Source organism: Metabacillus sp. KJ11-3 (assembly GCF_055808295.1).
In genome coordinates this window covers 4061681-4177023 of the sequence record NZ_CM147865.1, presented here as the reverse complement: position 1 = coordinate 4177023, position 115343 = coordinate 4061681, and the positions used below count along the sequence as shown (strand labels likewise).

Below are 115343 nucleotides of genomic sequence, written 5' to 3'. Positions count from 1 at the left end.
ACAAAATTATATTGCTGCAGCCAAAATAAGTGGTTCTTCTCAATGGAAGATTATGAAGAAACATATTATTCCAAATGTACTTCCACCGATAGCTGTAATGGGAACATTGGAAATGGGATGGGCGATTATGGATTTATCTTCTATGTCCTTTCTGGGGTTAGGTGTGCAACCACCTACACCGGAATGGGGGGCAATGATTCATGAAGGGAAGTCATATATAAGAACGAATCCTACCTTAATGATTTATCCGGGCTTAATGATCTTGTTAGTGGTCGTTACCTTTAACTTATTAGGAGAAGCACTATCAGAACGATTTGGAATTAAACGTCGACAGTGAAAAGGATTGTTGAATAATGGAGATAAATAATTCAGATATTCTACATGTAAAAGACTTGCATGTAAAAGTAAGAACCGCGGATGGTGTAGTAACACTTGTTCAAGATGTAAATTTCGAAATGAAAAGAGGCCATATTCTTGGTCTTGTTGGGGAAAGTGGTAGTGGAAAAACCGTTACTAGCATGTCAATTTTACAGTTGCACGATAGAAAAAATATGAATATCGAAGGAAGTATTACATTGCAGGGTAAGGAATTGAATGGATTAGGTAATAAAGAAATGCAAAAAATACGAGGGAAGGATATTGCCTTTATTATGCAAAATCCGATGAATTCTTTTACCCCCGTTTTTACAATTGGCCAACAGTTTGTTGAAACGATTCAAACTCACACCTCATTAAAGAAAAAGCAGGCTAAGGAGCTTGTTATTGATGTGATGAAGCGAGTCAATTTGCCTGATCCTGATAAATTATTAAAAAGTTATCCTTTCCAATTGAGTGGCGGGATGCTCCAAAGAGTGATGATTGCTATGGCTGCGTGCTTACATCCTTCCCTTATTATTGCTGATGAGCCAACTACAGCACTCGATCCTCATAACCAATTAATCGTCCTTCGGCTATTAGATAAAATTCGATCTGAATATGGAACATCTATTTTACTCATTTCTCATGACCTTGGAGTTATTTCTGAAATGGCAGATGATGTAATTGTAATGAAACATGGAAGAATAGTAGAGAGCGCCAATGTGATTGAATTATTTGATAACCCACAGCATGAATATACAAAAAAGCTGTTAAGAACAAGGCCAACCTTATACTTACAAAAACATCCTTATACCTATATGGTGTGATTACGAATTCAAGGAGGGATAACAATGAGCTTATTAGATGTAAAGCAAATAAATCATAGCTATCATTCTAACAGGTTTTTTAAATGGAAAGAAACATCAAAAAAAGCGCTTGTTGATATTTCCTTTTCTATTGAAGAAGGATCATGTTTAGGATTACTTGGTACAAGTGGTGCGGGGAAAAGTACGTTAGGAAAAGTAATACTTGGCATGCAACGTCCAGAGCAAGGTCAGGTGTTGTTTCAAGGGCATGATATTTATAAGATGGATAAGCTTACTCGTCAAAAACTACGTCGAGATCTTCAAGTTGTTTTTCAAGATTCCTATTCCTCAGTTAATCCCCGAATGACAGCTGAACAAATAATAAGCGAGCCGCTAGAGAACTATGAAAAGCTGACCATGGGAGAGCAAAAGAGAAGAGTTGGAGAGTTAATGGAAAGAGTTGGCCTAAGTGAAAGGGATATGAAAAAATATCCACATCAATTTAGCGGTGGTCAATTACAAAGGATTAATATTGCCAGAGCAATCGCTCTTAAGCCAAAGTTAATCGTCCTGGATGAATCAGTTAGTAGCTTGGATATGGTTACACAAAGCTTAATCTTAGATTTGTTAAAAGAACTAAAAGAAGATTTTGGATTATCTTATTTATTTATTACCCATGATATCAAGGCAGCTTTTACAATCTCAGATCGATTGGGTGTTTTAGAAAAAGGAGAGTTAATTGAACTTTACGATTCAAAAGATCAGTTTTTTTACTCGAAAAATCCCGTCGTATTACAAATGAGGGAATCTATTCTTGCTGAACACCCACGCTTTCGTTCAATTTCAAAAAGTGAAATTAAATAGGCAATGAAATTTTTAATTGTGTTGATGTAGACTCTGGATTAGGCCACTCCATTATGGAAGTGGTCTTTTTTAAAAGTTAACTTGTGTTCCATTTTTTTACTTCATGTAGCCTTCGATAGTCCTCACATCATTTGTTTAAATAAAATTTTTTTTCAAGATACTACATTTCCACTTGCTTCTCACGTTACGTAAGGTTTTAAGATAAGTATAGAAACATAAATGGAGGGATCATTCGTGACGGAGAGATACTCAATTGGTGAGTTTTCCAAGAAAACAGCTACAACGATCAGAACTTTACACTATTATGATGAATTAGGTCTACTAAAGCCTTCTTATGTAACAGAAAAGGGCAGACGCTTTTATACAAATCATGATTTCATTATTTTACAAAGAATCCTGACATTAAAATTTTTAGGATATTCTTTGGAACAAATTAAGGAGTTTTTCCAAAAAGAAACATGGGACTTAAAGGACACTCTTTCCTTTCAAAGAAAAGAAATGATCAAAAAGAAAGAACATATTGAAAATGTAATAAAGGCATTGGATCGTGCTCTTCATGTTTTAGAAGATCGTAAGGAAATAGTCCCTTCTGTTTTTATTACACTTATTAATACTATTCAAATGGAACATGAACAAAAGGAATGGTTAAAAGGATATATAGACGAAGAGCTTGTTGAAGTAATTTATGATGTTCCTGAGAGCAAGCAATTGGAACTGGAAAAGAAGTGGGTCGAAATATCAACTGAATTAAAAAAATTAAGTGACCTTGCTCCGGAAGATGATCGTGTTCAAGATCTCATTGGTGAGATGATGGCCCTTGTAAAAGACTTAACGGGAGATGACCTTGCTTTTGTTCAAGAGATTGCTGATAAAGAAGTAGACGATGATACATGGCTTTTCCATTCCCCTTTCTCTAGCGAAGAGGAGGATTGGATAGCGAGTGCGTTAAATGCCTATTTAAAAAAGAAAGGAGTGAATCTAAACGGTGGAGATGGAACAAAAGAGTATTCCTAAAGCAGATCATATTCGAGCATTTTGGTCATTAATTAAAAAATCCAAGCCGCCTGTAAAAATATTTTGTGTGGCTGCTATTCTAAGCCTGCTTGAGACAGGAGCAGGCCTAATTGTTCCTCTGTTTACAAAGTCATTGGTTGATCAGCTTTCCCAATCTACTCTAGAATTGTCCATTATCTTTTTATTACTGTTTGCATTTATTTTACAAACTGTCTCATCAGGTCTGTCTTATTATTTTATGACCTATTTAGGGGAATCAATTGTAGCTTCAATTAGAAAAAGACTTTGGAAGCATGTTCTTCATTCCCCCATCCCTTATTTTGATCAACAAGAGTCGGGTGATACGATGAGCAGGATTACTCAGGATACGAATACGATCAAAACACTCATCACACAGCACTTAATTACGTTTATTTCCGGGTTAATTACCATTATCGGCTCGATTATTATTCTGTTTATTATTGATTGGAAAATGACATTGATTATGCTCATCGCTGTACCGATATCCATCGCAATTATCATGCCACTTGGACAAAAAATGTATAAAGTATCAAAGCTAACTCAAGATGAAATGGCAGGTTTTTCTGCAAATTTAGGAAGGGTTTTGTCTGATATCCGGCTTGTAAAAGCATTTCATGCTGAGAAAACGGAAAAAACAAAAGGAGATGAACGAATAGACCAATTATTTCAATATGGTCTTAAGGAGGCGCGGATACTTGCGATTATTTCTCCTTTAATGTCATTTACTATGATGCTCGTACTGGTTCTATTAATTGGGTATGGCGGTGTTCGCGTAGCATCTGGTGCTTTATCTGCAGGTTCTCTTGTAGCGATTATTATTTACGTGTTTCAAATTGTTGTTCCCTTTAGTCAGATGGCTGGTTTTTTTACAGCATTTCAGAAGGCGATGGGAGGTGCGGAACGAATTCAACTCATCCTGTCGCTTGACAAGGAAACAAGTGAAGATAACCTAGTAGTCCAAAACTCCTCTCAAGATATTCATTTCAAAGATGTTTCCTTCAGTTATAAACAAGGTGACTCTATACTGAGACAAATGACATTATCCATTCCCACTGGAAAAACAACAGCATTTGTCGGTCCGAGTGGCAGTGGAAAAACGACATTATTTGCTTTACTTGAAAGATTTTATGTACCTAATACAGGTGAAATCTTACTTGGAAATACAAATATTAAGCAATTTAATTTGAAGTCATGGCGTAGTCAATTTAGTTATGTATCTCAGGAAAGCCCGCTCATGTCAGGGACAATTCGCGATAATATTATCTATGGTATGGAAAGAAATGTGTCAGAAAAGGAAATTGAAGCAGCGGCAGAACTCGCAAATGCAATAGAATTTATTTCCCGGCTTCCACAAGGATTTGATACAGAGGTCGGTGAGCGGGGCATAAAGCTATCAGGTGGACAGAGGCAGCGAATTGCAATCGCCCGGGCATTAATACGTGATCCGAAGATTCTCTTATTAGACGAGGCAACTTCTAACTTGGATAGCGCATCAGAACTTCTTGTTCAAAAGGCACTTCAACATTTAATGAAGGATAGAACCACACTTGTTATAGCACATCGGTTATCAACTGTCGTAGACGCTGATCAAATTGTTGTTTTAGATGGCGGAAATATTACGGGTATTGGCACACATCAGCAATTAGTTAAACAACATGAATTATACCAAAAGCTTGCAAAACAACAGCTGCAGGATTCTGATATGAAGAACCATACAGTTGCTTTTTAAAGAACATATTTTGATATAGACTCGTCTTGAAATATCCAGCTGTTCCATAGGCCATGTATACTGTGTATACTATTCACTAACGTACCTGTTGCTTTTTAAGTGACAGGTTATTTTAAAAAAACTAATGTTAATACAGGTGATGGCATGATACATACATACTTAGGTGAAACAATACATGTTGAGATAAAGTACAAAAATCGGAAATCTATAGGGATTTCAATTGATAGCCTTGGAAAAATTGAAGTGCAGGCTCCGAAAAAGACACCTGATGAAAAAATAATTCGGACAATAGAGGAAAATTGGGATCTCATTCAGCAAAAAATAAAAGAAAAGAGCGAGAGGATGAAGGGTCCTCAGAAAAAGATATATGAGAATGGTGAGAGCTTTCTTTATTTAGGGGAAACCTATCCAATAAACATCATTCATGATGTAAAGATAACCCAAGATCATGTTGTGTTTGAAGGAGAAAAGCTGTATGTCTATGTGAAGCAGCTTGATGATGATAAATATAAACAAGCTTTAAAACGATTTTATTCCCAGCAGTGTAAGGTATTAGTAGAAAAAAGTGTTTCTTTTTACAAAGGTAACTTTAAAACAAAACCACGTTCTATTCGTATTACGGACAGTAAAACAACTTGGGGAACCTGTGATTCAAAACTTCAATTAACATTTAATTGGAGGTTGGCAATGGCGCCACCGGATGTAATTGACTATGTAGTTGTACATGAGATGTGTCACATGGTCCACTTAAACCATGATCGTTCCTTCTGGCGCCTGGTTGGAAAAATAATGCCTGACTATAAGGAAAAGGAAACTTGGTTGTCACTAACAAACTGGAAGATGACCGTTTAAAAGCTAAAGGAGCTTAATCCATTGTGGATTGGCTTTTTTTGTGTTGGGAATGAATATTCTAAGTATAGATGAGAGCATAAAAGTACAAAGAATATCTCTATGAGCGGAAATAGGCTTCAATTTATGTTAAGGTAGTATAGGTAATTCTTTTTTGTCAACATTTTTTTGTTCCGGTATCTATAAAGTTTTATTAAGTACATAGTCTAACACCCTGGAAATCAGTGGTGATTAAGAAATCATCTCCTGATGGAAATGTTGTCGTGATTAAGGGAATAGTAATTATAAAGAAGTTTTTTAAAGAAAAAGATTATGAAAGAAAGGAACATTCGATGAAAAAAGTATCAAACGTGTTTTGGATCACTGTTGCAATTGTTCTTGCAGCAGTAATATTTGGTGTTTCAGCGCCAGAAAGTTTTGAAGAAGCTACCGGGAATCTGCAGGCCTTTCTGACATCAACTTTTGGTTGGTATTATTTAATATTGGTTACAGTCATTGTTGTATTTTGTGTTTTTCTTATTTTCAGTCCGGTTGGAGCCATTAAACTGGGGAAACCTGATGAAAAGCCCGAATTCTCGAAAGGCTCTTGGTTTGCTATGTTATTTAGTGCCGGAATGGGGATTGGTCTTGTATTCTGGGGAGCTGCGGAACCTCTTTCCCACTTTATGGATCCACCGTTAGCAGAGGGTGGAACAGCTGATGCTCATAAAGAAGCGATGAGATATACCTTCTTTCACTGGGGATTCCATGCCTGGGCCATTTATGCAATTGTAGCCCTTTCGTTAGCTTACTTTCAATTCCGTAAAGATGAGCCAGGTCTTATTTCAGCAACATTAAAACCTGTATTAGGAAAAAGAGTGGAAGGTCCACTAGGAACTGTTATCGACGTTCTTGCAGTCTTCGCCACTGTAGTTGGGGTTGCGACAACGTTAGGATTTGGTGCAGCGCAAATCAATGGCGGTTTATCATTACTGTGGGGAGTGCCAATTAATTTCACTGTTCAATTAATGATCGTTGTGGTTGTTACAGTCCTTTTTATGATCTCAGCTTCAACTGGTTTGGGGAAAGGAATCAAATATTTAAGTAACGCAAACATGGTCTTAGCAATTGCCTTATTTGTTTTAATGTTTATTGCAGGTCCTACAATCCTTATCTTAAATATGTTCACTGATACATTAGGGGAATATATACAAAATATTGTACAGATGAGTTTCCGAATAGCTCCACTTAATGAAGAACATCGCTCTTGGATTAACGGGTGGACCATTTTCTATTGGGCATGGTGGATTTCATGGTCGCCGTTCGTTGGAATCTTTATTGCCCGTGTTTCAAGAGGTAGAACCATTCGAGAATTTATTATTGGTGTTTTATTACTGCCGGCACTCGTAAGCTTTATCTGGTTTGCTGTGTTTGGTACATCAGCGATTGAAGTTCAAAATGCGGGGAATATCGATTTAACAAGTTATGCTACAGAGGAAGTCTTATTTGCGATATTTAGTGAAATGCCATGGTCGACACTTCTGTCCATCGTAGCAATAACGCTTGTTTGTACATTTTTTATTACATCTGCCGACTCAGCAACATTTGTGTTGGGAATGCAAACAACTTATGGTTCACTTACACCACCAAATTCAGTAAAACTAACATGGGGAGTTGCGCAGTCAACTGTAGCATTAATTCTTTTATATAGCGGTGGTTTACAAGCTCTGCAAAATTCATTAATTGCTGCTGCCTTCCCGTTTTCAATTATTATTGTGTTAATGATGATTTCTCTGTATCGCTCATTAACAAAAGAAAAGAAAGAACTTGGTTTATATCACAAACCAAAACCGCGTAAAAAACAAGCTTGAATGTTGAATAAAAAAACAAAGGTGCAGTTCCGATGAACCGCACCTTTTGTTTTGGAATTTTATCGAACGCCTTTCATAAAAACCTGAATTTTCGGTGAGAACAGGAACAGGATGATCGCAAGAGCGATGGCTACTCCTCCAATTGTACCAAAGTAAAGGTTCTCCGTTTCAGGCGTATAAAAGCCTACAATTTGTGCATTAATCGCTTGGGCAGCTGCACTTGAAAGGAACCACAAGCTCATCGTTTGAGCTGAAAAGGCATTTGGCGCTAATTTCGTCGTAGCTGAGAGTCCTACAGGTGATAGACATAGCTCACCAAGTACGACAATGAAATAACTTAGAACAAGCCATAATGGGCTAACTAATGCACCTTCACCAGTTAAAGCACCAGGCACAAGAATGACAATAAAGGATAAACCGGCAAACAATAATCCAAGTGAGAATTTTTGAGGAACTGTTGGCTGGCGGTCCCCAAGTTTCACCCAAAGACCAGCAAAAAACGGTGCTAAGATGATAATAAATAATGGATTTAAAGATTGAAACCAAGCAGGTGAAATCGTGAATCCTAAAAACTCTAAATCTGTACGTTTATCTGCATAATGAGCAAGAATAGTGGAACCTTGTTCCTGAATAGCCCAGAACATAACAGCCGCAATAAATAACGGAATATATGCGATAATTCTGGAACGCTCGGTTGCTGTTGTTTTTGGACTGCGATACATAACAATAAAATAAATCGTTGGAATTAAGATTCCTAAAATACCAATAAGAGCAACAAATGTATCGATGGTAAGAATACCCATTGAGATAGTAATCGCAATGATTGCTGCTAATATAACAGCACTTATTCCTATTATGGCAAAAACTTTTGTCTTTTCAGTTGGTGACAATGGATTTGGAACAACCGTACCAGCTAAGCCAAGGTTTTTCTTCTTTGTCAAAACAAACACTAGTAATCCGAAAAACATCCCGACTGCCGCTATACCAAAACCTAAGTGGAAGTCATGCTTCATTCCAACTTCTCCAACAATTAGTGGAGCTAAGAATCCACCAAAGTTAATACCCATATAAAAGATACTAAAACCGGCATCACGGCGATTATCAGTCTCGCTGTAAATATCACCAACAACACTTGAAACATTTGGTTTTAATAAGCCTGTCCCAATTACGATTAAGACCATGGAAACAAAGAACATGGATAAGCTTCCAGGTATTGCTAATGCAATATGACCAAGCATAATGAAGATTCCACCATAAAAAATGGCCTTGGATGTTCCAAATATCCGATCAGCGAGCCATCCTCCAATAATTCCTGACATATAAACAAGTGATCCATAAATAGACATGATTGCTAAAGCAGTGCTTTCTTCAAGGCCTAATCCGCCTTTTGATACTTCGTAGTACATATAGAAAACGAGAATAGCTCTCATTCCATAATAAGAAAAACGTTCCCAGAACTCTGTAAAGAAAAGAGTGAATAGTCCCTTAGGATGTCCAAAAAATCCTTTTTGTGGGACACTTTCCGCAATTTTCTGTTTATTTAGGTCTGACATTTTACTACCTCCTTTGTTCTATTAATATAATATATTTTCCGTTCTTATTTTGTCAAAAAACTGAATATTTATAAAATATGAGGAATTTTAATTATAAATAATACTATTCTAGTAAAATATGAACGTTTTGATGTAAGCGTTATCTAAAGTTGTGGGACCAAGTACCTGTCGTGCCTTAGAAATAGTCACTTATCATGTGTGATATGTTTCTAAAGATTCAAAAAAGATGTCCTATATGAGTTTGTAGTAGGTAACTGAAGCTCCCTGACATAAAAAACTAAATCGTAAATAATATGTAGGATGGGAAGGGGTTTTTGAAAAGGGGTGGAGAATGGAGAGTAAAAGAAGTGAGAGAAAGGTTAATTGTTATATAAGATCCACCTTCCGGGCTCTAGTGCAGGCGATTATTCCACCAACTCCATGCTTGATAGATTTATCTGGAGTTGTTTTTCATCCGGGAGCATTGGAATTCAAGGTCTATAGATATGTGATTTGGATATTGAATCATTCAATAGATTATCCTGTAAAATTGAAAATAAATGTCCAATCAATGGCTTTGGCTACTGCTGAACTGTTGGATCATGGAGCAGTTCAATTGATAAAGACCAGTCAGAATGTTTACCCCGTAAATATTATGAGTTTCCCTCATGGCGGATTGTTCTCCAAGTTATCGCCGATTGACCGCTTAAGGGCACTTACTCTCATTGACAGACTTGAAATAAATATTAACTATATTAACCACCCTTATAAGAATAATCCTGATCTCGTCCGCCAAATGACCGCTGTATTAAATCAACTGACAATGTTTGGTTTCTATTCAGAATGGACAGGGTACGGAACAACCAGTCAATGTCCTCCAAATCAGAGAAGGGTAGAATATTTTCCGCCAGGGTGGATTTTGGCCAAATATCCAGGTCCATCTTATGCATACCGTGACTTTCGGGGTTTCTTAGCCTATATCACACATGAAAAGGAGAAAAACTAATGGACTATCAGGATGTGATTGTCATTGGAGCAGGCGGAGGTGGAGCTGTTGTTGCAAAAGAATTGGGGGAAAAAGGATTGAACGTACTAGTCCTGGAAGCAGGACCATGGTTCGGGAACAAGAGGTGGCCGAATCCAAATGGTGCACCTGGAGATACATGTAGCTCTACACCAGCTGATTTGGATGTAGTCTTATATAAACAATTAATAGATCAAAATGAAATGAACATGAATGATTTGGTTACTGGAAGATATCGTTGGGGGCCGGCTGACCGCAGACGAGCCCAGTGGTTTCGGGGTGTGAGCCAGAAGGGGATGATTTGGCAATGTGCTGGGGTTGGAGGAACGACCCAAGTCTATACAGCCAATTGTCCCCGTGCCTATCCAATTGCAATTGATAATAAATGGCCTCTATCTTATCGAGAACTTATTCCTTACTATGAAAATGTAGAAGCTGCATTGCCGGTGAATTTCGCGCCTGTAACCGCCAAGGAGGAATTATTTTATTATGGAGCCAAGAAGCTCGGATTGCCCATGATCCCTACACTTGATGTGACAGCCCCTGGGTATAGACCGCAGCCTAATGCCATTTTACTACCCAATGAAAAGATCAATAACCCTATTATTTCAAATGAACAATTATCATGGATGGAGGGATGTACACTTGCCGGACATTGTATCAATGGATGTTCAAATGGACCATCTGTAGATAAAGTTGCAAAACGGTCAACAAATGTAAGTTATGTCCCTTTAGCTTTAAAAACAGGAAATGTTAGGATACGTCCTAATGCATTTGCTGTTAAAATCCTTACTGAAAAAGATGGAGCCACTGGGCTTAGAGCCAATGGGGTAAAAATAAGGAATACATGGACAGGGGAAGAGGAGGTAGTAAGAGCAAAAGTCATCGTAATGGCTTCCGGAAGTATTGAAAGTCCGCGTCTTTGGATGAATTCAGGATTACCGGAAAATCCATGGGTAGGGAGAGGATTAGTCAATCATTATATGGACTGGGTAACGGGGATTTTTGAAGGGAAAGATTTATTTTCAATCATTGGAAATACAGAGATTAATCCCTTTGTGGGAAATACATGTGGAGCAAGGCTGGATTATCCAGGTTTGGGTGCATTGCAGTCAGTGGGGATGAGTCCTGGTTTAACGGCTTCTTTTTATGGAATCAGTGAATCTGGATATTCCTTCTTACATCCTCCTAAACCTGGTGATCCATGGGATGTGAAGGGAAGTCCCTTTGGGTATGAGTTAAGTGAATGGATGGACGCCTATCGTAGATCTTTAAGTATCTTAGTATCAACAGATGATGATGTGGATCAGCGGAACGGAGTGACTGTAAATCCTCAGATTAGTGATGAAAATGGGCCTGTTCCAATCGTGAAATATTCTCCAACGTTCCAATCAGTTAAAAAACGCAGTAAGTTGATGAAATTAGCTGCTGATCTTTTACGTAAAGCAGGAGCAAAAGAATTATATGGTCCAATTGGCCGCCTGGCATGATGATTCATATAGAGGGCACGATGAGAATAGGTTTTGTTGTTGATGAGAATTGTGAATCACTGCAAGTAAAGCGGCTATATATTGCTGATAATAGTATCCACTATAATGGTTTGGGTGGAGCGAATCCGACTCTTACTACACAAGCGTTAGCTGTACGTACTGCTGAAAAACTAATGGAAAGTTATTTTTATTAGCATTTTTCCTAATAAAATGGAAAAAATACCACCATAACAAATTATATCCAAGGATTGGTGGGAATTTTATATATGAGATTTTTTGAAGTGATTCATGATGCATTTGCACCTTTTATGGACGGAGAAAAAAGACCATTGACTGTAATGGAAGTATCAAACCTTTGGTTTTTTCTTTTAGGTACTGAAACAACATTACGTAATGAAGAATTGGGGATTAACACAGCTCAAGATCCGGAATTAAAAAGAATATTGACGGATACAAAAGAAAGTTTACATATTCCACTTAGAGATGAGCTAATTGAATTTCTAAAAAAAGAAGGTGTCCCATTACCCAATTCAACTCCAGAAAAGTCACTGGGAGATTTTCAGAGTATACCTGAGGGGGCAAAATTAAACGATGAAGAATTGGCTAATTTAATGTCCTACAATCTTTCCCAAGGAGTAACTTACGCCGCTAGAGGACTTTCAGAGTCCATTCGTGCCGATGTTGGCTTGATTTTTTCGAAAATCATCTACAGAAAGACAATGGCCGGTTTAGTCGTCAAGCAGTACTTGGATAAGCGGGAGTGGCTTCGTATTCCACCTTTTTATAAAGCTTAGTCTATAATTGATATAGTATTAGAAGAACTAAGGCTTTCGCATTAGATTGGTGATAAGTCTTAGTTCTTCTTAGAATCTTCTTGGAGTAAAAAGGTCCTGTTTTTATAATTGCGCAACCATAGATCTTAAATTTAACCAGGTCCATAGGCTTTGTTTGGAGGAGAGGAAAGGGGGATGTCCACTTATCATTGCTGTTACAATAGGGATAACGTGTTATTTTTTGGGGAATGTACATTTATACATAATTTGACAATTTAACTAAAAATTTTTTAAACTGTTTTTATAGACTTCCTTGAAAGATTGATAGAAATGAGCCATTGAACTGAAGAATGGAGTCTAGAATGAAGTGGACAATTGTAAAATGATTATGCAGAAGTGTGGGGCGCTTTCTGATCACAGCTGGAATGGTACAAACGGCTAAAGCGCTAGCAAAGAAAAAAGGAAAAGATTACGCTGCAAAATGGTAATCATATATGAAATTGAGGGAGGGGAAAATATCTATTTTTTCCCTTTCTTGTTTGTGAATAAGGAGAAAATATGATTAATAGAGAGATTGTTCGAGCGAATATCTATTTAACATATAGAAGAAATCTAAATAGGCTTCTGTTCTTTTTTCCAACAGGGGAAAGATTGCTGAAACAAAAACGGTTATACCTTATATTTATTGGTCTTTTCGCTATGTACCAATTTATTATTTATCATTTAGTTTCGATTATAGGGTCATATTTTTCTACTAGTATGATTCATATTATTGTAAATTTAGTTATTTTTTGGTCTTTCATGAATAGTCTGAGGTCTTCTACAACTACACTACAAAGATACGCTTTTCCGGAAGACTATGTCATTCTATATACAGCTAGAGCAAATCCATATGAAGTACTGTTTGTCAGGTTTATGACATCAATTGTATTACATGTTCTTTTTTCTTATATCCTGATTTTGCTTCCTGTATTATTTTGGATTGCAATGTATCTTCATCTCACCTTTAAACAAGGCATCCTTCTGATGGTTGTGTTCGTCTGTTTTACCATTTTTTTGATAGGAATGATTTCTTTATATTCATCTATTACATACATAATCTATATTAGAATTATTCACTATGCTCTAAGCTCTTTAGTAAAAAGAAGTCTTACGTTAGTTTTTGTATCAGCTATGTCAGCTATTACGACACTGGTGATCGGTTGGGGAGGTTATCATTATTTTGGGAACCAGGATCTCTTTTTAGCGGTTACTCAATTTGTAGAGACCTTTTATTTAGATCGAGTTTTCACTAGTGAATACCTACCGACAAACTGGGTGTTTAATCTTGTGGTGAATGATAATCGTGTTATTTATTATGTAAGTCTTTTCTTGCTTATTGGCGTTAGCTCGATATTTATAGCTAATCAAGTTGTATTAAAAAAAGTGAAAATACAAGATGTTGCCACGTTATCTGAAACCAGTAGAGAGCTTTTTACACAAAAAAGAGGTATTATCTTTAAGCTTAGTCGAAGGCTCGAAAGAATCATGCCGATCAATTTGGTCGCGATAATGAGAAAAGATCTGTTGGCGATCAGCAGAGCGAATTTTGTTATCAAAAAACGATTATATTTAGCAGCGTATATGCTCGCTACCGAGATAGGGGCATTAATAGGGTTAAGTGTGTTGCAACAATGGTTTGATTTTCCGAAACTACTAATCATTTATCCGATATTGTTTGCAATAACCTATAATGTGTCATTATTAGGAGATGGTTTGCTTGGGATCACATCTGCTGATGCCGAGAGGGAAAATTTATTTTTGTATAAAAATAGTGGCGCCTCACTCTATCAACTAATTACTGCGAAAGCGACTATTCATGTAGTTATTATTTTAATAATGGTGAATTGTTTGTTTATAGGGGTGTTAGGTGGCTTTAGATTAGAGGCTCAAACAGCTCTTATTATATTTATAGCGATTAATTCTATGACTCTGATTCTAAGTTCAGCACAGGTTATTGGTACATTTCTATACCCTAGGCTTGATTGGGAGAACTACGAAGACATTGGGTCATCACTTAAAGCTTCTGTCTTTGAGCATTCCATTCTTGGGATTGTGTTAACATTGAATTTAAATATATATGGAGTGCTTGGTTTTTTATTATGGAGAAACTTCATCGGAACCAGCACTTTCGCTGTTATTACTTGTGTAAGCTCAATCAGCTTGCTTATAGCCTTTTTTGTATTTTACTACTATTGGATTAAACGAATCGGAACGACAAATTGGGAGGTTAAGAGGTGATTGTTCATAATGTTGCGAAAAGCTATGGGAATCAAAATGTTTTAAATCAAGTGAATGTAACAGTAAAAGAAGGAGAAATTTATGGTTTGCTTGGTCCTAATGGTGCAGGGAAATCTACACTAATTAAATGTATACTAGGTATGGTTAAGCAAGATGAAGGTGAAATTATCATTAGAAATTGTAAGGTTGATGCAAAAAGGTCTGATTATTTGAAGAATATTGGGTATGTTCCTGATTCACCTTTTTTATATAATTATCTAACACCTCGAGAATACCTAGAGTTTATTTCTGATTTACAGGGAGTACCGGCTGGACAAAAGCATAACAATATTAATTACTTGCTCGAGCAGTTTTCGTTACTGGAACGTCAGGAAGATATGATTTCAACATTTTCTCATGGGATGAGGCATAAGTTGTCAGTAGCAGGAGCGATTGTTCATAAGCCGCATGTTTTATTGTTAGATGAACCATTGAGCTCTTTTGATCCTCCCACAACTAAGTTTATGAAAAGCTTTTTAAAGGACTATGCTAGCAAAGGGAATATCATATTTATGTCTACGCATCTAGTAGATATTGCCCAACACCTATGTGATCGGGTTGGCATTTTGCTAAATGGGCGTATTTTAAAAGAATACGAACATTTAGAGGACCTAAGGGATTTTGAAAATCTCATCATTCGTGATATGGAAACTACAAATGCAGATATTTTTTAAGCGAAATAGTAGAGTGTTAGTAGTAGCGAGTAGTTGCTATGTTGTGGGACTGTTATTAGGAATTATATTTAGTAATGTCTTACCGGTTGATCAACCTGTAACTAGTGAAAACCCTACGATTATGGAGTTTTTTATTCATAACTTAGTAGCGGATTTACTCATTAGCTTTACTATTTTTACTTTTGGTATTTTTACGATGGTTCTTCTTGTCATGAATGGCTTTCTTGTTGGCCTATCCGCTGTTCATAGCTTAGAATTAGGCAATAGCATGCCATATGTCTTTGTCGCCTTATTACCGCATGGAGTTTTTGAAATTCCGTCTATGATTGTAGCAGGGGCTATTGGGTTTAAACTATTAGATACAGTTATGATGAAACTGAAAGGAAAGAGTAAAATCTATCTAATCCAAGATATTAGTATCTTTCTTGTGATCATTGTCTGCTTCACCCTAATAGCTGCTGTAATAGAGGCAACAGTAACCCCATTTTTATTAACATTACTTTAATGGAAAAGGAGATTGTCATGTTATTTAAAAAATTAAAGGTAGATCAGCTGTTGAATGAAACAGAAGAAGAAAGTACTGGGAATAATAGTACAGCTTATATAGCCATATTTTTTATTTCTATAGTTGCTGCTGTTTGTATGGTTTTTATTAGGGTGGAATATTTCCTGCTTACATTGTTCGCTCCTGCAATCCTAATAATGGTGATCCGACCACCTTTTCAAACGAAGAAAGGACTATTTCGGGTGGTTAGCTTGTTGTATCTATTGTTTCTCCTTTTTATTACGATCTTATGGTCTTCGCAATAATGAAAGATTGAATATATTTAAGATAAAGGATTATATAAACACTGTAGCGGTTTATCGACATTGAATAAACCATGTTGTTTAAGAGAGGAAAGCCCCCTTCACAATTTGTAGTGAAGGGGGTTTTAATGCTGATTTTCTAAGTTTTTTAAGAGAATAAATCTAAACTATTTATTTTTGGGACAATGAACCTGTCCCTCCGTCCCATTCGAGTTTTTTACCTTTTTCCAAAAATTACAAAGTAGTTAAATCAACTATCTTGGTATAGCTTTTGAGAAAAGTGGTTGGTTAGATAAGTACCCTGTTGATAGAAGCGTAGAAAGGAGAGTTTTTAAACATAAAGGGACAAAGTAACGAATTCATCCTTGTTTCGTGAGTTGCTATATTAATATTTTGAAATAAATAAAAGTAATATGACAAATACTTTAATAGAAAAATATTATATAAAATATAATATTTTTTGAAGATTCACTAGACGAAATTTCATCATTTAAAGTATGATTATAACAAAATATGTAAGAGTGCAAAGGTTATTATCTGAATAATTAAAATCTTGTTTTTCCTAATCATATCGGAGGTAACATGAAGTTTAAAACAAAGCTTTATATGAGTATAGTGTCATTGCTGCTGCTCATTTCAATCATAGTTGTGATATTAATGGGCATGCTTGAGCATTCAACAGTTAATATGAATGTAGTTGTAAATGATTTAAATAATAGAATAAATTTGGCTACAAATATTAAGTACGAGACTGCAAATATTGATAGACATTTAAGGGAACTTACTGCCCTTAATCAGTCATCCACAAGCAATAGAGAAGTACTAAATGCTTGGGAAGAGTCACAGACGAATTTAAAGCAGTCGTTGGAGGAACTTGAAGAAAAAGATACTCAAGAGAAATCCAAAGAATTAATTGTAAAGTATAAAACATTACAAGAGTCTTATTTAGCTATTGTTCAGCAACTTTTATCAGCACAAGAAACTGAAGTCAATTCCTCGCTATGGAATGAAGCAGATCTTATAAGAAAGAGAATGATTCACATTGCGGAACTTCTTCAAGGACTACAAGAACAAGAAATGAAAAATGAACTTTTAAGATCGAGAGATACATATAATTGGGCTGTTAAAAACATTTATGTATTTTTAGCCATTGGCTTACTTATTGGAGTTGGATACACGATTTGGATTATCAAACGGATGACAAATAATCTTAATCATGTTACTTCAGTAATGAAAAGTGCTACAAATAGTCATTTTGATCATTTACCTAGAATTGAGATAACTCAAAAAGGTGAAATTGGTGAAATAGCCATTGCGTTTAATAAAATGGCCATTGCCTTAGAGAATCATAGTAAGCTCGAAAAGAAATTAAAGGAAGAAGCAGAGGAAAATAGCTGGCTTAAAACGAAGTTTGCCGAAATAGCTACGATGTATCCTGAAGTTGAAAATATCAAGATGTTATCAGAAAGGTTGATAACGAAGCTTGTTCCTATGGTAGGAGGAAGTTTAGGTGTTTTTTATGTTAAGGAAGTGAAAAATAGTGACAAATATTTAAAGAAAATGGCTTCATATGCCTTGTTTGATGAAAATAATACATTAGAGTATTTTCGTTTCGGAGAGGGGCTTATTGGGCAAAGTGCAGCTGAAAAAAGACCAATTTTACTTAAAAGTATTCCAGATGATTATATAAATGTACATTCAGGCTTGGGAAAGGGAACACCTAAAAATATAATGATCCTGCCTGTTCAATTTGAAGGTAATGTGTTAGCAGTTATAGAGGTTGCCTCATTTAATGTATTTAGTAGTCCTCATATTAAACTTCTAGAAGAAGTGAGTAGTAATATAGGCATTACAATTAATAGTATTATGAACAGGATGAAAGTAGATCAATTGTTACAAGAGTCACAAGCACTTACAGAAGAGCTCCAAGCGCAATCAGAAGAATTGCAGGTTCAACAAGAAGAATTAAGAACGACAAATGAAAAGCTTGAGGAACAGTATGAAACTTCTGAGCAGAAGAAACAAGAAGTTGAAAGGATTCGAGAGGCACTGGAGGAAAAAGCCCAACAACTAGAGATAAGCTCGCAATATAAATCTGAGTTTTTGGCGAATATGTCTCACGAATTAAGAACGCCGCTTAATAGTTTATTAATATTAGCAAAAATCTTATCAGAAAATAGTGATGGTAACCTTACTCTTAAACAACAAGAGTATATTAGTACGATTTTCTCTTCAGGTAATGATTTATTGAAACTCATTAACGATATTTTAGATTTAGCAAAAGTTGAGTCTGGAAAGTTAGAGGTAATACCTAAAGAAGTAAAATTGCAAACAATAAAAGAATTTATTATTGGGCAATTTTCTCCGATTTCTCGTCAAAAAAATGTAGACTTTAAAATTGAGTTACATGCTGATTTACCAGAAATTCTTTTAACAGATGAACAAAGATTACATCAAATACTAAAAAATCTTTTATCAAATGCCTTTAAATTTACTGAGCATGGTAGCATTTTATTATCTGTTCAAAAAGTAAATAAAGAAAGTTTAAAGCAATTTCATATAGGAAGTAACAAAGTAACAACCTTGATTGCTTTTTCTGTTACTGACACTGGAATTGGAATTGATGAAGAAAAACAAGAAGCAATTTTTGAGGCGTTTAAACAAGCAGATGGAACAACGAGTAGGCAATACGGTGGTACTGGACTGGGACTTTCAATAAGTAAAAATATAGCGCACTTATTAGGTGGATTTTTAGATGTGAACAGTAAGAAAGGAAAGGGGAGTACCTTCACGTTATACTTACCTTATGTTGAACAGAAAAACACGATGATTGATCGTTTCTCGAGAGAAGAGGCTGCAGTGACACGTGAAGAAAACTACACGTTGGTAGTGAATAATAACGAGAGTGGGGATATGGAACATCATATAAAGGAAGAACAAGGGAAGTCATTACTCAAAGGTAAGAAAATCCTTATAGTTGATGATGATATTCGAAATGTATATGCGTTAACTGTAGCTCTTGAAAAATATGAGCTGGATATTGTTATTGCAGAAAACGGAAAAGAAGGGATAGAAGAGTTACTAAATAACCCAGATGTGGATTTAGTTCTTATGGACATTATGATGCCGGAGATGGATGGATTTCAGGCAATGAGAGAGATCAGGAAAATACAAAAATTTAATCATATACCAATTATTGCATTAACGGCAAAGGCGATGAAACATAGCAGAGAGCAATGCTTAGAGGTTGGAGCGACGGATTATATTAGTAAGCCTATTAACCTGGATCAGTTATTCTCTTTAATGCATGTTTGGTTGTACAGCAAGGAGGGTTAGGGATTTTAGGAAAAGATATTCAACATCACTTACTAGTTAATGAGGTCGAGGAGATAGAAATAGATTTACTATTAGAAGCTGTTTTTCGTTATTGTGGTTATGATTTCAGGAACTATGCCTCTCCCTTTATTCAAAGGAGAATCGTGCAACGAGTGAAAAAGGAAAATTTGAGTAGCATATCCGCATTACAAGAAAGTGTGCTTCGAGACAAAAATGCGATGGAAGATCTAATCTCGGATTTTTCCATAAATGTAACAGAAATGTTCAGAGACCCCCAATTTTTTAGCAGCTTCCGAAGAAATGTAATCCCGATTGTAAAGAATTTACCTAAAATACGGATCTGGCATGTGGGGTGTTCTTCGGGTGAGGAAGTTTATTCTATGGCAATCTTGTTACAAGAGGAAGGACTATATGATAAGACGAGGATTTTTGCTACAGATATAAATGTTCATGTTTTAGAAAAAGCAAAAAGCGGCATATTTTCAATAGATGGAATGCAGCTCTACACAAAAAATTACTTTGAAGCAGGTGGAAAAAGATCATTTTCTGAATACTATAAGGCAGTTGATGATCAGGTCTTTTTTCACCCCTTTCTTCTAAAAAATGTTGTGTTCGCACAGCATAATTTAGTAACGGATCATTCATTTAACGAGTTTGATATTATTATTTGTCGAAATGTCCTAATCTATTTTAATAAACGTCTTCAAAATGATGTCCATAAGCTGATTTATGATAGCCTGAGTGTTTCGGGATTTCTTGGTTTAGGTAAAAGAGAGGGGATTAAATTTACAAGTTATGAGAACTGTTACGGAGAATTTGATGGTCAGCAAAAGCTGTATCGAAAATATAAATAATAAACCTAGTAGAAAGGTTAATATTTTAATGGTGGATGATCATCCCGAGAATCTACTAGCATTGGAAGCCGTACTAACATCTCCAAACTATCATTTAGTCAGTGCAACTTCTGGGAAAGAGGCATTAAAATGTATGCTGAAACAGGATTTTGCTGTTATCTTACTAGATGTTCAAATGCCTGGTATAAATGGTTTTGAAACGGCAAAGCTTATTAAATCACGAGAGAAAACAAGAAATATACCGATTATTTTCGTCACAGCTATAAGTCAGGAAGTAGAGCATGTAAAACAAGGCTATTCTGTCGGTGCAATTGATTATATTTTTAAGCCTTTTCATCCAGAAACGCTAAGACAGAAAATTGAACAATTTGTTCGGCTTCATCAAAATCATGAAGAAACACTAGTTGAAAATGAAAAGAAACAAAAGGCTGAAATGAATGAAGTTCATAACAGATTAGACCGGGTGAAAATAAACTTACAAAGATCTGAGGCTTTAACAAAAGTAATAGGTGAAACAATACTAGACACAATTATTACATTTGATGAAGAGGGATATATTTTATCGGTAAACCCAGCTGTTGAGAATATGTTTGGGTATTACCCCGATGAATTAATTGGAAAAAACACAATGATGCTTTTTAAGACTGAAGATGAGTCTATCAAGACTAAGCTTTCTTCTATAAAAGGTTCAATGGGAAAGGTTATAGAGGTAGATGCCTTGCGTAAGGATAACCGTTCCTTTCCTGCTGATATTCAAATTGGGAAAACAATAGTGGAAAATCAGCTAATATTTGTTTGTACAATACGTGATGTTACTGAGAGAAAGCAAATGGAAAAATTGAAAGAGCAAAAATTCAACTATATGGAACACATCGTAGAAAAACGTACAATGGAACTCGTTATAGCGAATAAAGAGTTAGAAAAAGAAATCAAGGAACGAAAAAAAATAGCGGATGATTTATATCTTTCCCAAGATAGATTCCAGAAGATCTTTGAATCTAGCCCATGCTTAATGGCTATTTACTCATTGAAATACAGGTCAATTCTTGATGTTAATACAAACTGGGTAATGTTCACTGGGTATTCTCTTGATGAGATAATGAAAACCAAAGGCTTAGATTATGTAGTTGATTCTGAAAAAAATCAAATCGATCTTGAGCTAACGTTCCGAAACGAAAAGATTTGCTACAAGACAAAGAATGGTGATGTGCGTTATGGATTAATGTCCACAGAAATGATAGAGATACAAGATGAACCATGTACACTAATTGTCGTAACAGATATAACAGAAAGACTTCACTTGGAAAAGGAAATGTATCGATTAGATCGTTTGAATTTAATAGGAGAAATGGCTGCTGGTATTGCTCATGAAATCCGAAATCCAATGACAACAGTCCATGGATTTTTACAATTAACGAAAAATAGCAGTGGTTTTTCAAAAGAAATTCTTGATTTAATGCTTGAGGAATTAAATAGGGCTAATACAATAATTACTGAATTTCTAAATCTAGCTAAGAATAAGGTTAGTCTTAAAAAGAAGCAAAGTATAAATAAAATAATAAATGCCTTATCTCCTTTAATCAAGGCTGAGGCATTGCGCTCAAGTAAACTCACTATCTTAGAATTAAATAAATGCAGTGATATTTTTATTGATCAAAAGGAAATTAGGCAAATGATATTAAATATTGCCTTAAATGGACTTGATGCGATGGATTCAGGGGGGCAACTCACGATAAAAACCTATGAAAAAATGGGTGAGGTCATCTTGGAAATTAGTGATCAAGGTGTGGGAATTAGCCCGGAGGTACTAGAGAAAATAGGAACCCCATTTTTCACAACAAAAGAAACTGGTACCGGCTTGGGGTTAGCTATTTGTTATAGTGTTGCGGAACGTCATAATGCGGAAATAAATATACACACAGGTGACAGGGGGACAACGTTTTCCGTTCACTTTAAAGTGAATGAATGAAGAACAAAGGTCAAGCAGCCTTTGTCTTGCTCCTTAAGATAAAAGTATAAAGATAAAGAATGTAGAGAACTTATTATCATTATAAAAAAGGTGATCTTCAATGTGTTTAAGAGTTAGGAGGGTGGAGATCTTTGAATCAAAAAAGGAAAATTTATCTCATCATTTTAAGTTTCATTATTATCGGAACTGTAGGTATCATATCTAAATCATTTGCAGATGAGAAGCCGAAGGTTGTAGTGGTTCTAAAAGAAGTAAACTCTGAATATTGGAAGATTATTAAAGCAGGAAGTGAAAGGGCTTTTCAAGACTTTGGAATAGAGGGTGAAGTTATTGCTCCTAAAAATGGAACGACAGAAGAACAGCTCTTATTATTGGAAAGAAAGTTAAAGGAAAACCCAGATGTATTAATAGCTTCACCTGTTGAACCAGATAGAGTCATTCCGATTTTAAATAAGTTTGTTGAAAAAGGTGTGCCAACTTTGCTAGTAGACACTGATGATCCTTGGAAGAATAAGACTTCTTATATTGGTACTAATAATATAGAGCTTGGGAAAAGAGCGGGCCAATTATTAGCTTCCCAGTTACAACCGGGAGATAAAGTAGCTTTGTTTGGGGGAGATGTCGGAGTAAGATTAATAAGTGAGCGAATAGAAGGGGCTGAAAATAGCTTAAAAGAAGTAGGAATTGATGTTGTGACCACAATAAATGTAAGTGATTATCGTAATGAAGAAAAACTTGTAAAAAAGGGCATGGAAGAATTGTTACAAGAGCACCCAGACCTTAAAGGGGTGATGGCTGTTACTGACACAGTAGCCTTACATGTACAAGATGTTCTAAAAAAACATGGACTTAGTATTCCTGTAACTGGAGCGGATGGAATAACTGACATGCTAGAGTTAATAGAAGATGGGACGTTATCAGGTTCCGTTTCTCAAAATCCCTATGATATGGGATATTTAAGTGTAGAAGCTGCAGCGAAAGCTATAAAAGGTGAAAAGGTTGAAAAAAACATAGATAGTGGTGTTGATATTATTGTTAAAGGGAATGCAGCACAGAGATTGAAATTTCTAAAAGATGCATTAGAAAAATGAAAAGATGCCTCATTACTTCTTGAATCATTATCAACTTTCCTTTTGTATTCGAGAATGGTTTGCAATTGAGATCATTGCTGAATTTCAATTACTGAAATTGGCATCGTTAAGTAGTCTCATAGGAAAAACCCCTTCACAAATTTATAATTGTGAAGGGGTTTTTTAGCAATAATACTTTTCTAGTTCCTTTTAATAGATAAGAAAGTGTATAAATTTGTATTTTAGCTTTAGTGTCTAGGACCAGGGCCAAGCCCTTAAGCCCAGGACGTGCATGGACAGTCGTGGAGATTGACCTCTCGATTTTAACCGAGAAGGCAAAGAACCCATTTTCGCACTAGGCTGATCAAGGAGCCTAGTGCTTTTCTATTGTGATTAAGTCTAACTTTTTACTTTTGGGTTTTGGGACAATGAACCTGTCCCTCCGTCCCGCTTGCCTTCTTTACGCTTTTTTGCGTATTCTGCAGTTGCTGTGTAAAGGACGTCTGAGGAGGAGTTAAGGGCTGTTTCACAAGAGTCTTGTAATACACCGATAATAAATCCTACTGCTACGACTTGCATGGCCACATCGTTTGAGATTCCGAATAAGCTGGATGCTAATGGAATGAGTAAAAGTGAACCACCAGCTACACCTGAAGCACCACAGGCAGAGATAGCTGATAAAATGCTAAGGATGAGTGCTGTACCCATATCAACTTCAATACCTAGAGTATTTACAGCAGCAAGAGTCAACACAGAAATTGTGACAGCTGCTCCAGCCATATTAATTGTTGCACCTAATGGAATGGAGACAGAATACGTATCTTTATCTAAATCAAGTTTTTCACATAGCCTCATATTAACAGGGATGTTTGCTGCCGAACTACGTGTGAAGAACGCTGTGATTCCACTTTCTTTTAAACATCTAAATACAAGCGGATATGGATTTTGGCGAATGTTGATAAACACGATAATTGGGTTTACAACAAGAGCGATAAAGAACATACAGCCTAGTAAAACTAACAATAATTTTCCGTAATCAAGCAAAGCTGACAATCCATTAGTCACAAGAGCTTCAAACACAAGTCCCATAATACCAAGTGGAGCTAAATTAATGATCCACTTTACAATTTGGGAAATGGCATCTGAAAAGCTAGCAAGCATATTTTTAGTAGAATCAGGTGCATGCTTTAATGCGATACCAAGTAGGATAGCCCATGCAAGAATACCGATATAGTTAGAATTTATAAGAGCATTAACAGGATTGTCGACAATGTTAAAGAGCAATGTCTGAAGTACCTCGGTTATGCCGCTAGGAGGTTCAAATCCTTCGGCCCCTGTTTTAAGTGTTAAGGTTACAGGGAAGATAAAGCTTGCCACAACAGCGACAAGACCTGCAAGAAATGTACTTATTATATATAGGATAATAATAGATTTCATGTTTGTTTGCTGGCCGCTCTTATGCTTAGAGATGGCATGCATGACCAAAAATAAAACCAATACAGGTGCAACAGATTTTAATGCACCTACAAATAAAGAACCAAAAATCGTAACCCATTTTGATCCATCAGGGACTGTTAAAGCAAGGATAACACCGATGATAATCCCCACAATAATACGAGTTACCAAGCTGAGTTGGTTCCATTTGTGAAATAAACTCTTCATTTTTGTGTGCCTCCGATTCTATGTTGAAGTCTTAGAAGTCCTTCATTGCGTTGATACATTAATACGTATAATCATACATAGAAGTTAGTTTAACACGAATAATGTCGATTGTGAATGCAAGGAAAAAATTGTTTTTTAGAATTTTATGAAAAAATAGATCATTGAAGTCAATTGATAGATTTTTGGTCGAAGTTAATAGATTAATAGCAGAAGTTGAAAGATTTATGGGAACAAATACTATAGTAAGATTATTTCCAAGATTTTCTTGACTCTATTAAGGAAAGGGATTATATTTTAATTAACAATATGTTAATTAATTGGTGGTGCTAAAAATGAGTAGAAAATCGACTGGGTTTATAACACCGGATGGATATACGAGTGATGTTGCTGTTTTTACCATTACTTCTGAGCATAATGGAGATCACAAGCCTCCATTAAAAAAGCTTAAAATCATGCTTATTAAACGCAGTGAATCAGACCATGAGGGTAATCCAAATATGGAAGCGGGGAAGTGGGCATTACCGGGAGGGTTCGTCCGTTCTACCGAAACTGCATTACAGGCAGCAGAACATAAGCTTGAAGAAGAAACAGGTGTCAGCGGATTGCGGATAAAACATTTTGGGACGTATGATTCTCCAAACAGAGATAATCGGGGATGGATCATTTCAAGTGCTCATTATGTCATTGCGAAAGAAGAAGCATTGAGAAGTCGTAAGACAACAAATGATGCATCAGATATTCAACTCTTTACGATCAAAGAGGCTCTAAGCCTTCCTCTTGCTTTTGATCACCGTACGATTATTGATGATGCACTTTGGTTTATAAAAAAAGATATGGCTCTTACAACACTTGCCCAACACTTTTTACCAGAAGAGTTTGTGTTATCTGAATTACAAGGTGTTTTGTTAACCATTTTAGATGATTCATCCATATCTACCGATGCTGCTTTTTTTAGAAAGGCACCAAAGCTGCCGTTTATTGAAGCAGTTACGGAGGATGGTCAATTGAAGAAATCAAATCGATACTCGAAAACACCTGCTCAGCTATACCGGTTTACTGATTTCCAGCCAATGGTTTCAATCTATAACCAAAAACTTAAAGGATAAAGGAGAGGTGTTTGAATGTTAAGAGATTGGACATTATTTGAAAAGTTATGGCTGCTTATTTTCACTACTGTTAATGTTTATCTTTTCTTCGCTTGGTCTGATTCACTTATTGGGTTAATTTCTTCTATAACAGGAATGCTTTGTGTTGTGTTAGTAGCAAAAGGAAAAATTTCAAACTACTATTTTGGGATTATTCAAACATCAACCTATGCGTATATTTCTTATGGGTACGGTCTATATGGAGAGGCAATGTTAAATGGCTTATTTTATCTACCGGTCCAATTTATCGGGATCTATCTCTGGAATAAGCATAGAACAAATCAAGGAGTAAGTGGTGAGGATATAAAGGTAAAGCGGCTCTCAAAGGCGGGATGGTTGTATACAATATCAACTGCTGTAATTCTTATAATCAGCTATGGATTTTTTCTGAAGTATTTAGGCGGAAATAGTATTTGGGCTGATTCAGCGACAAATGTATTGTCTATAATGGCACAAATATTAATGTTAAAACGCTTTGCTGAACAATGGTTACTGTGGATTTCAGTCAATATTCTATCTATTTATCTATGGATAAGTGTACTCCTTTCACAAGGTGGGAACGACTTCTCAATGCTGGTTATGTGGACAGCGTTTTTAGTAAACAGTATTTATGGATATATCAATTGGAGAAAGTTATATTCAAAGCAAAATACGGAGGTGGAGTGAATGACAGTCGGGTTTATAGGCGGAAAATTTCTGCCGCTTCATCTTGGGCATGTTTATGCCATCATTCATGCATCTACAATGGTCGATGAACTTTATGTTGTATTGTCTCATAGTAAAAAGCGTGATACAGAACTATTCTCTGAGTCAAAAATCGGATATATACCGCCTCAAGTTCGAATGCGTTGGCTATCCCAATTAACAAGAGATATGCCGCAGGTTAAGGTTATTTCAATAGAGGATGAACATGGAAATGATGATTATAACTGGGCAGAAGGTGCCGAGTTAATAAAAGGAAAAATTGGTAAACAGATTGACTATGTATTTAGTTCTGAGTATGAGTATGGAGAGATATTTCAGGAGCTGTATCCGAACTCCAAGCATGTGTTGATTGATCCGGAACGTCATTCAGTCAGCATATCTGCGACAAAAATCCGTCAAGAAGGTGTATTTAATCATTGGGAGTTTATACCTGATGTAGTGAGACCCTATTTTGTAAAGAAGATTGTTATCGTTGGCACAGAGAGTTGTGGAAAATCAACCCTGACCAGAAACCTTGCAAAATTATATAACACAACCTATGTATCTGAATATGGTCGTACCGTTTGTGAGGAATTAGGCGGGTGTGATGGGGTCATCGCCAAGGAAGATTATCATAAGATTGCGTATGGTCATAAAATGGAGGAATATAAGGCGACAGAAAAGGCGAATAAACTTGTCTTTATTGATACAGAGGCAATAGTTACACAGTTTTACTCTAACCTTTATAATCAGGAACATCAACCTGTTCTGGATGAAATGGCCAAATTGCAAGACTATGATCTTTGGTTATTTTTAGAGCCAGATGTTAAGTGGGTTGATGATGGTTTAAGGGTTCATGGGGAAGAAGCCATGCGAGTTCATAATAATGAATCCTTAAAAGAATTACTAGATAATCAAAAAATCACTTATAACATTTTGCGTGGTGATTATCATAAACGTTTTACCTCTGCTGTTGAATTAATTGAAGAGTTGCTATAAAAAGGGTTCAAGTTTTCTTATTGTACTGGAATCGTCTGTTTTAAAAGGAATTTAAAAACTTTATTCATGGTGAGATGAATTAATGAGAATAACTAGGTCAATTTTCGCTTATATTTCACTATACTTTGGTATAATTTTTTGAAGTGTAGAAGTTACTTGAAGTATCAGAATTTATTTATATGTTTTGTACTTAGTTAAGGTGTCTAGCTCCAGGTGCCATCGTCTCGAGGTCATAAGTCGATAGACGGGCACCTTGCGCTTTTACTTAGCAAACAAGAAGTAGAGGAATGTTCACTATGAATAAAGTGTTTACTGAAAATGCAGATGAAGGCTATCTTTTAGCTGAAAAGCAAGCATCTCATTATTTTTCATCATTATATAAGCAGCTGTCACAGAAAACATATGTAACAACGTTAACGAACGATTTTGCTCTATGGAAACAGCATCATCTTGGGACTAACAGGTTATTATCTTTTTTTCTCGTTGGGAGCAAAAAGATGATACAGAGAATTACAACAAATATATTCAATGGATGGAGAAGAAAGGGAAACTCAATCATTACCTGGAGAGAAGCGTTTCATACATTTATATGCGGGATCTGGGCAAGGCGTTGTATGAGCCTGAAACAAAGTCCAGGATTCAACATGTTGTTCAATCATTAAAAACCCAACTTACGCAAACTTCTAACTCGTTAGAGGAGAAGTTTGACATGTCCTCTTTATACCGATGGGCTAAGAAGGAAGGAATTGAAACAACCTTCATCTGGCTGATTCATAAACTTAAAACGGTATCTCATCATATTCCCAAGGGGATGGATGCGACTCATGCTCAAAGGAAGTTAATCAAAATCATTGCCGGTGTGGTCATGCATGCAATTGAGGAGATGGAGGAGGATCTTTTACCGACAGAGCGGTCTCGACAGCTTAATGAGGCCATTCGACTTGGATATGCTTATGGTCTAACCTACCCTTTTATTGATGATCTTCTGGATTCCAACGTTTTATCCGAATTTGAGAAAAGGGCGTATTCTGAGTTAATACGGACAACACTTGTTACAGGATCAGTACCTGATTTGGGAGAGTGGAAAAGTGAAAATAAAGAATTAATGACATTTATCCATTCTGAACTTCAACAAGCGTTAGATTATATTAAGGTCTATCAGAGTCCCGAAAAAATGTCCTCCTTCTTAGAGCAGTCATATGTGTTTTTTCATTCTCAGGAGGAGGATCGTAAGAAGGATCTTGAGAATGAAAAGTATACAAATGAGGAGTTGTTCATCCCCGTTATATTAAAATCAGCTTCATCCCGTTTAATCGTTCGGTCCGTATTGAACACACCTGAAGATGAAGGATTTGAAAGCAGAACATTTTATTATGGAATTTATAATCAATTGGCTGATGATTTTGCTGATATGTTTGATGATATGAATGCTGGAGCGGTCACTCCCTACACCTATTATTTAACCTACCATGATAAACGGGACGATCTTATTAACCCGTTTGAATTGTATTGGACTGTCATTTCTCATTTGATCCATAATATCTACCATTCTGATCCGATGACATGTGAAGTCATGCTTGATCGTGCGATAAATGGATTAAAGAGGTTTAAACAGAGAAGTGGAACAAAGAAATACAATGAAGTAATGAAGGTTTTTACTTCTGACATCACTGAGTTCAATCGTATGATTCAACAATTCGTCAAAAAAGCAACAGATGTGGACTTTTTTGATAAGTTGCTCAGAGATCATATTATCACAACGATAAACAGTAACCGTGAAGAACAGGATAATTTCATCAAGACCGTCCGTGAAGTCAGAAATAGGATCAATCCAATTTTACAGCTACCTTATGAAACGTCTACTTCTATCCAAGAGAATTCTATTGTTGAGGCAGCGAATTACAGCCTTGAAGGTGATGGAAAGCGATTAAGACCAATCATGACATGGGTAATTGGAGTGGATGTCTACGGATTGGATATGACAGCCATTCAGCCGCTATTAAAATCGTTAGAATATATGCATACCGCATCACTCATATTTGATGACTTGCCTGCTCAGGATAATGCACCTATTCGCCGAGGGCGTCCTACTCTTCATCAAATGTATACAACAGCTACAGCAGAGTTAACAGGACTTTTTCTTACTCAAAAAGCAGTGAAGGAACAAGCATCTTTAGACATGTTTGAGCCAAAGACAGTCTTGAATTTGATTCAATATTCTGCACAAATTACAGCGGATATGTGTAAAGGACAGGCAATGGATTTAGAATCAAAGGGAAAGAAGCTGACGTTGGAGCAATTAAATGAAATGTGTTTTTATAAAACAGGTCTAGCCTTCGAAGCTTGCCTCATTATGCCAGCCATCCTTGCTCATGCAGATGAACGGGAGATGGCGGATTTAAAAACCTTTGCCTATCATGCAGGCATAGCTTTTCAAATTAAAGATGATTTGCTTGACTTTGAGGGAGAATCCAATCAAATTGGAAAGTTAGCAGGTATTGATGCAGAAAATGATAGTTCAACTTTTGTATCTATTCTAGGTGTTGAAGAGGCAAAAAAAGAGATGTGGGAACACTACTGTTTAGCTTTGGATGCATTACAGGAGATGCCCCGTCATATTCCTTTTTTGAAACATTTATTATCTTATTTTGTAAACAGAGACCGTTAACTTTAGAAATGGACCTTTAATTGGGTATAATAGAATGAACACAAGAGAAACTAATTTTGAACCGAATCTGACAAAAAATTGTAAAAAAGGAGATCCATCCAAATGACAAATAATAATGTAGAAAAAGCCGGATGGAATTTAGATAATAGCTATGCCCGTCTTCCCAAAAATCTGTTTAGTCATCAACATCCAACTCCTGTAAAGTCCCCAACACTCATAAAGCTTAATGAGACATTAGCTAAAGCACTTGGCTTAAACGTGCAGGAGTTGAAAAGTGAGGAGAGTTTAGCTGTTTTTGCGGGTAATCGAATTCCAGAAGGAGCATCCCCTCTTGCACAAGCTTATGCAGGTCATCAATTTGGACACTTTAATATGCTGGGGGACGGTCGAGCTGTTTTGCTTGGCGAACAGCAGGATCCTCATCATGAAACATTTGATATTCAACTGAAAGGGTCAGGCCGTACACCGTACTCTCGTGGAGGAGATGGCCGTGCAGCCCTTGGGCCGATGCTTCGTGAGTATATTATTAGTGAGGCAATGTATGGACTTGGTATTCCAACAACCAGAAGTTTAGCTGTTGTCACAACAGGAGAATCCATCCAACGTGAAACAGAGCTACCCGGGGCTATTTTGACCCGTGTAGCAGCAAGTCATATTCGTGTGGGAACATTTCAATATGTAGCTCAATGGGGCACAGAAGAGGAATTAAAAGAGTTAGCTGATTATACGATTGCCCGACATTATTCAGAACTAACATCAGATGAGAACCGGTATCTTTCATTTCTGAAAGCTGTAGTAAAACGTCAGGCAAAGCTTATTTCGAAATGGCAATTAGTTGGATTTATTCACGGGGTAATGAATACGGATAACATGACAATCAGTGGGGAAACAATTGATTATGGTCCATGTGCTTTTATGGATACGTATAACCCTGCGACAGTGTTCAGTTCTATTGATGTTCAAGGTCGTTATGCATATGGTAATCAACCGAACCTCGCCGGTTGGAATCTTGCCCGTTTTGCAGAAACGTTATTACCTCTTCTTCATGATGATATAGAAGAAGCGGTTAAGATTGCCCAAGGAGTTATTTCGGAATTCCCTGATCTGTATGACTCGTATTGGCTTCATGGAATGAAAGCAAAATTAGGAATTTTTAATAATGAGGAAGAGGATCTTGCTCTTGTTGAAAATCTCTTAAATATTATGCAAAAATACAAAGCTGACTATACAAATACGTTTAGAGCCTTAACATTTGATACCATTGAGGAAACTGATTTAGCTAGTAAAGAAGATTTTAAAAAATGGAATGATCAGTGGAAGGAAAGACAAGGCAGACAGAAGGAATCAGAGCAGGAAGCATTAGAACTGATGAAACGAAGTAATCCAGCGGTTATTCCGAGAAATCATCGCGTGGAAGAAGCATTGGATGCGGCTGTTGAAAAAGGAGATTATCTCGTGATGGAGCAGTTACTTGAAGCTTTATCAAATCCTTATGAACACACACCTCATCAGGCTAAATATTGTACAGTCCCTTCTGATTCGGATGGTACGTACAGAACCTATTGTGGAACATAAAATAAGATATAGAATGTTAATACCATATAAAAATGCTGCCCTCTAATATTGAGGTGGCATTTTTGCGTTGAAAGCTGTTAATTCATTCCAGTAATGAATAGATTCCATAATTGTTTATAGTCCTTTATACTAGTTTAGTATGTGTTATGAAGGTAAAAGACTCGTTTGCAGTCGTTTTTATAGATTCGTAGTGAAAAGGAGGAACACAATTGACCATATCTAAAGGTGAAATGATGGTGGCTGAAATTAGCCATTTAGATGAAAAGGGCTCAGGTCGAGCAGAGGTTTGGCGAAATAATGAATTGGGAAATCCGAAGAAACTAAAGCTGACCATACCAATGACACTTCCAGGAGAGAAAGTGCGCGTGACGGTTGACCAGCCTGAAAGAAAAAGAAGAAAGGCGATGCCTGATGAGATTGTAGTGGTGCACGAGGATCGAACGGCACCACTTTGTCCGCATTTTGATAAATGCGGAGGATGTGTATGGCAGCATTGGAGCTATCCGGCTCAACTAAATGAGAAAACGAAACATGTTCAGCATGCGATCCAGGCTCAAGGGTTTGATCCTAAACTAGTGAAAGAGACAATGGGAATGGACGAGCCTTGGCGCTATCGTAATAAAATGGAGTTTACATTTTCTCCTGAAGGTGCACTAGGTTTACATGAGCAAGGCAACTTCCGTAAAATCATTTCCCTTGAAACTTGTTTAATTGCAGGAAAAGAAATGGTAGAAGCAGCAATGGAAGTGGCAGAATGGGTGAAAGTTCATCAATTGAAGGGGTATAATAAGGACCTTCATGAAGGTTTGCTTCGTCACTTGATGGTGAGACAATCCTTTGCAACAGGTGAAATGATGCTGGCTGTTTTTGCCACAGAATCACCACTGGAACATCAAGAGGCGGTTCGTGACTTGGCAGAACGTATTGAACAGAAGTTCCCACAAGTTAAAAGCTTATTATGGCTTGAAAATACAAATTGGGCTGACCGAACGCAAGCTGAGAAAAGTCATATCTTAGCTGGCCGCGATTTTATTCATGATGAAATGGATGGATACAAATTCCGTCTTTGGTTTGATACGTTTTTCCAAACAAACCCTACTCAAGCACAAAAATTAGTTGATCTAGCCATCGAAATGGGGAAACCGCAGAAAACAGAAAAAATGATTGATTTATTCTGTGGGGTTGGAACGTTCTCTCTTCCGTTTGCTAGTAAAGTAGGAAAGCTTGCGGGAATTGAAATTGTAGAAACATCGATTGAGTCAGCAAAAAGAAATGCAGAGGACAATGGGATTTCAAATACGGAGTTTTTAGCGAAGGATGCACGAAAAGGAATTGACCAGGTATTAGAGAGCTTTGGTCACCCGGAACTTCTTCTACTTGATCCACCTCGCTCAGGTGCCGGTGGTAAAGTGATGAGAAGAATCGGACGCTCCAAACCGGAACGAATTGTTTATGTATCATGTAATCCTGATACATTTGCTACAGACATTAAAGAGCTTGAACCATTCGGTTATCAACTAAAAATGGTACAGCCTGTTGATCTATTCCCACATACTGTTCACGTGGAATGTGTGGCATTACTGGAACTTCAATAATTTTTAAAGATAAAAGGAGGGAGAATTTCTCCCTCTTTAGTTGCATCAAATTTTGTCGAAAATTCCCGAATAGTGAATAAATCTGGAAAATCGAAAATAAATGAGATGGAACAATAAATAAATTCAAATAATAGAAAATAAATTAGAAAAATAGTAAATAAAAGCTCAACCTAAAGATTTTCCATTAGTCGTTTCGCGATTTTTTCGTAATCATCCCGATCAATTCCAGGTGCAAATTCCTCAGGTAATTCTTCTAAGTTCGGAATTGGTGCCCCTTTTGGAGCTCCCTCTTTTACAGTGAGCCGATCTCCGCTTTCAGGATTCGTGCCTTTCCAAATTTGTCTTATATCAGCATAATCCCCTACATCATTCCATGTATAAAGGATGTTACCCAGTCCCTGATCTTCAAACTTGCGGGCATGATCAAATTTTCGGTTGGATAGATCAGGGATCGGGACCATCTTTTTGACATCTACGCCGGTTGCGATTTCCAGTGCCTTGGCATAGGCTAAAACATGTGTACCGCCGCGAACTAGCAAGTATCCAATCATTTCTCTGGCTGTTTCATGCTCGGTCATTTCATAGACTCTCATTTTATGAGTTCGTGCACCTACTTCAAGGAAGAAGTTATGAAGTAAGTCAAGCACCAGGTTTCCGCTACTAAAAACATAGTCACCATTCCATGGGCGCCCCATTGAATCAGCGGCTAAGGCGGTTTGGGCTGTAGCGATAAAGTGAAGAGTGTTTCTGCTGTCTTTTCCTTCTCGTAAAGGAGTGACATCAGGGTCTCCTGTATAAAAAGTGTTACCCTTTGATAAGAGATTGATCGTGTTGGAAACAAGCTCAACATGACCAAATTCTTCCGCTGTAATACTGGCAACAAGGTCATAAAATGGTTTTAGCTTATCTTTTCTCCGGAAGTTAAAAGATTGATACATATAGTTGTTAAGTGTGGACATTTCACCAAATTTTCCACCTAACAGCTCCTGTACGGCAGCAGCTGCGTTAGGATCTCCGTGTTCTGGGACAGGCAGGGCAATCAGCATTTTGTTTTCACGTTTAAACATCGTACTCCTCCTTTACCCTTTTGGGATAACCCAGATAATTTGTTGAGTACGAATATAGAAAGGAGAACCGCCGGATTCGACAACAATATGGTCAGGCATAACCGTTTTAAGCTTACCGGAAACTGATCCGCGGATTGTTTGAACAACAACGAAAGCACCTGTGATACCTTGAAGAGTTTGATACACATACGGATCGACGTGACTAACAAAAGAAGGGGTTTGTTGATTCATGATGTTGATATCACTCCTTTGTTGAGTTGACTATTTGAACAGTTCAATATATGAAGGAAGTAGGAGAGTTATTACATGGGTTCAAAAGGGAAGTGGAGGATTAACCCAAAAAGGCCGACCTTTTATGTCAACCTCAAGTAAGTTAAGTTGTATCGCCCCGAATCAATTCAACATCAACAACAGTGTTGTTGACAAAATCTGTTTTTTCACTTTCAATCTGATCAATTAATGCAGAACAAAGGGCTTTACCAATGCGATCTAAAGGCTGTTTTACTGTTGTAAGTTTGGGATGCTGCATTAGTCGTGTAAAACTATGATAATCGTAGCCTATAATTTTTAGTTGTTCAGGTACTTTTATGCCATTTCTTGTGGCGTATACATAGAGGGTATATGCCATGATATCGTTACTGCAAAAAACACCATCATAATTTCCTAACTGTGGCGATATTACCTGTTCAATAAAATCCCAATTATCCTGGAATGCAGCTTTAATGTGAGCGCCTTCGATAATAGTGAAATGAATATTGTTTTTCATGCATGTCAATTGAAAAGCATCGCTTCTTCTATTTGGCAACAAGTCATATTTTAGGGGACCTGAAATGTGAAGTAAGTTTTTGCATCCGTTTTCAATCAAGTGTTTAGTTGCAATTTCTCCACCTTTGTAATTATCACCTGCAACATAGGAAATGGAAGATGAAATAATTCGATCAAATGAAACGATTGGCATAGATACCTTCAAATAAGATTCAATTTCTAGGGAATGGCTGCACATGATAATGCCATCAACCCTGTTTTGTCTAAGCATACTAATATAATTTGCTTCTTTATCTGAATCTTGTAGAGAGTTGCAAACAAGAATTTTGTAATTTCTTTCATTGGCGTACGCCTCAATCCAATTAATTAATTCTGAAAATAGTGGATGACTTAGATCTGGTACAATGACGCCGATTAAATAAGATTGATTTTTTAATAGTGCTCGAGCTATTTGATTTGGATGGTAATCTAATTGTTCCATTGCCTTTTCAACCTTCTGACGAGTCTCGCTCCCGATATATCCTCTGCTATTTAGTACTCGTGAGACGGTTGTAATGGAAACCCCAGCCAGCTCTGCTACATCTTTGATGCTTGCCATCTTTTTAAACCCCTTTAAAATGAAATCCCTACTTTATTTATATCGAATATACTGTAACTTGTAAATGTAAATTAGAAAGCGATTGCAAAAATGTTTTACCTATAACTTTTTTAAAAGCTATAAAATAATTATTGGAAACATATCATATAGAAAGAAAATGTGTCAATCGTTTTCATATAAAATCGAAAATTTAGAGTTGAACGGTTAAAGAGAGGATTAGATATATGAGAGATGTAGGGGGTTTTTGAAAAGATTTTGAAAAAAACTTTATGAAAACGTTTGACACAATTATAGGGAGGTAGTACAATAACTCCTGTAAGCATTTACATTAAACGCTTTCTAAAATTGATAGAAAAAAAGACTAACAGAAGAAAATAACATGTATATAAATGAGCCAAATGCTGCAAGTTATTATTATTACAACATTTTTTATCAGTTTAGGCAAGCGGTTGCATCAAATTTTATCTACTTTATAGGAGTGAACAGGATGAAGAGTAAAAAGTTATATTCTAAAATAGTTTCAACTTTAGCGGTATCTGGATTGCTTTTGGCTGGGTGTGGATCTGGTGGAGACGCTGGTAATGGTGCAGCTTCAAAGGATCAAATCACAATTGATATTTTTCAAGGGAAAGTTGAGTTTAATGATCAATTTAATGCATTAGCAGAAAAGTATGAAAAGGAAAATCCTGGCGTGAATATTAACATCACAAGTGTTGGTGGTGGAACAGATTATATTAGTTCATTAAAATCTCAGTTTTCATCAGGTGAAGAACCAGAAATCTTCAGTATAGCCGGTCCTTCTGAGGCAGATCAATTTAAAGAGTATCTAACGGATTTATCGGATACAAAATCTGCTGAAGCAGCTCTTGAAGGTACATTAACTGCCGTTACTGAAGGTGAGAAAGTATTAGGATTACCATTTAACCAAGAGGGTTACGGTCTTATCTATAACAAAGCTATGTTTGAAAAAGCGGGAATTAATCCGGAAGAAATTTTATCATATGACGATTTAGAAAAAGCAGTAAAAACATTAGATAGCAAAAAAGAGGATTTAGGTATTGAAGCTGTGTTTGCATTACCAGCTAAAGAAAAATGGGTAGTCGGTAACCACCTTGCAAATGTATACTTCGCTCCGGAATTTAATCATGACGTTTTAGAAGCATTCAATGCTGAAACAGTAGGTTTTGAAAAAGGCTCTGAAATGCAAAAAATGCTTGATTTACAGAACAAATACTCTGTTCAGCCTTCATTAAGTCTTGATTATTCACAACAAGTTGAAGAGTACTTCTCTTTAGAGCAAGTGGCAATCATTCAACAAGGAAACTGGATCTACCCATCAGTTTACGAAATGGATTCTGAATTTGCAGAGAACAATGTTGGCATTTTACCAATCCCGGTTGAAGGGTTTGAAGGCAGCCTTCCAGTAGGTATTCCTAACTATTGGGCTGTAAATAGCAACAGTGATGAAAAAACGGTACAAGCTTCTAAAGATTTCTTAGATTGGTTGTACACATCTGACACTGGTAAAGAAGCAGTATTGAACGACTTTAAATTTATCCCTGCATATGAAGGGTATGATACATCAAAAATTTCAGATCCTATTTCAAAAGAGATTTATGAGTATGCATCAGCAGGGAAAACGATTGGATGGGTGTTCCTAGGCTACCCTAGTGCTTGGGGAGATGATCTTGGAGCTAACATGCAAAAATACCTGAGTGGTGAAATGACTTGGGAAGAACTTGAAACGAATTCAATTAAGAAATGGGAAGAAAAACGAAAATAATAAAAGTAAAAAGCAGCTAGCAAAGCGTGTGATTGCTTTGTTAGCTGTTATTTCAAATGTAGATACCCGTTTATTATTTAGGTTTTAAAAATCCCTGAGAAGCTATCTTGAAGTGAAGTCTTATGTAGAAACAATTTTGGAGGGATTAGCATGCGAAATCGAGATTTATCATTCTGGTTATTTTTGTCACCGGTATTACTAGGTTTAGGGCTGGTTGTTATTGTGCCATTAATCATTGGAATTTACTATTCTTTTACAGACTGGAATGGACTAAATGCATCGCAGTTTTTAGGATTTGAAAATTACATTAGAGTATTCCAGGACGAGAGTTTTCGGTCAGCCTTATGGTTTACTATTAAGTTTTCAGTCGTAACTGTTATATTGTTAAATGCACTAGGTTTAGGTCTAGCGATATTAGTTACAAGAAATATAAAATCGAATAATTTCTTGCGTACAGTGTTCTTTATGCCTAACTTAATCGGTGGGTTAATTCTTGGATTCATTTGGCAGTTTATTTTTATAAGTGTGTTTGATGACATTGGAAAGGCCCTTGGAATTGAAGCATTAAGTGGTTGGTTGTCAACAACAAATACAGGTTTCTGGGGATTGGTTATTTTAACATGCTGGCAAATGGCCGGTTATATCATGATAATTTATATCGCCTATTTAGAAAGTATTCCACATGATTTAATTGAAGCAGCGCAAATTGATGGAGCGAACAGTTTGCAACGATTTAAAAACATTACGTTCCCGCTTGTTGCACCTGCTTTTACGGTTAGTATGTTTTTAACATTATCAAACTCATTTAAGATTTATGATCAGAACTTATCATTAACAAATGGTGGTCCATTTGATTCAACGCAAATGGTAGCGATGGATATCGTAAAGACGGCTTTTACTAGTAATGAGATGGCTTTAGGTCAAGCAAAGGCTGTTGTGTTCTTTATTATTGTTGCATTAATTGCTATTACACAGGTTTACTACAACAAGAAACGGGAGGTTGACATGTAATGAAGAGCAATAAACGTAATTTATTTTTAATTGAAATAGTTGGTCTCTTGCTCGGACTATTATGGCTCTCACCGTTTTACTTAATGCTTGTTAATGCTTTTAAAACGAAGAAAGAAATCTTTATGAGTGTCCTTAGTTTCCCTGAAGCATTAGCAACAGAAAACTTTGTTCGTGCATTTGATGATTTGGACTTTGTTAATTCACTTGTGAACTCTTTGATCATTTCGGTTTGTAGTATCGCTGTTATTGTCATTTTCTCTTCGATGGCAGGATATGCATTAGCTCGTAATAAAAGCAAACTTAGTTCGGCATTGCTATTAGTGTTTGTTGCTGCGATGCTTATTCCGTTCCAATCTGTTATGATCCCGCTTGTTTCACTCTTCGGTAGTGCGAATATGTTAAATCAAGCCGGCCTAATCTTTATGTATTTGGGCTTTGGTTGCAGTTTATCAATTTTCCTATACCACGGAGCGATGACAGGGATCTCAAAATCTCTTGATGAAGCTGCTATCGTGGATGGAGCAAATAAGTTTCAAGTCTTTTGGTTTATCATTTTCCCATTGCTAAAACCAATCTCAGTTACTGTTGCAATCCTTAATGTCATTTGGATTTGGAATGATTACTTATTACCATCGTTAATTTTAGGTGAATCAAGTGCTACCATTCCTTTAAAAATGTTCTTTTTCTTTGGACAGTATACAAAACAATGGCATTTGGCTTTAGCTGGTTTAACATTGGCGATTATTCCGGTTATTATCGGTTACTTCTTTGCGCAAAAGCAAATTATAAAAGGTGTGGCAGAAGGGGCCGTTAAGTAGTAAAGAAATGACGTTATTGTTGATTACATGGTTTACATCTTTTAGGTGCAAAGAATGGTACTTGAAGTTTGTAAACCTGTATATCTTTTTCTTGGAGGTGAATGAATTGAGAGAATCTGGAATTATGGGTGGTCTTCATTATCTTAGTGTATGGATTATGAGGCTGGGAGTAATAAATATCTTATGGTTTCTAAGTAATCTCCCAATCATGATCATTAGCTTTATTCTACTATTTGCAGAAGATATGGGTGTTGTTCTGGTCTTATGTTTGCTTCTATTTATACTCGCTCCGTTTATGTTATTCCCTTCAACAGCTGCACTTTTTTCTTCCGTTAGAGAGTGGCTGGTCATGAAAGAAGATCAACCTCCCTTATTTAGTGGTTTTATAAGATTTTATAAAGAGAATTATAAGAAAAGCTTTGCGGCAGGATGTATCATGTCTTTACTCTGGATGATATGGTTGGTCGATTATTATTATTTCAGTCAAAAAAATGTCATTCTGTTCATGGTATTTCTTATGATGGGAATCATGTTGTTTGTTGGAACGATTAACTTTTTTTCTGTGAATGCTCACTATAATATGACTGTACTAGGTACATTGAAAAATGCCCTTATTTTAACTGTAGGAAGGCCAATTTTAACGATTATTATTATATTTAGTAGTTTGTTAATCGGATATACAAGTTTAGTTAAGATACCTCCATTAATTCCTTTCTTTTCGATGTCTCTCATTGCATTTATCTCCTTTTCTTCCTTCTATAGTTACTATTTGAAGGTCAAGCAAGCATTATCATAAAGGGTCATATCGATGGGAGAGTGTGAATCATGAACAAGCACCAAGAAATGATAGAGAAAGCGCATGAAGAACTGAACAAGTATAAGAAAAGTGTGTCTGATCATGAGTGGAGTTTGCAATATCATGTTATGCCGCAAGCAAACTGGATGAATGATCCAAATGGATTTTCAATGTTTAATGGGGAATACCATTTGTTTTATCAGCATCACCCATATTCACCTAAATGGGGTCCGATGTACTGGGGACATGTTAAAAGCAAGGATTTGGTTCATTGGGAACACCTCCCGATCGCTTTAGCTCCCAGTGAGCCGTATGATATTGATGGGTGTTTTTCAGGGAGTGCGATTGAAAAAGATGAAAAATTATATTTGTTTTATACAGGTAATAGGTGGACAGGTCCTGACCAGGACAAGGATTTGAAACAAGTCCAATGTCTGGCTGTTAGTGACGATGGTATTCATTTTGAAAAAATAGCGGAAAATCCTGTGATAGAAGCAGCACCTTCTGGTGATATACATCCATTTCATTTTAGAGATCCAAAGGTTTGGAAAGAAGGAGACTATTACTACTGTGTGTTAGGTTCACAAACAAAAGAGCGAATTGGGCAGGCATTGCTTTATCGTTCACCAGATTTATTAAAATGGGAATTTGTTAATGTGATGGCAAGAGGAACTGGGAATATGGGCTATATGTGGGAGTGTCCTGATTTGTTTTCTCTATCTGGGCAGGATGTGTTAGTTATGTCACCACAGGGAGTGAAACCTGAGGAGGATCTATATCACAATTTGCATCAATCGGTTTATGTGTTGGGGAAGTTGGATTTGCAACAGGGGAAGTTCCAATTTGATCAGTTTCAGCTCTTAGACTACGGGTTTGATTTTTATGCACCACAGACAACAGTAGATCATCTTGGAAGAAGGATTTTAGTTGGTTGGATGGCAATGTGGGAAAGTGAGATGCCGGAACAAGAGCATGATTGGGCAGGAGCTATTACGATCCCACGTATCATGTCTATCGAAGAGAATCGTTTGAAATGTGTTCCTGCTCCGGAATTGGAAACTCTGCGTTTTAATCAGGTTTCGTATTCTAATGTGTTAATGGATGGAAGCAGAATTTTTGAAGGTGTTGATGGAGATTGTTTAGAGTTGAATGTATTACTTGATATGAAGCAAGCATCACAATTCGGGATCAATCTTCGTATGGATACAGCAAGTACCGAAAAAACAGTGCTAACGTTTGACTGTCAAAATTCAAAATTGACTCTTAATCGTGATCACTCTGGAAAGGGACCTGGTGGTGAACGAAAAGCACCAGTTGAACTAAATAAAGGAAAATTACAGCTTACATTGTTTTTGGATAAATCTTCACTAGAGGTCTTTATCCAAAATGGAGAGAAAGTCATGACGGCAAGAATTTATCCTGGTGAGCATTCAAAGGGGATTGAATTTTTTTCAGATGGAGAAGTCGAACTTCTCAAGCTTGATAAATGGTCGTTAGGAAGAAGTATTTCCTAAATTCTTATACTTATTGGAAAGGAGGTTTTGATATGGTTACGATTAAAGATGTGGCAAAGTTGGCAAATGTCGCACCATCTACTGTTTCGAGGGTGATTGCGAATAATCCAAGAATTAGTGAAAAAACAAAAAGGCGCGTTCGGGAAGTTATGGAGGAACTAGGGTATCACCCTAACTTTCAGGCGAGAAACTTAGCATCAAAGAGCTCAAAATCAATAGGAGTCATTATGCCGAATTCTACATATCATGCCTTTCAAAACCCATTTTTCCCGGAGGTTTTAAGAGGGATCAGTATGAATGCTCACGAAAACCTATTCGGCATATATCTATCCACAGGTTCTACGGAAGAGGAGATTCATGAAGAAATTGTTTCAATGGTTCAAGGGAGACGAGTAGATGGTATTGTCATGTTGTATTCACGAGTGAATGATCAATCAATGAGATACTTACATGACTGTCAATTTCCATTTACTGTTGTAGGAAGGCCTTATGAAAATGAGGATAGAGTGACATTTGTGGATAACGACAATATTTATATAACAAAGCAAGTGACAAATTATCTTATTCAATTAGGACATCGGGATGTTGCGATTATAGGTGGCAGTAAAGAATTTGTCGTTACTCTTGATCGCATTAATGGATATAAAAAGGCGTTAGAAGAAGCTGGTATTCCTTTTCGCTCTGAATTTATTGTCCATGAAGATTCAACAGAGAACAGTATTAAAACAGCTGTTACAAAGCTAATGGAGCTGCCATCGCCCCCAACTGGAATTGTAACAATGGATGATATGGTTGCATATGAGACTACTAGTCATTTAGAAAAGCTTGGCCTTCTTGTTCCTAATGATATTTCGATTGTTGGATTCAACAATTTAATGTTATCAGAGCATTCGAAACCGCCGCTAACGTCTGTTGATACATCTACTTATGAGCTGGGGTACCATGCGGCAAATTGCTTAATTGAAAAAATTAAGGAACCAAGCGTGCTGGCCAAAAGAATCACGATCCCAACTAAGTTTATTGAACGAAAATCTTGTGCGCAAAGAGGAGCTCATAATATCTAAATTTTTATCTTGGTTGGTTTCGCGAAGATTATTGCACATGAGTAATATTATTACTCTATAGTGAAATGGAGCGGAAGACACTTGACTCCTGCGGGAAGTAGAGGAAAGGCTGAGACCCCGCAGGCGAAGCTGAGGAGGCTCAGGCTTCCTCCCCGGCGAATCTTGTGTCTGGAGCGCAATGGAACGAACTAAATTTTCAACTTTAATAGTTTAAATAATAACAATGTATGCAAAGATAACTTTAATTTTTAAGTGATAATATTGAAATTTTATATATAAATTTGAAAAAGTGAGGTCAATCATCATGAAGAAACATTGGTGGAAAGAAGCAGTAGCCTATCAGATATACCCAAGAAGCTTTATGGATACAAATGGTGATGGAATTGGTGATTTACAAGGAATTATCTCTAAGCTTGACTATATAAAGGACTTAGGAATTGATGTGATTTGGATCTGTCCGATGTACAAATCTCCTAATGATGACAATGGCTATGATATTAGCGATTATCAGGACATAATGGACGAATTCGGGACAATGGCTGATTTTGATCAATTATTAAAAGAAGTGCATAACAGAGGGATGAAACTGATTATCGACTTAGTTATAAATCATACAAGTGATGAACATCCCTGGTTTGTTGAGTCCCGCTCTTCTAAGGACAATCCAAAGCGTGATTGGTATATATGGAGAGATGGAAAAAACGGTAAAGAACCGAATAACTGGGAAAGTATTTTCAGCGGATCTGCATGGGAATTCGATGAGGAAACAAAGCAGTATTATATGCATATTTTCTCAACGAAACAACCTGATCTCAATTGGAAAAATCCAGAGGTTCGCCATGCATTATACGATATGATCAATTGGTGGCTTGATAAAGGTATTGATGGTTTCCGAGTTGATGCCATAAGTCATATTAATAAAGAAGAGGGACTTGAGGATATGCCCAATCCAAAAGGATTAAAGTATGTTCCGTCTTTCGATAAACATATGAATGTTGAAGGCATCCATACTTATTTAAAGGAATTAAAGGAAGAAACCTTTGCGAAGTACGATATTATGACAGTCGGTGAAGCGAATGGGGTCAAAGTAGAGAATGAAAAAGATTTAGAAGAATGGATTGGAGAAGAAAAAGGAAAGTTTAATATGGTTTTCCAATTTGAGCATTTAAGTCTATGGAGTGCTGAAAAAAGAAAAAGCTCGATATCGTGGGTTTAAAAACAGCCCTGACAAAATGGCAAAAGGCTCTTGAAAATAAAGGATGGAATGCCTTGTTTATTGAAAACCATGATCAGCCGCGCAGGGTTTCGACTTGGGGAAATGATAAGGAATATTGGTATGAAAGTGCAACAGCATTAGCAACAATGTACTTTTTGATGCAGGGAACACCATTCATCTATCAAGGTCAGGAAATAGGAATGACGAATGTGAAATTTGCCTCTATTGATGAGTACAACGATGTGGCAGATAAGAATATGTATCGCTATAAACGTGAAGAAGGTATATCACATAAGGACATCATGTCCATTATATGGGCTTCAAGTCGTGATAACTCAAGAACCCCAATGCAATGGTCTTCAGAAAAAAATGCTGGTTTCACTTCAGGAACACCATGGCTTGGATTAAATGATAATTATCAAGAAATCAATGTAGAGGATCAGCTGAAAGATAAGGGATCCATTTTAAATTTTTATAAGAACATGATTAAGCTTAAGAAGAGCCATGATGTTTTTACGTATGGGGTGTATGATTTACTCTTAGAGAATCACCCTCAAATATATGCTTATACTCGCACGTTGGACGATGAAAAGGTAGTCATTATCTCAAATCTTACAGATGAAACGGCGGAAACAGGAGAGTTCCCAATCTCTGTTTCCAGTGAGAAATTACTGCTGTCAAACTATAAGGTTGAGAATCATGGGGAAGTTGACCGATTCTCGTTAATGCCTTTTGAAGCGAGAGTTTATCGAGTTTAATCTAATGAAATGAATGAAGAAAAGGAAAGGTACAAGTCAGGAGAATAATCGTTATAGAAACTTGTGCCTTTTCTTATTATTAGGGAGAGATAGACAGGGATTTCCTAATTCATTCACTAAACGATATACTTGATTAGTAGAATTTTATTAGGAGGAATTTTCTTTGCAACAAAACCCTAAAGCCATATTTTTAGATATGGATGGAACGATATTAAATCACCAAAATAAAGTAAGTATTTTAACAAAAGAAATAATCGATAAATTAAGGGCGAAAGGAATATATGTTTTCATTGCAACCGGTAGAGCACATGATGAAATAGAGGAAATAGTTCCTAAAGGATTTAAAGTTGATGGTGTGATATCTTCGAATGGGATGGCGGGTTATATAGATGATAAAGCTGTTTTTGAACATTCGTTATCCCGGGAGTTAGTTGATATTCTTATTGAAAGAGCCAGGGTTAACAAGGTATACTATGAGCTTTTTCCTTATCGGGCAGCACGAATATCGTTAATGCAGGATCAACGATATATGCTTGATGAAATTCAAGATCCAAAGCCTGATAGTGTTGGAATTAATGAATGGTTATCTCGTAAAAAAGCGATTAAGGAAGAAATATCCTGGGAAACAGAAGTGTCGGGGGATAAGTTTTCGAAATTTTATTTTTTTGCCAGAACAAAGGAACATATTCATCATTGGAAAGAAGAGCTTGAACAATTAAAGAGAGAAATTGATTTTACTATGTCAGTATCCTCAGAACATAATGTAGAAGTTATGGTAGCAAATGTGAATAAAGCAACTGGCATTCAACAGATGATAAAGTCTTTTAATGTAAAGATAGAAGAAGTAATGGCTATTGGTGACAGTGATAATGATATCCAAATGCTTCAATCTGTTGGTTACCCGGTAGCAATGAAAAATGCACCTGATCGGATAAAGAAGATGGTTAGTGATGTGACGGATTTCACTTGTGACGAAGATGGGGTTTATCATTATCTTTGTAAGTGTTTTACATAATAACCTTGGGCCGGTAGCTTTTTGCTGGCCTTTTTGGTTGATACAAAAATGGAATTCTTTAAAATATGTAAGTTTTTATTAAAAATTTATATAGATTGAAATCAAACTTTTCTATTATAATAATAGAAAATAGGTAAAGCGCTATCATTTATAAGAATTTATTTTCGGGATGACGTTTTATATAGGTCTTAATCATTATCATGTTGTTTAAAGGTATAAAAGAAAATATTAATGATATCCCCTTGACTTTTGAAGGAAAATAGGTAAAAATTAAGTAAAATATTTTACTAAATGAATCTATGTTTCATTTGGGTTTATATAGCATCTACTTTGTTTTGAAGTGAAAAGGGGTGGTTGGAATGGCGAAAATAAAAGATGTGGCTGAAGAAACAGGGTTTTCGATTTCTACAGTTTCCCGTGTGCTGAATAATGACCAAAGCCTTTCTGTGCCGGATGAAACGCGTGAAAAGATCTTTGAAGCGGCAGAAAAATTAAATTATCGTAAAAAAACAGTAAGGCCAATAGTAAAAAATATTGCTTTTTTATATTGGTTAACAGATAAAGAAGAACTTGAAGATGTGTATTTTAAATCGATGAGGCTGGAAATAGAGAAGTATGCGAAAAAACATAATATTGAGCTAACTACTTACAAAATTACTGACGGGATTAATGCTATACCTGAAAACATAGAAGGTTTTTTAGCGGTAGGGACTTTTTCTGATAAAGAACTGGCACATCTGAGAGGGCTGACACCGAATGGGGTCTTTATTGATACAACGCCGGATCCGAATCACTATGATTCTGTAAGACCTGACTTAGCTCAAATCACAATGAAAACAGTTGACTTTTTAATTGAAAAAGGTCATGAAAATATCGGCTTTGTAGGCGGCACCTACCATAACCCGAATACTGATGAAGATGAAATGGATATACGTGAGAAAACATTCCGGCAATATATGCAGGAAAAAGGTTTACTGCAGGAGCATTATATTTATTGTCACCGCGGGTTTTCGGTTGATAACGGCTATAATTTAATGAATCAGGCAATTGAAAAACTTGATGGTAAGTTGCCGACTGCGTTTTTTGTTGCTGGTGATCCAATTGCTGTAGGCTGCCTGCAGGCGTTGAATGAACAAGGGATTGCGATTCCGAATCGTGTAAGTGTTGTAAGTATTAATAATATTAGCGTTGCGAAGTATTTATCGCCTCCTTTAACTACGTTTGATATCGATATGAAGGAGATATGCAAGAATGCTATTGAGTTTCTGCTGGAAAGAGTATTGGAGAAACGGAAGATTGTGAAAACATTGTATATTGGTTCAGAGTTAATCATTAGAAAAAGTACAAACTGATAATATGAAGTTTAAAGGGCGATCTCCCATGTATTAGTGGAGATTGCTCTTTTTGTCATTTAATAGCTTTCAACATTGTGGTTAGTAGAAAAGTAATAGTTTTTGTTGTTTTCGTAAAATATTTTACTTATTAATAGTAAAATATTTATTTACATATTTCCTAAACGGTGATATATTTATCTTGTGAAACGCTTTCACCTAGAATGTTTGAAACTTACTTGAAAGGATGATTTTCAATGAAGAGTTATAAAAAATATGCTGGTGTTTTTAGTACTATCGCACTAAGTTTAGCTTTAGTTGCTTGTGGACCTCAAGAAAGCAGTGAAGAAGGTTCAGGTTCAAACGAAGCAAATACAAACAAAGAATACGATTTACTAGTTTGGGAAGATATTGAAAAAGCAGGCGGGATTGAAGATGCTGTTGCGAAGTTTGAAGAAGAACATGATGTAACAGTAAAAGTTGTGGAAAAAGCATATGCCCAACAAATCGAGGATCTACGGTTAGATGGTCCTGCCGGAACAGGTCCGGATGTATTAACAATGCCTGGTGACCAAATTGGTACAGCAGTAACAGAAGGATTAATTAAAGAACTGGACGTTTCTGAGGATGTTCAATCTATTTATACAGAAGTTGCGATGCAATCACAAAAAGTAGACAACAAGGTTTATGGATTACCGAAAGCAGTAGAAACAACAATGCTTTATTATAATAAAGATCTTGTATCAGAGGAAGAATTGCCAACAACTTTAGACGAGTGGTACGAAATGTCTAAAGAAATGACAGATGGAGAAAAATACGGATTCCTGGCATTATTCGATCAAATTTATTATGCACAAAGTATTTTGAGCGGATATGGCGGATACATTTTTGGTACTGATGAAAACGGCGGATTTAATGGTTCTGACATTGGTTTAAATAATGAAGGTTCTGTTGAAGGTGCTCAATATATTCAGAAGTTTTATAAAGAAGGTTTATTCCCGGCAGGTATCATCGGTGAGCAGGGAATCAACGTGTTAGAGTCATTGTTCACAGAAGGTAAAGCAGCTGCGATTATCTCTGGTCCATGGAATATCGATCCATTCACAAAGGCTGGAGTAAACTTTGGTGTGGCGAAATTACCTGAGTTAGCAAACGGTGAAAACATGAGTTCATTTGTTGGAGTAAAAAGCTACAATGTAAGCAGTTATTCAAAGAATGCTGAGCTTGCTGAAGAATTTGTAGAGTTCGTTGCAAATGAAGAAAACTCTAAAACAAGATTTGAAGTAACAAAAGAAGTTCCAGCTGTACAAGCTTTAGCTGATGATCCGGTTGTAGCTGAAAGTGAAGCAGCCCAAGCTGTTGCAGAACAGTCTCAATTCGCAGAATTAACACCAAACATCCCTGAAATGAATGAAGTTTGGACGCCTGCAGATGCGGCATTACAAACAATTGCAACTGGCAAAGCTGAGCCGAAAGAAGCGTTAGACCAAGCGGTTGAAACGATTCAAGGGCAAATCCAAGCCAAACATGGCGGTAAATAAGTAGAAATGAATAATGGTGTCAAACAATGATGATGTTTGACACCATTTACTATAAGGGCATAGTTTGGTGAAACGAGTTGATGTCCGTTCTTATAAAGAGGTGAAAATAGTGCAACATCGTAGAATAGCCTTACTATTATCAATCATTCCGGGCCTTGGCCAATTCTATAATAAGCAATGGATAAAAGGTCTTATGTTCCTTATTCTTGGGGTGTCGTTCTTTGTTGTATTCGGAGATCTGTTGAATATGGGATTTTGGGGCTTATTTACGTTAGGTACAGAGGTACCGCGTGATAACTCTGTGTTTCTTTTGGCAGAGGGGATTATCGCATTGATTGTTACATGCTTTGGTCTAGCTGTTTATTATCTTAACTTACGTGACGCATTTAGAAATGGTAAATTACGTGATGAAAACAAAGATTTAAGTTCTTTGAAAGAGCAGTACCATAATTTGATTTCACAGGGATATCCTTATGTGATTAGTGGTCCATCTTTGTTTATCTTAATCTTTGCGGTTATTTTCCCTATTCTATTTAGTTTTGCATTAGCATTTACAAACTACGACTTATATCACTCTCCACCTGCTAATCTAGCTGATTGGGTAGGCTTACAAACCTTTGCTGAAATTTTCACAGTTGATATTTGGCGTGCAACGTTCTTTGATGTATTAGCATGGACGGTTATTTGGACGCTGGTAGCTTCTACACTTCAGGTTAGCTTAGGTATTTTCCTGGCAGTATTAGTGAACCAAAAAGAAATTCGTTTTAAAAGGTTCTTCCGTACAATCTTAGTGTTGCCTTGGGCAGTACCTGGATTTGTAACCATCTTAATTTTTGCCGGTTTATTTAATGATAGCTTTGGTGCAGTGAATAACGACATTCTTGCTGCATTTGGAATCGATGCAATTCCATGGTTAACAGATGCAAACTGGTCAAGAGTAGCCCTGATCTTAATGCAGGGATGGTTGGGTTTCCCTTATATATTTATCGTAACAACTGGTGTCCTTCAATCAATCCCTGATGATTTATATGAGGCGGCAACAATTGATGGAGCATCAATGTTCGCGAAATTCAAAAATATTACATTGCCAATGATTTTAATCGCTATGGCACCAATTATTATTACGCAATATACCTTTAACTTTAATAACTTCAATATTATTTATCTATTCAATGGCGGAGGTCCTGCGGTTCCTGGATCAACAGCTGGTGGAACAGATATATTAGTTTCTTGGATTTACAAATTGACGATGCAGTCAAGTCAATATTCTTTGGCAGCAGCATTAACAATTCTTTTATCAGTCTTTGTCATTGCGATTGCACTATGGCAATTCAGAAGAACCAATTCATTTAAAGAGGGGGCTTAAGTGATGTTGACAAACATGAAGAGAAAAAAATCAATCAGTCTCCTAATTTCTTACACAATTTTAGCGTTTATGACTGTTATCATCATTTATCCCTTACTTTGGACAGTTGGTGCAAGCTTCAATCCAGGTAATAGTTTAATTAGTACATCAATTATACCGGAAAATCCAACTCTGGATCATTATAAGGAATTGTTTGCAGGAAAAGAAAGCTTGCAATATGGACAGTGGTATTTAAATTCCTTGAAAATTAGTGTCTTTACAATGATTGGAACGATTCTAAGTGTTTCATTTACTGCATATGCCTTTTCACGCTTCCGTTTTAAAGGAAGAAAAAACGCCTTAACACTATTTTTATTGTTGCAAATGATTCCACAATTTTCAGCGTTAATTGCGTTATTTGTCCTTGCGCAGATTTTAGGAATGATGAATAGCCATTGGTTATTAATTCTTCTTTATATCGGTGGGCAAATCCCAATGAATACGTATTTGATGAAGGGCTATATGGATTCGATTCCAAGAGATTTGGATGAAAGTGCCATGATTGATGGGGCAAGCAATACAAGAATTTTCTGGCAAATTATTATGCCATTATCAAGACCAATGATAGCAGTAGTTGCGATGAATGGATTTACTGGTCCATTAGGAGATTTTGTTCTTTCTTCTACCATTTTGAGATCTCCTGAAGCTTATACATTACCAATCGGTTTATATAACTTAGTTAACGATGTAATGGGAGCAAGCTATACGACGTTTGCGGCAGGAGCCATTTTAATCAGTATTCCAATCGCCATTATCTTTATTCTTTTACAAAAGAACTTTGTATCAGGTTTAACAGCAGGTGGAACAAAAGGATAAGGAATTTCTTTTTAGAGGGAGAGAATTATGTCAAAGATTGAAAAGACTTATACAACAAAAGCAAACTTTATGCTTCACGGCGGAGACTATAACCCTGATCAATGGTTAGATAGACCTGACATCTTAGCGGATGATATTGAGTTGATGAAGCTTTCACATACAAATACATTTTCTGTCGGTATCTTTGCATGGAGTGCACTCGAACCGGAAGAAGGAGTTTATAACTTTGAATGGTTAGACCAAATTTTTGAAAACATCCATGGAATTGGAGGCCGGGTCATCTTAGCTACTCCAAGTGGTGCCCGTCCTGCTTGGATGTCTCAGAAATATCCTGAAGTTCTACGTGTGAATGGCAGCAGAGTGAAACAGCTTCACGGTGGAAGACATAATCACTGTTTTACGTCTGAAGTTTATCGTGAGAAAACTGGGCAAATGAATCGTCTGTTAGCTGAAAGGTATGGAAATCATCCAGGTTTGTTGATGTGGCATATCTCGAATGAATATGGTGGGGAATGTCATTGTCATAAGTGTCAACGTGCTTTTCGCAATTGGCTAAAAGAAAAATATAACAATGACCTTAAAGCATTAAATGATGCATGGTGGGGCCCGTTCTGGAGTCATACGTACAGTGATTGGTCACAAATTGAATCACCATCTCCTATTGGTGAAAGTGCTGTGCATGGCTTGAATTTAGATTGGCGTCGATTTGTAACAGATCAAACCATTGATTTTTATAAAAATGAAATTGTGCCGTTAAGAGAATTGACACCGCAAATTCCAATCACAACAAACTTTATGGCAGATACATTTGACCTGATTCCGTTTCAGTCACTTGATTATAGTAAGTTCGCTATACATCTGGATGTCATTAGTTGGGATGCCTATCCTGCTTGGCATAATGATTGGGAAAGCACAGCAGATTTAGCAATGAAAGTAGGCTTTATTAATGATTTATATAGAAGCCTAAAGCAACAACCATTCTTATTAATGGAATCAACGCCAAGTGGTGTGAACTGGCATGAAGTGAATAAAGCAAAACGTCCGGGAATGCATTTGCTTTCCTCAATGCAAATGATTTCACATGGCTCTGATAGTATTTTGTATTTCCAATGGAGAAAGTCACGCGGATCATCGGAGAAATTCCACGGTGCTGTTGTTGATCATGACAATAGCTCAGAAAACCGTGTATTTAAAGAAGTTGCTAAGGTGGGGCAAACACTGGAAAAGCTATCTGATGTAGTTGGAACAAATCGACCGGCAGATGTTGCCATCCTTTACGATTGGGAAAGCAATTGGGCCATCAATGATGCACAAGGATACGGCTTGAAAACAAAGCAGTATCCACAGACATTACAGCAGCATTATCGACCATTCTGGGAAAAGGATATCCCTGTAGATGTTATTACAAAGGAACAGGATTTTGCTGATTATAAATTGTTAATTGTACCAATGCTCTATTTAGTAAGTGAAGAAACGATTGCTCGTTTGAAAACATTTGTACAACATGGCGGAAAATTAGTCATGACCTATATCAGTGGTATTGTGAATGAGTATGATCTCACATACTTAGGTGGATGGCACAAAGATTTACAAGAGGTATTTGGAATAAAGCCTGTTGAAACAGACACATTATATCCGAAGAATCGTAACCGTGTCATGTATCGTAATCAATCCTACGAATTGAAGGATTATGCAACTGTCATTGATGTGAATACGGCAACTGTTGATGGAACATATGAAGAAGACTTCTATGCAACGACACCTGCTGTAACGAGCAACAACTTTGGTAACGGTGCATCCTACTATATTGGCGGCCGTTTAGATGAACAATTCCATCATGACTTTTACCAAGAGCTAATAGATGAGCTTCAGCTTAAACCTGTTCATACAGTAAAACATGGTAAAGGTGTATCTGTGCAAGTGAGGCAGGCACCTGAAAGTGATTACCTGTTTGTGATGAACTTTACTGAGGAGAAACAACCTATCAGTCTTGATTATAAGGTTAAGGACTTGGTGAGTGGTGAAGAAGTCACAGGGGATCTGACACTGGATGTATATGAAGTAAGAATTCTGGAAAAATCCAAGTAAAACGATATGAAACAACAAAAGAGAACGAGAATGACTTGATCATTCTCGTCCTTCTCTATGCCTTAATTTCATCATTGTTGAGCACATTAAAGGAAGCGCTTACCATTAACGGATAGATTAATAGGGAGATGAAAATGGATGAAAAGAAAAAGAATGTGGTTATCAATATTGTTAACCATTGTTATGGTTGTGAGTACATTACCATTTCAAAATCAGAGAGGTCTCGCAGCAACAGAGGAACCGAATCTTTTAATAAATGGGGGATTTGAAACAGATATTTGGGATGGCGACTCATGGACTATAGATAATATAGATTGGGACCAAGCTGAGGTTATCCATTTTCCGTATTCTGACGATCCCTACATCACTAGTCATGAAGGACAATACGCATTTAAATATTGGATCAAAGACACTGCAACAGGAGATCAAACATTAACAGTGAAACAATCCATTGACTCATTACCGGCAGGAAGCTACATGCTGACTGTTAGTGCGATGGGTGGTGATGGGGCTGAAGCAGCCGATATTACATTATTTGCGGGGGAACAAAAGATGGAACCAGTTGCCACGAAAGGCTATAATAATTGGGGCAAAATTACATATTCTTTTGAATTAACCGAGGAAACAAACAATGTAGCAATCGGTGCTACGATTAATGGTGCTCAGAATGCATGGGGGTACTTAGATCAATTCCAACTTAGCTCACAGGATGTTTCGAGCCAACCTGTTGAAGCGGATATCTTTGTGGAAAAAGTGGATGGATTAAGTGACGACTTTATTAAAGGAGTAGACATTTCCAGCATTATTTCATTAGAAGAAAGCGGCGTGACGTTCAAAAATGAAGCTGGAGAACAGCAGGACATTTTTCAAACGATGAATGAAGCTGGTGTGAACTATGTTCGTGTACGAATTTGGAATGATCCTTATGATTCTGAAGGCCGAGGTTATGGCGGAGGAAATAATGACTTGGAAAAAGCGATTGAAATTGGAAAAAGAACGACAGCAAACGGAATGAAGCTGTTAGTGGATTTCCATTACTCTGATTTCTGGGCAGACCCTGCTAAGCAACAGGCACCAAAAGCATGGCAGAACTTAAGTTTTGAAGATAAAAAGAATGCCGTTTATACCTATACGAAGGACAGTCTACAAGCCTTACTAGACGCAGGCGTTGATATTGGTATGGTTCAGGTTGGAAATGAAACAACAGGCGGGTTTGTTGGAGAAACAGACTGGACAAAGATGAGTGAATTGTTCAATCAAGGCAGCAAAGCGATTAGAGAAATTGATTCTAGTATTTTAGTAGCTTTGCATTTTACAAACCCTGAGAGTACAGGGAGATATACGACGATTTCAAAAACACTTGATCAAAATAATGTAGATTATGATGTTTTCGCGAGTTCCTACTATCCGTTCTGGCATGGAACTTTAGATAATTTAACATCAGTTTTAAAAAACGTAGCAGATACGTATGGGAAAAAAGTGATGGTGGCCGAAACTTCATATACGTACACAGCTGAAGACGGAGACGGTCATGGAAATACAGCACCAAAGGATTCAGGTCAGACATTAAATTATCCGATTACTGTTCAAGGACAAGCGACTGCTGTTCGAGATGTAATTGAGGCAGTTGCAAATGTAGGAGAAGCGGGTATTGGCGTTTTTTATTGGGAACCTGCTTGGATTCCTGTTGGTACGAATCTAGAAGAAAATAAAGTGAAATGGGAAAGAGATGGTTCAGGTTGGGCTACAAGTTTTGCAGCTGAATATGACCCGGAGGATGCAGGTCACTGGTATGGAGGCAGTGCAGTTGATAACCAAGCATTATTTGATTTCGAAGGAAAACCATTATCATCTTTAAACGTCTTTAAATACGTCAATACAGGAGCAAAAGCACCACTTGAAATCGATGTGATAAAAGATATTTCCATCAGTGCTGTTTTAGGGGAAGAGATTACTCTACCGGATCGAGTAACTGTTACTTATAATGATGGAAGTGAAGGAACCGCTACTGTTACGTGGGATCAACCTGCATTAACACAAGCAATCAATAATGGTATTGGCACATATGTAATAGAAGGTGAAGTTGAAGGGGGAGGAAAAGTAAAGGCGAATCTCCAAATCAACCCTCAAAACTTTGTGTTGAATCCAAGTTTTGAAGATGAAGATCGCAGTATGTGGAAGATCATCCATAAAGATGAATCTGCCCCACATGCTACTTATCAACAAAAAGCTTCAGATGCCAAATCCGGGGAATACGCTGTTCATTTTTACTCAGATAATGCGGTAGATTTTAAAGTTGAGCAAACGATTACTGGTTTAGAGCCTGGCTACTATAACCTCTCTATGTTCGTACAGGGTGGAGATGCTGAAGAATCGAATATGTTTCTTTATGCTAAGACAAGCAGTGGTGAAATGACGGAAGAGACAGCCGTAAATGGCTGGGTGAACTGGAGTAACCCTGCAATTGAGGAGATTTTAGTTATTGATGGAACACTAACAATCGGAGCAAATATTGAAGCAGATCCAGGGGCATGGGGAACAGTGGATGATTTCTCCTTAACTAAAGTAAAAGATTATGAAGAAGATAAAGAAGAAGATCCTCCTCTTCCAGAAGAAGACCCAACAGTTTCAGATCCAAACGATCATGACAACGACCAACCGATAGAGAAAGAAACGGATGAAGACAGTAATAATCAGAAAGAAAATAACGTTCCAGTCACTCCGGATGATGATGCTGAGCCTTCAAATAAACAACTAAATGAAGGAAAACAGCTGCCGGAAACTGCAACAACTTTATATAACAGACTATTATTAGGTGTTCTATTAATGGGTATTGGCTTTGTCACGATGATATGGATAAGAAGAAAAGGTATGGTTAAATAAAGAGTAGGTACTTAAAAGGTTGCCACACATGTGTGACAGCCTTTTAGCATTTATTTAATTTCCTTTTTACGTAAAATAAAGAAGAAATCACCGGCAGCTAATACCCTTAATCCTATCAATTAATAGATAGGTAGATACTCTCACATAGAGTTTATTAAATTTTTCCATTTGGGATATAATTCTAGTTCAAATATGCTATGATGAAAGAAAAATCTAGGTGAAGAGGATAACGGGATGAATCGATCAGGACAAATAATTCTGGTGTTAATATCGATATTGTTTACAGCCTATCAAACAGTTATGGAACAGGAACCATTTTTTACAGTGGATTTTTTTATGTTTACAATTATTGCATTTTTCGTAGGAAGACAGTATGACTTAGCGAGATTTTATGCAAAAAAAGCAAAGCTAAAGGATGAAAGTTATAAAAAGCTGATCGATTCATTTCCAGAATCGATTATTATTCATGACAATTTTAAAATGTGAACTATGCAGCTGTGAAGATGATAGGGGCTGGAAGTAGAGAAGATTTGATTTATCGTTCAATCCTGGATTTCATAGTTCCAAAGTACACAGGACGTGCTGAAGAAAGAATCAAAATGATTAAAAAGAAAAATTCTCCATTGAGTTGCATTGAATATGAATTAATGCGAGGGGATGGAACAACATTTTTCTTTGAAGGTTCATCGATGAACATCTCGTATGGAAAAAGTGAAGCAATCTTAACAATTGGTAAGGATATTACAGAAAAGAAGGAACAAACAGAAAAGCTGTTGCTAAAGTCTGAAAAACTGGCGTTGTTAGGTCAAATGGCAGCTGGAATTGCTCATGAAATACGAAATCCGCTTACATCCATAAAGGGATTTATTCAATTGTTTAAATCAAACCATCTACAAGAAGAATATTATAATATTGTGTTGTCAGAGCTTGATCGTATTAATGCAATAGTTGGCGAATTCCTTGTCCTTTCCAAACCAAGTGCCTCCATTTTCGTTGAAAAGGATATTAATGAGTTAATTAAAGATGTGATTACATTAATGAGTACACAATCCATATTAAATAATGTGCAAATCTTTTCAGAGGCTGACTCGGATTTACCTATGATTTGTTGTGAAGAAGCACAATTAAAGCAGGTATTTTTAAATCTGTTTAAAAATGCAATTGAAGCAATGCCTGATGGAGGAAATATCTATCTGAAGATAAAGGGAAATGAAAAAGGTACCATTGTTATTCAGGTAATTGATGAGGGGGTAGGTATTCCTCCTGAGCGAATTCCTACACTAGGTGAACCATTTTATACCACGAAAGAAAAAGGAACCGGTTTAGGACTCATGACCTGTTATAAGATCATTGAATCACATAAGGGACAGTTATCGATACATAGTGAAGTAAACAAAGGCACAACAATAGAAATCGTGATTCCTACAATGACACAACCGTTATTAAAAAGGGAATTTGTATAAAATAACCGCATAGATAAGAATCTATGCGGTTATTTTTGTATCTCCTTCAGTTTTTTTACTAACTCATGGAAAAGCCCTTCGTTCCGATCATCAAGTGCCTTATTAATTTGACTTTTTAGTAAAGCAATTTCAACAACAAGGTCGGTAGCTTTTGCGTCTTTTTCAGATTGCTCAAATTGTTTGATAGAATGAATGCGATGTGTTTCAACAAGTTGTGTATAACGATGATCAGAATGTTTCCCAAAATAGTGAAGAATGAAGTATATCTTATCTGCCGGGTTATTCATTAACGAACCAAAAGCTCTTGAAACATCATCGGTTCTGAAGCCATTGGAATAGTAGTGGAAGCCGGGTTCATCAGAACTAATACTGGAGATCATGATAGTGCGTTCTTTAGGGTGTACTGTTTCGGTAAAAGATAGATTCTTGAGGAGATGATGATTCTTTTGAATATATTCTATGAGTCTCCGCGCTTCCTTGTTTTTTAATTGATGATGATCTAAGAACCATTTTAGAAATTCACCTTTTTTAGTGGTTGATATCCAATTCATTATAGCCCACCTAACTATCAATCTTTTTTTTATACATTAAGTAAGTTTAAAGGATGAAAGTTTAAGAAAAGACATCGACATCTGCCATTCTTGGCGGAAAGTCGTGTTTTTCTAATCATAACATACTGTTGCAAAGGAGAAAACGAATGGCTGAAAGGACATATGACAGGTTACTTAACATTGATACAGATGATGAACAAAAGGGATTTCATAAATCCTTTCATTATCACCGGTATGAACCTACTCCATATCAAGGACTGGAACAATTATTTCAGCACTATAAGCTGACAGAAAGTGATCGCCTAGTTGATTTTGGTTGTGGCAAAGGGAGGTTACCGATATTTGCCCATTACTTATTTCACACACCTGTTGTAGGAGTTGAAATGGATCAACTTTTTTATGAAAATGCTGTAAAGAACCGTACCCGTTATATCACGAAAACAAAGCGGAATGGCAATCAGATCATTTTTCATCATTGTTTAGCAGAGGAATATCCAATAAACCAAGCAGACAATCGTTTTTATTTTTTTAATCCTTTTTCCGTTCAAATCTTTATGAAAGTAGTCCGTAACATTCTAAAATCGGTTGAAAAGAGAAACCGTAAAGTCGAATTGATTTTATATTATGCAGCAGAGGACTATCTTTATTATTTGGACAACCAAACTTCTTTCGTATTAAAAGAAGAAGTGAAAATAAATGGACTATATGAGCATAACGCCAATGAGAGGTTTTTAATTTATCAATTAGAAAGGTATGAAGTCTAAGAAGCCTTGGTACATGTTTACATCTTTAATATGAAATACTAACAAAAAATTTTGTATTAGGGATGTGTTATTGTGCCTGAATTACCTGAGATGGAAAATTATAAACGGATTTTTGAAAAAAGCTTGTCGGAAAAACTATTCAGTCAGTAGAAGTGACGAGAGAGAAGTCGATCAATAAAGCGGTTCCTGCTTTTATAGATGAAGTAAAAGGAAGAAAGCTAGTTGCAGTTGAGAGACGGGCAAAACATTTGGTTTTTAAATTGGACTCGGGTGGTCATTTATTGCTGCATCTTATGCTGGGAGGGCTCATGTATATCGGAAATGAGCATGACAGTCCTGATAGAACAAAACAGGTCACCCTCACCTTTGACGACTGCCAATTGTTTTTTATTGGGCTAAGATTAGGGTACCTTCATCTTCTTACTGCTCAAGAGGTTGAACAGGAATTTCTTGATTTAGGTCCTGAACCCCTTGATCCGGGTTTTCAATTATCAGAATTTGATGAACAGCTTAAGAAGAAACGCGGGACATTAAAGTCGACACTTGTTAATCAAAAGTTTATTGCTGGTATTGGTAATCATTACTCTGATGAAATCTGTTTTGAAGCAAAATTGTTACCTATGAGAACAGGAGATGAACTTTCATCGAGGGAAAGAGCTTCACTATTCCATGCGATCCAAACGATATTAAATAGAGGTTTGACATATGGCGGATATATCGAAATGCCTGTGTTTAATGGAGACGAGTTAACAGGGAAGTATAATGAGCATTGTTATGTTTATGATCGGGAAGGTGAGCGGTGTCCTCGCTGTAGCTCTACTATTGTTAGAGAAGAGATTTCCTCGAAAAAATCATTTTACTGTCCTCATTGTCAAAAATGATCGAAAACAAATCGTCACCCCTTAAGGGATAAACCATAGGAACCAATACGGACATTTCCCAATATCCTATATAGAGGGGGGAAATCCTATGAAAGAAAAGGAATACCGATTTGCCACTAAGGCAATTCATGCAGGCTATGATCCAAATGAGCATCAAAATAGCTTAACCCCGCCAATCTACCAAACATCAACATTTACCTTTCCCACAGTGGAGCATGGGGCAAACAGATTTGCAGGCATGGAAGAGGGGTATATTTACTCAAGATTAGGTAATCCAACGGTGACAGTATTAGAAGAACGAATCGCACAATTGGAAGGTGGAGAAGCTGCCCTGGCGTTTTCATCAGGAATGGCTGCTATTTCAGCTGTTCTTATCGGCATAACAAAAGCAAATGATCACATCATTTGTTCAAAAGGGATTTATGGATGTACGTTCGGTTTATTACAGCTCTTAAAGGAAAAGTACAAAATTGACCATACATTTTCTGAGCTAAGTTCAGAGGAAGATATTCTTGCACAAATAAAAGAAACGACAAGCTGCATATTTATTGAAACTCCTATGAACCCTACAATGAACTTAATTGATTTAGAAAAGGTTGTCTCGGTTGCCAAGGAACGAAACATCAAGGTGGTCGTAGATAATACGTTTTGTTCTCCATATTTACAAACACCTATTACGCTTGGATGTGATCTGGTTATCCATAGTGGAACAAAATATATCGGTGGTCACGGAGATGTTATTGCGGGCCTGGTAGTAGGGGACAAAATTACGATTGATTCCTTAAAAAAGACTACACAAAAGGATATAGGTGGAGTTATCTCTCCATTTGATGCCTGGTTACTACTTAGAGGTTTGAAAACATTGGCTGTTAGAATGGATCGTCATTGTGAGAATGCAGAAAAAATTGCGATAAAACTAAAAGAGCATCCAAAGGTTAAAACCATTTATTATCCAAAGGATCCTGATCATTTTCAATATCAAATCATGAAAAGACAAATGAAAAATGGCGGAGGCTTACTATCATTCGAAGTAAAAGGCACATTTGAGGATGCTGTAAAATTTGTGAATCACTTAAAGTTAATACCCATTGCTGTAAGCCTAGGTGATGCAGAAACATTAATTCAACATCCTGCTTCAATGACCCATGCTGTTGTCCCTGCACAAATAAGGAAGGAAATGGGGATATCAGATATGTTGCTGCGACTCTCTGTAGGTCTTGAAGCCTGGGAGGATATTTGGGAAGACATACAATCAGCATTAAATCATATATAGCTAGTGGCATCATGCTACTAGTTTTTCTCGTTTATTAGAAAAAACAAAAAGATAGATTAGGAAAGATTTTAGGACTTATAGGCACATACTTATGCATCCATAAGTAAATAGAAGGACAGGGTGTTCTTGATTGACGCTTGCTCATAGAAGATCTGTCCTATAAATTAACTACATGACTTTAAAAGTAACTGTGTTTCTAGTATAAGTCTGTCTAATTCCTCGCTGTACTTTATTGTTTCAGGATTGTTCATTCCTTTTGCCTGGGCAGTAGCGATCATTAATCTTCTCACTAAATCTATTTTATGACCCAGATCTTGGTTCACATTATTCATCATTTTTCATTTCTCCCTATACTTAACAGATCGTATATACCTATTATTATTGATTTTTTCCCATTTTGGAATGGCTTCGACAATCCTTCTATCAAATAGACAAAATTTTTATTGTTTTAGACATAATTTATCTGTATGTGCACGGATCGTTTGAGTGTCCAAAAATAAACACAGAAAGATTTTGGTTCTTTCATACTAAAAAAACCACATTTGTCCATAATAAACCATATATTAGAAGGAGTAAGTATCGTGGTTGATTAGTAGTTCGTTTTAACTTAGTTTTATCATTTCAAATATGGTTAAGGTGTGTAGCCAATGAGAGCTGTTATGTTTCTTACAATTTTTTCCTGCTTAGCTTATTGATTGCTCAGATTGATGCGTATCTCTATAGCAGTAATTTAATTAACCAATATAAAACACTTTTAGCGATGGATCCGGGATCTAATAAATGGATGATCTATGTTTTTCTGCTAGTTGGGTTTCTTTATTCGGTAGGGAAAAGTGTGAAAGAAAAATTGCAAAAGCTAAAAAACATAGGAAGTAAGTAGAGTAATGAAGCAACTGGTAGAGAAAATTTCACTCTGGCAGCTTTATATCCTAATTGTTTGTTTTCAAATTGGTAGCGCCGCTTTAGTAGGAATAGGAAATGAAGCAAAGCAGGATGCTTGGATTGCTGTGATCATTGGAACTTTTTTTGGAATGGCTATTATGCTTTATTATTTGTTTCTCCTTTCAAAAGTACCTGGTAAGAACTTATTTGAGCTATTTGTCTTTTGTTTTGGAAAATACATCGGCAAATTTTTCACACTCTTATATGTTATCTATTTCTTTTATGTATCTGCCAGGGTGTTAAGGGATTTTTGTGAACTCTTAGTTTCTACAATTTTTGAGGTAACACCACTAGAAGTTATCTCTATCACGATGATGCTTGTAATCGTTTATATCTTTCAGCACGGCTTAGAAGTACTGGGGAGAACAAGTGAAGTATTCTTTCCATATGTTGTAGCATTCATTGTTATGACAGGTTTAGGTATATGGTTCTCGGGTGAGTTTGAAATGAGCAATATCCAGCCGATCTTAGCTGAGGGATTTAAACCTATTGTTAACGCGCTTTTTCCGCAGCTAATTACTTTTCCTTTTGGAGAAGCGGTAACCTTTATGGTCATAAGCGCCTATATTGGCACAAAGAAACATATAAAAAAGGTGAGTGCAGCGGGTGTTTTTACCAGTGGTGTATTACTTGCATATGGAGCTATCATCCAAATATCAACTTTAGGAGTTGATTTAAAGGAACGTGCAAACTTCCCTTTATTGAGTGCTTCACGTGAAATATCCCTATTGAATTTTATTGAACGAGTAGATTTAATTATTGTGTTTTTCGTTATGTTCGGAATCATCGTAAAGGTGGGGATCTTTTTTTACGGAGGTTTAAAGGGTCTAGAACTAATTACGAATAAACCATATCGAAGTATGACACTTCCAATGGGATCCCTCATTGCCTTTTTCTCAGCTGGTATTAGTCATAACTTTGTCGAACATCTTAAGGAAGGGTTAGTGTTTGTGCCATTCTTTATGCATATCCCTTTTCAATTCGGTATTCCTCTGCTTCTACTGCCCTTTATTTTATGGAAAACAAGGAAAAGAAAAAAGGAGTCTAGCTCATGAGTAGTTTTTCATCTTTGTTTACAAGAAGAAAAAACAAAAATAGAGGAAGAACCTCTGAAAAAGAGATATATGATCAAGAGGGGATACCAAAGCATTATGACAGTAAGCTGGATCGAAATTTATGTAGTATTCAAGAGTTATTTAAACAAACGACTGATTATGAAGAAATCCATATTAAAGTTGGAGATCTAAGGGGATGTGTTTGTTACTTAGGTACAATGTTAAATAAAAGCGAGCTGAATATGCAGGTTTTAGAACCACTGAGAGACGCATTTAAGCAGCCGAGAACAGATGCACACAGAGATTTAGACTCTTTAAGAGAAGCCTTTTTCCCGGCGGTTTCTTATGAATATTCAGAAACACTTCATCAGCTTGTTTGGCAAATGTTAAACGGTTATGCTGTTGTCATGATTGATGAGCATAGTAAGGCCTTAGCGTTAAACATAGGCGGAACAGATAAACGTTCCATTTCAGAGCCGAGTACTCAGACGATTATTCGTGGTCCAAAGGAAGGGTTTATTGAAGATATTAACACGAATATAGGTCTAATTAGAAAAAAATAAAAAGTCCCCGACTGATTTTTGAAGATTTTAGAGTTGGAAGTGACTCAAATACAAAACTATCGATTGGATATATGAAAGGAATTGTAAATGAAGATATTCTAAGTGAGGTAAAGCTAAGGATAAATAAGATAAATGCTTCAGGTATCCTTGATACTGGGAATGTCGAGGAGTTTATTACAGATGAAACCTTAACCTTTTTCCCTCTTGTTTATAACAGTGAACGACCTGATAGCATTAGCGGTAATATTTTGGAGGGGAAAATTGCCATTCTCCTTGACGGTTCACCATTTGTGTTGATTGTTCCCTCTGTTTTTACAGATTTCTTTCAGTCTACAGAGGACTATTATCAACCATTTTTTATGACAAGCTTTATAAGAATTATCCGATATGTGTCCTTTATGATTACTCTAACATTTCCCTCTCTATATGTGGCGATTACGACTTATCATCATGAGTTAATGCCAACGCCGCTTTTAATAAATATACAAAGTCAGAGGGAAGGGGTACCATTTCCTGCAGTTATTGAAATCTTAATGATGGAGCTTACCTTTGAAGTATTAAGGGAAGCAGGAGTTAGAATGCCGCGGGCTGTTGGCCAAACATTATCTATTGTAGGTGCGCTAGTTATTGGACAAGCTGCAGTCGAAGCCGGTTTGGTTTCGAATGTTTTAGTTGTCGTTGTTGCATTCTCTGCCATTGCAAGCTTTGTGTCGCCTATTTATAATTTTTCCATTGCAGCAAGGTTGATTCGATTTATTCTGATTATTATGGCTGCATCACTAGGTTTATATGGAATTCTTTTATCACTTATTGTTATGGTTATTCACTTAGTAAGTTTGCGAACATTTGGCATCCCGTATTTAACTCCTGTTGCTCCGTTCAAACTAAAAGATCAAACAGATGTGTTTGTCCGTGTCCCAATTTGGGGAGACCGGTATCGCCCTTCATATTTGATGACTAAGGCACCGGTGAAAAATAAAGATATTTCTAGGCCATCTTCTCCAGATCAAAACACTGGGGGTAAGAAGGAAAATGACTAAAAAAATCCTATTGCCATTTTTTGCTCTACTATTATTTCTAACAGGGTGTTGGGACCGGGAAGAGCTTGATGAGATAGCGATTGTCACGGGTATTGCAGTGGACAAAGGAGAAGAAAAAAAGTATCGAATGACAGTAGAGGTTATTAACTCTGCAGAATTTGGAAAACAAAGTGCACAAGGAAATGCTCCTGTTAACATCTACACATTAGAAGGGAATTCTCTCTCGGAATTATCAAATAAAATGAATGTAGGTCTAACCCGTAAGCTCGTATTTTCACATACAAGAGTTCTTTATATTAGTGAAGAAGTGGCAAGAGAGGGGATATTTGGGTTTTTGGATTTCCTTGATCGAAGTGGACAGTTCCGAAATGACTTTAGTATTGTTATCACAAGTGGTTATCCTGCTTCAACTTTCACAAAAATTACCTATCCTGTGCAAAAAAGTCCTTCATTGAAGCTTAGTACTCAAATTGCGACGCTAACGGACGAGTGGGGTGGAAATCCTGATGTTCAGTTATATGATTTCATTACATCCCTTATTTCAAAGGGAATTAATCCTGTTGCCGGGATAATATCCATTCGAGGAGATCCTGAAAAAGGGCAATCTGTAGATAATAATAAAGAAATTGATCCTGGTGCATTGGTTCTTGCCGATGGAATGGCTGTTTTTAATGGTGATAAAATGGTGGGGAAACTTTCACTAAATGAAACTAGGGGATACCTTTGGACGAAAGAGTTAAGAAGTACGAGTTTGAGTATTGCATGTGATTCAGAAGATGCTAATACGACAAATAAAGGTGAGTTTTTTTTAGATGTTCGAGTCATAAGATCAAAGGTGAGATTAGAATCTAAATATGAAAATGATCGACCAAAGATCAAAGTGAAGATTAATGCGGAAGCTAAGATACAAGGAACACAATGTCCAAAAGATTTGACAAAAATTAATGTTTATTCAGACCAGGAAAAACTAGTTGAAAAATTCGTGAAAGCAGAAATATCCCAGCTAATTAAAAAAGTCCAGAAAGAATACGAAGTAGACATCTTCGGATTTGGAGATGCTCTTAATAGACAGGATCATACTAAGTACAAAGAAGTTGAGGACAGATGGGATGAAGAATTCGCAAAAGCGGAACTGAACGTTGAGGTTGATATTCAGCTATTAAGAGCAGGAATAAAAAGCAAAAGCTTTAATGCAGATATAGAGGAATTAAGTCAGTAGTAATAGCCAATCACACCGCCAATTCACAGATGTGAATTGGCTTTATACTTGAAAAAAACAAGTATAATCTACTATGATGGTAACCAATGAAGGAAGAGAAGGAGAATATCATGTATTTAACAGTTCAAGAAACAGCAGAATACCTGTCTTTATCAGAAGAGCAAATTAAAAAACTGGTCCTTGAAAAAAAGATTAGAGCACTCTTTGATGGAAATCAATATTTAATTAATAAGGAACAATTTAATACCCACCTAGAACAAATGGAAAAATATAAAAAGGTAGTGGAAGAGTATATGAAAGAACCAATTCCTGAGGATATAGACGTAAAAGACGAAGACTAATTTTTCTCACTTAAAAGATAATGACAATTCTCTGGAAAGATGTTATCATTATCAATAATGATAATAATAAAAAGGGGATAAGTCTATGAGCACAATTCGTGAAGAAGAGGTCTCAATCATTCATGATATAACATTGAAGGGGACAATGGCCTTTCCATCTTTAGAATCGGATAAACACCCTGCTATGATCTTAATTAATGGCTCAGGTAGTTCAGATCGGGATGGAAATATGAAGAAACCTGCGATTCAATCAGATTTATATAAAGAATTAGCTCATTTTTTAACGGGATTAGGCTTTATTACGCTAAGATATGATAAAAGATCTGTCGGGGAAAGTGAAGGTGATCCGATCAAATCCGGTATGCTGGATTTGGTCCGTGATGTGCAAGAAACCATTCGATATTTAAAGAATCATCCAAAAGTAGACCATGATAGGATTTTGCTATTAGGTCATAGTGAAGGATGTATTATTGGAACAGTCGCACATCAACAATTCCCGGTTGCCGGTTTAATATTGCTTGCCGGGACAGCAAGTAATATTGAAGAGTCAATGGCTTACCAAAATAAACAAGCTATAGAGGAAATAAAGCAGTTAAAAGGCTTGAAAGGTATGATCTTGAGAAAACTTGTTACAGAATCGAAGTTGGAAAAACAAGCTGCTAATTTAAAAAGAAGAATCGTGCAATCACAAGGTGATACAATGAGGTATCAATTGAAAAAGATGCCGGTAAGATGGTTTAGAGAACATTACTCTTTTTCAACAGAAATGATTATTAATATCCTTAAAGATGCTCAATGTCCGATTTTGGCTATTACAGGTGATAAGGATGTACAGGCAAATCCGGAAAATGTAAAAAGAATTAAGCAACTGGAAAAACCGAACGCAACTGCAATTGTTATCGAAAACATGGATCATATGCTAAAGGAATTTCATGGAGAAAGAACAATCTTAAACCTTTTAAAACAATACAAAAAGGAAGCGAAAGATCCAATACATCATAAACTTAAAGAAGAATTGAAGGATTGGCTGATCGTAAATTATCTTTAATGTGTAGGGAACTCAGTGTGAATTATGCACTGAGTTTGTTCTTTGTAGGGAACGTTTCTCCTTATTTAGACTTCCTGATGAAAATGTAATTTTGTAATGGAAATTTTAGAAAGATGGACGATTTGTATGATTGTCGAATAATGTAGATATTTCTTATAAATATATAGCATGTGGTTGGATTGTTCGCTATAATGATGTCAGATACTGAACAATCTGTAGGGAGAGAAAAGAATGATGCAACAATCGACACAACTTAGATTTATTGGGATAATAGCAGTGATTGTTGGAATTATCTTTATTAGTATAATTGGATTTAAGATGAAAGATATCATCTCAGAAGCTGTTTCAACTGGAACCGACGGGAAAACAAAGGTGACAATCATAACATCAGATGTTATTGTAGATCAAAGTTGGGGGAGTTTAGCATATAAAGGAAAACTGAAAATGGAAGAGCTTTTTCCAGTTGACGTAACTCTATATAGTGAAATTAATACAGACAAACTAATAAAGGATACAATTGAAGAAGCAGTTCAAAACCAATCACAAGTGATTATCGGTCATGGTCGAGAGTTTTCGGACGTATTTACAGAATCAGCAAAAAAGTACTCAGATATTCACTTTATCACTTTGCATGGTACTTCAAAGTATCCGAATCAATCTGTTTACACATTTGATCAAGGGGAAATCGAATACTTTGCTGCACTTGCAGCAGCAAAAGTGACTGAAACAAATAAAGTTGGCGTAATTGATTCTTATGAAGCAAGAAACAAAAATCCGGAGTTTGAATCAGGGTTAGCTTATTATAAACCGGAGATAAAATTCTATTATCGTCATGTTAATAGCAGAGACGATGGTAAAAAAGCTTCCAAAATACTTCAACAGTTAATAGATGAGGGAGTAGATGTTGTTTATAGTAAAGGCAACTCCTTCAATAGAGATGTCATAGATTTGGCGAAAAAATCAGGAATATATGTCATTGGCTATCTTGACGATCAATCGTATATGGGGAAGGATCATGTCATTACAAGCGTGAAAAATGATGTATCACAAGCATATGTTGTCATGATGGAAGATTACTTTAGTAAGGATGGAATTCCTCATGGACAAGTGATGTTAAGCGCTGAGCATGGTGTGTATAGCCTAGCTCCGTTTGGACCGATGTTATCTGATAAAGATAAACAGTTTATAGAAAATGAAAAGAATAAATTCGATAAAGGAGAGATTAGCTTTCCTTCATTAAAGTAAGGAGGATTACGTTGAGAAAATTATTGAAACTTATGTCATTTCGAGCAAAAATTCTCTCAATCCTCCTCATTTTGACTTTTCTGTTAAGTGGTTTTTCCTACATTTTGGTACAATCAATTGAAGCTGTTAAAGAAGTGAGTAACAAAATAGAGGAGAAGAACGTACCTGAGGTCTATTGGCTTACACAATGGGATAAGGATCTTGCCGTTAAAGAGCTGGTTGTAAAAGAGTACTTAGGAGAAAATTTATGCTGTGATTTCGTTGAAGTCTATCAGTCTTATCAAGATGAAGAAGAAAATAAAACGTCTGATCAACCTCCTGCTGTACCTTCTTCCTTAATTAGTATAAAAAAAGATATAGAATTACTAGACTTTATGGTCATTAATAATATTCAAGGATTATTAGCATATGAAGAGTATGATGATGCCCGTACATATATACATTCAGATTACTTGCCGCAACTTGAAGAATTACGGACAGAAATAAATGAAGAGAAGGAACTGGTCTTTACAAAGTTCACTGTATATTCGGACGAGTTTTCGAGTATTATCTCAAATGCACTCTGGCTGCTCATTAGTATTACAATAGTGGCTATTTGTTTGTCTATTATGGCTGCGTATCGAATAAGTGCAAATTTGACGAAGCCAATTGAAACAATGGTTGATAAAGTTGACCTAATTGCCAGAGGCCAGTACGGGCTTACTCTGCCACCCCTGAAACAGGTCGAATTTGAAGAATTGGCGAATTCCATAAATCAAATGTCCAAGAGTCTAAAAGATTCATTTACAACTATTTTGAATGATAAAATGTATCGTGAGCAAATCGTGAATTCTTTGCCAATTGGTATTATAACAATAAATGATGAGTTGTCAGAGCTCAAAATTAATAGAGCAGCTGCTGATATTTTACACTATAACGAAGACAGAATAAGTAAGTTTATGAATGAACAGATTTATGATGAAAACGAACAGTTTTGGAGTATCTTAACTCTTGATTCAAACTTTCATCATAGAAAAATTAATTATAAAACTGCAAAAGAAAATAAGGTCTTACTCGTATCTCAAACAGGAATGCACGATCATCAGTGTCAAATTATTGGAAGAATGATTAACATTGTTGATATGACAGAAACCGAAGAACTAGAGAAAAGAATGTATCAATCTGAGAAGTTAGCCATAGTTGGAGAAATAGCTGCAGGTGCTGCACACGAAATCCGGAATCCCTTGGCTGTTGTCCAAGGCTTCTTATCGTTGATGAATCAATCACTGGGGGATAAAGAGAAAAACCAATATCATATGGCTCTACTGATGAAGGAACTTGAACGGATTAACAGTATCATTGAGGAAATGCTGCTTTTATCAAAGCCTGGAGCACCAATTAAAAAAGAGGTATGTCTTCAAAGTGTATTGGAGGAATTTTTACCGTTAATTATTGATTCCTCTGAAGATATTACCATTCATATCAACCTGATTCATAGAACTGTACCAATTGATTCAAAGCAAATGAAGCAGGTTTTTCATAATCTTGTTCGGAATAGTATTGAAGCAATGCGCGGCCAGGGAGAAATACGTATATATTCTCAAGTGTCCGATCATTACTTTCAAATTTATGTTAAGGATAATGGTCCGGGAATACCGTTTGATCTAAAGGAAAAGGTTTTTGATCCGTTCACAAGCTCAAAAGAAGATGGAACAGGCTTAGGGTTAATGATTGTCAAAAGAATTATAGAAAACCATGATGGATATATTTCCGTCCACGAGACCTCTTCAGACGGTACAATTTTCTTAATAGAGCTTCCATTATAAAAGAAGATGGCTTACGATTGCCATCTTCTTTTTATACTATCAGAAAGTATTTAAATTTTATGGATGAAAGTATAAGAAAAACTAAGGCTTTCGTCATTAGGACTTGGCGACAAGCCTTTGTTTTTCTAATAATGTCACTATTTTAATTTAAAAGAACTTTTCAGAGACACGATCCGATTGAATACCGTTTTTTCTGCTGTTGTGTGCTTAGGATCCACATTAAAGTATCCATGGCGGAAAAATTGAAATTTGTCTTGTGGCTGAATATCCTTCATATTCGGTTCAATAAATCCTTGTAAAACTTCAAGAGAGTTTTCATTTATATAATCAAGGAACGTTTTTTCTTCTGAAGACTCAGCTTCATCTTCACCTTCTTCGTCTTTTTGCTTATCAAGGATAAGTGGCTCATATAAACGAAATTCCGCAGGCAATGCATGTTTAGCATCAACCCAGTGTAATGTCCCTTTTACTTTACGGCCAGTAAAGCCGGTACCACTCTTTGTTTCCGGATCGTAGGTACAATGAATCTCAATCACATTTCCATTTTCATCTTTGATAACCTCTTCACATTTAATGAAATAAGCATGTTTTAATCTTACTTCATTTCCAGGGAACAGGCGGAAATACTTTTTGGGAGGGTTTTCCATAAAGTCCTCTTGCTCGATATAAATTTCACGGGAAAATGGAATTTGTCTTGTTCCCATCTCAGGTACTTCGGGATTAATCTCTGCATCAAGCATTTCAACTTGATCTTCCGGATAATTTGTAATGACAACTTTCAAAGGCTTCAAGATTCCCATTGTTCGAGGAGCTTGAAGTTTTAAGTCTTCACGGACAAAATGCTCAAGCATCGCTTCATCAACTGTAGCAAATCCCTTTGAAACACCAGTCTCTTTTACAAATTCACGAATAGCTTTTGGTGTATATCCTTTTCTACGTAACCCGGAGATGGTTGGCATACGCGGATCATCCCATCCATCAACAACCTTCTCATCAACAAGTTGTTTTAATTTTCGCTTACTCATCACTGTATTCGTGATACCTAAACGACCAAATTCTATTTGCTGTGGTTGATGCTCCATTTCACATTCTTCAATAACCCAGTTATAAAGAGGGCGTTGGTCCTCGAACTCTGTTGTACATAAGGAATGTGTAATGCCTTCGATTGCATCTTCGAGTGGATGAGCAAAAGCATACATTGGATAGATACACCATGTATCACCAGTATTATGATGAGTAGCATGTGAAACACGGTAGATAACAGGATCACGTAAATTTATATTTGGTGATGACATATCAATTTTTGCACGGAGAACTTTTTCTCCATTGCCAAATTCTCCATTACGCATACGCTCAAATAAATCAAGGTTTTCCTCAATAGAGCGAGTTCTGTATGGACTTTCTTTACCAGGCTCAGTCAATGTACCACGATATTCTCTAATTTCATCCGCTGTTAAATCATCTACATAGGCTTTACCTTTTTTGATAAGGAGAACGGCACGATTGTACATTTCTTCAAAATAATCGGATGCAAAGAATAAACCGTCCCAGTCGTAGCCTAACCAAGCTACATCTTCTTTAATGGATTCTACATATTCTGTATCCTCTTTTAATGGATTTGTATCATCAAATCGTAAATTTGTTTTTCCATTAAATTCATCTGCTAATCCAAAGTTAATAACAATCGATTTTGCATGACCAATATGAAGATAGCCATTTGGTTCCGGCGGGAAGCGAGTGTACACATAATCCCGTTTTCCTGTCTCAAGATCCTCTTTAATAATGGTTTTAATAAAGTTTGAGGAATTGTGTTCCAAATCAGATCAAACCTTTCTTTTATATGTAAGAATAAATTCTACCCTCCATTATACCAATAGATAATAAAAAGGTTAATTTACTTGCGGTATTTATTTGTAATAGTATATATAATTGCTACATGAATCAATGTGTATACAAGAATTGAAGAAAAGATAAGCTGTTTTCTGAAAGAATTTCATTTAGATCCTAGTTTGAATCGGTAGTGGAGCGAAATGGAACGGACTAAATATTACATGTAACTTTATTAAAAGACCATAGTACGCAAAATAACTAAAAGAAAGTTAAGTGCATGCATCTTAATCAGTTGTGTAAAATAACACAGTCTGGTAGGAGGTGAGAGTATGCCAAATAGAAACGATAATAAGTTCAGAAAGATTGAATCTGAAAGTCAAAAACAAGGTAAATCCCAGGAAGAATATGCTGCAGAGTTAGCTAACAACAAAATGAAAGCACAGAAAAGAAAGTAATAATTCACATGGGCAAGCATGGATGCTTGTCTTTTATATTGAAAAAAATGTAAGCCTTTTATTATAAAGATATAATAAATTCTGATATTATAAATATTCAAATAATGGTTGACATTCATTCTATACCGGATTAAAGTATATATATTGTTATTTTACTTAATCGCATAAAAACATCTCTTATCAAGAGTGGCAGAGGGACTGGCCCGATGATGCCCGGCAACCGTTCTATTTTCGAATAGAATTGGTGCTAAATCCTGCAAAGCTGTATATAGCTTTGAAAGATAAGAGAGGAGACTCCTATTATTGTGGTGAAACCTCTCTGTCTAAGAGAGGTTTTTTGTGTTACCAGGACTTGTGAAATTAGAGAGAACAAGTTCAAGGCATGAGTAAATCATATTCTATTAATTGAGGGGAGCAATGCAGCTATGAAGAACAAACTATTTAACACATTATTTATTTTAACATTGGTATTATCCATATTTGTTTCAGGGTGTTCATCCAGTAATGGCGGAGCGAATGAGTCGACAAAATCAAAAGGGAATCCTGACGTGTCACTCGATAATGTGCCTGAAAGATTTAAAGATGGTGAAGAAGTGAAAATTAAAGTAATCCGCAAAATTGGCGGGGATGATCATACAGCTCAATTTCTAGCAGGAGCTAAAGAAGAAGGGGAAGCATTAGGCTTCCAAGTTGATGTATTCACAGCAAATGGTGACACAGCTAAATTCCATGATGCCATCGCACAAGGACTTGAAGAAGATTATGATGGATTTATCATATCTCATGGCGATGATGAAGCAACAATTAATGCTGTGCAAAAGTTGGTTGATGCAGGTAAAAGTGTTGTTACATTTGACTCGATTGATGGATTATCAAAAATTAATGGAGTGACATTAACTTCACAAGATGATGAAGCACTGGCTAAATTAGCTTTAGATCAATTAGTGAAAGAGACAAAAGGTGAAGCGAATATCGTATACCTTTGGGTTGACGGTTTCCCTCCAATGGTTAGAAGAAACGCTGTTTACCAAGATGTTTTAAAGAATAATCCGGGAATTAAAGAAGTAGAGCGCTTTGGTATTGCATCTGCAGATACATCTGTTCAAACGCAAAATGCTGTTGCTTCTATGCTTAATAAGCACCCGAAAGGTGAAATTGATGCGATCTTCGCAACATGGGATGCATTTGCAATCGGTGCTGCACGCGCAATCAAAGAAGCTGGAAGAGATGAAATTAAGATTTACGGCATTGATGTTTCCAATGCAGATCTACAAGAAATGCAAAATGAAGCAAGCTCATGGAAATACACGGCAGCTGTTGATCCAAAGCTTATCGGTGCCGTGGACATGAGAATTTTGGCTAAAAAACTTGCTGATGAAAAAACACCAGAAACATATAATCTTGAAGCTTCACTTATTTCACAAGATGCGTTACTACAATCGAATGAGCCTATTAATATGGTGAATTTAGCTGACACTGTGGAAGGTTGGGGTCAGTCAGATGCATTTGAAGAAGACTGGATGAAAACATTAAAAGAATATTATAAGAAATAATATCTCTAGTAGAGACGGGTGGAGTCTTAGTTCATACTCTCGAAACACCCGCCTCTTTCCTTTTTTCCTCTATATAAACCTCCAAATAAATATTCCAATAAACTAAGAACAGATCAATAAGGAAGGAGGAAGGACAATGAATACATCTGTATTAAAAATGAAAGAAATATCCATTGAGTTTCCTGGAGTAAAAGCACTTGACTCTGTTAATTTTACGATGAAAAGCGGTACGACTCATGCACTAATTGGAGCAAATGGTGCCGGAAAATCGACTCTAATGAAAGTTTTATCAGGTGCTTACAATCATTACACAGGACAAATTCAAATAAATGGCAAAGAAGTGTTAATTAAAGACCCTAAGGATGCACAAGTACAAGGTATTCAAATTGTTCACCAGGAAGTGGATACAGCCCTTATCCCATATTTAACAGTAGGAGAGAACATTATGCTCACCAAAACAGTGAGTGAGATGGGAAAGAGGCAATTCATTCGCTGGAAGCAAATCCATCAACAAGCAACTGAAATTTTAAATAGCTTAAATATAAAGGTGTCATCTAAAAAGCTGGTAAGTGAACTGACTCTTGCAGAAAAACAGATGGTGCTGATTGCAAGAACAGTCTCGTCAAAATGTAAATTCCTTATCCTCGATGAGCCGACTGCACCATTAAGTCATGCTGAGACAAAGGAGTTATTCAGGATTATTCGTGATCTAAAGGAGAAAAATGTCGGAATTATCTTTATTTCACACCGTCTTCCTGAAATATTTGAGATTTGTGATGAGATTACAATCATGAGAAATGGAATGCTTGTCACACATGAACGTATTCGTGAGACAACTCCTAATAAAGTAATAGAAAACATGCTTGGCAGAGAGCTAGAAGAGCAGTTTCCGGAGAGAACATTTCAAATTGGTGAAACGATCCTGGAGGTCAACCATCTGTATGATCATGAAAAACTATCAGATGTTTCCCTACATGTAAGACAAGGTGAAATTGTCGGAATCGCAGGCTTAGTAGGAGCAGGTAAAACAGAGCTATGTAAAACCTTGTTTGGTGAAAAGAAACGTACATCAGGAGAAATAAAGCTACATGGTAAAAAACTAAAAATGGACAACCCTTATCAAGCAGTTAAACAGGGGATTGCCTTGGTACCTGAAGAAAGACGAAAAGAAGGGATCTTGGTAGAAGAGTCCGTTGTAACGAATTTAACCGCTGCAAACCTGGGAGCTTTCACAAGTGCACTTAGCTTTGTAATGCGTAAAAAGGAAAAGCAACAAGCTGTTGAGCTGATTAAAAGCCTTGGAATAAAAACACCATCAGATGAAACGAAGGTGAAAAATTTATCCGGTGGAAATCAACAGAAAATTGCGATAGGAAAATGGCTTATTACTGATGCAGATGTTTATATTTTTGACGAACCTACAAAAGGAGTAGATGTAGGAGCCAAAAAAGATATTTTTGAACTCATTTGTGAGTTGGCAAAAAGAGGAAAGGCTATCCTATATGCCTCTTCAGAATTAGCCGAAATCATCGGGATTACAAATCGCTTATATGTCTTGTACGACGGTAAGGTTGTTAAAGAAGTAAATACAGATATAACGAACGAAGAAGACCTATTATTTTATTCAACAGGAGGCAACTAAGATGACTGAATTAAATCCTGTGCAAACCAATAAAGGAAAAAGATCATTTGATTTGTTTCAATTTTTGTATAAATATGGAACAATATTAACGATCTTTATTCTTATCATCGTGTTTGCAGTTTCTAATCCAACCTTTATTCAAGGGAATAATATTATTAATATTTTACGATCAATATCTATAGTAACGATAATCGCAATCGGAATTACCATTTCACTTTCTGTGAATGGGTTCGACTTATCTGTAGGGTCTGTTGCTTCATTATCAAACGCGATTGTTATTTCAATGTTTGTCTGGTTCTCACAGAACACACTCATTGCCATATTCTCAGCTATAATAGCTTCATTATTAGTTGGGGTTCTAAATTCATTTTTTATAGTAAAATTAAAAGTTCCCGATATGTTAATAACTCTTGCAACGATGTTTATTGTGCAGGGAATTGCTTTAACATATACGAAAGGTGCTACTGTATCACAAAATATGGTCATGCCTGACGGAACATTTGCAACAGGACTTATTAGTCCGGTTTTTGAGCATATCGGACAAGTACCTTGGATTATTGTCATTATGGTGGTCGTAGTGATTGCTGTTCATATTTTTTTAACATACACAAAGCATGGCCGTTATATGTATGTAATCGGCGGGAATATTGAAGCTGCAAGATTATCAGGAATTCCTGTTAATAAATATAAAGTAGCTGCTTATCTTTTATCAGCTCTTTTTGCATCAATCGGAGGAATTGTTTTGGCATCAAGGGTCATGACAGCTGAGATCAACGCTGGAGCACCTTATTTAATGGATTCAGTTGCCGCTGCATTTATTGGATTCTCTGTGCTAGGTGCAGGTAAGCCAAATGCTTTTGGAACATTTGTCGGTGCCGTCTTAATTGGTATATTACAGAATGGACTTGTTATGATGTCCGTACCTTATTTTGCAATGGATATTGTGAAAGGAACGGTTCTGGCGTTTGCCCTTGCCCTTACTTACTACAAGCAAAAATAGCTGCTGATTGAATCAGCAGTTTTTTTGTTGCTCAGGAAACTATAAAATTCTTTGAACTGTGGATAAGTGCGCGACATCCAGCTCCAGCGCGTAGCCTTAGATCGCACAGGACGTCTCGTTATTGACTCCCTCTACGGTCTAGCCACAAATGAATTGAAGACGAAGACAAAGGACTTTTCAATTCATTTGCGTCTTATTTGCCCGAGGGCTGATCAAGGCGCTTGCGCTTTTGTTCTGAAAAATGTCGAATTCCTCAGACAAATTATTCGTATATTTCCCAGGAAAGGAATTTTTCTCTGAATTTTAGACAAGCCTTGCGTTATAATTGGAAATAATTGAAATAGTTAGGGTGGAGGCTATGAATATATTATCAATTAGCGATTTAGAAAAGCATGAAGGCAATGCAGTTATCTTTCCGTCTTTCAGTTTGACAGTCGATGCGGGAAATGCTGTTGCCATTCATACGAATATGGATGTGCAGAAAATAGTAATGAGTATGCTGTTAGGAGAGCTTCCGATCTTGGCAGGAACAATAAAGGTGAATGATATAAGCATTGCTGCTTCAAAGAAAAAATATTTACAGCATATCGGAGTTTTATCCTTGAATGACGGCCTATATGAGAGGCTGACTGTAAAGGAGTATCTATCATTTTATCAAAAACTGTATGATTCTAAATCAGCACTAGAACAAATTCTGCTAACTGTTCAACTGGAAGAACAGAAGAATACAAGAATTGGAAAGTTAAGTTTTTCGGAGAAAAAAGAGTACATCTGGGTAATTTGCTGCTCAAACCAGTATCTCTTTATGTATTAGAGGAACCTGACCAAAACACGGATCTGGAAACGAAAAGAGTCCTTAATATGGTCGTACAGGAGTTAATTAGCAAAGATAAAGCAGTAGTCATTCTAACCGGCAATATGGAAAGCGCATTGACCCTAACCGACAATGTATATCGTTTAGATAGTACTGGTCTTTTTAAGCTTGATGTAACCGCGGAAGAATCTGAACAGGAGACCGATATGGAAGCCGTTACTCAGCCTGTCAGATTTGAAAAAATTCCAACAAAAGTGAATGAGAAAATTGTTTTATTTGATCCCCCCGAAATTGATTATATCGAAAGCAGTGAAGGTCAGTCACTGCTTTATATTAAAGGGGAAACTTATCAAAGTATGTTCACTCTGAATGAGTTGGAGGAGCGACTGCAACCATTTGGTTTTTTCCGCTGTCATCGTTCGTATATCGTTAATTTGCAAAAGGTGAGGGAAGTTGTAACATGGACGAGAAACAGCTTTACACTTATCCTAAATGACGCTAGCAAATCCTCGGTTCCGCTCTCGAAGGCAAAAATGGCGGAATTAAAAGGGATGCTTGGCTTAAAATAGTGCTCCATTCACGGTGAATATGCGCCACCTACATAGCATTTTGCTCCTTTTGCGGGCTTTTTACTGCACCATTGTGACTCCTCCTATATGATGAAGTCATATCACAGAGCAATACAGGAGGATGACAATGAAAAAGATAATAGAAGTAAAGTCATTGGCAAAACTGTTCGGTAATCAGCGTGCACTTGAGGATGTTTCATTTGAAGTAAATAAAGGAGAAGTATTTGGTTTTCTCGGGCCGAGTGGTTCAGGAAAGACAACGACTATAAAAATCTTAACAGCCCAACTGTCACAAACAGATGGAGCTGCACTAGTGTTCGGGGAACCTGCTTTCCAATTGAAAAATCCGATTAATAGAAAAAAATCGGGATTATTACTGACAATAGTGGCTTGTATGAACGCTTATCGATCTATGACAATTTAAAACTATATTGCGGGCTTTATGATGTGAGTATTTCACGAATAGATGAAGTACTGGAAATGGTTAATTTAAAAGAAGAAAGTAAAAAGATTGTTTCAAAGCTTTCAAAGGGGATGCTGCAAAGAGTGACGCTTGCGCGGGCATTTCTTCATAAACCGGAGCTGCTGTTTTTAGATGAGCCTACATCAGCTCTCGATCCTGTTAATTCCCGCCATATTTATCGCGGTTTACAGGAACTAAAGGAGAATGGTACAACAATTTTTCTAACAACTCATGATATGAATGAAGCAGAATTATTGTGCGATCGTGTTGCATTTCTTCATAACGGCTCCATACAGCTGATCGGACCACCGAAGGAATTGCGCAAGAGCTATGCAGATCATACACTTACGGTCGAATTAACGGACGGTACAACAGAAGTCATTTCAAAAGGGGAAGATGGTGCGGAAAAGCTGTATCGCTTTATGTCAGAAAATAAAGTAGTGTCGGTTCATACAAACGAACCAACCTTAGGGGATATATTTGTTGAGATAACAGGGAGGAAATTATCATGACATTTTCATTAAAAAGGACCTTAGCCATTTTTCAGAAAGATTATAAAGATATTTCAAAAAATATGTATGTATCCTTTACGGCTATTATCCCGTTATTTATGGCACTGCTTTACGGTTCACAGGGAGAATTGACGATTGATATGCAATATATTGTTATTAACATGACATTGTCTCTTGTTGCTGCGTTTATTCAATGCTCGCTTATTGCTGAGGAAAAGGAAAAGAATACATTGCGCGGATTAATGCTGTCACCTGCCAGTACGGTGGAAATCTTGGCTGGTAAAGGGATGCTGACATTTATCACCACTATTTTTATTATTACTGTTTCTTGTTTTTTAATTGAGTATAAGCCGGAAAATGTCATGATCATCGCTGTTGCAATTGCGTTGTCTACATTATTCTACATTGGTTTAGGAACCTTTCTCGGCTTGATGACAAAATCAGTCATGGAAGCCTCAGTTGTGATTATGCCTTTTTTCTTTCTATTTACTTTTAGTTCATATGCCTTACTGCTTGCTGAAAAATTCCCTATCTTAAAGGCTGTGGAATATATGCCAAACACTCAGCTTGTCGAACTGGCTCGAGAGGTACAATCAGGTGCAGGCATTGTAGATGTATGGAGTAACCTTGTTGTCATAATTATTTGGATCATCGTGATTTTTGCTCTGGCATATCGGATATTTAAAAAACGTATGACGGACTAATTTATCCCATTCTTAACGGCCAGTAAGACTCCGACTTCAAGATTAGAGAGAAATAAAGATGATAAGTGGGAGATAACTGACCGTAAAGATCGGATAAGTTTCGCTAACCATCATTGGGGAATGAAGAAAACCCCCATTGATGGTAGTCTCACTTTAATTGAAAAAAACATGACAACCCTCTAAAATGAAATTAATAATAAGGAGGGATCGTTATAATGAATTTACTTGATTGGTACAATAATGGTTTAACAAAAGAAGAGTATATAAATGGAATGAACGTGAACAAATCAGAAATGATGGGGATTTATGATAAGTTTTCATTAAATGAAACACATAAAAGCCGCTTATCTTCGTTAAAAGATAAAGAGCTAAAAGCGATCGTACTGACGGAAGACTGGTGTGGCGATGCAATGCTGAACAATCCTATCCTCCTTAAAATTGCTGAAGAAATCAGCATGGAAGTTCGCTTTGTACTTCGTGATTCAAATTTAGAGCTCATGGATCAATATTTAACAAATGGTACATCTCGTGCGATTCCCATTTTTATTTTTCTAAATAGTGAAGGGGAGGAAGTAGCAGTATGGGGTCCCCGCGCAGCAAAAATGCAGGAGTTTGTAATGGAGGAACGAAGCAAATTACCATCTAAGGAAGATCCTGCGTTCTCTGAAAAGCAATCGGCAATGTACAAAAAAATAACGTCCGCTTATCAGGAAACTCCTGGTTATTGGGATGTGGTGGCGGAAAGCATTATCGTAAAATTAACTGCATAATGATAAGAGCCGGCGGTTCGGTTTTCAAATACAAAACATTGATTAGCACGCCAATAGCAGTCCATTTCGCAACTAAATTGGACTGCTTCTTTTTAACTATTATTATATTTGTGAGGAGATAAATGAAAGCCTTTTTAACTAAAATTCGAAAACCAATAAATATATCACTATCAAGGCAAATTTTATATTCTGCTTTAATACTTTTCGCAGGTATTCTTTCAGGCATAATTTCCAAGGTACTTGATGAAACTCCCAGTAATGTATTACCATATTTCCTTGAAATGTTGGATTTAAGGAACTTCTTTTCTCGTATAGGAGTTTGGATTTTCCTTGCGATGCTTATTTCTGTGTATAGCAAATCACCTGTTAGGTCTGCCGTAAATGTTTTTTTGTTTTTTGTAGGTATGGTAGGTAGCTATTATCTTTATACTGTTACGATAGCTGGTTTTTTCCCTAAATCATATATGATAATCTGGGTTTTCATGACTGTTATTTCACCATTTATGGCTTTTATATGTTGGTATGCAAAAGGGAAAGGTATTATGGCAATTATTATTTCATCTATTATATTTATGTTTATTTCAAGACAGACATATGCATTTGGATTTTGGTATGTAGATATTATTAATATCGCTGAATTTATACTCTGGATCGTCACATTAGTTGTTTTATATCAGTCCCCAAAACAAATAGTTATAGTGGTATTGGTTGGATTGCTTCTTTACTTCGTTACCGCTCAAATCAGTTTACTATGGGGAATGTTGTAGGTTATTAGTTAGCGTGAAAGGTTTCACTTATGTGTACAATAACACATGAATATAAAGAAAGCTCAGTTCTTTTTAGACTCTGAGCTTTTTGGTATGCTCTGCTGGCTTTTTAAGGGGATCACTCAAGACTGTCTCCTTTAAAAGGACAATTGTACATCATATAAAGAAAACCCTTGATTAATTGAAGAAAACAGAGGATAATAGTGATTAAAATTTGACTGAAAATTTTAAATAGTAGGAGATGTAGAAATGAAAGTTGTAAAGTTCGGTGGTTCCTCTTTAGCTTCAGGTGAACAATTAAAAAAAGTGTTGAATATTGTTGAGTCAGATCCAACTCGAAAGGTTGTTGTTGTTTCTGCACCTGGAAAACGGTATTCAGATGATATAAAGGTAACTGATTTATTGATCGAATGTGCGGAGAAACATTTAGCAAATGAAAATGCTGAGGAAGTCTTTCAAACGATCATTGAAAGGTATGCAAGTATCGTAAAGGAATTATCGATCCCTCTGGATATTGTAGAAACCATTTCAACTGACTTAAAGGTATTATTATCAGGAGACAAAAGTAAGCCTGAAAGTTACCTTGATGCCGTAAAAGCAAGTGGAGAGGATAATAATGCAAAGTTGATTGCCGCATTCTTCCGACACAGCGGGCTTAATGCCGAGTATGTTAATCCAAAAGATGCCGGTTTACTTGTCTCAGATGAGCCTGGTAACGCTCAAGTACTACCTGAATCGTATGAGAACTTATATAAACTTCGCGAAAAAGAAGGGATCGTTGTATTCCCAGGGTTTTTCGGTTACAACAAAAAAGGTGAGGTCCTAACATTTTCAAGAAGTGGATCCGATATTACAGGATCAATTTTAGCAAATGGTATCAAAGCTGACCTGTATGAAAATTTTACAGATGTTGACGCGGTATATTCAGTTAATCCAACGTTTGTTCAAAATCCTAAGGAGATTAGTGAGTTGACATATCGTGAAATGCGTGAGCTTTCATATGCAGGCTTTTCTGTATTCCATGATGAAGCATTAATTCCTGCATTTAGAGCAGGTATTCCTGTAAATGTGAAAAACACAAATAATCCTTCAGCACCTGGAACAAGAATTGTAAATGAGAGATCAAATTCTAACGGGCCAGTTATTGGTATTGCAAGTGATAAAGGTTTTTGTAGTATTTATGTGAGCAAATACTTGATGAACCGTGAAATCGGCTTTGGACGTAAACTATTACAAATTTTAGAGGATAATGGTTTAACATATGAACATGTACCATCAGGTATTGATGATGTAACAGTTATTTTGCGACAAGATCAAATGGATGAAGCACTTGAAGTGAAAATAAAAGAACGAATTATGACAGAGTTGCATGCAGATGAAGTCATTATTGAACACGACCTTGTTTTGATTATGGTTGTTGGTGAAGGAATGCGCCATAATGTTGGGACAACAGCTCGTGCCGCAAAAGCTCTTGCACACGCTGACGTAAATATTGAAATGATCAATCAAGGTTCCTCAGAGGTTAGCATGATGTTTGGAGTAAAAGAGCCTCAGGAAAAGCGAGCTGTTCAAGCGTTATATAATGAATTCTTTGTTGCAGTACCAGTCTAAAAAATATTCATAAGGGGATAGTCTGCAGGCACATAAAAATGTGGTGTCGGGACTGTCCTTTTGTTCTTCCTTACAATAAATATCTATTATTTATAAAAGTAGATTGTGTATACTTATAAGTAGTTTACATAAATATGAGGTGAAGAGGATGGCCAGGTTATTTTCAATTGGAGAGGTTTTAATTGATTTCATTCCAGCTCAAAAGGGAGTTGCTCTAAAAGAGGTAGTTTCGTTTGAGAGGGCTCCAGGTGGTGCCCCGGCAAATGTTGCAGCAGCCGTTGCAAAAGCTGGAGGACAAGCATCAATGATTACAAAGCTGGGTGAGGATGCGTTCGGTGATTTCTTAATAGATACGTTGAACAATGTTGGTGTCAATACAGAGTATATTTTGAGAACCAAAAAAGCAAACACAGCACTTGCTTTTGTCTCTCTAAAAGAAGATGGAGAGAGGGACTTTTCATTTTATCGAAATCCATCAGCAGATCTTTTGCTATCAGAGGATGAGATAAGCGACAACTGGTTTAATGAAGGAGATATTCTTCATTTTTGTTCTGTTGACTTAGTCGAAAGCCCGATGAAACAGGCACATGTAAAGGCAATAAAAGTGGCGAAAGAAAAGGGAACTTTGATAAGCTTTGACCCTAATGTGCGATTGCCGTTATGGGAAAGCGCTGAAGAATGTCAAGCAACGATAAGAGAATTTCTTCCACAAGCGCATGTAGTAAAAATATCAGATGAAGAGCTGGAATTTATTACAGGAATCAAAGATGAAAAAGAAGCAATACACTCTCTATTTACAGGTGATGTGAAAGCGGTAATTTATACAAAGGGTGCAGCAGGGGCTATTCTTTATGTGAATGAAGAAAGCTTCTCATCAGCGGGTTATAAGGTTACTGTACAGGATACAACAGGTGCAGGGGATGCATTTATAGGCGGTTTTTTATCTAAATTAATAGAAAAAAATGCCACGATTTTTAATCTTGAATCACTATTAAAACAAGAGCATGTAGATATTTTATCTTATGCAAATGCAAGTGGAGCCCTTACTACTACTGGTAAAGGAGCAATTTCCGCTTTACCTTCAAAACAGGAAATTTATGATTTCATTGAGAAACAAAAGTAATGACATATCGGACAGTCCAAGAGAATAGGGCTGTCCTTACATACATTATTCACTAGTAATAGCTGTATTTTTTCTTGATCTTCCTTTGAATTTGCTTTGTTTATTTAATTTTAGATTTTGAGATCGTAACCGGTTTGCCGGAATATTATTATTTGGGGCCGCTTGTTCGTTCCAATCACCCATATAAAATCATCCTTTACTCTTCAATTTTCTTGCCTCTCATGATGTTTTCAAATGCAGCCATTGATGGATCCTGTTTGATTTCGTGATCAAAAGGGTTTTTTTCTTGAGTGAACTCAGGGTCGGCTTCCAGACGAATTCCCATTTGTGAACCAGCTGTTGATAAGGAATCATTAATAATAGATTCTTGTTTCCCGTCTTGATGAGGAGTTACTTCCGAATGTTGGTTTCTTCGATCCATATTATCACCTCGGGTATGTTAATACGTACGATCTTATGATTTCTCTAATGGTAGGAACTATACTAACAGATAGCTGGGTTAAATCTGTTGCGGAGTCGTTAGAATAATGTTAATATTTATAAGACTAATTTCTTGCTGTTATTAGTTAATTTCTTAAATACAATTCAATTTCAAATGATACATAAATATAAATAAACCTTAAATGGTAAATGGAAGAAACTATTTTGATAATAGCCCGTCTTTCCATGGCCTAACTTCTATATGGAGTTAGGCCTTTTTGTTTTTTATTGACTTAGACCTAGGGGGAACATATGAATGAAGAATACAAATAGTTACTACCAGGAAGATCTTCTTCTGCTAAGTAGTACTTTAAGTAAGATTTTAAAACGAAGGTTTGGAAAAGGGCCTGAAATGTGTTCTGTCACGTTACATTCAAATAGAATCATCGCTTTTGTACGTAAATATATCACTCCGGCTGAGGAAGTATTACTAAAAAATGATAATGTAAATTTGGTCTATAAGTTCCGATCGGCAGTAATGGAGGATGTTGTTGATGAATTCATTGGGGAAGTGAAAGATTCTCTGGGAATGAGTTTCGATTCTTATTTTGAGGATTGGAACTTTAACAGAAATACTGGGATGCTGATAGTAGAAAATAGTCATTCCAGGAATTGGATGAATACGGATATTCACCCGGCTTTTAAAGAAAAGCTATTTGAAGGTATAAGTGTGGTAAAGAATGAAATTTATAAAGCACCAACAAGTATGGAAATTATTAAGATCAATCAAAACATGTATGCTGTAGAATGCCGTAATACATTAATACAAATGGAGAAAATTTTATATAATAAGGGATATTTCGGGCTATTACAAGAACGTTCAAATGATATTAAAAATTCCTGTTTTTTTCATAAGGGGAAATTTGATTCTATCTTTGAGACAAGGGTAGAGGATATATTTTTATTTTGGGACTATAAAAATGATAGAAGTTATATGTTTTTCTATTTACTTTAAAACATCTATATACAATAATTTCAATTTTTAATATGATATATTAAACGAATTATTTATAAAAAATAATGATAGTACTTGAAGTCATTTAAATAATCTTGGTAGATATTAGAATAGTTAGCTAAACAAAAGCCAAAATAGCAAAAAGACAGAAAACTTTTTGCTATTTTGGCTTTTTACTTTTTGGGGATATTAATGATTGGGTAGTAGGATGGTGGAGCAAATGGAAAATTGTTATGAATATTCACAATCATTAAAGGTAATGACCAAAATGACACCTGTAAAGTTGAGTGAAATTTGTAGTCTGCTAAAAGAAATAGCTGAAACTTTTCACGATTATAATAGTAAGGTGGAAAACAAACATATCATTGAAATAAAAAATAATCTATCTGATCTACGTAATTTAATGGAACAGAGCATGATATTATTAAAGGATGTCAGAATAGAAAAGCAGCTATTAATTAATATGGTTGTTTCTATTGTTGAGTTCCTTTGTAATATTATCGAAGAGTTAGATTCGTTACAAAGCAAGCTTGATGTCATACCAACATCTCATCAACTAACATTGAAGTATCAAATAGCTTATTTACATACGATCATAAAAGAAATAATAAAATAAGGAAATGAGTGAAGTGAATGAATCAAGAAATATTAAATTCAATTAGTAGCTTTACAAGTAAAATCCTTAGAAAGAATTTTGGAAGAGGTCCTCAATTATGTCAATCGACTTTATCTGACCGATACTTGGTTGTTTACATCAGAGGTTTCATATCACCTATGGAGGAAGTTCTTATTCAGCAAGGTTATAGGAATCAGGTAGAAAAAGCTAGAACCGTTATTATTAATTATGCCATTGAGGAATTAAAAGGAGTAGTAGAGATTTCATTGAATCAAGATGTTGTTGACCATTACCATGATTGGAATTTGCCGAATAACACGGGGATGATGATGTTTGTATTAGATGAAAGAGTAGGCCGTGAATGTATGCCGGAAGAACACGTTAATCTGAAGTTGTTGGAATCGGAAGTGGCTAGAATTAGTCTACTAGTAGAAAAAGTCCCAGATCAAATAAAACTATATCCATTATCTAAATCACTTTATGTAATTGAAAGAAAAGGAATTTTAGTTCCTATTGAAAAATCTCTTATTCAGAAGGGATTTGCAGATGAATTGAAAATGACAAAGGATGAATTAGAGAAAAGCCACTTTCATCGTAATGGCAAATTTGAAGAGGTTTTTCAGACTAGTGTCAAAGATATATTTATTGATTGGAATTTTAAAGAGGATAAATCTTATATGGTCTTTATCTTAGATAATGAATCTTCAGTCATTTTAAAAACAAAAGGATAGATAAGCCAGAAGGTTTTCTGGTTTATCTATCCTTTCGTTGCAGCCAAATCTAATCTAATATTTTAATTTTTACGGTTTTACGTCCCCACTGAAGTGCTTTTGCACTTGAAGGCATTAACACATCTATTTTATGTCCAATAATAGCTCCACCTGTGTCACCTGCGATGGCAACGCCATATCCTTCTACCCAAACTTTTGAGCCGAGAGGGATGACACCGGGATCAACGGCAATAAGCTTCATATTCGGGTTCTTTTTAATATTATAACCGAGATAAGTTACATCATTTTTCGTATCTTCATGACTGTATGCAGTCGCAGAAACATACAATTCTTTTCCTGATTTAGATGAAGTGTCACTGTCTTTTTTCGTTGTTTGTGTGTTTGTTTGTGTAGTTGTTTGTTTTTTTGGCGCTGTTGGCGGTGGAGCAACTGTTTGTTGTACAACAGCTTCTTCCTTTGCTTTTTTAGCTTTAGCTAATTCAACAGCTCTGGCTTTTGCAGCTTCCTCTTCTTTTTTAATCTGATCTTGAATTGTACTTATCTTAGATTGAATCGTTGACTTCTCTTTTTCTGCTAGAGTAATTTCAGCTGACAATGATTGATATTTATCTTGTAAGGCAACAAGTGCCTGATTTCTTTTTACACGTTTTTGCTCAAGCTCAATTCTTTTAGTTTCTAATTCAGCCTGTTGGGAAACTAAAAGTTGTTCTTGTTTATCGATTTCTTTCTTTTCTTCTTCAATTTGATTTATATCTGCTTGTTGTTGTTCAACGATATTTTGATCGGCATCCAATATTGTGGCAACGGCCCCAACACGTTCAAAGAAATTACCGATGCTTTCAGAATTAATAAGTGTATCGATAACGATTGTTGTACGATCACTATGCTGAAGAGCAACTAAACGCTTTTCCATAATATCTTCGCGTGCATATACCTTGTCCTGAAGAAGAACAATCTCTTCTTTCTTTTGTTCAATTAATTTTTGGATCTCTGATATCTTTGTTTCAACATCAGCTAGGCTTTGTTCACTGCTTGAAATTTCCTGATCAAGAGCTTGTACATTTTGTTGAATAGTATTCACTTCTTCATTTATGGCTTGCTGTTCTTTTTCCTTTTGAAGAATGGTTTGTTGATTCTGCTCTAGCTGTTCATTCGCACGATTTAACGTGTCATTTGTTGATTCTGCTTTTGCCACATATGTAATAGGTAAGGATAATAATAGGATTCCAACTGTGGCAATTGTTTGTTTCAAAGCTCGCATAAAGCAACCCCTTTCTCATCTATCTAGTTATAACATAGAAATATGACTCGTAGGTTACAAATAGATTAAAAGTTCTGGTAAGTTATGTAAGTTAGACTACTATTTTCAAATAAAAGAAAGGACAAATCCCAAATTTTATGGAATTTGTCCTTTGATTTTTTTCAGTTAGTTTGTCTGTTGCCATTCAGTTAATTTGCGATCAGTTGGTAATAAAAATGCTAATAAACCAAGTAATGGTAGTAAAGCCACACCGATCATGGTTGTTGTTAAGCCGATCCAATCGATTAAGGCACCCAGGGCAACTGAACCGATTGCTCCCATGCCAAATGCCAACCCAACTGTTAACCCTGACATTAATCCGATTTTACCAGGAACAAGCTCTTGTGCATAGACAACGGTAACAGAAAAGCTGGACATCAAGATAACCCCTATTAGTGCAAGAATAATTATAGATAGAGTTGAACCTACAAATGGCAGCAATAATGATAGAGGCGCTGTTGCTAGCAAAGAAATCAGGATAACTGTACGTTTTCCAAAACGATCAGCTAACGGCCCGCCAAGAAACGTTCCAACAGCTCCCATTAGTAAAAAAGTAAAAATATAAATCTGAGAACTGGCAATCGTGAGCTCATATTTATCAATCGCAAAAAAAGCATAAAAGCCTGAGATGGCACTCACATACCATGAACGAGCAAAAATCAAAAAGATAATAATAATGACTGCGTTACGTATAGACTTTGATAAAGCTTTTGTATTGGTATTTTTAACTTTTATTTTTTTAGTAGCTTTGCTCTCTTTTAGTTTACGAGAATACCAGTTTGCAATATAAAATAAAAACCCAACTGCCAAGGCAGCAACAACTGTGAACCAAATGGCTCCAAATTGCCCGAGAGGAACGAGTATTAAAGCTGTTATTAATGGAGCAAGCGCTTGACCGCTATTACCTCCAACCTGATAAATCGATTGGGCTAAACCTCTCCGGTTTCCGGCAGCCATATAAGCAACACGTGAACCTTCAGGATGGAAAATGGCCGATCCTAACCCAATAAAAATAACCGATAAAAGGATTGTTAAAAATGATGGAGCGAATGCTAAACCAAGTACACCTAACATGCTGCTCGTTAATCCGATTGGTAAGGCGTAAGGCATCGGCTTTTTATCCGTGTATAAGCCGACAACAGGCTGCATAACTGAAGAAACCATGTTCAATGCAAAAGCTATAAGTCCAAGTTGTGTAAACGAGAGACCCATCGATTGTTCTAAAATGGGAAACATTGCGGGAATAACTGACTGAATGCTGTCATTTAAAAGATGACACAAACCGATAATAAACAAAATGTTATACATTGTTCCTGATTCTTGTTGGAGGGAAGCAGGTTTTTTTGAAGTGATGCGGTTGCCATGAATTTTATCTCCCTTATGTAAAATTGTTTCGATGCACGAAATAGATCTAATATTCATATTATTGTCATCACTTGGAAAAAATTCAAGTGAAATATGTACTTCATTTTGAGAAATATAAGTGAGTCAGTTTTCTGCCCTTAGTTTACAGATTTTCTCGACAATCACTCTGATGAAAATAGCTAACAAAATATAAATAGGAAATGAATAAAGATTTGACCAAATTAATGGTCTGTAAATTCCTAAATACATGGCAATCGGTTCAAAAGCAAATGCGAATATACCGGATAAGAAAATAGAAGCAAAAATAAACGCCTTCCATTTTATAAAAAATTGATACAACATCATGAAGAAGAGAGAGATCATTAAATCAATGCATATAACTCTTGGACCCCAAGGTAACACCATTTTTGGGTATTCCCAAAGTTGCAGCTCTCCACCGAATGTATCAAGAACTGTAGCTATGTTAAACGTAAGTAGCCCATATAATAAAATTGGGAATATTCTGCTTTGATCAAGAAGTCGGATCCAGACAAAAAAAGAAAGATAAGAAATATGAGCATAAACCACCATTGAGGTGTAAAAACAACTTCATCACGCCAATAATACCAGCGTAAAGTAGAAACTTTTTCTTGAGCTTTCATAATATCTTGCATAGAAGGATTCATTGGATACCTCGTTGAAGTTTTATTCTAATTTTTAGTATGGTCGATATACGTTGTCACTATTAAGTTTTTTGATATTAAAGCGAGTTAATACATAAAATCAATAGTACATTCTACTCGGCAAGTGATGTAATAATTGATAAACTATTTTTATATTCATTTTTCACTATATATTTTTTGAAGAAAGCGAGTGTCTGGAGCGCAATGGAACGAACAACTTTTACACTAAATCTTATACTAAATACTGTTTATTTTTATAATTTATAAATTACATAGCTTTTTAGAAAAATGAAAGCCCTTTCCATTTCCATATAGAGTAGTATTTAAGAGTCTGGAGGATAGATACAGTATGATAAAATTACGATCAATTTTACAACCATATCGAATATCCGTAATGATTGCATTAGCATTAATGCTTGTCGAACTAACTGTGGAGCTTTTGCATCCATTATTAATGGCTAAAATTATTGATGATGGAATTTTAAAAGAAGATATGGACGTTGTCATGGTTTGGGGAGCAATTATGGTTGGAATATCACTGCTTGCTTTCGCTTCAGGTATGATTAACTCTTTTTATGCCGCACATGTAAGCCAAGGCTTTGGATTTGACTTAAGAAAACAGCTTTTTGTAAAAGTGCAATCCTTCACCTTTGAAAAATTAAGTAAATTCCCTGCAGCCTCACTTGTTACACGAATGACAAATGATATTACCCAACTTCAAAATACCTTATTTATGGGTCTGCGAATTATGTTACGAGCACCGCTCCTTATTATTGGCTCTGTTATCATGTCCTTTATTGTGAATACACAAATTGCGTTGATTTTTGCCATAGTGATTCCATTGGTCATAGGTATACTCGTTTGGATTATGAGGAAAGGGAGCAAGATGTTCCATTATGTCCAATCAAAATTAGATCAAGTAAATGATGTATTACGTGAAAATTTAATCGGAATGAGACTGATTAAAGCTTATGTTCGCAGAGAACATGAAGTGGATCGTTTTAAAGAAGCATCCTCGTCACTAAAAGATAATACTGTGAAAGCATTACGAATGATTGAAACCTCTATGCCTATATTGTTACTGATCATGAATTTGGGTATCTTGTTGATTTTATGGATAGGTCAAGCTCAAGTTACAGGAGGAAATGTTCAGGTAGGTGAAGTTGTTGCCATTGTCAATTATGGACTAAGAGTTACATCTGCTTTATCAATGTTTTCTTTTATTATTATGTTTTTGTCCAGGTCACGTGCATCTGCTTCAAGAATTTTGGAAGTACTTGATGTAAAGGAAGATGTAAATCATGAGGGAGAGGTATCTGGGATTTCGGATGGAAAAGTGTTCTTTGATGATGTGTCGTTTTCTTATCCGGGAACAGAGGAAACTGTGCTTAAAGAAATTTCCTTTACAGCGAATGCTGGGGAAACAATTGCTGTGATGGGAGGGACAGGTTCAGGGAAATCTACTCTTTTTCAGCTTATTCCAAGACTTTATGAAGTGAATTCAGGCATGATCTATATAGATGATCAACCAATAAACACCTTGAATATGGAGTTTTTACGTAATCAAATTGGTCTAGTTCCACAGGAAGCAGTGCTTTTTTCTGGAGAAATAGAGAATAATATCGCTTGGGGAAACAGTCATGCGACAGATGAACAAATAATTAGCGCAGCTAAAGCAGCCCAAATACATGAAACGATTGAAAAGCTTCCGAAAAAGTATAAAACAAAAATTGGACAAAAGGGAGTGAATCTCTCTGGAGGACAAAAGCAGCGTTTGTCTGTAGCGAGAGCATTAGTACGAAAACCAAAAATACTTCTATTGGATGATAGTACAAGTGCACTTGATGTGAAAACGGAAAAGAAACTATTGGATGCCCTTGAAAGCTACTCCTGTACGACAATGCTGATCACTCAAAAAATCAGCACAGCAAAACTGGCCGATAAAATTCTGTTATTAGATGAGGGAAGGTTAGTTGCTGAAGGAACTCATCTGGATTTATTGAAAAACTCACCACTCTATCAAAAAATCTCTCAATCACAAATGAAAGGAGAGATGGCAAATGTTAAAACAGCTAACTAGTCCGTTTAAATATAAAAGGATCGATGTGAATACAAGTGTTCAAAACAGCAAGCGAAAGCAAAGAGTGGGACTAAAAGAAGGTCTTCATACAATTTTAAAACTCTGGAGGTATTTATCTAAAAAGAAGGGGCAGTTTCTTTTAGTGTTGATAATGGTTTTGATTAGCTCTGCATTAGCATTATTAGGGCCTTATTTAATCGGAAAAACCATTGACGATTATATTGTGTCACAGAAGAGCGACGGGCTAGGGGTTTTACTTGTAGGGATGGTACTTGTTTTTGTCTTTCATTCACTTTCTTTATTTTTACAAAATTTCTGGATGATCGGAATTTCCCAATATACTGTGAATGAAATGAGATCAGATTTAGTTCAACATCTTCATCGATTACCGATTTCTTTTTTTGACAAGAAACAACATGGTGAATTAATGAGCAGGGTCACAAATGATATTGAAAATGTTAGTTCAACATTGAACAGCTCGGTCATTCAAGTGTTCTCCAGTCTTTTAACTCTCATAGGCACAGTGACAGTCATGCTGTTGCTAAGTCCGATGCTTACGGCTATTACCTTATTAATCATTCCTTTAATGGTTTTGGGAATGAAATGGATTACGAAAAGAACAGGGCGGTTATTTAAATATCAGCAACAGAATTTAGGGGAACTTAACGGGTATATAGAAGAAGTGATATCAGGCCAAAAAATGGTTAAGGCCTATTCACAGGAAGAGCGGGTCATAAAAGAATTTATTGTTAAAGGTGAGCAATTAAGGAATTCAGGCTTCTGGGCTCAAACGATTTCAGGTTTTATTCCAAAAGTAATGAATATGTTGAACAACTTAAGTTTTGCCGTTATTGCCGGTATTGGTGGTTTGTTTGCTTTAAACGGTCTGATTACAATTGGGGTAATTGTCATCTTTGCAGAGTATGCACGACAATTTACCCGCCCGTTAAACGATCTTGCCAATCAATTTAATACATTGTTATCTGCTATTGCAGGAGCAGAACGGGTCTTTGATATTCTTGAAGAGGAGATAGAAAAGGATGATCAATCAAATGGGGAATACTTAGATATTCAAGGTGAGGTCACTTTTGAAAACGTATCGTTTGCATATGAAGAAGGAGAAGATCAACAAACGATCCATTCTGTTTCTTTTCATGCTTCACCTGGTGAAGTAATTGCCTTTGTTGGTCCTACTGGAGCTGGAAAAACAACGTTAATTAATCTTCTTACACGCTTTTACGATCCAGATGAGGGAAGCATATTAATTGACGGAGTTAATATTGACAGGATTGGAAGAAGTACCTTACGAAAGCAGATGGCATTTGTTTTACAGGATACGTTTTTATTTCAGGGAACAGTTATGGATAATATCCGTTACGGGCGATTAGATGCCACAGATGAAGAAATTATCGAAGCTGCAAAACTGGCAAACGCAGATTCATTTATTCAGAAGCTACCAGATGGATATCATACCCAAATTCAACATGATGGAAATGGAATTAGTCATGGACAAAAGCAGTTACTAGCCATTGCCAGGGCAATGCTAGCAAATCCGGTGATTCTGCTGTTAGATGAAGCAACGAGCAGCATTGATACAATAACGGAATTACGTATTCAAGAAGCTCTCTCGAGATTAATGAAGGGAAGAACAACGTTTGTCATTGCACATCGATTAATTACGATCCAGCATGCTGATCAAATTATTGTCTTAAAAGATGGAGAAATAATTGAAAAAGGAACACATGATGAATTAATAGAGAAACAAAAGTTTTATTACGAATTACAGACTCAACATTATTCAGTTAACTGAGAAGATTATAGATAAATATAGTCTTCTTTTCTGTATGTTTACAAAGAATTTATATTAGATTAACAAAAATATACAGAATCTTTATTCTACCTTTATATTCCGTTGGTAAGATAATGCTGTGAAGGACATGTCGATAGCCGCAACAATGGAGAGGAGAAGCCATAAAAAGAAATAGGTGAATTACGACTACGTAAACCCTGTGTTTTTTTATGGTTTTTTATTATGCCTACCAGTCTTTCTTACACGAGGTTGTCGGGTATTCATGTTATTAGGAGGTTAAGTCTATGAAGCAAGTTGAGCTAAGAAATGTGTCCAAATCTTATGACGGGAAGTCTCAAGTGTTAAAGGGAATTGATGTCACGATCAAACCAGGAGAGTTTTTCGTTTTAGTTGGACCATCGGGATGTGGTAAAAGCACAATGCTGAGGATGATAGCAGGTCTTGAAGAAATTTCGGGTGGGGACCTGTATATTGGAGATGCTTATTCCAATCATAGTCCGCCAAGCAAAAGAAATCTATCAATGGTCTTTCAAAATTATGCCCTTTATCCCCATTTAACAGTAGAACAAAATATCTTGTTTGGATTACATACAAAGAAAATTACAAAAACAGAGCAAAAGAAACGGTGTAACGAAACAGCTGAAATGCTTGGTCTTTCAGAGTTGCTAAAACGTAAGCCCCGACAGCTATCAGGTGGGCAGAGGCAAAGGGTAGCGTTAGCAAGATCCATTGTTACACATGCTCCGATTTGTTTAATGGACGAGCCTCTCTCAAATCTAGATGCAAAGCTGCGTTCAAAGATGAGATCGGAAATTAGACAAATTCAAAAAAACTTGGAATTACTATGATCTATGTGACTCATGATCAAACAGAGGCAATGACAATGGCTGACAGAATGATGATCTTACATCATGGACAAGTTCAACAAATTGGTCGTCCCATAGATATTTACAATTTTCCTTCTAATACGTTTGTTGCCTCATTCATCGGGGCACCGCCTATGAATCTATCACAAGTAAGTTTCAGAGACCGTGAAATTGTTCTTGATGAACAACGATCTCTTTCTATCAGTGAAGAAATGGCTCGTTCAATTCCTATTGAGGAGAGGATCATAGCTGGAATCCGCTCAGAACATATTAAGCTTGCAAAAGGTGGGAAAGTTAGCTTTTTTGCGGAAGCAGTAAATGTGGAAGTACTGGGAACGGAGACTTTAATTACGTTTATCGTTGGAAACAAGCAGTGGATCGCGAAGTGGAGTGGGCAATGGAATATTTCAATAGGTGAAAAGCTGCCATTATATATTGATTGCGCTGATCTATATTTATTTAAGCAGGAGACAGGTGAATGCATTTGGCACCAGTCTAATCGTGATGATCAATTTTCTCTTAAGGAGGCGATCTTTTGAGTAGCCTGCCAAATCTCTCACCATCAACAATCGAGGTGAAAAAGGAGAAGGCAATCTATAGAAAAAGAGAAGGATCCAATCTATTAATGGGATTACTCTATTTAGCGCCTTCAATCATCCTATTTGGGTTATTTCTTTTTTATCCAATGATTCGAACATTATATTTAAGCTTTTTTCTAACAGATGGCCAAGGTGTACCAGTTTCCTTTGTCGGCTTTGAAAACTTCACATATCTTTTTCAGTCTGCAAGTTTTCAAAAAAGTATGACAGCAACCATATTATTTGTTTTGTATACAGTTCCACTAGGTGTCATTCTAGCTCTATTTCTTGCTATTATCGCAAATGAGAAAGTTAGAGGGATAGGATTCTTCAGAACGATGTTTTCTTCGACTATGGGCATGAGTGTAGCGGCTTCATCTGTTATTTGGATGTTTATGTACAACCCTGCGATTGGAATCTTTAATAAGCTGGTTGTTGCGGTGGGTGGTTCAGAAGTGCAATGGTTGCTTGATCCGAAGTTTGCCTTACTTTCTGTTGCCGTTTCAACCATCTGGATGAATACCGGATTTTCGTTTCTTATCTTATTAGGCGGCTTGCAAAATATAGACGAGAATCTCTATGAAAATGCCGACATTGCAGGAGTGAGTTATTGGTACAAGCTTAGAAAAATAACAGTTCCTTTGCTATCACCGACTTTGTTTTTTATAGTGACCGTTTCATTAATCAATTCATTTCAAACTTTCGGCCAAATTGATATTTTAACAAAAGGCGGTCCGATTGAATCAACAAATGTCATCGTCTATTCAATTTATAAGGATGCCTTCGTAAACTACAATGTCGGTTCGGCAAGTGCTCAGGCAACGATACTATTTTTTTGTATTTTATTTATTACGATTCTTCAATTTAAGCTTGGGGAACGGAAGGTGCATTATCAGTGAGTATTACTAGAAAAATTATTTTATATAGTCTGCTAATCATTTCAGTCATATTTATGATGTTTCCGATTTTTTACGCATTTATGATCAGTTTTATGCAGGGGGAGAGATATTAAGAGGAAATTTTATTCCCGATTCTTTCACATTTGCTAATTATCAATCAGCTTTTGAAAAGGTTCCTCTTTTTCGGTATCTATGGAATAGTTTTTATGTTTCAGCCGTTGTTATGATAGGGCAGTTACTTGTATCAAGTCTTGCAGCATATGCATTTGTATTTATGACCTTTAAAGGGAGAGATTTTATTTTCTTTGTTTTTATCTCGACGATGATGATCCCTTGGGAAGCAACAATGGTCCCGAATTTTATTACGGTGCAAAAGCTTGGATGGCTTAATTCTTATTCAAGTTTGACGATTCCATTCTTTGCGTTAGCATTCGGCACGTTCTTACTAAGGCAACAGTTCAAAACGATTCCTAAGGAATTATTTGAAGCTTCCCAAGTGGCAGGGATAAGTCGTTTTCGCTTTTTTTGGAATGTTGTACTGCCTGTATCCAAGACAAGCTTAATAACATTAGGAATTTACAGTTTTTTAACAACATGGAATATGTATTTATGGCCGCTGCTTGTTACAAATAATGAAAGTGTCCGGACGGTACAAATTGGTCTTAAACAGCTCCAATCACAAGAAATTTCAACTGAATGGGGGGTGGTTATGGCAGCAGTTGTAGTCGTTATACTCCCAACTCTCATTCTTTTATTTATTGGACAAAAACGTCTTCAAAATGGATTGACTCAAGGTGCAATTAAGTAGAAAGAGCTTAACTTAAATTGAGGAGGAATGAATCATGCAAAAGAAAATACTTATTGTCTTATCTGCTTTATTTTTAATGCTATTAAGTGCTTGTTCCAGCTCAAATTCATCTACAAGCGGTTCCCAAACTGAAGGTGAAAGTACAAGTGGTGCAGGAGCAGAAGAAACATCTGGAAAGCAGGAAGTTGTGTTCTGGCATGCAATGAGCGGTGAACTGGAGACGGTGTTAAATGATATTGCGGCTGACTTTAATGAGTCTCAAGATACTATCGAAGTAAAGCCAATTTTCCAAGGAACGTATGAAGAGGCATTAACGAAATTTAATACAGTTGCCGGTACGGAAGATGCACCAACGATCATGCAGGTTTTTGAAGTTGGGACAAAGTACATGATTGATAGCGGACATATCCAACCTGTTCAGAAGTTCATTGATGAAGAGAATTATGATACATCACAATGGGAAAAAAATATTTCAAATTACTATACAGTTGATGGAGAACAGTATTCAATGCCATTTAACTCTTCAACACCTGTTTTAATTTATAATAAAGACGCATTTGAAGCAGCCGGTCTTGATCCTGAAAAGGCACCAATGACTTATGGTGAATTAAAGGATGCTGCAAAAAAACTAACAAAAGCTGAAGGTGGAGAAACAAGTCAATATGGATTCTCCATTTTAAACTATGGATGGTTCTTTGAGGAGTTGTTGGCAGAACAGGGTGGTCATTATGTAGATAATGAAAATGGCCGGGCTGGTAATGCAACAAAAGCAACATTTAACGATGATTTAGGTTTGAATGTTTTTCAGCTGATATCAGACATGCATAAGGAAGGTACATATTATAATGTTGGTCAAAACTGGGATGATATGCGTGCTGCATTTCAATCAGGTAAAATGGCCATGTACTTAGATTCTTCTGCAGGTGTAAAAACAATTGTTGATAATGCAGACTTTGAGGTAGGTGTTTCATATCTTCCAATTCCGGATGATTCAGAAAGGAATGGCGTTATCATCGGTGGTGCTTCCGTATGGATGTCAAGTGGAATTGCTGAAGAGAAGCAAAAAGCTGCATGGGAGTTTATGAAATACTTAACAACTCCTGAGGTACAAGCAGAATGGCATGTAAAAACAGGGTATTTTGCCATTAACCCTGCTGCTTATGATCAAGATGTTGTTACACAAGAATGGGAAAAATACCCGCAGTTAAAAGTAACAGTTGATCAATTACGTGATACAAAAACAAATACAGCAACACAAGGTGCCTTAATATCTGTGTTCCCGGAATCAAGGCAAAAAGTAGTAACAGCCATGGAGAGTTTATATCAGGGAATGGATCCTCAAGAAGCTCTGGATCAAGCAGCTGAAGAAACAAATCGTGCACTTGAAGTAGCAAACAAAAAACAGGGCAACTAAGAGAAAGCATAGTCATTTAATACATTGACCCTGGAAGGAACTTAACCTTCCAGGGTCTTTTTGCTTATCGGGAAAAGTAGAATAAGTCCAAAAAAATAATAGAGTTGACGGTTGATTGCACAATCTATTATTTTCATAATAGCAATAAAGTAAAGGTTATCAATTAAAGGTTGATCTAATTTGGGCAATGAACAACTTCACCGCGTTAAAAAACCCATGTACAACAGTTGTCAGGACTGATTATTCAAATAAAGTTTTCTTCGGAAAATTAAATTTTTATTATATTTTTAGAACAGGCAATTTATTTTATTAAAATAAAATTAAATTGTGAGATCCTCTTACATTTATATTGTGTTATATGGGCACATTGATTATAATCTCCTTAGAAAGAAAATTCTGTATTTTCAAAAAGGGGGTAATGCATTTGGAGGAATTTGTTACGGCATTAAACGGCATTTTATGGAGTACACCTGTTATTTATATTTTACTTGGTGTTGGTCTATTGTTTTCAATCTTAACTCGTTTCCTGCAAGTAAGGCATATTAAGGAAATGGTCATTCTTATGTTTAAAGGTAAGAGCTCTGAAGCTGGAGTTTCTTCTTTCCAAGCATTAGCGTTGGCACTTTCTGGACGTGTAGGAACAGGTAATATCGCAGGGGTAGCAACTGCAATTGCTTTTGGGGGACCCGGGGCAGTATTTTGGATGTGGGCAATTGCTTTTATAGGTGCTTCCAGTGCGTTCATTGAGTCTACTCTTGCTCAGATTTATAAGGTTAAACAAGACGGGCAATATCGAGGTGGTCCAGCCTATTTTATTGAAAAAGGAATTGGATGGAAATGGTTTGCTGTTCTTTTTGCATTTGCAGCACTCATTGCCATGGCGGTTTTAATGCCCGGAGTTCAATCTAATTCCATTGCAGTTGGAATGGAAAATGCATTTGGGATTCCAAAAGCAGCAACTGGCTTAGTTGTTATTTTATTATTAGCATTTATTATTTTCGGAGGAGTTAAACGAATTGCTACAACTGCACAGCTTATTGTGCCGTTCATGGCTTTAGGGTATATAGCTTTATCACTCGTTATTATTTTAATGAATATTACAGAATTACCTGGAGTTATTTCTCTTATTTTCCGCAGTGCATTTGCATTGGATTCAGCCTTTGGTGGTTTAATCGGTATGGCCATTTCTTGGGGAGTAAAGCGGGGTATTTACTCAAACGAAGCCGGTCAAGGTACTGGTCCGCATATGGCAGCAGCAGCGGAGGTTTCACACCCTGCCAAGCAAGGTTTAGTTCAAGCTTTCTCTGTTTATATTGATACGTTATTTGTTTGTTCAGCAACAGCATTTATGATCCTTTTCACAGGTTTATATAATACTCAGGCACCGGACGGTTCCTTTATTGTGAACAAATTAGAAGGTGTTGAAGCAGGTCCTGGATTTACACAAGCTGCAATTGATAGTGTTATCCCTGGGTTTGGGGCTGGATTTGTAGCGATTGCATTATTTTTCTTTGCATTTACAACAATTATGGCGTATTACTATATTGCTGAAACAAATATTGCCTATTTACTTCGCGGGAAAAATAACAAAATTCCAATGTTAATTCTTAAGTTTATCTTATTAGCTGCAACTTTCTATGGTGCTGTGAAAACGGCAGGCCTTGCATGGGCTCTGGGAGATGTCGGATTAGGACTGATGGTATGGCTGAATGTTATCGCAATCTTAATTTTGGCTAAACCTGCTTTACTTGCACTAAAAGATTACGAGCGACAAAAGAAGGAAGGGAAAGACCCTGTCTTTGATCCAAAAGCATTAGGAATAAAAAATGCAGACTATTGGGAAACAGAATATAAAAGTGATCAAGATCAAGCTTCATAAAAAAATGGGTTAGCCAATAGTGGCTAACCCATTTTTTGTTGCTTATGACACTATAAAATTCTTTTGAACTGTGGATAAGTCTCGGCATCCGGCTCCAGCGCCCAGCCACGAAGCACAGGACGTCGCGTTGTTGACTGCCTCTAGGGTCTAGCCACAAATGAATTGAAGACAAAGGACTCTTCTATTCATTTGTGTCTTATTTGCCCGAGGGCTGATCAAGGCGCTTGCGCTTTTATTGTGTAAATTTCCTAAAAATGCACAATATAAAAAGACGTAAGGAGGGGATAACATGTCCAAGCAAGGAAAGCAGAATGCTGAGCAAACAAGTCAGCAATTAGCAAAGCAAAAAGCAAAAAATGATGTGGAATTTGGTTCTGACGTACAAGTTGGGAACAGCAAGCACCAAAGTCAGAAAAAAAGCGGTAAACAAGTTAATAAGAAATAAGGAAAAAACAAAGAGGACAGCCCCAATATAATGTGGGAACTGTCCTTAACAACTACTGAACCTGACTCTTTATCTCTTCTGGTAAATGTTGAGTGGGAATAGATCCGTACCATACATTTCCATCAGTTAACGTAAGCTTAACATAGTACATGTTTTCTTCGGAGTACTCAGAGAAATGATAGATGATTGTAGAAAGTGTTTCTTTATCTGAAATTGTTGCATGTTTTTCGCCACTTTCATATATCTCTTCTGTCATAAAGACATCCTCTTGTGAATTATGAGGTACGTATGTCACTTCTGCCTTCGTAATATCATCTTCATCCACTCGAGCTTTTTCTAGATAATCATGCTCCTCTAACCATTTTGTAACATGAGTATAAGATTTCTTCCAATCTACCATATATCCGTCAAGCATATAATTTGTATCAAAGTTTGTTGGTTTATATCCCATTTCGATATAAGCCCATGGGGTAGCTGTGCTTACAACATCATCTGCAGACTGTGATAGAAAGTCTTTTTCTATTGCTTTTTTGAATTCCATAATTTCTTTTTCATCAGTAATCATAACAGGGTTGTGCTGATTGCTAGGGCCGTAAGGAACAACCTGAATATTGATAACATCATCTCTTTGGAGTTGTAGGTATTCAGGTAAATTCATTTTATAGTCGCTTGCTTCCAATATTGGTTTAAGTTCATCCTGCAATGTGTTAACCGGGATTTGATACTCGCGTTTCAGCTCTTTCCCATTATTCAACCTGTACACAAAAACCGCTGAAAGTTGGTGTAAATGAATATTATCTTTTTGCTTTTCAATAAAATCTCTTTGTTGAATAATTTCCTCGTGCAAGTTTCTTATATCCTGGATATAAAGTTTTGAGTCAGAATAAGGATCTATATTTATATCACTGTCCTCTAATTCTTGTAAATAGTATGATTCACCAAAGTAAACCTCTTCTATTTGATCCATTCTAGGAAGTTTTGTTTCATAATTGAATACATCTGTTTTAATACTAAAAAGAATGGTGACAAACACGATACTATAAACAGCAAAACCTGTTAAGAAACGAAGGTGAAAGATACGCCAAGTTTTTTGCAGTATCATTTCTGAAGCCGTGTATCCAATTAAAGCACCGATAATATAACCAAATATGATCCAATTCCAATTTAAGGACCCTGAAACTGAAAAATAGGTTCCTCCCAGAATCATAGCGCAAAAGGTAACACCATACTTAAAGATTGGCCTCAAAAATGAGAAAGCAAGAACTTCGGTTGCTCGTTCAAGTTGTCTATAACGATAGAAGATTAACCCCAATACAAATGACAAAATGGTTATCCCTGAATAGATGATCAATTCGATCATTGAGTATGGTTCACTTTCTCCCCAGTTTTCAATAAAACGTATAAAAGGAGACAAATACATTAACTTATCTTCAATGAAAATAGGTGTGAAGCCAAACAGTAAATAAGATAGATTATATGAAACTAATGAAACCAAGCCAATCGGCAAAAATAAGAATACATATGTTAGAATTGCTTGTGCTGTTGTCATACCTGTTATTAAGCCGACGGCTACAGGAAAAGCAAACATCATGCATGTTAAAAGAATAGTTAAACCTGTCCACGTTAATAAATCCGAAAAGGTTAAAATCCCATCAAAACCTTCAATAGAATTTGCGACGAAAAATGTAATGATGGCAGTTATCAAGATCGGAACAATTAATAATAGTAGACCACTGATAATATGGCTAACATATAAGGTTTCTCTCCGTATGGGCAGACTGTGCATCATATCTACTGATGATTCGCTTTGGATATATCGGAAAAGTAGTAAAGCAGCTGCAACAGGGATTGAAAAATATAATAACACCTGGATTTCAGTATTGACCTTCAGGTAATTATCGTAATCTGTAAATAAAATGTACTCTTGTGAAGCGAGCTGTAGAATTCCTAAAGGAACAGCGAATAGTAAACCGAGAAAGTAGACGATGCTAACCCAGCCATGCTGTCTAAAATCTTGTTTAATCACTGCAGGTTTAAAGAAGGATTTTTTCGATTTCATAGCCTACATCCTCCATTTCATAAATGAAAATTTCTTCTAATGTTAACGGTAATAAATCATAGATGAGAACAGTGGATGAGTGAATAATTTTGTTGATCTGCTCTTCACTGCCCCGAACGATTAAGAGAGAAACACTTCCACGTTTCTCATGATGTAAAATGGTTAATTGATTTAATATGTGCTCTTCATGGGTTGGATCAGCTAAGGCTAATTGAATTTTGTGAGTATCCGATTTTATATCATCAATTTCCTTTTCGATGATGATTTTGCCATTATGCATGATTCCAACATGATCACATAAATCTTCAATTTCCCGTAAGTTATGTGATGAAATAATGACCGTCAGCCCTCTCTCAGCTACATCTTGGAACAGTAAGTTCTTTACTTTCTGTCTCATAACCGGATCCAAACCGTCAATAGGCTCATCAAGGATAAGAACATCAGGCATTGCAGATAATGCCAGCCAAAAAGCGACCTGTCGTTTCATTCCTTTGGACAATCGGTGAACTTTCCGATTTAATTCAATATTAAAGGCGGAACTCAGTTGCTCAAAGCGTTCTTTACTCCAACCTGGATAATATTCTTCATATTGAGAAGCCATCTGAGCAACAGTAGCTTGAGGAAAGAAGTAAATAACATCAGGAATAAAGACAACCTTTTCTTTTACAGCTAAATTTTCATAAGCAGGTAAATCATTAATCTCAATCGTACCTTTATCAGGTCGATTAATGCCTGCAATCATTTTTAATAGTGAGGTTTTACCCGCACCGTTTGATCCGAGTAAGCCGTAAATGGAGCCTTTTTTCACTTGGAGTGTTAGATCATCTACAGCTAAGTGCTTGTTGTATTTTTTGCTTATGGATTGCACTCTAATCATTTCTTCTTTCCTCCTTTTGTTTGTTGATGTGCTTCATCAAACAAGACATATAGATCCTCTTTTGTTAGCCCAAGGTATATGGCTTCTGCAATAAGCTTTTGGATATCTTTTTTGAGATCCAACAGGTTTTGTTCATTTGTCATTTGTTCAATTGCCGCAACAAAGTTTCCTTTCCCTTTAATGGAATATAAATATCCTTGGTTTTCAAGCTCCCGGTAAGCTCTTTGAATGGTATTCGGGTTAACGGTCAATTGACTGGATAGCGCCCTTACCGAGGGTAATTGCTCATCAGGTCTTAAGATGCGGTGAATAATAAGCTCTTTAATCTTATCGACTAACTGTTCGTATATAGGCTTTCTGCTTCTCACATCAAGCTGGAACATTTGCAGCTCCCTTTGTGTTAACTGTATTAATAATGTTAGTACAGTTAATATAGTATATGTTCGTTGAGGTGAATGCAATCGTAAATTAAGAAATATTTTCTAAAAAATTTCTGCTAATTTTGACATGAAGAAGAAACCCTTGATATGTCTATTGCGACACATTGCTAACAGTTGCTTGTGCTTTTCTAATTACAAACTACCTGTTATTCTATACAGAGATAAAAACTGTGAAGGATTGGATAAGATGAGTATATTACAGGTAGAAAATTTATATAAAACATATGGTGAGAAGGTTTTATTTGATCATATTTCCTTTACGATTGCAGAGAAACAAAGAATCGGATTAATTGGTGTGAATGGTACGGGGAAATCGACATTATTGAAGGTAATAGCCGGAATTGAATCAGCTGACTCAGGGGAAATGACTCACTCTAATTCAATACGTATTGAGTATCTGCCACAGGAGCCTGAGCTAACAGAGGGCTTGTCGATCTTAGATCAAATATATTTCGGAGATGCACCAATCATGCAGGTTATGAGGGAGTACGAACTGGCTTTAAGTGAGTTGGAGAAGGATCCGGAAAATGAATCAAAGTTAAAGCAGTTAATGAATATGCAGCAAAAAATGGATCAACAAGATGCCTGGGAGGCAAATACTGTCGCAAAAACAGTTCTGACGAAACTTGGAATTACAGATTTCCAAAAACCTGTTACTCATTTGTCAGGTGGACAGAAGAAGCGGGTAGCGATTGCGAAAGCCCTCATCCAGCCGGCAGACATTTTGATTTTAGATGAACCAACAAACCACCTTGATAATGAAACAATTGAATGGCTGGAAGGTTTTTTAGCACAGTATAGAGGCTCAATTGTGCTCATAACTCATGACAGATACTTTTTAAATCGAGTAACAAATCAAATCTTTGAGTTGGATCAGGGACAGCTTTACACATACTCAGGTAATTATGAAGTATTTTTAGAAAAAAAGGCAGAACGAGAACTGAATGCCGAACACGCAGAAGAAAAAAGACAAAACCTATTAAGAAGAGAATTAGCTTGGCTTAGAAGAGGGGCAAAAGCTAGAACAACAAAGCAAAAGGCGCGTATTGGCAGGGTTGAAGATCTACAGGAACAAAAAGGACCACAAGCAAAGCAGGATTTAGACTTTGCAATAGGTTCAACGCGATTAGGAAAAAAGGTGCTTGAGCTTGAAGGGATATCAAAAGCATATGACGGCAGGCAGTTAATTAAAGACTTTAGTTATTTAGTAAACCCTGGTGAAAGACTCGGAATCATAGGTCCTAATGGTACAGGAAAATCAACTCTGTTAAACATTATGGCAGGACGAATTCAACCGGACGAGGGAACGCTTGAAGTAGGAACAACTGTGAAGATCGGTTTCTATACACAAGAACAGGAAGAAATGGACGAAGATCTTCGAGTTGTTGAATACATTAAAGAAACGGCAGAGGTTGTTTACACGATTGACAATCAAGTCATCACGGCGGAACAAATGCTTGAACGGTTTTTATTTTCGAGAGCTGCTCAGTGGACGTACATTCGCAAGCTTTCCGGCGGTGAAAGAAGAAGACTGTATCTACTAAAGGTTTTAATGGAAGAACCAAATGTTCTCTTCCTGGATGAGCCCACAAATGATTTGGACACACAAACATTAAGTGTTTTAGAGGATTATTTAGATCAGTTTCCAGGGGTAGTGTTAACTGTATCACATGATCGCTATTTTCTAGACAGAGTTGTGGACCATTTAATTGCATTTGAAAATAATGGTCATATCTCAAGGTTCCAAGGAAGCTATTCGGAATACATGGAAGAGAAAAAGCTACAGGAAATGATGAAGGAAAAAGAGGCTCCCTCACCAGAAAAGGCTGTGTATAAAAAAGATAAGAAAAAACGCCTATCCTACAAGGAACAACAGGAATGGGAGCAAATTGAAGATAAAATTGCTGAACTCGAAGAGCGGAAAACACAGCTTGAGCAGGAAATCGCCGCTGCAGGAAGTGACATCGGGAAAGTAACTGAGCTATATAAGGAACAAGAGCAGGTTGAAAATAAACTAGAAGAAACAATGGAAAGATGGGAAGAATTATCACTTCTTGTTGAAGAAATTGAGCAAAGTTAATAATTATTAGTAAGGCCTAAAGCAATTATGTGAAATTGTTTTAGGCCTTTTTTATAAGGTATGATACTAGTGTTAACATAAAAAAGGAGTTATTGAAATGACGACAAAAGATGAAATAAGACATAAGGTGTGGAAGAAGCTCACAGACGAAAAGAATGGACGCTTTCCTTTTCCATTAGTAAACCGAATTCCAAATTTTAAAGGAGCAGAAAAAGCCGCAGCACATATTGCTTCAATGTCTGTATATAAAGAAGCAAAGGTTGTAAAAGTAAATCCGGATGCTCCACAACTTCCATTAAGAAAACAAATCCTTATAGATGGGAAAGTACTACTGGTCCCAACTCCACGTCTCAAAGCAGGCTTTATTATGGTAAAACCGGAGTGGGTTCCAACTGGAGAGGAAAGAAAAGCTGCCAGCTTAAGCCATATAAAATCGTACGGAAAAGAAATACCATTAACCGAAATTCCTCCTATTGATTTAATGGTCGTAGGCTCAGTTGCAATCCACCCCGATGGACGACGACTTGGTAAAGGAGAGGGCTATGCAGACAGGGAGTATGCTATTGTACGTGAGCTTGGAAATCCCCCGGTTCCAATTATTACGTCCATTCATAGCACACAGTTAGTTCATGAAGACATCCCAAGAGATACATATGATTTAACAGTTGATTGGATTGCGACAGAAAAAGGAATGACAAAAACAAATACATCTTACGAAAAACCCAATGGAATTGAATGGGACCATGTTTCTAATGAAGAAATGGAAGAGATGCCTGTGTTAAAGGAGCTTTGGGATCTTAAATATAAACAATGAGTATTAAAATTGGACGAGAGCGTAAAGGAAAAGTTTGATGCATTCGACCAAAATGAAGAAAGATTATAAGAGGTGGCCAAGTGGTTACAAACACAAAACAACTAGAACAAGAGGCGATTGATTTCCTAAAAATTGCTTATCATGAGCTTGAAAAGTCAGATGCAGAGTTAGAAATGAGAATACAAGATGTAAAGGTGCAAATTGCTGAAACCGGCTATTATGAGCATACATTTGAAGAGTTGGAGCATGGTGCTAAAATGGCTTGGCGAAATAGCAATAAATGTATTGGAAGATTATTTTGGAACTCCTTAACCGTTTTTGATGAACGAAAAGCAAAAAAAGAAGAAGAGGTGTTCAAAGCATTACAGCAGCATATCTCATTTGCTACAAACTCAGGGAAGATTAGACCGACAATCACAATTTTTAAGCCTTCACGTGGAAACACGGACCGTTTACGGATTTGGAACCATCAGCTTATTCGTTATGCAGGGTATGAAAGAGAACATGGAATAATCGGAGATCCAGCCTCTATTGAATTTACAAGAGAATGTGAAAAGCTTGGGTGGAGAGGGGAAGGCACCAATTTTGACCTATTGCCATTGGTTATTCAATGTGATGATCGTAATCCAAAGTGGTATTCTTTAGAACATGAAGATATTCTAGAAGTACCGATTACTCATCCGGAAAGAGAAGAGTTTAAGGACTTGCAGATCAAATGGTACGGAGTTCCAATCATATCCGATATGATGCTGGAACTTGGAGGAATTGTCTATTCGGCTGCTCCTTTTAATGGATGGTATATGGAAACAGAGATAGGGGCAAGAAATCTCGCAGATTCATTTCGTTATAATCTGTTACCTAAGGTCGCTTCCATCATGAACTTAGAAACGAAAACACATGCAACGCTATGGAAAGACAGGGCATTAGTAGAATTAAATGTAGCGGTTTTGCACTCATTTAAAACAGCGGGAGTAAGTATTGTTGACCATCATACAGCTGCACAACAATTCAAGCTGTTTGAACAAAATGAGCGTACAAGCTGTAGAAAGCTTACTGGTGATTGGACGTGGTTAATCCCGCCAGTTTCCCCAGCGACTACTGATATTTTTCATCAAAGGTATGAAAATAAGGTGGTAAAGCCAAATTATTTTTACCAACAACGCCCATATTAAAAAAGGATGACTCCATCTGTGTGAGTCATCCTTCATTCATTTGGAAAATGCTCATTTAGTAAGTACTGCGGATGGGTGACCTCATCCAGCTCCAGCGCCTAGCCCCTCGGGGTCATAAGCCGCTCAGGAATTCAAGACAAAGAACGTCTTCTATTCTTAAGCGTCTTATGCTTGTCGCCGATAGGCGGGCGCCTTGCGCTTTTCTTATTACTTAGAATGTTTTTCAAGTAGATTAGCTAGAAAATGTTTTTTATAGCTTTCGAGTTTTCTCTCTTCATGACGGCGAACACCCATTTTCTTCAGTTCGTTCACATACCATCCTTTGCTACCGCGATGCATTGAAATCACCCTTTCAGCTTTTTTTAGAAAAAACTTATCATCCCAAACAGACGGGACGAAAATAGCCCCTACTCCGTCATCGGAATAGAAGCTATGTTAAGTTTTGTGGTGTCATTGTAACATCCATAAAAAGCTATGAAAAGGGGTTGAATTTTACTAATTTAGTAAAAAAAGCGCTATAGAGGGAAAGGGGAAAGAAAAATATTTCAATGTTACTCATTTTCTATCTCACTAGCTCAATTCAACTTTTTCTATCACTTTCGTTTCTGCCCTCTTAAACATCGCATAATATAAAAATCCACTGAAAAATGCGAACAAAGCAAGAATGATAAATGTGGTTTGATATCCAAACCATAATGACATTGGAATAGCGATCGGTGCAACTGTTCGGCCGATTGTATACCGCAGGCTTGCCGCAGCGAAATACTGGCCGCGCATATGCTCAGGTGCAAGTTTTGACACAAATGTTTGCTGAATTCCGGCCGTCATGAGTTCTGCAAGCGTAAAGATCGCCATGGCAATGATGAATAACCAGATAGACTGTGTAAATCCAAAAACAAGCATGGAAAAACCATAGACAATGGAGGAGAGTATAAATACATTTCTTTCTTTGTATTTCGTCATCCACTTTGTGATAAAAATCGTAAATAAAGCAACAAGAAAACCATTTTCAGATAAAATAATGCCGAATACCTGCTCACCATCTAGAGAAAGTGACCAACTACCAACTGAAAGCATTTCTTGTTGATGGATGGTATCTGTAATATAGACAGGGAGAATCATGTCCAATTGCATAAAGGTAAGTGCAACAAGAACTCCTGCTATAATATATAATAAAAATGCTTTATCACGAAAGATAATTTGATAATCTCGAACTTGTTTAATGATGGGGCTGAACCATTTAGCTGCTTCTTCATTCGTATCTGTTTTGTAGGCGGGAGCTGTTTCTCTTGTTTGTTTTGCAAGTAAAAGAGAAAGGAAGATACAGACGACCCCTGCTGCAACTAACACCTCAAATGGATGATTAACATAGAAAATAGTACCTAAAATCGGTCCGATGACAACAGCTATATTAATAGATGTATAGAAAACAGCAAAAACACTGCTTCGATGCTTTTCCTCCACAACATCTGCGACCATCGCCTGTGAAGCAGGCCAATAAAAGGCACCGAAAACACCTGCAAAAGCAAAACAGATAAATCCTAAGATCGGTATTTCAAGCCAAGGGGAATTTGAAAAAGCAAAAAGGATAAATGCAATGCCTTGACCAAATGCTGCAAGTACCATCATTGTTTTTCTCCCAAAACGATCAGCAAAATACCCTCCCATTAAGTTTGCAAGAACAGAGAACACTTGCGATATAATAAGAAAGAGACCAGCTTTTTCTTTGCCGAACTCACCTGCAAAATAGATGGTTAAAAAGGGGAAGAACATCCAATAGGTAATGTTCATTAATGCTTCACCAAACAAACGTATTTTAAGGTTAGTATCCCAGTCTTTAATTCTCACCATTTTAAACCTCAATTCTTTAATCCTATCGTTCATCATACTCTTTCGGGACTCGTAATACAACGAAGATTTAGTATTTTAAAAAAATAATAATTACAAGGAGTGAGACCATGGATCTGTTTTCAATCATAGCGGAGGATAAGATAAAAAAGGCAATTCAAGAAGGCCAATTTGACAACCTCCCCGGTCAAGGAAAACCCTTGAAATTGGATGATCTGTCACATATCCCTCAAGAATTACGAGTAGCATACAAAGTACTTAAAAACTCAGGTATGCTTGATGATGTTGACCAATAAAAAAAAGACATCAGCTCCATCGAAGACCTGCTTCTTGCCTGTGATGACTTAAAAGAATCTGAAGTTTTAGAACAGAAAAAATGGGAAAAACAATTAAAAATAGAAACACTAATGAAAAAAAGAAACCCACTTAACTCCCCAGCCTCATCATTTTATAAAAATAAGATTTTGGACCGGTTTAAATAAGGTATTGTGTTAGCTATTTTTAAATGTGTTTTGGGGAATTTCCATTCTTTCATACTTATTTAAATGAAAATAGTGAAATGGAGCGGAAGACACTTGACTCCTGCGGGAAGTAGAGGAAAGGATGAGACCCCGCAGCCGAAGGCGAGGAGGCTCAGCTTCCTCCCCGGCGAATGGAGTGTCTGGAGCGCAATGGAACGGACCTTGTATGTAACTTAAATTGACTATTATTTTTAGGTACTGAGAGCTATTTTTCAATAACCACTAATAATTTTCCCAAAGAACGTGCAAAATGGACAATACAACCAAAACGAGGAGGGCTAACATGAACAAAACCATTTCCGCTTTTATTCTAATTGGCCTGCTTCTCCTATCAGGCTGCCAACAAACAACCGAAGAGCAACCTGAACGAGCAGAAGAGTCAGAAGAAACAAACCCGGAACAAGAAAGCAATCAAAATCAAGACACTCCTGAAAAATCGGAAGAACAACTGGTCCAAGAAAAAGCCGATAAGGTAATCTCCCTCATAAAAGCAAAAAATGCCGAAGAACTTACAAACTATGTTCATCAAGAGAAGGGGGTAGTATTTTCTCCTTACGCTCATATCGAAAAAGATGCCATTACCATGAAAAAGGACGAAATAGTCAACACTTTTCAATCAAAGGACAAGCAGACATGGGGCACACGAGATGGAAGTGGAGAACCAATTGAGCTAACACCTTTAGAGTATTTCAATGAATTTATTTATGACGCTAACTTCGCTGAAGCAGATGAAGTTGTGCTAAATCCAGCAAAGCCAAGAGGAAATACAATTAAAAATATTCAAGACTTCTTCCCGGATGCCCATGTGGTGGAGTATTACGTAAAAGGGACAGAGGAAAATGAAAACATGGACTGGAAAGCATTAAACCTCGTGTTCGAAAAAGACTCAACAGGTGAGTGGAAGCTTGTCGCAGTCGTTCATGATCAATGGACAATATAATAAAAAATCCTTCGCGAATGAAATTGTACCACCCTTCGTGAAGGTTTTTTTTGTAATGATGTATGTGTAAGATTGTTGCCTTTAGGTACTTTAAACTTAGTGGAATGGAGCGGAAGAAACTTGACTCCTGCGGGAAGAGAAGAAAACTGAGACCCCGCAGGCGTTTACGCCGAGGAGGCTTAGCTTCCTCCCTGCGGAAAGCAAGTTTCTGCGGCGAAATGGAACGAATCAATTCTCAAGTATATCTGGATTTATAACACGTAATTATGGGAAAACACCCAAATTAGTTTTCACACCTTCTAGCCTTTTAAATAAACTATAAAAAAGCCTAGAAGGGAAGAGAAGTTGATGGTGAATTGGATTATCTGGATTGTGCTAAGCTCCTTATTAATGTTTTTAATCAGCCTTTACCTCGTAAGCCGGCTGCTTCTTTCACCGAAAAAGGTACCTTATGAAAAAACATATAAGCTTGGCATTCAAAAAGGTGAAATAGATGATCGCTTGTTCCAGGAAAAGAAAAAAGAAGAACTTTTTATTCCATCTTATTATGGCTATAAACTCCATGGGATGCTGTTTCCTGTGGAAAATAGCAGGAAAGTAATGATCATCGCACATGGTATAAAGTGGTCATTATTTGGGAGTTTTAAGTATGTCGATATGTTTCAAAGAAGGGGTTTCAATGTTCTGTTATGTGATCATCGATTTCATGGATTAAGCGGAGGAACATACACATCATTTGGCTATTATGAAAAAGATGATTTAAAAGCATGGATTGATTATTTTTGCGCTGAAATGGGTGAAGAGGTTTTTATCGGCTTGTTAGGTGAATCATTAGGTGCGGCTTCTGCGTTGGAGGCAAGTAAACGAGATCATCGAGTGAAGTTTTGTATTGCAGACTGTGCCTTCAGTGACTTTTCGACATTATTACGGATCAGGCTGAAGCTTGATTTTAAACTGCGTTTTTATCCGATCATTGATTTGGTGAGCTTCGTCATTAAGCTCAGACACGGATGGAGCTTTCCTGAGGTTTCTCCTATAAAAGGTTTGGAAAAAACCAAAACGCCAATCTTATTTATACATGGAAAAGAAGATCGTTTCATTCCTTTACAAATGACTTTAGACATGTTTAAAAGGAAAAAAGAAAACAAAAAGTTGTACTTGGTTCCACATGCAGGTCATGCAGAAGCCTTCAATATAGATCCTAAAGGGTATGAAAAGAAGGTTATTGATTTTATTAAAGAAATTGAAGGTGTAAAAGCCAACTTATGTTAAGTTGGCTGTTCGTTTTTTCTTAGTCAGGAAATTATTAAAATAAACGATGGATATGCACATCTACATCCAGCGCCTTCTATTCTAAATTGGCTTATTTGCCCGAGGCTAATCAAGGCGCTTCCGCTTTTGTTTTTAACCTAAGTTCCATTCCTCATTCAGCTTCGGTACATCTGAAATGAGCTGCTGGGTGTATGGATGCTGCGGGTTTATTAGAACCTGGTCTGCACTGCCCTGTTCAACAATTTTTCCTTTTTCCATAATGTATAGGGTGTCGCTTACATAATAGGCTAATCCTACATCATGTGTAATAAAAATAATTGTCATATCATTTTCATCTCGTAGCTTTAGTAACATATCAAGTATGGTAGAACGGGAGCATGCATCAACCATGGATGTTGGTTCATCAGCGAGAAGTACCTTTGGGTGAAGGAGAAATATTCTCGCAATCATGAGCCGCTGCATTTGTCCGCCCGACAGTTCAAATGGATATTTATTATACAATTCTTCAAACTTAAGATTTACAAACGTACAGGCTTCTTTCATTTTTTCGAATCGTTCTTCTTTTGAGAGCTTTAGTCCTTGCAGATCTATACAATCGTTTAATAATTTTTCAACCTTGTGAAACAAGTTGAAGGAAGAAAACGGATCTTGGAAGATCGCTTGGATATCTTGCCAATAGGCTTTTCGATCACGATGATTTTTCAGTTTACGAGGCTGCCCTTTATAGGTAATTTCTCCACTTGTTTCTTTTAATAGTCCCATGACAATTTTAGCTAATGTGGTTTTTCCGCTACCGCTTTCACCAACGATTGAAATGATTTCACCGCGGTGGAAGGCAAAGTTGACAGAATCAACAGCAGTATTTTTGCTTTTACCATATCCAAAGACCTTGGTGATATCTTTGCCGCTGATTAATAGCTCCTGATCAGGCTTCATTTGCGTACCACTCCTTTAGTGTGTCACTGTCAATTCGACATCGATACAAACGGTCACCAACATGTGTGGTCGTTATTTTGCTGCTTCTGCATTCATCTGTTGTGTAAGAGCATCTGTCTGCGAATCGGCAGCCTTGTAGTTTCTTTTTTAAGTTTGGTGGAGCACCTGGAATGGCTGCTAATTTATGGTCTTTCATTCCTGATTCAGGAACGATAATGGATCCCATCAGTTTCTTTGTGTAAGGATGTATCGGGTTGAAGATGACATCTTCCGCTTTTCCTCTTTCTACGATTTCCCCCGCGTACATGACCATGATTTCATCTGTTACATGATAAAGCAAAGGAAGCTCATGTGTGATAAAGACTAATGAACGAATGAATTTTTTATCTAATAAATCTTTTAAAAGCTTGATCACTACTTTTTGTGACGTAACATCCAGGGCAGAGGTTGGTTCATCGGCAATAAGAACCTTAGGGTTTAAAATCGTTGAGATCGCAATAACGGTCCTTTGCTTCATACCGCCGGATAATTCATTAGGATATGAATGTAATACTTTAGAAGATAGATTTAATGTCTCAAATCTTTTGGAAGCCATTTCATAGACTTGCTTTTTTGTTAGTTCCGGACGGTGCTCCTTCATAATATCTTCAATGAATTGAATGATTTTAATTGTCGGGTTTAATGCATTCATTGCAGCTTGTGGAATATAGGCAATTTCCCGTCCCAGTACCTGTTTTCTAAGTTTTTCTTTTTCCAGCTTCATAATATCAACATCATTGATTGAAATCGTTCCGCTCCCAAAGTGTAGGGGGAAAATAAAATCCCATTAAGCTTAGTGCCAATGTTGATTTTCCGCAGCCTGATTCACCGGCAATTCCGATCGTTTTTCCATCTTCAAGATGAAAATCAACACCATCCACAGCAAAGACTTTTTCTTTTAATCTAGTTTTATAGTAGGTTTTTAGATCCTTTACTTCTAAAATGTTTTTACTCATTTATCTTAGCTCCTTATCTTAGGATTGAAGATTTCATCCATACCTGTGTTCATCAAATAAAGGGAAAATGTAATGATCGCAATGGAAATCGCGGCTGGTATAAAAGCCCACCATGCCCCGGAAACAGGAGCTTCAAAGGTTAACGCCCAGTTCATAATAATTCCAAGTGATATCGTATTATATGGTCCTAAACCAAGCATGGAAATGGAGGCTTCTGAAAGAATTCCTGATGCTGTTTGCAACACAAATGCCATCACGACGTAAGACATGATATAAGGAAGAATCTCAAACGTAATGATTCTTGGTGTACTGTGTCCTGAGATTTTGGCGATATTCACATGATCTCTGTTCCGAAGAGAAGAC

General features: G+C 36.6%; 97 protein-coding genes, 6 pseudogenes and 1 riboswitch (2 of these 104 running past the window's edge). Of the genes and pseudogenes, 80 read left to right on the top strand and 23 right to left on the bottom strand.

The window, feature by feature from the left end:
* The 7 genes from nikC to AC0L8O_RS20750 form a co-directional block, all read left to right on the top strand.
* On the top strand, nucleotides 1–337 hold the 3' portion of the coding sequence (gene nikC, locus AC0L8O_RS20780; protein ID WP_473445043.1) for a nickel ABC transporter permease subunit NikC. It extends 497 nt beyond the left edge of the window; 337 of the gene's 834 nt are visible here — the last part of the coding sequence; the start codon falls outside the window, past its left edge; the stop codon is at nucleotides 335–337.
* A gap of 16 nt (nucleotides 338–353) precedes the next feature.
* Complete coding sequence (gene nikD, locus AC0L8O_RS20775) at nucleotides 354–1184, top strand: nickel import ATP-binding protein NikD (protein ID WP_473445042.1); 831 nt, start codon at nucleotides 354–356, stop codon at nucleotides 1182–1184.
* Nucleotides 1185–1208: 24 nt separating this feature from the next.
* Nucleotides 1209–2027, top strand: a complete 819-nt coding sequence (nikE, locus tag AC0L8O_RS20770; protein WP_473445040.1) for a nickel import ATP-binding protein NikE — start codon at nucleotides 1209–1211, stop codon at nucleotides 2025–2027.
* A 234-nt stretch (nucleotides 2028–2261) separates the two neighbouring features.
* Nucleotides 2262–3041 (top strand): MerR family transcriptional regulator, encoded by a 780-nt coding sequence (locus AC0L8O_RS20765; protein WP_473445037.1) that lies wholly within the window; start codon nucleotides 2262–2264, stop codon nucleotides 3039–3041.
* On the top strand, nucleotides 3019–4791 hold the full coding sequence (locus AC0L8O_RS20760) for an ABC transporter ATP-binding protein (protein WP_473449071.1): 1773 nt from the start codon (nucleotides 3019–3021) through the stop codon (nucleotides 4789–4791). Before AC0L8O_RS20765 ends, AC0L8O_RS20760 begins: the two co-directional genes overlap by 23 nt.
* Before the next feature lie 144 nt (nucleotides 4792–4935).
* Nucleotides 4936–5643 carry a M48 family metallopeptidase gene (locus tag AC0L8O_RS20755; RefSeq protein WP_473445035.1) on the top strand — a complete coding sequence of 236 codons (708 nt, stop codon included), beginning with the start codon at nucleotides 4936–4938 and terminating at the stop codon, nucleotides 5641–5643.
* A 329-nt stretch (nucleotides 5644–5972) separates the two neighbouring features.
* The gene (locus AC0L8O_RS20750) at nucleotides 5973–7490 is read left to right on the top strand and encodes a glycine betaine uptake BCCT transporter (protein WP_473449069.1); all 1518 of its coding nucleotides are present in this window, start codon (nucleotides 5973–5975) and stop codon (nucleotides 7488–7490) included.
* Between the two features lie 59 nt (nucleotides 7491–7549).
* Here AC0L8O_RS20750 and AC0L8O_RS20745 read toward each other — a convergent pair whose 3' ends face one another.
* Nucleotides 7550–9043 carry a peptide MFS transporter gene (locus AC0L8O_RS20745; RefSeq protein ID WP_473445033.1) on the bottom strand — a complete coding sequence of 498 codons (1494 nt, stop codon included), beginning with the start codon at nucleotides 9041–9043 and terminating at the stop codon, nucleotides 7550–7552.
* A 331-nt stretch (nucleotides 9044–9374) separates the two neighbouring features.
* Between AC0L8O_RS20745 and AC0L8O_RS20740 the strand changes: the two genes are divergently transcribed.
* The 12 genes from AC0L8O_RS20740 (at nucleotide 9375) to AC0L8O_RS20685 (ending at nucleotide 23359) form a co-directional block, all read left to right on the top strand.
* Nucleotides 9375–10028, top strand: coding sequence for a hypothetical protein (locus AC0L8O_RS20740; protein ID WP_473445030.1), 654 nt, complete (start codon nucleotides 9375–9377; stop codon nucleotides 10026–10028).
* Nucleotides 10028–11536: a GMC family oxidoreductase N-terminal domain-containing protein gene (locus AC0L8O_RS20735; RefSeq protein WP_473445028.1), complete on the top strand. Its 1509-nt coding sequence runs from the start codon at nucleotides 10028–10030 to the stop codon at nucleotides 11534–11536. Before AC0L8O_RS20740 ends, AC0L8O_RS20735 begins: the two co-directional genes overlap by 1 nt.
* Before the next feature lie 20 nt (nucleotides 11537–11556).
* Nucleotides 11557–11730 carry a GMC oxidoreductase gene (locus AC0L8O_RS20730; protein WP_473445026.1) on the top strand — a complete coding sequence of 58 codons (174 nt, stop codon included), beginning with the start codon at nucleotides 11557–11559 and terminating at the stop codon, nucleotides 11728–11730.
* Between the two features lie 72 nt (nucleotides 11731–11802).
* Nucleotides 11803–12330, top strand: coding sequence for a DUF3231 family protein (locus tag AC0L8O_RS20725; protein ID WP_473445024.1), 528 nt, complete (start codon nucleotides 11803–11805; stop codon nucleotides 12328–12330).
* A 537-nt stretch (nucleotides 12331–12867) separates the two neighbouring features.
* Nucleotides 12868–14589 carry a hypothetical protein gene (locus AC0L8O_RS20720; RefSeq protein ID WP_473445021.1) on the top strand — a complete coding sequence of 574 codons (1722 nt, stop codon included), beginning with the start codon at nucleotides 12868–12870 and terminating at the stop codon, nucleotides 14587–14589.
* Nucleotides 14586–15302, top strand: coding sequence for an ABC transporter ATP-binding protein (locus AC0L8O_RS20715; RefSeq protein WP_473445019.1), 717 nt, complete (start codon nucleotides 14586–14588; stop codon nucleotides 15300–15302). Before AC0L8O_RS20720 ends, AC0L8O_RS20715 begins: the two co-directional genes overlap by 4 nt.
* Nucleotides 15286–15807, top strand: coding sequence for a stage II sporulation protein M (locus AC0L8O_RS20710; protein WP_473445017.1), 522 nt, complete (start codon nucleotides 15286–15288; stop codon nucleotides 15805–15807). Before AC0L8O_RS20715 ends, AC0L8O_RS20710 begins: the two co-directional genes overlap by 17 nt.
* 17 nt (nucleotides 15808–15824) lie before the next feature.
* Nucleotides 15825–16112 (top strand): methyltransferase, encoded by a 288-nt coding sequence (locus tag AC0L8O_RS20705; protein ID WP_473445015.1) that lies wholly within the window; start codon nucleotides 15825–15827, stop codon nucleotides 16110–16112.
* 579 nt (nucleotides 16113–16691) lie between these two features.
* On the top strand, nucleotides 16692–19445 hold the full coding sequence (locus tag AC0L8O_RS20700; RefSeq protein ID WP_473445013.1) for a response regulator: 2754 nt from the start codon (nucleotides 16692–16694) through the stop codon (nucleotides 19443–19445).
* Between the two features lie 2 nt (nucleotides 19446–19447).
* Complete coding sequence (locus AC0L8O_RS20695; RefSeq protein ID WP_473449067.1) at nucleotides 19448–20299, top strand: CheR family methyltransferase; 852 nt, start codon at nucleotides 19448–19450, stop codon at nucleotides 20297–20299.
* Nucleotides 20265–22268 carry a PAS domain S-box protein gene (locus tag AC0L8O_RS20690; RefSeq protein WP_473445011.1) on the top strand — a complete coding sequence of 668 codons (2004 nt, stop codon included), beginning with the start codon at nucleotides 20265–20267 and terminating at the stop codon, nucleotides 22266–22268. Before AC0L8O_RS20695 ends, AC0L8O_RS20690 begins: the two co-directional genes overlap by 35 nt.
* Before the next feature lie 131 nt (nucleotides 22269–22399).
* The gene (locus AC0L8O_RS20685) at nucleotides 22400–23359 is read left to right on the top strand and encodes a sugar ABC transporter substrate-binding protein (RefSeq protein WP_473445009.1); all 960 of its coding nucleotides are present in this window, start codon (nucleotides 22400–22402) and stop codon (nucleotides 23357–23359) included.
* A 378-nt stretch (nucleotides 23360–23737) separates the two neighbouring features.
* Here the strand turns inward: AC0L8O_RS20685 and sstT are convergent, their stop codons facing one another.
* On the bottom strand, nucleotides 23738–25000 hold the full coding sequence (gene sstT / locus AC0L8O_RS20680; protein WP_473445007.1) for a serine/threonine transporter SstT: 1263 nt from the start codon (nucleotides 24998–25000) through the stop codon (nucleotides 23738–23740).
* Nucleotides 25001–25332: 332 nt separating this feature from the next.
* Between sstT and AC0L8O_RS20675 the strand changes: the two genes are divergently transcribed.
* The 6 genes and pseudogenes from AC0L8O_RS20675 (at nucleotide 25333) to rlmD (ending at nucleotide 33666) form a co-directional block, all read left to right on the top strand.
* Nucleotides 25333–26106 (top strand): NUDIX hydrolase, encoded by a 774-nt coding sequence (locus AC0L8O_RS20675; protein ID WP_473445005.1) that lies wholly within the window; start codon nucleotides 25333–25335, stop codon nucleotides 26104–26106.
* Nucleotides 26107–26121: 15 nt separating this feature from the next.
* On the top strand, nucleotides 26122–26811 hold the full coding sequence (gene pnuC / locus AC0L8O_RS20670; RefSeq protein WP_473445003.1) for a nicotinamide riboside transporter PnuC: 690 nt from the start codon (nucleotides 26122–26124) through the stop codon (nucleotides 26809–26811).
* Complete coding sequence (gene nadR / locus AC0L8O_RS20665; protein WP_473445001.1) at nucleotides 26812–27828, top strand: multifunctional transcriptional regulator/nicotinamide-nucleotide adenylyltransferase/ribosylnicotinamide kinase NadR; 1017 nt, start codon at nucleotides 26812–26814, stop codon at nucleotides 27826–27828.
* Between the two features lie 287 nt (nucleotides 27829–28115).
* Nucleotides 28116–30496: pseudogene (locus AC0L8O_RS20660) on the top strand (polyprenyl synthetase family protein).
* A 102-nt stretch (nucleotides 30497–30598) separates the two neighbouring features.
* The gene (locus AC0L8O_RS20655) at nucleotides 30599–32071 is read left to right on the top strand and encodes a protein adenylyltransferase SelO (RefSeq protein ID WP_473445000.1); all 1473 of its coding nucleotides are present in this window, start codon (nucleotides 30599–30601) and stop codon (nucleotides 32069–32071) included.
* Between the two features lie 209 nt (nucleotides 32072–32280).
* Nucleotides 32281–33666, top strand: coding sequence for a 23S rRNA (uracil(1939)-C(5))-methyltransferase RlmD (rlmD, locus tag AC0L8O_RS20650; RefSeq protein ID WP_473444998.1), 1386 nt, complete (start codon nucleotides 32281–32283; stop codon nucleotides 33664–33666).
* A 170-nt stretch (nucleotides 33667–33836) separates the two neighbouring features.
* Here rlmD and AC0L8O_RS20645 read toward each other — a convergent pair whose 3' ends face one another.
* The 3 genes from AC0L8O_RS20645 to AC0L8O_RS20635 form a co-directional block, all read right to left on the bottom strand.
* Nucleotides 33837–34733: a manganese catalase family protein gene (locus AC0L8O_RS20645; protein WP_026562142.1), complete on the bottom strand. Its 897-nt coding sequence runs from the start codon at nucleotides 34731–34733 to the stop codon at nucleotides 33837–33839.
* Between the two features lie 12 nt (nucleotides 34734–34745).
* A complete protein-coding gene (locus tag AC0L8O_RS20640; protein ID WP_026562141.1) occupies nucleotides 34746–34964 on the bottom strand; it encodes a YuzF family protein in 219 nt (72 codons plus the stop codon).
* Nucleotides 34965–35106: 142 nt separating this feature from the next.
* Complete coding sequence (locus AC0L8O_RS20635) at nucleotides 35107–36096, bottom strand: LacI family DNA-binding transcriptional regulator (RefSeq protein WP_473444996.1); 990 nt, start codon at nucleotides 36094–36096, stop codon at nucleotides 35107–35109.
* Between the two features lie 487 nt (nucleotides 36097–36583).
* On the opposite strand from AC0L8O_RS20635, the gene AC0L8O_RS20630 reads away from it, so the two are divergent.
* The 16 genes and pseudogenes from AC0L8O_RS20630 (at nucleotide 36584) to AC0L8O_RS20555 (ending at nucleotide 57598) form a co-directional block, all read left to right on the top strand.
* Nucleotides 36584–37879, top strand: a complete 1296-nt coding sequence (locus tag AC0L8O_RS20630; RefSeq protein ID WP_473444994.1) for an ABC transporter substrate-binding protein — start codon at nucleotides 36584–36586, stop codon at nucleotides 37877–37879.
* A 150-nt stretch (nucleotides 37880–38029) separates the two neighbouring features.
* Nucleotides 38030–38890, top strand: coding sequence for a carbohydrate ABC transporter permease (locus tag AC0L8O_RS20625; RefSeq protein WP_473444992.1), 861 nt, complete (start codon nucleotides 38030–38032; stop codon nucleotides 38888–38890).
* A complete protein-coding gene (locus tag AC0L8O_RS20620; RefSeq protein ID WP_264142812.1) occupies nucleotides 38890–39708 on the top strand; it encodes a carbohydrate ABC transporter permease in 819 nt (272 codons plus the stop codon). The genes AC0L8O_RS20625 and AC0L8O_RS20620 overlap by 1 nt, the downstream gene beginning before the upstream one ends.
* 106 nt (nucleotides 39709–39814) lie before the next feature.
* Nucleotides 39815–40504, top strand: coding sequence for a YesL family protein (locus AC0L8O_RS20615; protein WP_473444990.1), 690 nt, complete (start codon nucleotides 39815–39817; stop codon nucleotides 40502–40504).
* A 29-nt stretch (nucleotides 40505–40533) separates the two neighbouring features.
* Complete coding sequence (locus AC0L8O_RS20610; protein ID WP_473444989.1) at nucleotides 40534–42018, top strand: glycoside hydrolase family 32 protein; 1485 nt, start codon at nucleotides 40534–40536, stop codon at nucleotides 42016–42018.
* A gap of 32 nt (nucleotides 42019–42050) precedes the next feature.
* On the top strand, nucleotides 42051–43082 hold the full coding sequence (locus tag AC0L8O_RS20605; protein ID WP_473444987.1) for a LacI family DNA-binding transcriptional regulator: 1032 nt from the start codon (nucleotides 42051–42053) through the stop codon (nucleotides 43080–43082).
* Nucleotides 43083–43386: 304 nt separating this feature from the next.
* A pseudogene (locus tag AC0L8O_RS20600) lies at nucleotides 43387–45056 on the top strand (glycoside hydrolase family 13 protein).
* Between the two features lie 163 nt (nucleotides 45057–45219).
* A complete protein-coding gene (locus tag AC0L8O_RS20595) occupies nucleotides 45220–46071 on the top strand; it encodes an HAD family hydrolase (protein ID WP_473444985.1) in 852 nt (283 codons plus the stop codon).
* Nucleotides 46072–46430: 359 nt separating this feature from the next.
* Nucleotides 46431–47423: a LacI family DNA-binding transcriptional regulator gene (locus tag AC0L8O_RS20590; protein WP_473444983.1), complete on the top strand. Its 993-nt coding sequence runs from the start codon at nucleotides 46431–46433 to the stop codon at nucleotides 47421–47423.
* Between the two features lie 236 nt (nucleotides 47424–47659).
* Complete coding sequence (locus AC0L8O_RS20585; RefSeq protein WP_473444981.1) at nucleotides 47660–48943, top strand: sugar ABC transporter substrate-binding protein; 1284 nt, start codon at nucleotides 47660–47662, stop codon at nucleotides 48941–48943.
* 109 nt (nucleotides 48944–49052) lie between these two features.
* Nucleotides 49053–50309, top strand: coding sequence for a carbohydrate ABC transporter permease (locus AC0L8O_RS20580; protein WP_473444979.1), 1257 nt, complete (start codon nucleotides 49053–49055; stop codon nucleotides 50307–50309).
* 3 nt (nucleotides 50310–50312) lie between these two features.
* A complete protein-coding gene (locus tag AC0L8O_RS20575) occupies nucleotides 50313–51164 on the top strand; it encodes a sugar ABC transporter permease (protein WP_473444977.1) in 852 nt (283 codons plus the stop codon).
* A 24-nt stretch (nucleotides 51165–51188) separates the two neighbouring features.
* On the top strand, nucleotides 51189–53252 hold the full coding sequence (locus AC0L8O_RS20570; protein ID WP_473449065.1) for a beta-galactosidase: 2064 nt from the start codon (nucleotides 51189–51191) through the stop codon (nucleotides 53250–53252).
* A 138-nt stretch (nucleotides 53253–53390) separates the two neighbouring features.
* A complete protein-coding gene (locus AC0L8O_RS20565; protein ID WP_473444975.1) occupies nucleotides 53391–56135 on the top strand; it encodes a glycosyl hydrolase 53 family protein in 2745 nt (914 codons plus the stop codon).
* 234 nt (nucleotides 56136–56369) lie between these two features.
* Nucleotides 56370–56621 (top strand): hypothetical protein, encoded by a 252-nt coding sequence (locus AC0L8O_RS20560; protein WP_473444973.1) that lies wholly within the window; start codon nucleotides 56370–56372, stop codon nucleotides 56619–56621.
* Nucleotides 56622–56665: 44 nt separating this feature from the next.
* Entirely contained in the window at nucleotides 56666–57598 is a 933-nt protein-coding gene (locus AC0L8O_RS20555) for an ATP-binding protein (RefSeq protein ID WP_473444971.1), read from the top strand.
* A gap of 29 nt (nucleotides 57599–57627) precedes the next feature.
* On the opposite strand, the gene AC0L8O_RS20550 is transcribed toward AC0L8O_RS20555, so the two are convergent.
* Nucleotides 57628–58149 (bottom strand): YpiB family protein, encoded by a 522-nt coding sequence (locus AC0L8O_RS20550; protein WP_473444969.1) that lies wholly within the window; start codon nucleotides 58147–58149, stop codon nucleotides 57628–57630.
* Between the two features lie 146 nt (nucleotides 58150–58295).
* On the opposite strand from AC0L8O_RS20550, the gene AC0L8O_RS20545 reads away from it, so the two are divergent.
* From AC0L8O_RS20545 to megL, 3 genes are all read left to right on the top strand, one after another.
* The gene (locus AC0L8O_RS20545; protein ID WP_473444967.1) at nucleotides 58296–58913 is read left to right on the top strand and encodes an SAM-dependent methyltransferase; all 618 of its coding nucleotides are present in this window, start codon (nucleotides 58296–58298) and stop codon (nucleotides 58911–58913) included.
* A gap of 152 nt (nucleotides 58914–59065) precedes the next feature.
* Nucleotides 59066–59794 carry an Fpg/Nei family DNA glycosylase gene (locus AC0L8O_RS20540; RefSeq protein WP_473444965.1) on the top strand — a complete coding sequence of 243 codons (729 nt, stop codon included), beginning with the start codon at nucleotides 59066–59068 and terminating at the stop codon, nucleotides 59792–59794.
* Between the two features lie 88 nt (nucleotides 59795–59882).
* Nucleotides 59883–61067 carry a methionine gamma-lyase gene (gene megL / locus AC0L8O_RS20535; protein ID WP_473444963.1) on the top strand — a complete coding sequence of 395 codons (1185 nt, stop codon included), beginning with the start codon at nucleotides 59883–59885 and terminating at the stop codon, nucleotides 61065–61067.
* A 164-nt stretch (nucleotides 61068–61231) separates the two neighbouring features.
* On the opposite strand, the gene AC0L8O_RS20530 is transcribed toward megL, so the two are convergent.
* Nucleotides 61232–61402: an aspartyl-phosphate phosphatase Spo0E family protein gene (locus tag AC0L8O_RS20530; RefSeq protein ID WP_226528630.1), complete on the bottom strand. Its 171-nt coding sequence runs from the start codon at nucleotides 61400–61402 to the stop codon at nucleotides 61232–61234.
* 549 nt (nucleotides 61403–61951) lie between these two features.
* Here AC0L8O_RS20530 and AC0L8O_RS20525 point away from each other — a divergent pair.
* The 7 genes and pseudogenes from AC0L8O_RS20525 (at nucleotide 61952) to AC0L8O_RS20495 (ending at nucleotide 70325) form a co-directional block, all read left to right on the top strand.
* Nucleotides 61952–63064, top strand: a complete 1113-nt coding sequence (locus tag AC0L8O_RS20525) for a GerAB/ArcD/ProY family transporter (protein WP_473444961.1) — start codon at nucleotides 61952–61954, stop codon at nucleotides 63062–63064.
* A pseudogene (locus tag AC0L8O_RS20520) lies at nucleotides 63061–64667 on the top strand (spore germination protein). Before AC0L8O_RS20525 ends, AC0L8O_RS20520 begins: the two are co-directional and overlap by 4 nt.
* Nucleotides 64660–65886, top strand: coding sequence for a Ger(x)C family spore germination protein (locus AC0L8O_RS20515; protein WP_473444959.1), 1227 nt, complete (start codon nucleotides 64660–64662; stop codon nucleotides 65884–65886). The pseudogene AC0L8O_RS20520 and the gene AC0L8O_RS20515 overlap by 8 nt, the downstream one beginning before the upstream one ends.
* Nucleotides 65887–65996: 110 nt before the next feature.
* Complete coding sequence (locus AC0L8O_RS20510) at nucleotides 65997–66227, top strand: excisionase family DNA-binding protein (protein ID WP_026562116.1); 231 nt, start codon at nucleotides 65997–65999, stop codon at nucleotides 66225–66227.
* 85 nt (nucleotides 66228–66312) lie between these two features.
* The gene (locus tag AC0L8O_RS20505; protein ID WP_473444957.1) at nucleotides 66313–67275 is read left to right on the top strand and encodes an alpha/beta hydrolase; all 963 of its coding nucleotides are present in this window, start codon (nucleotides 66313–66315) and stop codon (nucleotides 67273–67275) included.
* Between the two features lie 231 nt (nucleotides 67276–67506).
* Nucleotides 67507–68520 (top strand): BMP family ABC transporter substrate-binding protein, encoded by a 1014-nt coding sequence (locus AC0L8O_RS20500; protein ID WP_473444955.1) that lies wholly within the window; start codon nucleotides 67507–67509, stop codon nucleotides 68518–68520.
* 11 nt (nucleotides 68521–68531) lie between these two features.
* On the top strand, nucleotides 68532–70325 hold the full coding sequence (locus tag AC0L8O_RS20495; protein ID WP_473444953.1) for a sensor histidine kinase: 1794 nt from the start codon (nucleotides 68532–68534) through the stop codon (nucleotides 70323–70325).
* A gap of 137 nt (nucleotides 70326–70462) precedes the next feature.
* Here AC0L8O_RS20495 and AC0L8O_RS20490 read toward each other — a convergent pair whose 3' ends face one another.
* Complete coding sequence (locus AC0L8O_RS20490; protein ID WP_473444951.1) at nucleotides 70463–72142, bottom strand: glutamine--tRNA ligase/YqeY domain fusion protein; 1680 nt, start codon at nucleotides 72140–72142, stop codon at nucleotides 70463–70465.
* A 342-nt stretch (nucleotides 72143–72484) separates the two neighbouring features.
* On the opposite strand from AC0L8O_RS20490, the gene AC0L8O_RS20485 reads away from it, so the two are divergent.
* The 12 genes and pseudogenes from AC0L8O_RS20485 (at nucleotide 72485) to AC0L8O_RS20430 (ending at nucleotide 84138) form a co-directional block, all read left to right on the top strand.
* Nucleotides 72485–72610: a hypothetical protein gene (locus AC0L8O_RS20485; protein WP_275955422.1), complete on the top strand. Its 126-nt coding sequence runs from the start codon at nucleotides 72485–72487 to the stop codon at nucleotides 72608–72610.
* A gap of 174 nt (nucleotides 72611–72784) precedes the next feature.
* Nucleotides 72785–72898: riboswitch (SAM riboswitch) on the top strand.
* Nucleotides 72899–73035: 137 nt separating this feature from the next.
* The gene (locus AC0L8O_RS20480) at nucleotides 73036–74163 is read left to right on the top strand and encodes a sugar ABC transporter substrate-binding protein (protein WP_473444949.1); all 1128 of its coding nucleotides are present in this window, start codon (nucleotides 73036–73038) and stop codon (nucleotides 74161–74163) included.
* A gap of 136 nt (nucleotides 74164–74299) precedes the next feature.
* Nucleotides 74300–75805: a sugar ABC transporter ATP-binding protein gene (locus AC0L8O_RS20475; RefSeq protein WP_473444947.1), complete on the top strand. Its 1506-nt coding sequence runs from the start codon at nucleotides 74300–74302 to the stop codon at nucleotides 75803–75805.
* A 1-nt stretch (nucleotide 75806) separates the two neighbouring features.
* Nucleotides 75807–76805 carry an ABC transporter permease gene (locus AC0L8O_RS20470; protein ID WP_473444945.1) on the top strand — a complete coding sequence of 333 codons (999 nt, stop codon included), beginning with the start codon at nucleotides 75807–75809 and terminating at the stop codon, nucleotides 76803–76805.
* A gap of 358 nt (nucleotides 76806–77163) precedes the next feature.
* Complete coding sequence (locus AC0L8O_RS20465) at nucleotides 77164–77619, top strand: ATP-binding cassette domain-containing protein (protein ID WP_473444943.1); 456 nt, start codon at nucleotides 77164–77166, stop codon at nucleotides 77617–77619.
* A gap of 47 nt (nucleotides 77620–77666) precedes the next feature.
* Nucleotides 77667–78188, top strand: a complete 522-nt coding sequence (locus AC0L8O_RS20460) for a LytTR family DNA-binding domain-containing protein (RefSeq protein WP_473444941.1) — start codon at nucleotides 77667–77669, stop codon at nucleotides 78186–78188.
* Between the two features lie 127 nt (nucleotides 78189–78315).
* Nucleotides 78316–79163, top strand: a pseudogene (locus AC0L8O_RS20455) (ABC transporter ATP-binding protein).
* Complete coding sequence (locus AC0L8O_RS20450; RefSeq protein WP_473444939.1) at nucleotides 79160–79867, top strand: ABC transporter permease; 708 nt, start codon at nucleotides 79160–79162, stop codon at nucleotides 79865–79867. The pseudogene AC0L8O_RS20455 and the gene AC0L8O_RS20450 overlap by 4 nt, the downstream one beginning before the upstream one ends.
* A 215-nt stretch (nucleotides 79868–80082) precedes the next feature.
* Entirely contained in the window at nucleotides 80083–80637 is a 555-nt protein-coding gene (locus tag AC0L8O_RS20445; protein ID WP_473444938.1) for a thioredoxin family protein, read from the top strand.
* A 122-nt stretch (nucleotides 80638–80759) separates the two neighbouring features.
* Nucleotides 80760–81404 (top strand): hypothetical protein, encoded by a 645-nt coding sequence (locus AC0L8O_RS20440; RefSeq protein ID WP_473444936.1) that lies wholly within the window; start codon nucleotides 80760–80762, stop codon nucleotides 81402–81404.
* A gap of 249 nt (nucleotides 81405–81653) precedes the next feature.
* Nucleotides 81654–83015, top strand: a complete 1362-nt coding sequence (locus AC0L8O_RS20435) for an aspartate kinase (protein ID WP_473444934.1) — start codon at nucleotides 81654–81656, stop codon at nucleotides 83013–83015.
* Between the two features lie 148 nt (nucleotides 83016–83163).
* Entirely contained in the window at nucleotides 83164–84138 is a 975-nt protein-coding gene (locus tag AC0L8O_RS20430) for a carbohydrate kinase family protein (RefSeq protein WP_473444932.1), read from the top strand.
* A gap of 45 nt (nucleotides 84139–84183) precedes the next feature.
* Here the strand turns inward: AC0L8O_RS20430 and AC0L8O_RS20425 are convergent, their stop codons facing one another.
* Together AC0L8O_RS20425 and AC0L8O_RS20420 are read right to left on the bottom strand one after the other, a co-directional pair.
* Entirely contained in the window at nucleotides 84184–84321 is a 138-nt protein-coding gene (locus tag AC0L8O_RS20425) for a hypothetical protein (protein WP_473444930.1), read from the bottom strand.
* 13 nt (nucleotides 84322–84334) lie between these two features.
* Nucleotides 84335–84559, bottom strand: coding sequence for a hypothetical protein (locus AC0L8O_RS20420; protein ID WP_473444928.1), 225 nt, complete (start codon nucleotides 84557–84559; stop codon nucleotides 84335–84337).
* Between the two features lie 315 nt (nucleotides 84560–84874).
* Here AC0L8O_RS20420 and AC0L8O_RS20415 point away from each other — a divergent pair, with 315 nt between their 5' ends.
* The 3 genes from AC0L8O_RS20415 (at nucleotide 84875) to AC0L8O_RS20405 (ending at nucleotide 86920) form a co-directional block, all read left to right on the top strand.
* On the top strand, nucleotides 84875–85573 hold the full coding sequence (locus tag AC0L8O_RS20415) for a Na-translocating system protein MpsC family protein (RefSeq protein WP_473444926.1): 699 nt from the start codon (nucleotides 84875–84877) through the stop codon (nucleotides 85571–85573).
* Nucleotides 85574–85793: 220 nt separating this feature from the next.
* Entirely contained in the window at nucleotides 85794–86189 is a 396-nt protein-coding gene (locus AC0L8O_RS20410) for a hypothetical protein (RefSeq protein WP_473444924.1), read from the top strand.
* A 17-nt stretch (nucleotides 86190–86206) separates the two neighbouring features.
* Nucleotides 86207–86920, top strand: coding sequence for a Na-translocating system protein MpsC family protein (locus AC0L8O_RS20405; protein ID WP_473444922.1), 714 nt, complete (start codon nucleotides 86207–86209; stop codon nucleotides 86918–86920).
* Between the two features lie 49 nt (nucleotides 86921–86969).
* Here the strand turns inward: AC0L8O_RS20405 and AC0L8O_RS20400 are convergent, their stop codons facing one another.
* From AC0L8O_RS20400 to AC0L8O_RS20385, 4 genes are all read right to left on the bottom strand, one after another.
* Nucleotides 86970–88181 (bottom strand): 3D domain-containing protein, encoded by a 1212-nt coding sequence (locus tag AC0L8O_RS20400; protein WP_473444921.1) that lies wholly within the window; start codon nucleotides 88179–88181, stop codon nucleotides 86970–86972.
* A gap of 165 nt (nucleotides 88182–88346) precedes the next feature.
* Nucleotides 88347–89528 carry an MFS transporter gene (locus AC0L8O_RS20395; RefSeq protein WP_473449062.1) on the bottom strand — a complete coding sequence of 394 codons (1182 nt, stop codon included), beginning with the start codon at nucleotides 89526–89528 and terminating at the stop codon, nucleotides 88347–88349.
* 180 nt (nucleotides 89529–89708) lie between these two features.
* The gene (locus tag AC0L8O_RS20390) at nucleotides 89709–90047 is read right to left on the bottom strand and encodes a CBO0543 family protein (RefSeq protein WP_473449060.1); all 339 of its coding nucleotides are present in this window, start codon (nucleotides 90045–90047) and stop codon (nucleotides 89709–89711) included.
* Nucleotides 90044–90250 carry a hypothetical protein gene (locus tag AC0L8O_RS20385; RefSeq protein ID WP_473449154.1) on the bottom strand — a complete coding sequence of 69 codons (207 nt, stop codon included), beginning with the start codon at nucleotides 90248–90250 and terminating at the stop codon, nucleotides 90044–90046. The genes AC0L8O_RS20390 and AC0L8O_RS20385 overlap by 4 nt, the downstream gene beginning before the upstream one ends.
* Nucleotides 90251–90596: 346 nt before the next feature.
* On the opposite strand from AC0L8O_RS20385, the gene AC0L8O_RS20380 reads away from it, so the two are divergent.
* The 8 genes and pseudogenes from AC0L8O_RS20380 (at nucleotide 90597) to AC0L8O_RS20345 (ending at nucleotide 101026) form a co-directional block, all read left to right on the top strand.
* The gene (locus AC0L8O_RS20380; protein ID WP_473444919.1) at nucleotides 90597–92327 is read left to right on the top strand and encodes an ABC transporter ATP-binding protein; all 1731 of its coding nucleotides are present in this window, start codon (nucleotides 90597–90599) and stop codon (nucleotides 92325–92327) included.
* Nucleotides 92308–94137: an ABC transporter ATP-binding protein gene (locus AC0L8O_RS20375; RefSeq protein WP_473444917.1), complete on the top strand. Its 1830-nt coding sequence runs from the start codon at nucleotides 92308–92310 to the stop codon at nucleotides 94135–94137. The genes AC0L8O_RS20380 and AC0L8O_RS20375 overlap by 20 nt, the downstream gene beginning before the upstream one ends.
* A gap of 284 nt (nucleotides 94138–94421) precedes the next feature.
* Nucleotides 94422–95542: pseudogene (locus AC0L8O_RS20370) on the top strand (ABC transporter ATP-binding protein).
* A gap of 86 nt (nucleotides 95543–95628) precedes the next feature.
* The gene (locus AC0L8O_RS20365) at nucleotides 95629–96480 is read left to right on the top strand and encodes a carbohydrate ABC transporter permease (RefSeq protein ID WP_473449058.1); all 852 of its coding nucleotides are present in this window, start codon (nucleotides 95629–95631) and stop codon (nucleotides 96478–96480) included.
* A pseudogene (locus AC0L8O_RS20360) lies at nucleotides 96477–97288 on the top strand (carbohydrate ABC transporter permease). Before AC0L8O_RS20365 ends, AC0L8O_RS20360 begins: the two are co-directional and overlap by 4 nt.
* Nucleotides 97289–97322: 34 nt before the next feature.
* Nucleotides 97323–98702, top strand: coding sequence for an ABC transporter substrate-binding protein (locus tag AC0L8O_RS20355; RefSeq protein ID WP_473444915.1), 1380 nt, complete (start codon nucleotides 97323–97325; stop codon nucleotides 98700–98702).
* Nucleotides 98703–99126: 424 nt separating this feature from the next.
* Nucleotides 99127–100581, top strand: a complete 1455-nt coding sequence (locus tag AC0L8O_RS20350) for an alanine/glycine:cation symporter family protein (RefSeq protein ID WP_473444913.1) — start codon at nucleotides 99127–99129, stop codon at nucleotides 100579–100581.
* A gap of 289 nt (nucleotides 100582–100870) precedes the next feature.
* Entirely contained in the window at nucleotides 100871–101026 is a 156-nt protein-coding gene (locus tag AC0L8O_RS20345) for a hypothetical protein (RefSeq protein ID WP_198025761.1), read from the top strand.
* A 52-nt stretch (nucleotides 101027–101078) separates the two neighbouring features.
* On the opposite strand, the gene AC0L8O_RS20340 is transcribed toward AC0L8O_RS20345, so the two are convergent.
* From AC0L8O_RS20340 to AC0L8O_RS20330, 3 genes are read right to left on the bottom strand one after another with little or no spacing between them, the layout of a single operon-like run.
* Nucleotides 101079–103085, bottom strand: coding sequence for an ABC transporter permease subunit (locus AC0L8O_RS20340; protein ID WP_473444911.1), 2007 nt, complete (start codon nucleotides 103083–103085; stop codon nucleotides 101079–101081).
* The gene (locus AC0L8O_RS20335) at nucleotides 103060–103962 is read right to left on the bottom strand and encodes an ABC transporter ATP-binding protein (protein WP_026561941.1); all 903 of its coding nucleotides are present in this window, start codon (nucleotides 103960–103962) and stop codon (nucleotides 103060–103062) included. The genes AC0L8O_RS20340 and AC0L8O_RS20335 overlap by 26 nt, the downstream gene beginning before the upstream one ends.
* A complete protein-coding gene (locus AC0L8O_RS20330; protein ID WP_026561940.1) occupies nucleotides 103959–104345 on the bottom strand; it encodes a GntR family transcriptional regulator in 387 nt (128 codons plus the stop codon). Before AC0L8O_RS20330 ends, AC0L8O_RS20335 begins: the two co-directional genes overlap by 4 nt.
* A gap of 244 nt (nucleotides 104346–104589) precedes the next feature.
* Between AC0L8O_RS20330 and AC0L8O_RS20325 the strand changes: the two genes are divergently transcribed.
* The 3 genes from AC0L8O_RS20325 to AC0L8O_RS20315 all read left to right on the top strand — a co-directional run bounded on the left by AC0L8O_RS20325 (nucleotide 104590) and on the right by AC0L8O_RS20315 (nucleotide 108468).
* Nucleotides 104590–106482: an ABC-F family ATP-binding cassette domain-containing protein gene (locus tag AC0L8O_RS20325; RefSeq protein ID WP_473444908.1), complete on the top strand. Its 1893-nt coding sequence runs from the start codon at nucleotides 104590–104592 to the stop codon at nucleotides 106480–106482.
* A 97-nt stretch (nucleotides 106483–106579) separates the two neighbouring features.
* Entirely contained in the window at nucleotides 106580–107296 is a 717-nt protein-coding gene (locus AC0L8O_RS20320; RefSeq protein ID WP_473444906.1) for a 5-formyltetrahydrofolate cyclo-ligase, read from the top strand.
* 80 nt (nucleotides 107297–107376) lie between these two features.
* Nucleotides 107377–108468 (top strand): nitric oxide synthase oxygenase, encoded by a 1092-nt coding sequence (locus AC0L8O_RS20315; RefSeq protein ID WP_473444904.1) that lies wholly within the window; start codon nucleotides 107377–107379, stop codon nucleotides 108466–108468.
* Between the two features lie 207 nt (nucleotides 108469–108675).
* Here the strand turns inward: AC0L8O_RS20315 and AC0L8O_RS20310 are convergent, their stop codons facing one another.
* Together AC0L8O_RS20310 and AC0L8O_RS20305 are read right to left on the bottom strand one after the other, a co-directional pair.
* A complete protein-coding gene (locus AC0L8O_RS20310; protein WP_084043079.1) occupies nucleotides 108676–108807 on the bottom strand; it encodes a YflJ family protein in 132 nt (43 codons plus the stop codon).
* A 231-nt stretch (nucleotides 108808–109038) separates the two neighbouring features.
* Nucleotides 109039–110316, bottom strand: a complete 1278-nt coding sequence (locus tag AC0L8O_RS20305) for an MDR family MFS transporter (RefSeq protein ID WP_473449055.1) — start codon at nucleotides 110314–110316, stop codon at nucleotides 109039–109041.
* A gap of 110 nt (nucleotides 110317–110426) precedes the next feature.
* Between AC0L8O_RS20305 and AC0L8O_RS20300 the strand changes: the two genes are divergently transcribed.
* The 3 genes from AC0L8O_RS20300 (at nucleotide 110427) to AC0L8O_RS20290 (ending at nucleotide 113049) form a co-directional block, all read left to right on the top strand.
* Nucleotides 110427–110612 carry a DnaJ family domain-containing protein gene (locus tag AC0L8O_RS20300; RefSeq protein ID WP_473444902.1) on the top strand — a complete coding sequence of 62 codons (186 nt, stop codon included), beginning with the start codon at nucleotides 110427–110429 and terminating at the stop codon, nucleotides 110610–110612.
* A gap of 508 nt (nucleotides 110613–111120) precedes the next feature.
* Nucleotides 111121–111777: a hypothetical protein gene (locus AC0L8O_RS20295; RefSeq protein ID WP_473444900.1), complete on the top strand. Its 657-nt coding sequence runs from the start codon at nucleotides 111121–111123 to the stop codon at nucleotides 111775–111777.
* Nucleotides 111778–112125: 348 nt separating this feature from the next.
* Nucleotides 112126–113049, top strand: a complete 924-nt coding sequence (locus tag AC0L8O_RS20290) for an alpha/beta hydrolase (RefSeq protein ID WP_473444898.1) — start codon at nucleotides 112126–112128, stop codon at nucleotides 113047–113049.
* A 132-nt stretch (nucleotides 113050–113181) separates the two neighbouring features.
* Here the strand turns inward: AC0L8O_RS20290 and AC0L8O_RS20285 are convergent, their stop codons facing one another.
* The 4 genes in view from AC0L8O_RS20285 to AC0L8O_RS20270 are tightly spaced (at most 10 nt apart) and all read right to left on the bottom strand, a layout consistent with a single transcriptional unit that may run on beyond the window.
* Nucleotides 113182–113985: an ABC transporter ATP-binding protein gene (locus AC0L8O_RS20285; protein ID WP_026561932.1), complete on the bottom strand. Its 804-nt coding sequence runs from the start codon at nucleotides 113983–113985 to the stop codon at nucleotides 113182–113184.
* Nucleotides 113975–114748: an oligopeptide/dipeptide ABC transporter ATP-binding protein gene (locus AC0L8O_RS20280; protein ID WP_473444896.1), complete on the bottom strand. Its 774-nt coding sequence runs from the start codon at nucleotides 114746–114748 to the stop codon at nucleotides 113975–113977. Before AC0L8O_RS20280 ends, AC0L8O_RS20285 begins: the two co-directional genes overlap by 11 nt.
* Nucleotides 114749–114758: 10 nt before the next feature.
* Nucleotides 114759–114980: an ATP-binding cassette domain-containing protein gene (locus AC0L8O_RS20275; RefSeq protein ID WP_473444894.1), complete on the bottom strand. Its 222-nt coding sequence runs from the start codon at nucleotides 114978–114980 to the stop codon at nucleotides 114759–114761.
* Nucleotides 114981–114985: 5 nt separating this feature from the next.
* Nucleotides 114986–115343 carry the final stretch of an ABC transporter permease gene (locus AC0L8O_RS20270; RefSeq protein ID WP_026561930.1) on the bottom strand. 479 nt of this gene lie beyond the right edge of the window, so only the last 358 of its 837 coding nucleotides appear in the window; its start codon lies off the right edge, out of view — the gene reads right to left on this strand; the stop codon is at nucleotides 114986–114988.

Excerpts from the sequence above, each read along its gene's own strand:
- AC0L8O_RS20280 (WP_473444896.1), bottom strand. The coding sequence starts at position 114,748 with ATGAAGCTGGAAAAAGAAAAACTTAGAAAACAGGTACTGGGACGGGAA.
- AC0L8O_RS20645 (WP_026562142.1), bottom strand. The coding sequence starts at position 34,733 with ATGTTTAAACGTGAAAACAAAATGCTGATTGCCCTGCCTGTCCCAGAA.
- AC0L8O_RS20330 (WP_026561940.1), bottom strand. The coding sequence starts at position 104,345 with ATGTTCCAGCTTGATGTGAGAAGCAGAAAGCCTATATACGAACAGTTA.
- nikE (WP_473445040.1), top strand. The coding sequence starts at position 1,209 with ATGAGCTTATTAGATGTAAAGCAAATAAATCATAGCTATCATTCTAAC.
- AC0L8O_RS20405 (WP_473444922.1), top strand. The coding sequence starts at position 86,207 with ATGAATCAAGAAATATTAAATTCAATTAGTAGCTTTACAAGTAAAATC.
- AC0L8O_RS20755 (WP_473445035.1), top strand. The coding sequence starts at position 4,936 with ATGATACATACATACTTAGGTGAAACAATACATGTTGAGATAAAGTAC.
- AC0L8O_RS20290 (WP_473444898.1), top strand. The coding sequence starts at position 112,126 with ATGGTGAATTGGATTATCTGGATTGTGCTAAGCTCCTTATTAATGTTT.
- AC0L8O_RS20310 (WP_084043079.1), bottom strand. The coding sequence starts at position 108,807 with ATGCATCGCGGTAGCAAAGGATGGTATGTGAACGAACTGAAGAAAATG.
- AC0L8O_RS20295 (WP_473444900.1), top strand. The coding sequence starts at position 111,121 with ATGAACAAAACCATTTCCGCTTTTATTCTAATTGGCCTGCTTCTCCTA.
- AC0L8O_RS20745 (WP_473445033.1), bottom strand. The coding sequence starts at position 9,043 with ATGTCAGACCTAAATAAACAGAAAATTGCGGAAAGTGTCCCACAAAAA.
- AC0L8O_RS20410 (WP_473444924.1), top strand. The coding sequence starts at position 85,794 with ATGGAAAATTGTTATGAATATTCACAATCATTAAAGGTAATGACCAAA.
- AC0L8O_RS20585 (WP_473444981.1), top strand. The coding sequence starts at position 47,660 with ATGAAGAGTTATAAAAAATATGCTGGTGTTTTTAGTACTATCGCACTA.
- AC0L8O_RS20465 (WP_473444943.1), top strand. The coding sequence starts at position 77,164 with ATGAATATATTATCAATTAGCGATTTAGAAAAGCATGAAGGCAATGCA.
- nikD (WP_473445042.1), top strand. The coding sequence starts at position 354 with ATGGAGATAAATAATTCAGATATTCTACATGTAAAAGACTTGCATGTA.
- AC0L8O_RS20640 (WP_026562141.1), bottom strand. The coding sequence starts at position 34,964 with ATGAATCAACAAACCCCTTCTTTTGTTAGTCACGTCGATCCGTATGTG.
- AC0L8O_RS20480 (WP_473444949.1), top strand. The coding sequence starts at position 73,036 with ATGAAGAACAAACTATTTAACACATTATTTATTTTAACATTGGTATTA.
- AC0L8O_RS20575 (WP_473444977.1), top strand. The coding sequence starts at position 50,313 with ATGTTGACAAACATGAAGAGAAAAAAATCAATCAGTCTCCTAATTTCT.
- AC0L8O_RS20515 (WP_473444959.1), top strand. The coding sequence starts at position 64,660 with ATGACTAAAAAAATCCTATTGCCATTTTTTGCTCTACTATTATTTCTA.
- megL (WP_473444963.1), top strand. The coding sequence starts at position 59,883 with ATGAAAGAAAAGGAATACCGATTTGCCACTAAGGCAATTCATGCAGGC.
- AC0L8O_RS20740 (WP_473445030.1), top strand. The coding sequence starts at position 9,375 with ATGGAGAGTAAAAGAAGTGAGAGAAAGGTTAATTGTTATATAAGATCC.
- AC0L8O_RS20450 (WP_473444939.1), top strand. The coding sequence starts at position 79,160 with ATGACATTTTCATTAAAAAGGACCTTAGCCATTTTTCAGAAAGATTAT.
- AC0L8O_RS20420 (WP_473444928.1), bottom strand. The coding sequence starts at position 84,559 with ATGGATCGAAGAAACCAACATTCGGAAGTAACTCCTCATCAAGACGGG.
- AC0L8O_RS20475 (WP_473444947.1), top strand. The coding sequence starts at position 74,300 with ATGAATACATCTGTATTAAAAATGAAAGAAATATCCATTGAGTTTCCT.
- AC0L8O_RS20275 (WP_473444894.1), bottom strand. The coding sequence starts at position 114,980 with ATGAGTAAAAACATTTTAGAAGTAAAGGATCTAAAAACCTACTATAAA.
- AC0L8O_RS20415 (WP_473444926.1), top strand. The coding sequence starts at position 84,875 with ATGAAGAATACAAATAGTTACTACCAGGAAGATCTTCTTCTGCTAAGT.
- AC0L8O_RS20605 (WP_473444987.1), top strand. The coding sequence starts at position 42,051 with ATGGTTACGATTAAAGATGTGGCAAAGTTGGCAAATGTCGCACCATCT.
- AC0L8O_RS20365 (WP_473449058.1), top strand. The coding sequence starts at position 95,629 with ATGGGATTACTCTATTTAGCGCCTTCAATCATCCTATTTGGGTTATTT.
- AC0L8O_RS20655 (WP_473445000.1), top strand. The coding sequence starts at position 30,599 with ATGACAAATAATAATGTAGAAAAAGCCGGATGGAATTTAGATAATAGC.
- AC0L8O_RS20550 (WP_473444969.1), bottom strand. The coding sequence starts at position 58,149 with ATGAATTGGATATCAACCACTAAAAAAGGTGAATTTCTAAAATGGTTC.
- AC0L8O_RS20505 (WP_473444957.1), top strand. The coding sequence starts at position 66,313 with ATGAGCACAATTCGTGAAGAAGAGGTCTCAATCATTCATGATATAACA.
- AC0L8O_RS20470 (WP_473444945.1), top strand. The coding sequence starts at position 75,807 with ATGACTGAATTAAATCCTGTGCAAACCAATAAAGGAAAAAGATCATTT.
- AC0L8O_RS20560 (WP_473444973.1), top strand. The coding sequence starts at position 56,370 with ATGAATCGATCAGGACAAATAATTCTGGTGTTAATATCGATATTGTTT.
- AC0L8O_RS20610 (WP_473444989.1), top strand. The coding sequence starts at position 40,534 with ATGAACAAGCACCAAGAAATGATAGAGAAAGCGCATGAAGAACTGAAC.
- sstT (WP_473445007.1), bottom strand. The coding sequence starts at position 25,000 with ATGAAGAGTTTATTTCACAAATGGAACCAACTCAGCTTGGTAACTCGT.
- AC0L8O_RS20525 (WP_473444961.1), top strand. The coding sequence starts at position 61,952 with ATGAAGCAACTGGTAGAGAAAATTTCACTCTGGCAGCTTTATATCCTA.
- AC0L8O_RS20460 (WP_473444941.1), top strand. The coding sequence starts at position 77,667 with ATGGTCGTACAGGAGTTAATTAGCAAAGATAAAGCAGTAGTCATTCTA.
- AC0L8O_RS20720 (WP_473445021.1), top strand. The coding sequence starts at position 12,868 with ATGATTAATAGAGAGATTGTTCGAGCGAATATCTATTTAACATATAGA.
- AC0L8O_RS20485 (WP_275955422.1), top strand. The coding sequence starts at position 72,485 with ATGCCAAATAGAAACGATAATAAGTTCAGAAAGATTGAATCTGAAAGT.
- AC0L8O_RS20445 (WP_473444938.1), top strand. The coding sequence starts at position 80,083 with ATGAATTTACTTGATTGGTACAATAATGGTTTAACAAAAGAAGAGTAT.
- AC0L8O_RS20425 (WP_473444930.1), bottom strand. The coding sequence starts at position 84,321 with ATGGGTGATTGGAACGAACAAGCGGCCCCAAATAATAATATTCCGGCA.
- AC0L8O_RS20325 (WP_473444908.1), top strand. The coding sequence starts at position 104,590 with ATGAGTATATTACAGGTAGAAAATTTATATAAAACATATGGTGAGAAG.
- AC0L8O_RS20705 (WP_473445015.1), top strand. The coding sequence starts at position 15,825 with ATGTTATTTAAAAAATTAAAGGTAGATCAGCTGTTGAATGAAACAGAA.
- AC0L8O_RS20345 (WP_198025761.1), top strand. The coding sequence starts at position 100,871 with ATGTCCAAGCAAGGAAAGCAGAATGCTGAGCAAACAAGTCAGCAATTA.
- AC0L8O_RS20500 (WP_473444955.1), top strand. The coding sequence starts at position 67,507 with ATGATGCAACAATCGACACAACTTAGATTTATTGGGATAATAGCAGTG.
- AC0L8O_RS20635 (WP_473444996.1), bottom strand. The coding sequence starts at position 36,096 with ATGGCAAGCATCAAAGATGTAGCAGAGCTGGCTGGGGTTTCCATTACA.
- AC0L8O_RS20565 (WP_473444975.1), top strand. The coding sequence starts at position 53,391 with ATGAAAAGAAAAAGAATGTGGTTATCAATATTGTTAACCATTGTTATG.
- AC0L8O_RS20675 (WP_473445005.1), top strand. The coding sequence starts at position 25,333 with ATGAGTAGAAAATCGACTGGGTTTATAACACCGGATGGATATACGAGT.
- AC0L8O_RS20340 (WP_473444911.1), bottom strand. The coding sequence starts at position 103,085 with ATGAAATCGAAAAAATCCTTCTTTAAACCTGCAGTGATTAAACAAGAT.
- AC0L8O_RS20625 (WP_473444992.1), top strand. The coding sequence starts at position 38,030 with ATGCGAAATCGAGATTTATCATTCTGGTTATTTTTGTCACCGGTATTA.
- AC0L8O_RS20355 (WP_473444915.1), top strand. The coding sequence starts at position 97,323 with ATGCAAAAGAAAATACTTATTGTCTTATCTGCTTTATTTTTAATGCTA.
- AC0L8O_RS20395 (WP_473449062.1), bottom strand. The coding sequence starts at position 89,528 with ATGTATAACATTTTGTTTATTATCGGTTTGTGTCATCTTTTAAATGAC.
- AC0L8O_RS20510 (WP_026562116.1), top strand. The coding sequence starts at position 65,997 with ATGTATTTAACAGTTCAAGAAACAGCAGAATACCTGTCTTTATCAGAA.
- AC0L8O_RS20735 (WP_473445028.1), top strand. The coding sequence starts at position 10,028 with ATGGACTATCAGGATGTGATTGTCATTGGAGCAGGCGGAGGTGGAGCT.
- AC0L8O_RS20385 (WP_473449154.1), bottom strand. The coding sequence starts at position 90,250 with ATGAATCCTTCTATGCAAGATATTATGAAAGCTCAAGAAAAAGTTTCT.
- AC0L8O_RS20285 (WP_026561932.1), bottom strand. The coding sequence starts at position 113,985 with ATGAAGCCTGATCAGGAGCTATTAATCAGCGGCAAAGATATCACCAAG.
- AC0L8O_RS20630 (WP_473444994.1), top strand. The coding sequence starts at position 36,584 with ATGAAGAGTAAAAAGTTATATTCTAAAATAGTTTCAACTTTAGCGGTA.
- AC0L8O_RS20300 (WP_473444902.1), top strand. The coding sequence starts at position 110,427 with ATGGATCTGTTTTCAATCATAGCGGAGGATAAGATAAAAAAGGCAATT.
- AC0L8O_RS20375 (WP_473444917.1), top strand. The coding sequence starts at position 92,308 with ATGTTAAAACAGCTAACTAGTCCGTTTAAATATAAAAGGATCGATGTG.
- AC0L8O_RS20400 (WP_473444921.1), bottom strand. The coding sequence starts at position 88,181 with ATGCGAGCTTTGAAACAAACAATTGCCACAGTTGGAATCCTATTATTA.
- AC0L8O_RS20760 (WP_473449071.1), top strand. The coding sequence starts at position 3,019 with ATGGAACAAAAGAGTATTCCTAAAGCAGATCATATTCGAGCATTTTGG.
- AC0L8O_RS20620 (WP_264142812.1), top strand. The coding sequence starts at position 38,890 with ATGAAGAGCAATAAACGTAATTTATTTTTAATTGAAATAGTTGGTCTC.
- nadR (WP_473445001.1), top strand. The coding sequence starts at position 26,812 with ATGACAGTCGGGTTTATAGGCGGAAAATTTCTGCCGCTTCATCTTGGG.
- AC0L8O_RS20440 (WP_473444936.1), top strand. The coding sequence starts at position 80,760 with ATGAAAGCCTTTTTAACTAAAATTCGAAAACCAATAAATATATCACTA.
- AC0L8O_RS20700 (WP_473445013.1), top strand. The coding sequence starts at position 16,692 with ATGAAGTTTAAAACAAAGCTTTATATGAGTATAGTGTCATTGCTGCTG.
- AC0L8O_RS20320 (WP_473444906.1), top strand. The coding sequence starts at position 106,580 with ATGACGACAAAAGATGAAATAAGACATAAGGTGTGGAAGAAGCTCACA.
- AC0L8O_RS20435 (WP_473444934.1), top strand. The coding sequence starts at position 81,654 with ATGAAAGTTGTAAAGTTCGGTGGTTCCTCTTTAGCTTCAGGTGAACAA.
- AC0L8O_RS20545 (WP_473444967.1), top strand. The coding sequence starts at position 58,296 with ATGGCTGAAAGGACATATGACAGGTTACTTAACATTGATACAGATGAT.
- pnuC (WP_473445003.1), top strand. The coding sequence starts at position 26,122 with ATGTTAAGAGATTGGACATTATTTGAAAAGTTATGGCTGCTTATTTTC.
- AC0L8O_RS20530 (WP_226528630.1), bottom strand. The coding sequence starts at position 61,402 with ATGATGAATAATGTGAACCAAGATCTGGGTCATAAAATAGATTTAGTG.
- AC0L8O_RS20750 (WP_473449069.1), top strand. The coding sequence starts at position 5,973 with ATGAAAAAAGTATCAAACGTGTTTTGGATCACTGTTGCAATTGTTCTT.
- AC0L8O_RS20725 (WP_473445024.1), top strand. The coding sequence starts at position 11,803 with ATGAGATTTTTTGAAGTGATTCATGATGCATTTGCACCTTTTATGGAC.
- AC0L8O_RS20730 (WP_473445026.1), top strand. The coding sequence starts at position 11,557 with ATGAGAATAGGTTTTGTTGTTGATGAGAATTGTGAATCACTGCAAGTA.
- AC0L8O_RS20710 (WP_473445017.1), top strand. The coding sequence starts at position 15,286 with ATGCAGATATTTTTTAAGCGAAATAGTAGAGTGTTAGTAGTAGCGAGT.
- AC0L8O_RS20335 (WP_026561941.1), bottom strand. The coding sequence starts at position 103,962 with ATGATTAGAGTGCAATCCATAAGCAAAAAATACAACAAGCACTTAGCT.
- AC0L8O_RS20430 (WP_473444932.1), top strand. The coding sequence starts at position 83,164 with ATGGCCAGGTTATTTTCAATTGGAGAGGTTTTAATTGATTTCATTCCA.
- AC0L8O_RS20690 (WP_473445011.1), top strand. The coding sequence starts at position 20,265 with ATGGTCAGCAAAAGCTGTATCGAAAATATAAATAATAAACCTAGTAGA.
- AC0L8O_RS20590 (WP_473444983.1), top strand. The coding sequence starts at position 46,431 with ATGGCGAAAATAAAAGATGTGGCTGAAGAAACAGGGTTTTCGATTTCT.
- AC0L8O_RS20380 (WP_473444919.1), top strand. The coding sequence starts at position 90,597 with ATGATAAAATTACGATCAATTTTACAACCATATCGAATATCCGTAATG.